General features: G+C 62.3%; 98 protein-coding genes, 2 tRNA genes, 1 rRNA gene and 1 other RNA gene. 42 read left to right on the top strand and 60 right to left on the bottom strand.

Annotated features, from left to right (window positions below; genetic code table 11):
- From JV241A_RS03355 to mrcB, 10 genes are all read right to left on the bottom strand, one after another.
- A 16S ribosomal RNA gene (locus JV241A_RS03355) occupies positions 1–140 on the bottom strand; the annotation flags it as partial.
- 498 nt (positions 141–638) lie between these two features.
- Positions 639–1,259 carry a protein-methionine-sulfoxide reductase heme-binding subunit MsrQ gene (msrQ, locus tag JV241A_RS03345; RefSeq protein WP_134061354.1) on the bottom strand — a complete coding sequence of 207 codons (621 nt, stop codon included), beginning with the start codon at positions 1,257–1,259 and terminating at the stop codon, positions 639–641.
- Positions 1,259–2,272, bottom strand: coding sequence for a protein-methionine-sulfoxide reductase catalytic subunit MsrP (msrP, locus tag JV241A_RS03340; RefSeq protein WP_134061353.1), 1,014 nt, complete (start codon positions 2,270–2,272; stop codon positions 1,259–1,261). Before msrP ends, msrQ begins: the two co-directional genes overlap by 1 nt.
- A 63-nt stretch (positions 2,273–2,335) precedes the next feature.
- Entirely contained in the window at positions 2,336–3,193 is an 858-nt protein-coding gene (gene pssA / locus JV241A_RS03335; protein ID WP_010223018.1) for a CDP-diacylglycerol--serine O-phosphatidyltransferase, read from the bottom strand.
- A gap of 146 nt (positions 3,194–3,339) precedes the next feature.
- Positions 3,340–4,356: a ketol-acid reductoisomerase gene (gene ilvC, locus JV241A_RS03330; RefSeq protein ID WP_045199667.1), complete on the bottom strand. Its 1,017-nt coding sequence runs from the start codon at positions 4,354–4,356 to the stop codon at positions 3,340–3,342.
- A gap of 50 nt (positions 4,357–4,406) precedes the next feature.
- Positions 4,407–4,898 (bottom strand): acetolactate synthase small subunit, encoded by a 492-nt coding sequence (gene ilvN, locus JV241A_RS03325; protein ID WP_010223016.1) that lies wholly within the window; start codon positions 4,896–4,898, stop codon positions 4,407–4,409.
- Between the two features lie 2 nt (positions 4,899–4,900).
- The gene (locus tag JV241A_RS03320; RefSeq protein ID WP_038999710.1) at positions 4,901–6,625 is read right to left on the bottom strand and encodes an acetolactate synthase 3 large subunit; all 1,725 of its coding nucleotides are present in this window, start codon (positions 6,623–6,625) and stop codon (positions 4,901–4,903) included.
- A 422-nt stretch (positions 6,626–7,047) separates the two neighbouring features.
- Positions 7,048–7,377 (bottom strand): YqcC family protein, encoded by a 330-nt coding sequence (locus JV241A_RS03315; protein WP_134061352.1) that lies wholly within the window; start codon positions 7,375–7,377, stop codon positions 7,048–7,050.
- The gene (locus tag JV241A_RS03310) at positions 7,377–8,138 is read right to left on the bottom strand and encodes a hypothetical protein (protein ID WP_134061351.1); all 762 of its coding nucleotides are present in this window, start codon (positions 8,136–8,138) and stop codon (positions 7,377–7,379) included. Before JV241A_RS03310 ends, JV241A_RS03315 begins: the two co-directional genes overlap by 1 nt.
- A 24-nt stretch (positions 8,139–8,162) precedes the next feature.
- Positions 8,163–10,484, bottom strand: a complete 2,322-nt coding sequence (mrcB, locus tag JV241A_RS03305; RefSeq protein WP_115085261.1) for a penicillin-binding protein 1B — start codon at positions 10,482–10,484, stop codon at positions 8,163–8,165.
- Positions 10,485–10,600: 116 nt separating this feature from the next.
- Here mrcB and JV241A_RS03300 point away from each other — a divergent pair, with 116 nt between their 5' ends.
- The 3 genes from JV241A_RS03300 to JV241A_RS03290 all read left to right on the top strand — a co-directional run bounded on the left by JV241A_RS03300 (position 10,601) and on the right by JV241A_RS03290 (position 13,064).
- Positions 10,601–12,163, top strand: coding sequence for a bifunctional aminoglycoside phosphotransferase/ATP-binding protein (locus JV241A_RS03300; protein WP_115085260.1), 1,563 nt, complete (start codon positions 10,601–10,603; stop codon positions 12,161–12,163).
- Positions 12,164–12,267: 104 nt separating this feature from the next.
- Complete coding sequence (locus tag JV241A_RS03295; protein WP_115085259.1) at positions 12,268–12,612, top strand: pentapeptide repeat-containing protein; 345 nt, start codon at positions 12,268–12,270, stop codon at positions 12,610–12,612.
- A gap of 167 nt (positions 12,613–12,779) precedes the next feature.
- On the top strand, positions 12,780–13,064 hold the full coding sequence (locus JV241A_RS03290; protein ID WP_115085258.1) for a TfoX/Sxy family protein: 285 nt from the start codon (positions 12,780–12,782) through the stop codon (positions 13,062–13,064).
- Between the two features lie 169 nt (positions 13,065–13,233).
- On the opposite strand, the gene JV241A_RS03285 is transcribed toward JV241A_RS03290, so the two are convergent.
- From JV241A_RS03285 to JV241A_RS03270, 4 genes are read right to left on the bottom strand one after another with little or no spacing between them, the layout of a single operon-like run.
- A complete protein-coding gene (locus JV241A_RS03285) occupies positions 13,234–14,133 on the bottom strand; it encodes a ChaN family lipoprotein (RefSeq protein ID WP_115085257.1) in 900 nt (299 codons plus the stop codon).
- Between the two features lie 12 nt (positions 14,134–14,145).
- Complete coding sequence (locus tag JV241A_RS03280) at positions 14,146–14,913, bottom strand: heme ABC transporter ATP-binding protein (RefSeq protein ID WP_134061350.1); 768 nt, start codon at positions 14,911–14,913, stop codon at positions 14,146–14,148.
- Positions 14,913–15,896 carry an iron ABC transporter permease gene (locus JV241A_RS03275; RefSeq protein WP_177414825.1) on the bottom strand — a complete coding sequence of 328 codons (984 nt, stop codon included), beginning with the start codon at positions 15,894–15,896 and terminating at the stop codon, positions 14,913–14,915. Before JV241A_RS03275 ends, JV241A_RS03280 begins: the two co-directional genes overlap by 1 nt.
- Positions 15,897–15,946: 50 nt before the next feature.
- Entirely contained in the window at positions 15,947–16,813 is an 867-nt protein-coding gene (locus tag JV241A_RS03270; protein ID WP_134061348.1) for an ABC transporter substrate-binding protein, read from the bottom strand.
- Positions 16,814–16,966: 153 nt separating this feature from the next.
- Between JV241A_RS03270 and JV241A_RS03265 the strand changes: the two genes are divergently transcribed.
- Entirely contained in the window at positions 16,967–17,284 is a 318-nt protein-coding gene (locus tag JV241A_RS03265; RefSeq protein ID WP_134061347.1) for a Rieske 2Fe-2S domain-containing protein, read from the top strand.
- On the opposite strand, the gene sfsA is transcribed toward JV241A_RS03265, so the two are convergent.
- Positions 17,274–17,987 (bottom strand): DNA/RNA nuclease SfsA, encoded by a 714-nt coding sequence (gene sfsA, locus JV241A_RS03260; RefSeq protein ID WP_115085252.1) that lies wholly within the window; start codon positions 17,985–17,987, stop codon positions 17,274–17,276. The genes JV241A_RS03265 and sfsA overlap by 11 nt on opposite strands.
- Positions 17,987–19,159 (bottom strand): pyridoxal phosphate-dependent aminotransferase, encoded by a 1,173-nt coding sequence (locus tag JV241A_RS03255; RefSeq protein ID WP_134061346.1) that lies wholly within the window; start codon positions 19,157–19,159, stop codon positions 17,987–17,989. The genes sfsA and JV241A_RS03255 overlap by 1 nt, the downstream gene beginning before the upstream one ends.
- A gap of 245 nt (positions 19,160–19,404) precedes the next feature.
- Between JV241A_RS03255 and dksA the strand changes: the two genes are divergently transcribed.
- The 15 genes from dksA to JV241A_RS03180 all read left to right on the top strand — a co-directional run bounded on the left by dksA (position 19,405) and on the right by JV241A_RS03180 (position 40,215).
- Positions 19,405–19,854 (top strand): RNA polymerase-binding protein DksA, encoded by a 450-nt coding sequence (gene dksA / locus JV241A_RS03250; RefSeq protein ID WP_115085250.1) that lies wholly within the window; start codon positions 19,405–19,407, stop codon positions 19,852–19,854.
- A 78-nt stretch (positions 19,855–19,932) separates the two neighbouring features.
- Positions 19,933–20,820: a tRNA glutamyl-Q(34) synthetase GluQRS gene (gluQRS, locus tag JV241A_RS03245; RefSeq protein WP_134061345.1), complete on the top strand. Its 888-nt coding sequence runs from the start codon at positions 19,933–19,935 to the stop codon at positions 20,818–20,820.
- 195 nt (positions 20,821–21,015) lie between these two features.
- On the top strand, positions 21,016–21,192 hold the full coding sequence (locus tag JV241A_RS03240) for a hypothetical protein (protein ID WP_003250005.1): 177 nt from the start codon (positions 21,016–21,018) through the stop codon (positions 21,190–21,192).
- Positions 21,176–24,130, top strand: coding sequence for a sensor histidine kinase (locus tag JV241A_RS03235; RefSeq protein ID WP_166675635.1), 2,955 nt, complete (start codon positions 21,176–21,178; stop codon positions 24,128–24,130). The genes JV241A_RS03240 and JV241A_RS03235 overlap by 17 nt, the downstream gene beginning before the upstream one ends.
- A gap of 22 nt (positions 24,131–24,152) precedes the next feature.
- Complete coding sequence (locus JV241A_RS03230) at positions 24,153–25,592, top strand: sigma-54 dependent transcriptional regulator (protein WP_115085249.1); 1,440 nt, start codon at positions 24,153–24,155, stop codon at positions 25,590–25,592.
- Positions 25,593–26,300: 708 nt separating this feature from the next.
- Positions 26,301–27,689, top strand: a complete 1,389-nt coding sequence (locus JV241A_RS03225) for a polynucleotide adenylyltransferase PcnB (RefSeq protein ID WP_166675634.1) — start codon at positions 26,301–26,303, stop codon at positions 27,687–27,689.
- Positions 27,690–27,692: 3 nt separating this feature from the next.
- Positions 27,693–28,169: a 2-amino-4-hydroxy-6-hydroxymethyldihydropteridine diphosphokinase gene (gene folK / locus JV241A_RS03220; protein ID WP_134061344.1), complete on the top strand. Its 477-nt coding sequence runs from the start codon at positions 27,693–27,695 to the stop codon at positions 28,167–28,169.
- Between the two features lie 252 nt (positions 28,170–28,421).
- Complete coding sequence (gene panB / locus JV241A_RS03215) at positions 28,422–29,222, top strand: 3-methyl-2-oxobutanoate hydroxymethyltransferase (RefSeq protein ID WP_115085246.1); 801 nt, start codon at positions 28,422–28,424, stop codon at positions 29,220–29,222.
- Positions 29,219–30,076 carry a pantoate--beta-alanine ligase gene (gene panC / locus JV241A_RS03210; protein ID WP_115085245.1) on the top strand — a complete coding sequence of 286 codons (858 nt, stop codon included), beginning with the start codon at positions 29,219–29,221 and terminating at the stop codon, positions 30,074–30,076. Before panB ends, panC begins: the two co-directional genes overlap by 4 nt.
- Before the next feature lie 124 nt (positions 30,077–30,200).
- Positions 30,201–31,865 carry a glucose-6-phosphate isomerase gene (gene pgi, locus JV241A_RS03205; RefSeq protein WP_115085244.1) on the top strand — a complete coding sequence of 555 codons (1,665 nt, stop codon included), beginning with the start codon at positions 30,201–30,203 and terminating at the stop codon, positions 31,863–31,865.
- A gap of 91 nt (positions 31,866–31,956) precedes the next feature.
- Positions 31,957–33,891 (top strand): acetate--CoA ligase, encoded by a 1,935-nt coding sequence (gene acs, locus JV241A_RS03200; protein WP_134061343.1) that lies wholly within the window; start codon positions 31,957–31,959, stop codon positions 33,889–33,891.
- Positions 33,892–33,930: 39 nt separating this feature from the next.
- Positions 33,931–34,800, top strand: a complete 870-nt coding sequence (locus tag JV241A_RS03195; protein ID WP_115085242.1) for an oxygenase MpaB family protein — start codon at positions 33,931–33,933, stop codon at positions 34,798–34,800.
- 112 nt (positions 34,801–34,912) lie between these two features.
- Positions 34,913–36,091, top strand: coding sequence for an acetyl-CoA C-acetyltransferase (locus tag JV241A_RS03190; RefSeq protein WP_115085241.1), 1,179 nt, complete (start codon positions 34,913–34,915; stop codon positions 36,089–36,091).
- Between the two features lie 79 nt (positions 36,092–36,170).
- Entirely contained in the window at positions 36,171–37,187 is a 1,017-nt protein-coding gene (locus JV241A_RS03185; RefSeq protein WP_115085240.1) for a class I SAM-dependent methyltransferase, read from the top strand.
- A gap of 91 nt (positions 37,188–37,278) precedes the next feature.
- Entirely contained in the window at positions 37,279–40,215 is a 2,937-nt protein-coding gene (locus tag JV241A_RS03180; protein WP_134061342.1) for a DUF748 domain-containing protein, read from the top strand.
- Positions 40,216–40,359: 144 nt separating this feature from the next.
- On the opposite strand, the gene JV241A_RS03175 is transcribed toward JV241A_RS03180, so the two are convergent.
- The 16 genes from JV241A_RS03175 to rlmE form a co-directional block, all read right to left on the bottom strand.
- A complete protein-coding gene (locus tag JV241A_RS03175; protein ID WP_115085238.1) occupies positions 40,360–40,710 on the bottom strand; it encodes a BON domain-containing protein in 351 nt (116 codons plus the stop codon).
- A gap of 258 nt (positions 40,711–40,968) precedes the next feature.
- Positions 40,969–43,074 (bottom strand): polyribonucleotide nucleotidyltransferase, encoded by a 2,106-nt coding sequence (pnp, locus tag JV241A_RS03170; RefSeq protein WP_038998668.1) that lies wholly within the window; start codon positions 43,072–43,074, stop codon positions 40,969–40,971.
- A gap of 250 nt (positions 43,075–43,324) precedes the next feature.
- Entirely contained in the window at positions 43,325–43,594 is a 270-nt protein-coding gene (gene rpsO / locus JV241A_RS03165; RefSeq protein ID WP_010222985.1) for a 30S ribosomal protein S15, read from the bottom strand.
- Positions 43,595–43,747: 153 nt separating this feature from the next.
- The gene (truB, locus tag JV241A_RS03160; RefSeq protein WP_115085236.1) at positions 43,748–44,665 is read right to left on the bottom strand and encodes a tRNA pseudouridine(55) synthase TruB; all 918 of its coding nucleotides are present in this window, start codon (positions 44,663–44,665) and stop codon (positions 43,748–43,750) included.
- A gap of 3 nt (positions 44,666–44,668) precedes the next feature.
- Complete coding sequence (gene rbfA / locus JV241A_RS03155) at positions 44,669–45,070, bottom strand: 30S ribosome-binding factor RbfA (protein WP_010222983.1); 402 nt, start codon at positions 45,068–45,070, stop codon at positions 44,669–44,671.
- Positions 45,071–45,191: 121 nt separating this feature from the next.
- The gene (gene infB, locus JV241A_RS03150) at positions 45,192–47,699 is read right to left on the bottom strand and encodes a translation initiation factor IF-2 (protein WP_115085235.1); all 2,508 of its coding nucleotides are present in this window, start codon (positions 47,697–47,699) and stop codon (positions 45,192–45,194) included.
- Positions 47,700–47,726: 27 nt separating this feature from the next.
- Complete coding sequence (gene nusA, locus JV241A_RS03145; protein ID WP_010222981.1) at positions 47,727–49,208, bottom strand: transcription termination factor NusA; 1,482 nt, start codon at positions 49,206–49,208, stop codon at positions 47,727–47,729.
- Between the two features lie 59 nt (positions 49,209–49,267).
- Positions 49,268–49,726, bottom strand: coding sequence for a ribosome maturation factor RimP (gene rimP / locus JV241A_RS03140; protein WP_038999709.1), 459 nt, complete (start codon positions 49,724–49,726; stop codon positions 49,268–49,270).
- A 129-nt stretch (positions 49,727–49,855) separates the two neighbouring features.
- A tRNA-Met gene (locus JV241A_RS03135) sits at positions 49,856–49,932 on the bottom strand.
- A 97-nt stretch (positions 49,933–50,029) separates the two neighbouring features.
- Positions 50,030–50,115, bottom strand: a tRNA-Leu gene (locus tag JV241A_RS03130).
- Between the two features lie 19 nt (positions 50,116–50,134).
- On the bottom strand, positions 50,135–50,521 hold the full coding sequence (gene secG / locus JV241A_RS03125) for a preprotein translocase subunit SecG (protein ID WP_115085234.1): 387 nt from the start codon (positions 50,519–50,521) through the stop codon (positions 50,135–50,137).
- 3 nt (positions 50,522–50,524) lie between these two features.
- Complete coding sequence (gene tpiA, locus JV241A_RS03120) at positions 50,525–51,280, bottom strand: triose-phosphate isomerase (RefSeq protein WP_010222978.1); 756 nt, start codon at positions 51,278–51,280, stop codon at positions 50,525–50,527.
- Between the two features lie 66 nt (positions 51,281–51,346).
- A complete protein-coding gene (gene glmM / locus JV241A_RS03115) occupies positions 51,347–52,687 on the bottom strand; it encodes a phosphoglucosamine mutase (protein ID WP_115085233.1) in 1,341 nt (446 codons plus the stop codon).
- Positions 52,688–52,703: 16 nt separating this feature from the next.
- Entirely contained in the window at positions 52,704–53,555 is an 852-nt protein-coding gene (gene folP / locus JV241A_RS03110; protein ID WP_134061341.1) for a dihydropteroate synthase, read from the bottom strand.
- An 8-nt stretch (positions 53,556–53,563) separates the two neighbouring features.
- The gene (gene ftsH / locus JV241A_RS03105; RefSeq protein WP_115085231.1) at positions 53,564–55,471 is read right to left on the bottom strand and encodes an ATP-dependent zinc metalloprotease FtsH; all 1,908 of its coding nucleotides are present in this window, start codon (positions 55,469–55,471) and stop codon (positions 53,564–53,566) included.
- Between the two features lie 213 nt (positions 55,472–55,684).
- A complete protein-coding gene (gene rlmE / locus JV241A_RS03100) occupies positions 55,685–56,308 on the bottom strand; it encodes a 23S rRNA (uridine(2552)-2'-O)-methyltransferase RlmE (RefSeq protein ID WP_010222974.1) in 624 nt (207 codons plus the stop codon).
- A 100-nt stretch (positions 56,309–56,408) separates the two neighbouring features.
- Between rlmE and yhbY the strand changes: the two genes are divergently transcribed.
- Positions 56,409–56,717, top strand: a complete 309-nt coding sequence (gene yhbY / locus JV241A_RS03095; protein ID WP_038606752.1) for a ribosome assembly RNA-binding protein YhbY — start codon at positions 56,409–56,411, stop codon at positions 56,715–56,717.
- 12 nt (positions 56,718–56,729) lie between these two features.
- Here the strand turns inward: yhbY and JV241A_RS03090 are convergent, their stop codons facing one another.
- The 8 genes from JV241A_RS03090 to grpE all read right to left on the bottom strand — a co-directional run bounded on the left by JV241A_RS03090 (position 56,730) and on the right by grpE (position 67,155).
- Positions 56,730–57,125: an MFS transporter gene (locus JV241A_RS03090; protein WP_115085271.1), complete on the bottom strand. Its 396-nt coding sequence runs from the start codon at positions 57,123–57,125 to the stop codon at positions 56,730–56,732.
- 28 nt (positions 57,126–57,153) lie between these two features.
- A complete protein-coding gene (gene greA, locus JV241A_RS03085) occupies positions 57,154–57,630 on the bottom strand; it encodes a transcription elongation factor GreA (protein ID WP_115085229.1) in 477 nt (158 codons plus the stop codon).
- Positions 57,627–60,848: a carbamoyl-phosphate synthase large subunit gene (carB, locus tag JV241A_RS03080; RefSeq protein WP_115085228.1), complete on the bottom strand. Its 3,222-nt coding sequence runs from the start codon at positions 60,846–60,848 to the stop codon at positions 57,627–57,629. The genes greA and carB overlap by 4 nt, the downstream gene beginning before the upstream one ends.
- 106 nt (positions 60,849–60,954) lie before the next feature.
- The gene (gene carA, locus JV241A_RS03075; RefSeq protein ID WP_115085227.1) at positions 60,955–62,091 is read right to left on the bottom strand and encodes a glutamine-hydrolyzing carbamoyl-phosphate synthase small subunit; all 1,137 of its coding nucleotides are present in this window, start codon (positions 62,089–62,091) and stop codon (positions 60,955–60,957) included.
- 336 nt (positions 62,092–62,427) lie between these two features.
- The gene (dapB, locus tag JV241A_RS03070) at positions 62,428–63,231 is read right to left on the bottom strand and encodes a 4-hydroxy-tetrahydrodipicolinate reductase (protein ID WP_115085226.1); all 804 of its coding nucleotides are present in this window, start codon (positions 63,229–63,231) and stop codon (positions 62,428–62,430) included.
- A 13-nt stretch (positions 63,232–63,244) separates the two neighbouring features.
- Positions 63,245–64,369, bottom strand: coding sequence for a molecular chaperone DnaJ (gene dnaJ / locus JV241A_RS03065; RefSeq protein ID WP_115085225.1), 1,125 nt, complete (start codon positions 64,367–64,369; stop codon positions 63,245–63,247).
- 210 nt (positions 64,370–64,579) lie between these two features.
- Positions 64,580–66,499 carry a molecular chaperone DnaK gene (gene dnaK, locus JV241A_RS03060; protein WP_134061340.1) on the bottom strand — a complete coding sequence of 640 codons (1,920 nt, stop codon included), beginning with the start codon at positions 66,497–66,499 and terminating at the stop codon, positions 64,580–64,582.
- Between the two features lie 101 nt (positions 66,500–66,600).
- Positions 66,601–67,155, bottom strand: coding sequence for a nucleotide exchange factor GrpE (gene grpE, locus JV241A_RS03055; RefSeq protein WP_115085223.1), 555 nt, complete (start codon positions 67,153–67,155; stop codon positions 66,601–66,603).
- A gap of 231 nt (positions 67,156–67,386) precedes the next feature.
- Between grpE and recN the strand changes: the two genes are divergently transcribed.
- Entirely contained in the window at positions 67,387–69,060 is a 1,674-nt protein-coding gene (gene recN, locus JV241A_RS03050) for a DNA repair protein RecN (protein ID WP_115085222.1), read from the top strand.
- A gap of 89 nt (positions 69,061–69,149) precedes the next feature.
- Here the strand turns inward: recN and fur are convergent, their stop codons facing one another.
- The gene (gene fur / locus JV241A_RS03045) at positions 69,150–69,554 is read right to left on the bottom strand and encodes a ferric iron uptake transcriptional regulator (protein WP_045199750.1); all 405 of its coding nucleotides are present in this window, start codon (positions 69,552–69,554) and stop codon (positions 69,150–69,152) included.
- A 97-nt stretch (positions 69,555–69,651) separates the two neighbouring features.
- On the opposite strand from fur, the gene JV241A_RS03040 reads away from it, so the two are divergent.
- A complete protein-coding gene (locus JV241A_RS03040; protein ID WP_115085221.1) occupies positions 69,652–70,176 on the top strand; it encodes an outer membrane protein assembly factor BamE in 525 nt (174 codons plus the stop codon).
- Between the two features lie 57 nt (positions 70,177–70,233).
- Here JV241A_RS03040 and JV241A_RS03035 read toward each other — a convergent pair whose 3' ends face one another.
- On the bottom strand, positions 70,234–70,551 hold the full coding sequence (locus JV241A_RS03035; protein ID WP_115085220.1) for an RnfH family protein: 318 nt from the start codon (positions 70,549–70,551) through the stop codon (positions 70,234–70,236).
- Positions 70,544–70,978 (bottom strand): type II toxin-antitoxin system RatA family toxin, encoded by a 435-nt coding sequence (locus JV241A_RS03030; protein WP_010222960.1) that lies wholly within the window; start codon positions 70,976–70,978, stop codon positions 70,544–70,546. The genes JV241A_RS03035 and JV241A_RS03030 overlap by 8 nt, the downstream gene beginning before the upstream one ends.
- A 161-nt stretch (positions 70,979–71,139) precedes the next feature.
- Here JV241A_RS03030 and smpB point away from each other — a divergent pair, with 161 nt between their 5' ends.
- Complete coding sequence (gene smpB / locus JV241A_RS03025; RefSeq protein WP_010222959.1) at positions 71,140–71,622, top strand: SsrA-binding protein SmpB; 483 nt, start codon at positions 71,140–71,142, stop codon at positions 71,620–71,622.
- A gap of 68 nt (positions 71,623–71,690) precedes the next feature.
- On the opposite strand, the gene JV241A_RS03020 is transcribed toward smpB, so the two are convergent.
- Positions 71,691–72,458 (bottom strand): GntR family transcriptional regulator, encoded by a 768-nt coding sequence (locus JV241A_RS03020; RefSeq protein ID WP_115085219.1) that lies wholly within the window; start codon positions 72,456–72,458, stop codon positions 71,691–71,693.
- Positions 72,459–72,710: 252 nt separating this feature from the next.
- On the opposite strand from JV241A_RS03020, the gene JV241A_RS03015 reads away from it, so the two are divergent.
- From JV241A_RS03015 to JV241A_RS02990, 6 genes are all read left to right on the top strand, one after another.
- Positions 72,711–74,378: a lactate permease LctP family transporter gene (locus tag JV241A_RS03015; RefSeq protein ID WP_010222957.1), complete on the top strand. Its 1,668-nt coding sequence runs from the start codon at positions 72,711–72,713 to the stop codon at positions 74,376–74,378.
- A gap of 68 nt (positions 74,379–74,446) precedes the next feature.
- The gene (lldD, locus tag JV241A_RS03010; RefSeq protein ID WP_134061339.1) at positions 74,447–75,592 is read left to right on the top strand and encodes an FMN-dependent L-lactate dehydrogenase LldD; all 1,146 of its coding nucleotides are present in this window, start codon (positions 74,447–74,449) and stop codon (positions 75,590–75,592) included.
- A gap of 78 nt (positions 75,593–75,670) precedes the next feature.
- Positions 75,671–78,481, top strand: coding sequence for an FAD-binding and (Fe-S)-binding domain-containing protein (locus JV241A_RS03005; RefSeq protein ID WP_134061338.1), 2,811 nt, complete (start codon positions 75,671–75,673; stop codon positions 78,479–78,481).
- 73 nt (positions 78,482–78,554) lie between these two features.
- Entirely contained in the window at positions 78,555–78,833 is a 279-nt protein-coding gene (locus JV241A_RS03000) for a hypothetical protein (protein ID WP_045199770.1), read from the top strand.
- Between the two features lie 104 nt (positions 78,834–78,937).
- Positions 78,938–79,329: a transfer-messenger RNA gene (gene ssrA, locus JV241A_RS02995) on the top strand.
- An 86-nt stretch (positions 79,330–79,415) separates the two neighbouring features.
- Positions 79,416–79,826 carry a DUF4952 domain-containing protein gene (locus JV241A_RS02990; RefSeq protein WP_134061337.1) on the top strand — a complete coding sequence of 137 codons (411 nt, stop codon included), beginning with the start codon at positions 79,416–79,418 and terminating at the stop codon, positions 79,824–79,826.
- A gap of 7 nt (positions 79,827–79,833) precedes the next feature.
- Here JV241A_RS02990 and JV241A_RS02985 read toward each other — a convergent pair whose 3' ends face one another.
- Positions 79,834–82,854 (bottom strand): FAD-binding and (Fe-S)-binding domain-containing protein, encoded by a 3,021-nt coding sequence (locus tag JV241A_RS02985; RefSeq protein ID WP_115085202.1) that lies wholly within the window; start codon positions 82,852–82,854, stop codon positions 79,834–79,836.
- Positions 82,855–83,012: 158 nt separating this feature from the next.
- Here JV241A_RS02985 and JV241A_RS02980 point away from each other — a divergent pair, with 158 nt between their 5' ends.
- Positions 83,013–83,897, top strand: a complete 885-nt coding sequence (locus tag JV241A_RS02980) for a LysR substrate-binding domain-containing protein (RefSeq protein ID WP_134061336.1) — start codon at positions 83,013–83,015, stop codon at positions 83,895–83,897.
- 9 nt (positions 83,898–83,906) lie between these two features.
- Here the strand turns inward: JV241A_RS02980 and JV241A_RS02975 are convergent, their stop codons facing one another.
- Positions 83,907–84,917 (bottom strand): NAD(P)-dependent alcohol dehydrogenase, encoded by a 1,011-nt coding sequence (locus JV241A_RS02975; protein WP_115085200.1) that lies wholly within the window; start codon positions 84,915–84,917, stop codon positions 83,907–83,909.
- 139 nt (positions 84,918–85,056) lie between these two features.
- On the opposite strand from JV241A_RS02975, the gene JV241A_RS02970 reads away from it, so the two are divergent.
- From JV241A_RS02970 to JV241A_RS02960, 3 genes are all read left to right on the top strand, one after another.
- The gene (locus JV241A_RS02970) at positions 85,057–85,557 is read left to right on the top strand and encodes a sigma-70 family RNA polymerase sigma factor (protein ID WP_115085199.1); all 501 of its coding nucleotides are present in this window, start codon (positions 85,057–85,059) and stop codon (positions 85,555–85,557) included.
- A gap of 1 nt (position 85,558) precedes the next feature.
- The gene (locus JV241A_RS02965; RefSeq protein WP_134061335.1) at positions 85,559–86,506 is read left to right on the top strand and encodes a FecR domain-containing protein; all 948 of its coding nucleotides are present in this window, start codon (positions 85,559–85,561) and stop codon (positions 86,504–86,506) included.
- Positions 86,507–86,612: 106 nt separating this feature from the next.
- Complete coding sequence (locus tag JV241A_RS02960) at positions 86,613–89,084, top strand: TonB-dependent receptor (protein ID WP_134061334.1); 2,472 nt, start codon at positions 86,613–86,615, stop codon at positions 89,082–89,084.
- An 83-nt stretch (positions 89,085–89,167) separates the two neighbouring features.
- On the opposite strand, the gene JV241A_RS02955 is transcribed toward JV241A_RS02960, so the two are convergent.
- The 3 genes from JV241A_RS02955 to JV241A_RS02945 form a co-directional block, all read right to left on the bottom strand.
- Entirely contained in the window at positions 89,168–89,761 is a 594-nt protein-coding gene (locus JV241A_RS02955) for an HAD family hydrolase (RefSeq protein ID WP_115085196.1), read from the bottom strand.
- The gene (gene tesB / locus JV241A_RS02950) at positions 89,758–90,627 is read right to left on the bottom strand and encodes an acyl-CoA thioesterase II (RefSeq protein WP_115085195.1); all 870 of its coding nucleotides are present in this window, start codon (positions 90,625–90,627) and stop codon (positions 89,758–89,760) included. Before tesB ends, JV241A_RS02955 begins: the two co-directional genes overlap by 4 nt.
- A gap of 77 nt (positions 90,628–90,704) precedes the next feature.
- Positions 90,705–91,274, bottom strand: coding sequence for a GNAT family N-acetyltransferase (locus JV241A_RS02945; protein ID WP_115085194.1), 570 nt, complete (start codon positions 91,272–91,274; stop codon positions 90,705–90,707).
- 130 nt (positions 91,275–91,404) lie between these two features.
- Here JV241A_RS02945 and JV241A_RS02940 point away from each other — a divergent pair, with 130 nt between their 5' ends.
- Entirely contained in the window at positions 91,405–92,319 is a 915-nt protein-coding gene (locus tag JV241A_RS02940) for a histone deacetylase (RefSeq protein WP_134061333.1), read from the top strand.
- A 149-nt stretch (positions 92,320–92,468) separates the two neighbouring features.
- A complete protein-coding gene (locus tag JV241A_RS02935) occupies positions 92,469–93,704 on the top strand; it encodes a TIGR03862 family flavoprotein (RefSeq protein ID WP_134061332.1) in 1,236 nt (411 codons plus the stop codon).
- Positions 93,705–93,795: 91 nt separating this feature from the next.
- Here JV241A_RS02935 and JV241A_RS02930 read toward each other — a convergent pair whose 3' ends face one another.
- The 3 genes from JV241A_RS02930 to yedA form a co-directional block, all read right to left on the bottom strand.
- Entirely contained in the window at positions 93,796–95,127 is a 1,332-nt protein-coding gene (locus JV241A_RS02930; protein WP_115085192.1) for a DEAD/DEAH box helicase, read from the bottom strand.
- 74 nt (positions 95,128–95,201) lie between these two features.
- Positions 95,202–96,158: a hypothetical protein gene (locus tag JV241A_RS02925; RefSeq protein WP_134061331.1), complete on the bottom strand. Its 957-nt coding sequence runs from the start codon at positions 96,156–96,158 to the stop codon at positions 95,202–95,204.
- Positions 96,155–97,087 (bottom strand): drug/metabolite exporter YedA, encoded by a 933-nt coding sequence (gene yedA / locus JV241A_RS02920; protein ID WP_115085190.1) that lies wholly within the window; start codon positions 97,085–97,087, stop codon positions 96,155–96,157. Before yedA ends, JV241A_RS02925 begins: the two co-directional genes overlap by 4 nt.
- Positions 97,088–97,240: 153 nt before the next feature.
- On the opposite strand from yedA, the gene JV241A_RS02915 reads away from it, so the two are divergent.
- The gene (locus JV241A_RS02915; RefSeq protein WP_115085189.1) at positions 97,241–97,699 is read left to right on the top strand and encodes an Lrp/AsnC family transcriptional regulator; all 459 of its coding nucleotides are present in this window, start codon (positions 97,241–97,243) and stop codon (positions 97,697–97,699) included.
- Here the strand turns inward: JV241A_RS02915 and JV241A_RS02910 are convergent.
- The 3 genes from JV241A_RS02910 to JV241A_RS02900 all read right to left on the bottom strand — a co-directional run bounded on the left by JV241A_RS02910 (position 97,696) and on the right by JV241A_RS02900 (position 99,645).
- Positions 97,696–98,298 carry a 3'-5' exonuclease gene (locus JV241A_RS02910; protein ID WP_115085188.1) on the bottom strand — a complete coding sequence of 201 codons (603 nt, stop codon included), beginning with the start codon at positions 98,296–98,298 and terminating at the stop codon, positions 97,696–97,698. The two genes, JV241A_RS02915 and JV241A_RS02910, sit on opposite strands and share 4 nt — an antisense overlap.
- Before the next feature lie 19 nt (positions 98,299–98,317).
- Positions 98,318–98,797: an NYN domain-containing protein gene (locus tag JV241A_RS02905; RefSeq protein WP_036996945.1), complete on the bottom strand. Its 480-nt coding sequence runs from the start codon at positions 98,795–98,797 to the stop codon at positions 98,318–98,320.
- A gap of 101 nt (positions 98,798–98,898) precedes the next feature.
- Positions 98,899–99,645 (bottom strand): DUF2076 domain-containing protein, encoded by a 747-nt coding sequence (locus tag JV241A_RS02900; RefSeq protein ID WP_115085187.1) that lies wholly within the window; start codon positions 99,643–99,645, stop codon positions 98,899–98,901.
- Positions 99,646–99,798: 153 nt separating this feature from the next.
- Between JV241A_RS02900 and JV241A_RS02895 the strand changes: the two genes are divergently transcribed.
- The gene (locus JV241A_RS02895) at positions 99,799–100,467 is read left to right on the top strand and encodes a hypothetical protein (protein ID WP_115085186.1); all 669 of its coding nucleotides are present in this window, start codon (positions 99,799–99,801) and stop codon (positions 100,465–100,467) included.
- A 62-nt stretch (positions 100,468–100,529) separates the two neighbouring features.
- On the top strand, positions 100,530–101,609 hold the full coding sequence (locus JV241A_RS02890) for an endonuclease/exonuclease/phosphatase family protein (RefSeq protein WP_115085270.1): 1,080 nt from the start codon (positions 100,530–100,532) through the stop codon (positions 101,607–101,609).
- On the opposite strand, the gene hrpB is transcribed toward JV241A_RS02890, so the two are convergent.
- A complete protein-coding gene (gene hrpB / locus JV241A_RS02885; RefSeq protein WP_134061330.1) occupies positions 101,610–104,135 on the bottom strand; it encodes an ATP-dependent helicase HrpB in 2,526 nt (841 codons plus the stop codon).
- Positions 104,136–104,253: 118 nt separating this feature from the next.
- Between hrpB and JV241A_RS02880 the strand changes: the two genes are divergently transcribed.
- Both JV241A_RS02880 and JV241A_RS02875 read left to right on the top strand, forming a co-directional pair.
- The gene (locus JV241A_RS02880) at positions 104,254–104,673 is read left to right on the top strand and encodes a polyribonucleotide nucleotidyltransferase (RefSeq protein ID WP_115085184.1); all 420 of its coding nucleotides are present in this window, start codon (positions 104,254–104,256) and stop codon (positions 104,671–104,673) included.
- A 25-nt stretch (positions 104,674–104,698) separates the two neighbouring features.
- Positions 104,699–105,571, top strand: coding sequence for a cation diffusion facilitator family transporter (locus JV241A_RS02875; RefSeq protein WP_134061329.1), 873 nt, complete (start codon positions 104,699–104,701; stop codon positions 105,569–105,571).
- A 97-nt stretch (positions 105,572–105,668) separates the two neighbouring features.
- Here JV241A_RS02875 and JV241A_RS02870 read toward each other — a convergent pair whose 3' ends face one another.
- Positions 105,669–106,418, bottom strand: coding sequence for a DUF6515 family protein (locus tag JV241A_RS02870; RefSeq protein WP_134061328.1), 750 nt, complete (start codon positions 106,416–106,418; stop codon positions 105,669–105,671).
- 410 nt (positions 106,419–106,828) lie between these two features.
- On the opposite strand from JV241A_RS02870, the gene JV241A_RS02865 reads away from it, so the two are divergent.
- Together JV241A_RS02865 and JV241A_RS02860 are read left to right on the top strand one after the other, a co-directional pair.
- Positions 106,829–107,305, top strand: coding sequence for an Lrp/AsnC family transcriptional regulator (locus JV241A_RS02865; protein ID WP_115085181.1), 477 nt, complete (start codon positions 106,829–106,831; stop codon positions 107,303–107,305).
- A gap of 55 nt (positions 107,306–107,360) precedes the next feature.
- Positions 107,361–107,564, top strand: coding sequence for a DUF2788 domain-containing protein (locus JV241A_RS02860; RefSeq protein WP_010222926.1), 204 nt, complete (start codon positions 107,361–107,363; stop codon positions 107,562–107,564).
- Here JV241A_RS02860 and JV241A_RS02855 read toward each other — a convergent pair.
- The 3 genes from JV241A_RS02855 to JV241A_RS02845 form a co-directional block, all read right to left on the bottom strand.
- Positions 107,561–108,127, bottom strand: coding sequence for a pseudouridine synthase (locus JV241A_RS02855; RefSeq protein WP_166675639.1), 567 nt, complete (start codon positions 108,125–108,127; stop codon positions 107,561–107,563). The two genes, JV241A_RS02860 and JV241A_RS02855, sit on opposite strands and share 4 nt — an antisense overlap.
- A 69-nt stretch (positions 108,128–108,196) precedes the next feature.
- Complete coding sequence (gene amn / locus JV241A_RS02850; protein WP_166675633.1) at positions 108,197–109,690, bottom strand: AMP nucleosidase; 1,494 nt, start codon at positions 109,688–109,690, stop codon at positions 108,197–108,199.
- 44 nt (positions 109,691–109,734) lie between these two features.
- Positions 109,735–111,387, bottom strand: a complete 1,653-nt coding sequence (locus JV241A_RS02845) for an acyl-CoA dehydrogenase family protein (protein ID WP_115085178.1) — start codon at positions 111,385–111,387, stop codon at positions 109,735–109,737.

Genomic DNA, 111,387 nt, shown 5'->3' with positions numbered 1-111,387 from the left:
CCCACTACCAGGCAGATTCCTAGGTATTACTCACCCGTCCGCCGCTGAATCGAAGAGCAAGCTCTTCTCATCCGCTCGACTTGCATGTGTTAGGCCTGCCGCCAGCGTTCAATCTGAGCCATGATCAAACTCTTCAGTTCAATACTGCTTGGGTTTTGAGAAAACCCTAAACTTGGCTCAGCAATCTCAAATGACTTACTTTCAAATCTTTCGATTTTCGTGTAGCCACTTGTGATGCTGATAATCTTTTTGACTATCAGTCTGAACTCACAAGCACCCACACGAATTGCTTGATTCAGTTGTTAAAGAGCGGTTGGTTAAGAGCTTTTCGTCTCAACCGAGGCGCGCATTCTACGCTTTCCTCAGAGTCTGTCAAGCGTTTATTTTGAAGTTTTTCAGAATTTCTCTTTCAACTTCAACCACTTGACTCGCTGCGATCTCTCGTCAGCGGGAGGCGAATTCTACAGCGTTTCAAACCGCTGTCAACTGCCTTTTTCACCGCTGTCGATCTTTCGATCGAAGCCCTTCCGGACGACCCTGGAACCGCTAACTCTTTGAAACTCAAGGAGTTTTCAGTTCCGACTGCGCCGGAAGTGGGGCGAATTATAGACAGATCCACAGGGGCGTCAAGCACTTATTTAAGCTTTTGTTACAGGTGCCGTTTTACGCACTGCCAGGCGCGGGATTCGCCGCTCCAGCGCAGGAATACGCAAGGCCAACAGGAACAAGCCGATAGCAGCGTATATGACCCACTCTTTAAGGTCGGCGCGTACTACCCAGAGAAAGTGCAACAAGCCCAGCCCCAGAATCACGTAAACCAGTTTGTGCAACTTCTTCCAGCGCGCGCCGAGACGGCGCTGACTGTATCGATTGGAAGTGACCGCTAAAACCAGCAAGCCCAAAAAGCCCAGCATCCCGACAATGATGTAAGGACGCTTGCTTAGCTCAACCCCCAACTGCCCCCAGTCCAGCCCCAGGACGAAGAACATGTAGGCACTCAGGTGCAGCACTATATAAGCAAAGCACCACAGCCCCAGCTGGCGCCGCGAGACAATCCAGCCCGCCCAGCCGGTAAGGCGCTGCAAGGGCGTCATGCTCAGGGTTATCAACAGGAAGATCAAAGCCCCCAGCCCCAGGCGATCGACCAGGATCTTGCCCGGATCCGGCCCAAGGGCTTCCATGGCTGCTTCATACAACCACCATAGCGGCCAGACACTGGCCGAGATAAAGATGCCGAGCCTGAAGAGTGGATAACGCATCAGTAGTTCTTCCGCAGGTCGAGGCCGCTGTACAGCCCTGCCACTTCTTCGGCATAGCCATTGAACATCTGCGTGGGCCGCACATTGGGACTGAACAGGCCACTGGGCAGGCGCCGCTCACGGGCCTGGGTCCAGCGCGGGTGATCAACCTCGGGGTTCACGTTGGCGTAGAAGCCATATTCTTCTGGAGCAATCGCCTGCCAGGTGGTGCGCGGCTGCTCTTCGACCAGGCTGATGCGCACGATCGACTTGATGCTCTTGAAGCCGTACTTCCAAGGCACCACTAGACGCAACGGCGCACCGTTCTGGTTGGGCAGTTCGCGCCCGTACATGCCAACGGCGAGGATCGCCAGCGGGTTCATCGCCTCATCCAGGCGCAAGCCTTCTATATAAGGCCAGTCGATCAGGGCAAAGCTTGAGCGCTGACCAGGCATGCTCTTCGGGTCCTGCAGGGTTTCGAAGCGAATGAAACGGGCCTTGGAGGTTGGCTCGACCTGATCAAGCAGCGCCGATAAAGGAAAGCCCAGCCAGGGGATGACCATCGACCAGGCTTCCACGCAGCGCAGGCGATAGATGCGCTCCTCCAGTTGGTAGGGTTTCATGAAGTCTTCCAGGGCATAGCGCCCGGGCTTGCCTACTTCACCATCCACCACCACGGTCCAGGGCTCGGTTTTAACGCTGCCGGCATTGGCCGCCGGATCGCCCTTGTCGGTGCCGAACTCATAGAAGTTGTTGTAGTGGGTGGCATCCTTGAACGGCGTGATCGCCTCCCCCGGCGCCGTCACTGCTTGCCACTTGGTAGCGACGAGCTTCTCGCTGAACCAGCCAGGCGCCCTGCCCGCCTCGACATCGGCATAGCGCGATGCGTCGGCAGCACTGGCCCACCGCGGCAGCGCGGTTGCCGCGATGGCAGCCAGCGACCCGCCGAGCATGGCGCGGCGCGAGACATAAAGGGATTCGGGGGTGACATCCGATTCTTTGCAATCGGAGGCTTTGGACAGCTTGATGAGCATGATGGCTCCGTAGAACTGGAGGACTGATGCACCAGTAGACTACGGAGCCCGAGCGAAATTACATCACTCGATGTTTTTGCGCCGACGCATGCGCAACAGGTATTGCACAGGGCCGGAGGCCGCATAGCCGAGGAACACCAGCAGCAGGATGCGCGGTGGATCACTGAAGACTACCGCGAACACCAGCACCACGGCGAGGATCGCTACGAACGGTACGCGTCCCTTGAGATCCAGCTCCTTGAAGCTGTTGTACTTGATGTTGCTGACCATCAGCATGCCGGCCGCAGCCACCAGCAGCGCCACCAGGAACGACAGTTTCGAACCCTGGATGCCGTAGTCGCTGAAGGCCCAGACGGTACCGGCCACCACACCGGCAGCAGCCGGGCTGGCCAGGCCGATGAAGTAGCGCTTGTCAGCCTTGCCGACCTGGGTGTTGAAGCGCGCCAGACGCAGCGCGGCGCCAGCTACATAGATGAAGGCGACCATCCAGCCGACCTTGCCCATGTCTCCCAGGGCCCAGCCAAAGGCCAGCAACGCCGGGGCGACACCGAAGGCGACCATGTCCGACAGCGAGTCGTACTCGGCACCAAATGCGCTCTGGGTGTTGGTCATGCGTGCCACACGGCCGTCCAGGCCATCGAGGACCATGGCGACGAAAATGGCGATAGCGGCGAAGGCGAAATACTTGCTCGCCTCACGTGGATCACCCGCGCTGAGGGCCGCCTGGGCACTCATGGAGTTGATGATCGAATAGAAACCGGCGAACAGGTTCGCAGTGGTGAACAGGTTGGGCAGCAGATAGATGCCGCGATGCCGAACCTTGCGTCCTTCGGCGTCATGCCCTTCTTCAACATGCTCATCGATCGGTAGCAGGCTTTCGGCGTCAGAGGCCTTGTTCGGCTCTTCGGGACGTTCGCTCATGGACATTACCTTGCAACGGTGTGGAAAGTTTCGACAGACGTCTGCGACGAGGGTTCGCCGACAAACGATGAAGCTTTATACCAGAAGCTGACCGCCTAAACGAAAAAACGCGGCCGAAGCCGCGTTTTCATCGCATCAGGACAAGATCAGTTCTTGGCCTTGTCGACGATTTTGTTCGCCGCGATCCAAGGCATCATCGAGCGCAGTTGCTCGCCGATGACTTCGATGCCGTGAGCAGCGTTGTTACGACGCTTGGCGGTCATCGAAGGATAGCCGGTGGCGCCTTCGCTGATGAACATCTTGGCGTACTCGCCGTCCTGGATGCGCTTCAGAGCGTTGCGCATGGCCTGACGGGATTCGGCGTTGATGACTTCAGGGCCGGTCACGTACTCGCCGTATTCGGCGTTGTTGGAGATCGAGTAGTTCATGTTGGCGATGCCGCCTTCGTACATGAGGTCAACGATCAGCTTCAGTTCGTGCAGGCACTCGAAGTAGGCCATCTCTGGCGCGTAGCCCGCTTCAACCAGGGTTTCGAAACCGGCTTTGACCAGCTCGACGGTACCACCGCACAGAACAGCCTGCTCGCCGAACAGGTCGGTTTCGGTCTCGTCCTTGAAGGTGGTTTCGATGATGCCGGTACGGCCGCCACCGACGCCAGCGGCGTAGGACAGGGCAACGTTCTTGGCATTGCCGGAAGCATCCTGGTAGATCGCGATCAGGTCAGGGATACCGCCGCCTTTGACGAATTCGGAACGCACGGTGTGACCTGGCGCTTTTGGCGCGATCATGATCACGTCCAGGTCGGCGCGTGGGACAACCTGGTTGTAGTGGATGGCGAAACCGTGGGAGAAGGCCAGGGTGGCGCCCTTCTTGATGTTCGGCTCGACTTCGTTCTTGTACAGCTGGGACTGGAACTCGTCCGGGGTCAGGATCATGACCAGGTCGGCACCGGCAACAGCGGTCGCTACATCGGCAACTTTCAGGCCGTGAGCTTCGGCTTTGGCAACGGTGTTCGAACCTTTACGCAGACCGACAGTGACATCCACACCGGAGTCTTTCAGGTTGCACGCTTGAGCGTGGCCCTGGGAGCCGTAACCGATGATGGCAACTTTCTTGCCCTGGATGATGGAAAGGTCACAGTCTTTGTCGTAATAAACTTTCATGAAAATACCCCTGTTATCTCGGCCCATAGGGCCATCGCTAATTTTTTGAGTTAGATGCTGAGCACTTTGTCGCCACGGGCAATGCCGGTAACGCCGCTGCGCACTGTTTCGAGAATGGACGCGGTACCGATGGCCTGAATGAAGCTGTCAAGCTTGTCGCTGGCGCCAGTAAGCTGAACGGTATAGACGCTGCTGCTGACGTCGACGATCTGCCCACGATAGATATCGGTGGTGCGTTTGATCTCGGCACGCTGGGCGCCCGTGGCCTTGATCTTGACCAGCATCAGTTCACGTTCGATGTGCGCGCTTTCCGAGAGGTCGACCAGCTTGACGACTTCAACCAGCTTGTTCAGGTTTTTGGTGATCTGCTCGATCACCTCATCATGACCGACCGTGGTCAGCGTCAGACGCGACAGGGTCGGGTCTTCGGTTGGCGCCACCGTCAGGCTTTCGATGTTGTAGTTACGCTGCGAGAACAGACCAACCACGCGAGACAAGGCACCGGGTTCGTTTTCCAACAGCAGGGAAATAATGTGCCGCATGATTAGGTACGCTCCGTCTTGCTCAGCCACATATCGCGCATAGAGCCGTCTTTGATCTGCATCGGGTAGACGTGCTCGCTGTTGTCGACCTGGATATCGATGAACACCAGCCGGTCTTTCATGGCGAACGCTTCCTCGAGCTTGGGCTTGAGGTCTTTCAGGCTGGTGATGCGAATACCCACGTGACCATAGGCTTCGGCCAGCTTGACGAAGTCAGGCAGCGATTCCATGTAGGAGTGCGAGTGACGGCTGTTGTAGGCCATGTCCTGCCATTGGCGGACCATGCCCAAGACACCGTTGTTCAGGTTGACGATCTTCACCGGCAGGTCGTACTGCAGGCAGGTCGACAGCTCCTGGATGTTCATCTGGATGCTGCCCTCACCGGTAACGCAGGCAACGTCCTGGTCCGGGAAGTTCAGCTTGACGCCCATGGCCGCCGGGAAGCCGAAGCCCATGGTGCCCAGGCCACCGGAGTTGATCCAGCGGTTCGGCTTGTTGAAGCGGTAGTACTGCGCCGCGAACATCTGGTGCTGACCAACGTCGGAGGTAACAAAGGCATCGCCCTTGGTCACTTCGCAGAGGGTCTCGATCACGGTTTGCGGCTTGATCACGCTACCGTCGCCCTTGTCGTAAGGGAACATGTCGCGATCGCCACGCCATTCTTCGATCTGCTTCCACCAGGCATCCATGGCGGCCTTGTCCGGCTGCTCGCCGATTTCGCGCAAGGTCGCAACCATTTCGGTCAGTACGCTCTCGACCGGGCCAACAATCGGCACGTCGGCCTTGATGGTCTTGGAGATCGACGCCGGGTCGATGTCGATGTGGATAACCTTGGCGTTCGGGCAGAACTTGGCCGGGCCGTTGACCACGCGGTCGTCGAAACGCGCACCGACGGCGAAGATCACGTCAGCGTGGTGCATGGCCAGGTTGGCGGTGTAGCTGCCGTGCATGCCGAGCATGCCGAGGAACTGGCGATCGGTACCCGGATAGCCGCCCAGGCCCATCAAGGTGTTGGTGACCGGCAGGTTGAGCATCTGCGCAACTTCGGTCAGCGCTGCAGAACCGCCGCCGAGGATCACGCCGCCACCGGCGTAGACCACTGGGCGCTTGGCGGCCAGCAACATCTCGGCAGCCTTGCGGATCTGCCCCGAGTGACCACGAACGGCCGGGCTGTAGGAACGCATCTTGACCTTTTTGGGGTAGACGTATTCGAACTTTTCCGCGGGGTTGGTCATGTCTTTGGGGATATCGACCACGACCGGGCCCGGGCGACCGGATTGCGCCAGATAGAAAGCTTTTTTCAGGACTTCAGGGATTTCCGAGGCGTGCTTGATCATGAAGCTGTGCTTCACGATCGGCCGGGAAATACCAATCATGTCGGTTTCCTGGAAGGCATCGGTACCGACCATGGTGCTAGGCACCTGACCGGAGAGGATGACCATCGGAATGGAGTCCATGTACGCGGTGGCAATACCGGTGATGGCATTGGTCGCGCCTGGACCAGAGGTCACCAGTACCACGCCGGCCTTGCCGGTGGCACGGGCATAACCGTCCGCCATATGGGTAGCTGCCTGCTCGTGACGAACCAGGATGTGGCTTACTTCCGGTTCTTTGAACAGGGCATCGTAAACATGAAGGAGAGCACCACCAGGGTACCCGTAGATGTGCTTAACGCCTTCGTCACGCAAAAAGCGGACGACCATCTCAGCGCCAGATAAAAGCTCCACGTTGTTCACCTCTAAAACGCCAGAATACCGTCCACGGTGGACGGGTCTTAATAGGTTTACTGCCAAGCAGAGCATGAGCGACGGAATCGCCGACTACGTCAGCACTGACTGAGCAAGTATTGGGAGCGCCCCAAAGTGTTGCGGGGTTTTCCCACCCAGCGCGAGGTAACGCGTTGCGGGGTGTAACAGGTCGGCGCGGGTATGCACCTCATGATCTGCTTAGCGGGTCTGCTTCTGGCAGTCCCTCTACAGCGGAATCTGGATTCTTCTTTTTCGGCGCGCGCAAGTCAAGAAAAATTATTGCCAATTTCGCGCAAGGACGATCCACAGCCACCACTAATGCCAGTGACAGCAGCAGAAAAGCAAACAATACAAACAAAAAGAGCCACAATCTGTGGCTCCAAGGGTGAAAAGAGGGAAATTCAGGCAGAAGGACTGATCAATTGGTCAAACTCTGCTAGCAGCCTGCGTAGCTCGCGGCTTTGCTCCGGGCGATCGACGTATACCGTTTCAGCCATGACCAGGATGCCGGAGGCATTTGGCAACGGCAGGCCCTTTTCGAGAATCTCTTTCATTTTTGGCAGGAAGATCCACTGCAGCCACTGATCGAAGCTCATGCTGTCGACCGCGAACGGCACGCTGCTCGCCAACGCTTGAGGCGTCGGTGAAACATCACTCCACCAGCCTTGGGCATGGAGTTCATGCTCGATCAACAGCAGGTGATCGGCAATATCGAGAATGCGTGGATCCATTACAGGTTGACCTGGGCTTTCTGCCGGGCCAGCGCTGCGCCTGCCGAATCACCCTGTTTTTCGCGCGACTGGGCAATGATGTTCCACAGCCCGGCCTGCAGGTCGGGGCGACCGTTGGCGTAGGTCAGCGCGCGGCGAGCCAGTTGCTCGGACTGCGCGGCATCGCCTTGAGCCAGGCGCACCTGGGCCAGCCGGTAAAGCACTTGCGGCTCGCGTGGCGCGATGCGCTGGGCACGCTCCAGACTCGACGAGGCACCGTTGTAGTCGCCACCGGTCTGTTGCTGCTGGGCGGTGGTCAACAACGCCAGTACCGGGCCGTCGAGCTGTTCGTCAGCCGAGAGGCCGCCGCTGGCTGCACTGGCGCGCGGAATACCGCTCGGCGCGCTGGGCGCAGTGGTGCTCGGCATGGTGTAGCTGCCGGCATTGGTCGAGCTGCTGTCGAACGGCGCCGAGCTGCTCGGGCCCGGGGTAATCGGGCCGGTGCTGATCGGCGCGGCACCGGTGGACGCTGGGAAAGTCTGGATCGGTGTGGCGCCGGAACCTTGCGGGACCATGACCATCACCCCGGAATCCTGCGGCACGGACTGAGCCTGACGCGTCCCGCCATTGACCTGCGCAGGCGCACCACGGTTAGCCGTGACCCGCTCGCTGTTGGAAACCCGGGTACTGGAATCGACCACGGGAATGGAGCCGCGCGGATTGCTGGCGCAGCCGTTGAGCAAAGCCAGCGCCGTCAAGGCTGGAAACCACCACTTGTTCACTTCACACCCTCTTTAGGCTAGTGCTTAATTCATCCAACCCTTGACCCAGTCCATGACGGACTCGGCGGGATCCGGCTCGCCGCCACAGGCGGGCCCAGCCGGCGGTTCACTACCGCGAATATACGGCATCTGCACGGCGCCCGGGCAACTGGCATCCGAGCCCTGGCCGCTATGCGGATCGATCCAGGCCTGAACCACGTTATCGGGCAGCGGCATGTCCAGCGGCAAGGGGTCAGCCTTGCGCATGAAGCTGGTCCAGACCTGCAGCGCGCCGGTAGCACCCGTGAACGGTGTTTTACCGTTGTCATCGCGCCCTAGCCAGACCACCGCCAGCAAGTCCTGGCTGAAACCTGCGAACCAGCTGTCACGCGAATCGTTGCTGGTACCGGTCTTGCCCGCCAGGTTCAACGAGCTTGGCAGCACACTGTAGACCGAACGCCCGGTACCTTCGCGCATCACCCGCTGCATGGCGTTCTGCACCAGATAGATGGCGCCCGGATCGAAGGTTTGCTGGATCTGGAACGGATAACGCTTGAGCGGCTCGCCTTCGGCGGTCAGCACGCTGCGAATACCGCGCATCGGTGTATTGAAACCACCGTTGGCCAGGGTCTGGTACATGGTCGCGACCTGCATCGGCGACATGCCGCCAGCCCCGAGCATCATCGAAGGGAACGCCGGCCAGTCGACATTCACACCTAACCGGCCAATGGTCTTGAGCACGTTTGGCACGCCCAGTTCCAGGCCCAGCTTGGCGGTCGACAGGTTGTAGGAGTTGGCCAGGCCCTGGTACAGATAAATCGTACCGTGGGAGCGGCGGTCATAGTTCTGCGGCCGCCACACCTGGCCATCGGCGCCTTTGATCGAGAACGGCTCGTCCTGCACCCAACTGGTCAGGGTGTACTTGCTCGGTTTTTCCAGGGCGGTCAGGTATACCGCCGGCTTGACCAGCGAGCCGATCGGCCGCACCGCATCGATAGCGCGGTTGAAACCGGCGAAACCGGCCTGACGGCTGCCGATCAGGGCCTGGACTTCACCGGTTTCCGGGTTGGTCACGACCATTGCCGCTTCGACTTCATCGGCGCCCTTGCGCCCGGCCAGGCGCTTGAAGGTCTCGCCCATGGCCGCTTCCGACTTCATCTGCAGGATCGGATCGAAGCTGGTGAAAATGCGCAGGCCTTCTTCGGTCAAGTCTTCGTCACGGTAGTCCTGGCGCAGCTGGCGTTTGACCAGGTCGAGGAAGCCCGGGTACGAACTGTCGGCCAGGCTGCCGCGCTTGGTCACGCCCAATGGCATCTTCTTCGCCGCTTCCACCGCTTCCGGGGTTGCCACGCCCTGCTCGGCCAGCAGGTCGAGTACCAGGTTACGCCGCACCGTCGCCCGCTCCGGGTAACGCCGCGGGTTGTAATAGGAAGGGCCCTTGACCATACCGACCAGCAAGGCAATCTGGTGCAGCTTGAGTTCCGACAGCGGCTGGCTGAAGAAGAACTGGCTGGCCAGGCCGAAGCCGTGCACCGCGCGCTGACCGTCCTGGCCGACGAACACTTCGTTGAGGTAGGCCTCGAGGATTTCGCGCTTGTCGTAATGCAACTCGAGCAGCAAGGCCATCATCGCTTCATTGAGCTTGCGGCTGAGGCTGCGTTCGTTGGTCAGGTAGAAGTTCTTCACCAACTGTTGGGTCAGGGTACTGCCGCCCTGGCGCATGGCGCCGGACGAGGTGTTGACCCACACCGCCCGGGCAATCGACTTGGGCGACACACCGAAGTGGTGATAGAAGTCACGGTCTTCCACCGCCACCAGGGTTTCCAGCAGGTACGGCGGCACCTGGTCGATCTTGATCAGGATGCGGTCTTCGAGGTTTTTCGGGTACAGGCCGCCGATCAGCAGCGGCTCGAGGCGCACCACGTCGAGCTTCGAGCCGTTGGCGCCACTCAAGCCGGCTACATAGTCACCGGAGAAACGCACGCGCACCGCTTGCGCCGTTTCCATGCCTTCATAGAACTGGAAGCCGCGAGTATTCAGATCAACGGTATTACCATTGACTGCAGCCGCGCCCGGGCCATTGGCAACGCTTTCGCGGCGATATCCGAGGGCATCGAGTTCGATGAGGAAGTCGGCCTTGCTCAGCTTCTGGCCGACGAACAGCTCCAGCGGCCGGGCATACACCTTGGCCGGGATAGTCCAGCGCTTGCCGGAGAATTTCTCCTGGACCACGGCGTCGAGGTAAATGGCATAGCCCGCCACCAGCACAAAGCCGACCAGGCTGAGCTTCAAGGCCCAGCCCAGCCAGGCACGCGAGCGGCCAGACGGGCGTTTTTTAGCGGTACGGGGGGATCGGGATCGAGTCATGGCGGCGGATTATACGCACTTTATCGCACATCGACAGGCGCCCTCCGGCGGTTTGCACCAGCCACGCTTGCAGCCATAATGGCCCATTCGAATCTCCCGACCCAGAAGGATCGCCCGTGAGCCAAGCCTTGATTACAGCCCTGCAGAACCCCGCCCTGTTCCCTCACCCAGTGACGGCGTTTCAGGTTATCGAGACGCATATCTCCTGGGTGCTGCTCACCGGTGAATATGCCTACAAAATCAAGAAGCCGATGAACTTTGGCTTCCTCGACTTCACCGAGCTGTCTCAGCGCGCGCACTTCTGCGCCGAAGAGCTGCGCCTGAACCAGCGCCTGACCGACGGCTTGTATCTGGAGGTGCTGCCGATCACCGGCAGCGCCGAAGCACCGCAACTGGGTGGCGAAGGCGAGCCGATCGAATACGCGCTGAAGATGCGCCAGTTCCCTCAGAGCCAGATGCTCAGCACCCTGCAGGCCAACAGCGAACTGACCGCCGCGCACATCGACCAGATGGCCGAGCAGATCGCCCGCTTCCACCTGGCGGCGCCAAAAGTTGCCGTGGAGCATCCACTGGGCACGCCAGACAGCGTCATGGCCCCGGTCGAGCAGAACTTCGAGCAGATTCGCCCGTTCCTTTCCGACAAGGCCGACCTGCAGCAACTGGATGCCCTGCAAGCCTGGGCCCAGGACAGCTTCAAACGCCTGAATCGCCTGCTTGAGCAACGCAAGGCAGAAGGTTTCATCCGCGAATGCCACGGTGATATCCACCTGGGCAACGCCACCCTGATCGATGGCAAGGTGGTGATTTTCGACTGCATCGAGTTCAACGAACCGTTCCGCCTGACCGACGTTTATGCCGACGCCGCATTCCTGGCCATGGACCTCGAAGACCGCGGCCTGAAATCGCTGTCGCGCCGCTTCATCAGCCAGTACCTGGAGCTGACCGGTGACTACGCCGGCCTGGAACTGCTGAACTTCTACAAGGCTTATCGTGCACTGGTGCGGGCCAAGGTCGCCCTGTTCAGCATGCCGGCCAACGCCGATGCCGTGCAGCGCGCCACTACCCTGCGCACCTATCGCAACTATGCCAACCTGGCAGAGAGCTACAGCGCCATCCCTTCGAGGTTTCTGGCCATCACCCACGGCGTTTCCGCTGTCGGCAAGAGCCACGTGGCCATGCGCCTGGTCGATGCCCTGGGCGCCATTCGCCTGCGTTCGGACGTCGAGCGCAAGCGCATGTTCGGTGAGCAAGCCAGCGCCAATGCCGGCCAGCTGCAAGCCGGTATCTACAGCGAAGACGCCAGCCAGGCCACCTACCAACGCCTGCACCAAATGGCCGAAACCATCCTGCGCGCCGGCTTCCCGGTGGTGATCGACGCCACCTACCTCAAGCAAGACCAGCGCCAGGCCGCCGCCGGGGTCGCCAGCGAAACCGGCGTGCCGTTCCTGATCCTCGACTGCAACGCGCCGGATGCGGTGATCGCCAGCTGGCTGGCCAAGCGTCAGGCCGATCAGAACGATCCGTCGGATGCCACCCTGGAGGTGGTCAAGGCCCAGCAAGCCAGCCGTGACCCGCTCAGCGCCGAAGAGCTGCTGCAAAGCAAGCGCGTGGAAACCAACGAAAGCGGTAGCCTCGACCTGCTGGTCAAGCAGATCCGTCAGCGCCTGCCAGGGCTCTGAAGCCTCCCGGGACGTGAAGTAGTCGACACTTCACGCTTGATTCCGGGCGCCTCCGCAATGATGGCCCTATAGTGTCACCATCAGGGCAAACAAGGAGGCGCCTCATGAATCAGCCACGGCAACTGGACAGCGCGCTATATGCGTTGGTGCATGATGAACAGATCGCCAGCTTCAATCGCGAGAAACCCAAGGACGGCGCCGTCGACTTTCGTGGCGGTGATTTCCGCGGACTCGACCTGCGTGAACTGGACACCAGCGGCATCGACTTCACCGATGCCTACTTCCGCGCCTCCGACCTGCGCGGCCTGGACCTGCGCTACAACGGCCTGGAAGGCGCCAGCCTTGCCCATGCGCAGATTTCCGGCACCTACTTCCCCAGCGAACTGAGCGCCGACGAGATCCTGATGTCGGTCAATTTCGGCACCCGCCTGCGTTACCGTACACGCTGACAGTAACGAGTGAAACGCCCGCCGGCTGTGGCCTGGCGGGCAGCTTTCGGCTACCCGTCGGCACATGGATGGCAAAACGCCGCGTATTTTCCAAGTGCCGCTACACTCCTCATTGACCTGCCGCGATTCCTTAATCAAGACCCGTTCAGCCGTCGCAAGGAGGCTTGATGAACGATGAACTCCAGCATCTGAAAAATCTTGGCAAGACTTCTGCGCAGTGGCTGCATGCGGTCGGCATCCACAGTGCTTCGGATTTACGCCGACTGGGTGCGGTGACTGCCTACAAGGCCGTGCGCAGCCGCGGCTTCAGGGCTTCGAAGGTGCTGCTCTACGCAATTGAAGGCGCCTTGCTCGACGTGCACTGGAACGATATTCCGGCCGAGCGCAAGGAAGCCCTGAACCAGCAACTCGACGGCAAAACTGCCGTACAGAAAAATAATCGGGAATATTGAGTCAGGACGCTTGACTACGAAATGAGAATCGTTATGATTATCACAACTGGTCGCGAGACTGGTTGGGTAACCTGAAAGCCCCTGGTTCGGACTCTCAGATTATCTCCTCATCAGGCTAATCACGGTTATTGACCCGGCACTTTGCCGGGTCTTTTTTTGCCTGGGGTTTTTACCCGCCTTTGCGCATCTGCGCGCAGTAGTCCTGCTCCGGCAAAGCCGGGGTGTACCAGACATAATCGGCCATTTGCGCATCAACCACCTGCCCCACCTCAGCGAGCATCAGTACCTGCGTGGTGCCTTCAGCACCCAGATCGGCAAGGTGCAAGGGCACGCCGATGTCCTTGCGCACGTGATAACCGCCGGCCAACAGCAACGCCGGTTGTGGTGCGGCCAGCAGGCGCTCGGCGATGCGTCGGTCGCGCTGTTGCTGAACCGCCAGCATGGCCGGCAACTGGCTTTCGGGCAGCAGGCCGCAATGGGATTCCCTGACTTGCTCCAGCAGCACGGCTTGTACCTTGGCTGCTGCCGAGCGCGGCCCCTTCAACGCTGGCGGCTGGCGATAGATCCTGCGCACTTCGTCGTGGTCGAGGTTGGCGGCCAGTAACGAGTACGGTTGCCCCAGGGCTTCATGGACAATCGGCCCGTACAAGGCCCAATCCCAGCCATCCTGCCAGCCCAGCGCCTTGGGCAGGTCCTGCGGGCGTGTTTGCTGCTGTTTCAGTGCATCGACCTGGCCTTGCTGCACCGGCTGCAGCATCTCCAGCAGCAGGCTGCCCTGCGGCCGTTGCGCGTCCAGTGCGCGCAGCAGCCAGAGCTGCAGGGCATGGTGATCGGGGTTGTCGTGTTTCTCGCCAACCAGCAGCCGTTGAGCCTGCGCGAGCCGCTCCAGCAGTTGCGCGGGCGTCAGCAGCCGGCCGCTGCTCAGTTCACGGATGTGCCCAAGCTCGGCATGCTCACGGCCTTCGGGGCTTTGCCAGGCTGGCAAAGGCGGTGCCTCGGCTCGGGACTGGCAGCCGGCGAGCCCCCAGACCAGCAACAGCAATAACGCGGGCAACCGGGGACGACGCATGGGGCAGTTCTCCTAACGGGCGATGATCAGCGGGTGCCCCCGCTCGGGATGAGGCTGTACCAGCACATCGATGCCGAACACCGCCTTGAGGGAATCGGGGCGCAACACCTGCTGCGGGGTATCCAGGGCGTGGGCGCGGCCCTGTTCGAGCAGCAGGATACGGTCACAGTAGCGCGCCGCCAGGTTCAGGTCATGGAGGATGACCATCACCGCCGCACCACGATCAGCGAACTCGCGGACCGCTTGCAAGGTGGTGTGCTGGTGCAGTGGGTCGAGCATCGAGGTCGGCTCGTCAAGCAGCAGGATTCGCCCGTCCTCCCCTGGCCACAGCTGCGCCAGCACCCGCGCCAGGTGCACGCGCTGACGCTCGCCGCCGGAGAGTGCCAGATAGCTGCGCCCGATCAGATGGCCGGCATCCGCCGCCTGCAGGGCCGCGTCGATGATCTGCTGGTCACGTTCGAGGCCGGTTTTATGCGGCAAACGGCCCATGCCGACCACCTCTTCAACCTTGAAGGCAAAACCCAGGCTGGAGACTTGCGGCAACACCGCCAGGCGCTGGGCGCGCTGCTGGCCTGGCCAGTCGGACAGGCCTCGGTCATCCAGGGTCACCCGCCCCTGGCTGGCATTCAGCTCGCCGCACATCACCCCGAGCAGGCTGCTTTTGCCCGCACCGTTGGGACCCAGAACCCCAAGTACCTGGCCAGGTTGCAGCGCCAGGCTGATATCGCTCAGGACCTGGTTCGCGCCACGGCGCAGGGACAGGTTCTCGACTCGCAGCATCAGGCACGCCCTCGCAACAGCAGATAAAGGAAGAACGGCGCACCAATGAACGCGGTGACGATACCGATCGGCAGCTCCGCAGGCGCCAGCGCCAAACGGGCGATCAGGTCGGCGAACAGCAACAGCGAAGCGCCAGCCAACAGCGAGGCCGGTAACAGCACGCGGTGATCAGGCCCGGCCAGCAAGCGCACCAGATGCGGCACCACCAGGCCGATAAAGCCGATCAGCCCCGCCGCCGCTACCGCCGCGCCAACCCCCAAGGCGGTACAGAACACCAGTTCGCGCTTGAGCTTCTCGACCTCGATGCCCAGGTGCCGCGCTTCGGATTCGCCCAGCAACAAGGCATTCAAGGCCTGAGCCCGGCGCGGCAGCCACAGTGAGACCACCACGGCGACCAGCACCAGTGGCCAGAGGCGCTGATAACTGGCGCCATTGAGGCTGCCCAGGTTCCAGAACGTCAGGGTGCGCAAGGTGGCGTCATCGGCCAGGTAAGTGAACAGCCCCACGGCCGCGCCGGCCAGGGCGGTCAAGGCGATACCGGCAAGGAGCATGGTCGCTACGTTGGTCTGACCATCACGTCGGCCCAGGCGGTACACCAGCGCGGTCACCCCGAGGCCACCGAGAAACGCACACAGCGATAACAAATAAGGAGCGAATACCTCGGGAATACCGCCCATCCATGAGCCGCCGACAATCGCCACCGCCGCACCGAGCGCGGCGCCAGCGGACACGCCGACCAGGCCAGGGTCGGCCAGCGGGTTGCGAAACAGCCCCTGCATCGCCACCCCGGACAGCGCCAGCACGGCGCCCACGGTCAGCCCGAGCAAAGTCCGCGGCAAACGAATCTGGCCGAGGATCAGCTCGGCCTGCTCCAGCCCTTCCCCGGCCACCGGCAACCCGATCAGCCGGGCGCCGGCGCGCAGGGTATCGATCAGTGGCAGGCTGACCGGCCCCAGCGCCAGCGACAACCAGATCGCCAGCAGGCACAGCAGCGTCAGGGTGACGAACAGCGTGCGCGGTTTGACCAGCCGGTTCATTGCGCGGTCGGGTAGAAGGCTTGGGAAAGGCTCTGCAAGGTAGACGGCAGACGCGGACCGAGACCACCAACCAGCAGGGTCGGGTCCAGCTCGATCATGCGCTTGTTACGTGCGGCACGCGAAGCATTCAGGGCGGGGTTTTCCTTGAGCAATGCCTGCAAGGCCTGGTCACCGCTCAGACTACGGTCGGCGAATACCAGCACATCGGGATCGAGGGCCGCCAAGGCCTCTATGGAGAAGTTCTTGTAGCCTTCGTTGTCAGCCAGGTTGCGCGCACCGGCCTGCTTGAGCAACCAGTCGCCGGCAGTGCCTTTGCCGGCAATCATTGGTTTGGAGCCGGCATGGCCGACCAGCAGGATCACGCCCGGGGCGGCTTGGCTGTTTTGCAGTTGCTTGATCTTGCCCTGCAGGGCATCGAGTTGCTGACGGTACTCGGCGAACAGTTGCTGGGCTTGTTGCTCATTGCCGAGCAAGCGGCCCAGCTGCTGCAGATTGGTTTCGACTGCGCCAAGGTCGGCCTTGCTCGAAAGCAGTTCGACCTTGACCCCGGCCCCGCGGATTTGCGCGAGCACCGGCGGCGGGCCCATTTCTTCGGTGCCCACCAGCACATCCGGACGCAGGCTCAGCACCCCTTCGGCGGACAGCTGGCGCTGATAACCGATACTCGGCAACGCCTTGAGCGATTGCGGATGCTGGCTGGTGGTATCGACCCCGACCAGCTTCTGCTCGCCGCCCAGCGCCGCCACCCACTCGCTCAGTGCCCCACCGGCGCTGACCCAGCGCTGCGGCAACGTGTCGGCCTGGGCCAAGGTGTTGAACACAAGACCGGCACATAGGGCGATCAGGCGGGCACGTGGGCGCATAACAGGCTTCCTTGAATGAGGAGGAGCGGCAATCCGGGTGGATAATGCCGGGGACGCGCGGTATAAAGCGCCCGATACGGCTGATGCAGGCAATTTGATAATTATTTGCATTTGCACGTCAAGCCGTCACTGTGACTTCGAGTAACCCTCACCATGCATTTTCTTTGTCGTTCCGAACACCTGGGCGAAGGCCAGAGCCGAGGCTTCAGTGTCGATGACCTCGGGATTTTCGCGGTTCGGCGCGCAGGCACGGTCTACCTGTACCGCAATTACTGCCCCCATCGCGGGATCCCGTTGAACTGGGAGCCTGACGCCTTTCTCGACAGCAGCGCCAGCCTGATCGCCTGCGGGCGCCACGGCGCGCTGTTTCTGATCGAGTCCGGCGAATGCGTGGCGGGCCCCTGCGAGGGCGAGCAACTGACTGCCCTGGACTGCCACGAAGACAACCAGGGCATCTGGTTTATCGACTGAGCAACACCGGTAACGGCCGATCGATATAGACCTGTTCGCCATCGATCCGCGTGCCGTAGGCTAGCACCTCGACGCCATCGGCCACCGCAGCGCGCAGCGCCTCGGCATAGGCACTGTCGATCTCGTCGGCCGGGCGTACGGCTTCGACACCGCTGAGGTTCACGCAATATAGCTGCACCGCGCGCACACCCTGGCGTGCCAGGGTTGCCAGCTCACGCAGGTGCTTGGCGCCGCGCTGGGTCACCGCATCGGGGAAGGCGGCCACGCTGGAGTCATCAAAGCCCAGGGTCACGCTCTTGACCTCGACATAGGCCGGACCGTCAGCAAACTCCAGGCGAAAATCCACCCGGCTGCGTTCTTCACCGTAGGCCACCTCGCGCTTGAGCCCGGTAAATCCGGCCAGCTCGCTGATGACGCCGGCACGCAAGGCCTCTTCTACCAGGGCGTTGGCCCGCCCGGTGTTGACACAGGCCAGGCGCCCTTGCGGCGTTTCGCTGATTTCCCAGGTACCGGGCAGCTTGCGCTTGGGATCGTTGGAGCGGCTGAACCAGACCTGGCCGCCCTCGACCATGCAATTGAACATCGAACCGGTGTTGGGGCAGTGAATGGTCATCTGCTCGCCGTTGGCCAGTTCGATGTCGGCCAGGAAGCGCTTGTAGCGACGCAGTAAGCGTGCGGTTTCAAGTGTTGGAGAAAAACGCATCAGCCTTGCCAGCTCCGCAGTCCACGGGCAATCCGCTCAACCGCTTCCTGCAAGCGCGGCAAGCTCTGGGTGTAGGCAAAGCGCACATGGTGCCCGGCCTGGTGACGGCCAAAATCCAGGCCCGGGGTAAAGGCCACATGCTCGGTTTCGAGGAAGTGCCGGCAGAAGGCGAAGGCATCACCGCCAAAAGCGCTGATGTCGGCATACAGATAGAAGGCACCCTGAGGCTCGACGGCGATCTGGAAACCCAACCCGCGCAATGCGGGCAGGAGGAAGTCGCGACGACGGGCGAACTCGGCACGGCGCTCTTCGAGGATCGCCAGGGTGGCTGGCTGGAAGCACGCCAGCGCTGCATGCTGGGCCATGCTTGGCGCGCTGATGTAAAGGTTTTGCGCGAGTTTTTCCAGGTCAGCCACTGCTGCCGGTGGCGCCACCAGCCACCCCAGGCGCCAACCGGTCATGCCGAAATACTTGGAAAAACTATTAAGGACGAACGCCTCGTCGTCGACTTCCAGCACACTTGGCGCATCCATGCCGTAGGTCAGGCCGTGGTAGATCTCGTCCACCACCAGGTGACCCTTGCGCGCGCAGGTAGCGGTCGACAGGCCGGCAAGCTGGTCGCGATCGAGCACCGTCCCCGTCGGGTTGGCAGGTGACGCCACCAGGGCGCCGACGGTGTCCTGGTCCCAGTAGCGCTCGACCAGATCGGCGGTCAATTGATAATTCACCTCTGGCCCCACCGGCACCAGTTGCGCAGCACCTTCGACCAGGCGCAGGAAATGCCGGTTGCACGGGTAACCCGGGTCGGCCAGCAGCCAGTGCTTGCCCGGGTCGACCAACAGGCTTGCGGCCAGCAGCAAGGCGCCGGAACCACCCGGAGTGATGAGGATGCGCTGCGGGTCGATGCTCAGCCCGTAGCGCTGCTGATAGAACCCGGCAATCGCCTCACGCAGTGCCGGCAGCCCGCGGGCGGCGGTATAACGGGTATGCCCCTGGGCCAGTGCGGCCTGGCCGGCCTCGACGATCGGCGCGGCGGTGGTGAAATCCGGTTCGCCGATTTCCAGATGGATCACGTCGCGGCCGCTCGCCTGCAGCTCGTTGGCGCGGGCCAGCAGGGCCATCACGTGGAAAGGTTCGATGGCGCGGCTGCGCGCACTGTAGGGCTGGGCCATTAGCCTTCTCTCAAAAGGGTCTAGAATAATGATTCTACTCATGCACTGGGTCGAACGTGTGGCAAAAGCTGTGGTCCACTGCAAAGATCATCAAGGCCTGGCACAGTTGTCCCGGCCTTGACAACCGGGAGTAGCGTACCCCGATTCGATCTGGTAAGTTCGGCGGCTCGCAGTCGCAGGGCCGGCGGGCGCCGGAGATGGAGCAGCCTGCGCAATGGATTAGAAGAGTGAGAGGCGGTCTATTCATGTCCACCCAAGAAAAGCAACAAAGTCAGTCAGTTCTTGTTCATGGCGTCGAACCCTATAAAGAGACAAAGGGTGAGGAATACATGAGCAAAGCCATGCGCGACCACTTCACCAAGCTCCTCAATGGCTGGAAGAAAGAGCTGATGATCAGCGTGGACAACACCGTTGACCACATGAAGGATGAAGCGGCCAACTTCCCTGACCCAGCCGACCGTGCCAGCCAGGAAGAAGAATTCGCCCTGGAACTGCGCAACCGTGACCGTGAGCGCAAGCTGATCAAGAAGATCGACAAGACGCTGCAGCTGATCGTCGATGAAGAATACGGCTGGTGCGAAAAATGCGGTGTCGAAATCGGCCTGCGTCGCCTCGAAGCGCGCCCGACCGCCGACATGTGCTACGACTGCAAGACCTTGGCGGAAATCAAGGAAAAACAGGTCGGCAAAGCCTGACCTGACCAGAACGGGGCGCTCAAGGCGCCCCGTTTCATTTATGGCTATACGTATTCCTCTGCAGTTGCGTCCATGAGCATGAACAACCCTCGCTACATCGGGCGCTTCGCCCCTACCCCCAGTGGTTTCCTGCACTTCGGCTCGCTGGTCGCCGCCCTGGCCTCATGGCTGGACGCGCGTGCGGTCGGCGGCACCTGGCTGGTGCGCATGGAAGACATCGACCCGCCCCGCGAAGCCCCCGGCGCCCAGGCAGCGATCCTCAACACCCTGGAAAGCTACGGCCTGGAATGGGATGGCGAGGTGGTGTACCAGAGCCGGCGCCACGAGGCCTATGCCGAAGTGATCGAACGCCTGTTCCGTCAGGGTCTGGCCTACGCCTGCACCTGCTCGCGCAAGCAGCTCGAAGGCTATCACGGCGTTTACCCGGGCCTGTGCCGCAACGCCGGGCACGGCTGCGAGGACGCGGCCATCCGCGTACGGGTGCCAGAGCTGGCCTACCATTTCGATGACCGGGTCCAGGGCCGTTTCGAACAGCATCTGGGCCGCGAGGTCGGCGACTTTGTCATTCGCCGCCGCGATGGCCTGTACGCTTATCAACTGGCCGTGGTGCTGGATGACGCCTGGCAAGGGGTGACCGATATCGTTCGCGGCGCCGACCTGCTCGACAACACTCCACGCCAGCTGTACCTACAAGAATTGCTGGGGCTGTCGCAACCGCGTTACCTGCATGTGCCACTGATCGTGCAGCCGGACGGACACAAGCTGGGCAAGTCCTACCGTTCACCGCCACTGGCCGCCGAGCAGGCGACGCCCTTGCTGCTGCGGGCATTGCGCGCGCTGGGCCAGGCGACTGAAGCGGGCATGGAGCAAGGCACCCCGGGCGAAGTGCTGGCGCATGCCGCACTGCACTGGAACCCCGACGCCCTGCCCCGACGCCTGAGCGTGCCCGAGGCCGACCTGCACTGACCCTTGCAGGAGCGGCGGTGCCCCGCGATGAGGGCAATCCGCACTTGATCGCGGGGCAAGCCCGCTCCTACCAGTCATGCAGAAAGCCTAGTAAATTCAATTCTTTGGCAAAAACGCACAAGCCCGTTACCATCGCCGCAGCCATTTGCGCCAATAATAAGTCCAAGCCGCAGCGCCCTAACCTTTGAGGCCAGCATGTATATCTATCGTTTGGTCCTGCTTCTGGTCGTGGGGATCTACCTGTTCTCCCCGGCCATCATGGACTGGTGGATCGAGCCAACCGGTGCCTGGTATCGCCCTTACCTGCTCTGGCTGATCCTGATCGTCGTGACCTTTATCCTGCAGAGCCAACGTGATGCCGATGAGCTTTAGCCTGACCCAGATGATCCTGATCAGCGCCGCCTACCTGCTGGTGCTGTTCGGCGTGGCCTGGGTCAGCGAACGCGGGATGATCCCGCGCTCGATCATCCGCCACCCGCTGACCTACACCCTGTCGCTGGGCGTCTATGCCAGTGCCTGGGCCTTTTATGGCTCGGTGGGCCTGGCCTACCAGTACGGCTACGGCTTTCTCGCCTGTTACCTCGGGGTGTCCGGGGCCTTCCTGCTGGCGCCGGTGCTGCTGTACCCGATCCTGAAGATCACCCGTACCTATCAATTGTCGTCGCTGGCCGACCTGATCGCCTTCCGCTTTCGCAGCACCTGGGCCGGGGCGCTCACCACCATCTTCATGTTGATTGGCGTACTGCCGTTGCTGGCGCTGCAGATCCAGGCGGTGGCTGACTCGATCAGTATTCTTACCGGCGAGCCGGTCAAGGCGCGGGTCGCCTTTGCCTTTTGCGCGCTGATCACCCTGTTCACCATCTTCTTTGGCTCGCGGCACATCGCCACCCGGGAGAAACACGAAGGCCTGGTGTTTGCCATTGCCTTCGAGTCGGTGATCAAGCTGCTGGCCCTGGGCGGTATCGGCCTTTATGCGCTGTACGGCGTCTTCGGCGGTCCGCATGAACTGGAAGTCTGGTTGTTGCAGAACCAGACCGCCCTCGCCGCCTTGCACACACCGTTGCAGGAAGGCCCATGGCGCACCCTGCTGCTGGTGTTCTTCGCCTCGGCCATCGTCATGCCGCACATGTATCACATGGCCTTTACCGAAAACCTCAATCCGCGCTCGCTGGTCAGCGCCAGCTGGGGCCTGCCGCTGTTCCTGCTGCTGATGAGCCTGGCCGTGCCGCTGATTCTCTGGGCCGGCCTGAAAATGGGCGCCAGCACCAGCCCGGAATACTTCACCCTGGGCCTGGGCATCGCCGCCAACAACCAGGCGCTGGCGTTACTGGCCTATATCGGCGGGCTATCGGCCTCCAGCGGGCTGATCATCGTCACCACCCTGGCACTTTCGGGCATGGCCCTCAACCACCTGGTGCTGCCGCTGTACCAGCCACCGGCCGAGGGCAATATCTATCGCTGGCTGAAGTGGACCCGCCGGGCGCTGATCGTTGCCATCATCGCCGCCGGTTTCGGCTTCTACCTGACTCTGGGCAGCCAGCAGGACCTGGCCAACCTCGGTATCGTCGCCTTCGTCGCCACCCTGCAGTTCCTGCCTGGGGTGCTCTCGGTGCTGTACTGGCCGACCGCCAACCGCCGCGGCTTCATTGCCGGGCTGCTGGCAGGGATCCTGGTGTGGATGGTGACCATGCTGTTGCCGCTGGTGGGCAACCTGCAGGGCTTCTACATTCCGCTGCTGAACATGATCTATGTGCTCGACGACACCAGTTGGCACATGGCCGCAATCGCATCACTGGCAGCCAACGTGCTGCTGTTCACCCTGATCTCGCTGTTCACCAACGCCAGCAGTGAAGAAGTCAGCGCGGCCGAGGCCTGTGCGGTAGATAACGTGCGTCGCCCGCAACGCCGCGAGCTGCACGCCGCCTCGCCCCAGGAGTTCGCTACCCAGCTGGCCAAGCCCCTGGGTGCCAAGGCCGCACAGAAGGAAGTGGAACAGGCCCTGCGCGACCTCTACCTGCCGTTCGACGAGCGCCGCCCTTATGCCCTGCGCCGCCTGCGCGACCGCATCGAGGCCAACCTGTCAGGGCTGATGGGCCCGAGCGTGGCCCAGGACATGGTCGAGACCTTCCTGCCCTACAAGTCCGGTAACGAAAACTACGTTACCGAGGACATCCACTTCATCGAAAGCCGCCTGGAAGACTACCACTCGCGCCTGACTGGCCTGGCCGCCGAGCTCGACGCCCTGCGCCGTTACCACCGCCAGACCCTGCAAGAGTTGCCGATGGGCGTTTGCTCGCTGGCCAAGGACCAGGAAATCCTGATGTGGAACAAGGCCATGGAAGAGCTCACCGGTATCCCCGCCAAGCGCGTGGTCGGCTCGCGCCTGACCACCATCGGCGAACCCTGGCGCGGCCTGCTGCTGGGCTTCATCAACGTGCCCGACGAACACCTGCATAAGCAACGCCTGGGCCTGGACGGCCAGACCCGCTGGCTGAACCTGCACAAGGCGGCCATCGACGAGCCGCTGGCACCGGGTAACAGTGGCCTGGTGCTGCTGGTCGAAGACCTCACCGAAACCCAGGCCCTGGAAGACAAGCTGGTGCACTCCGAGCGCCTGGCCAGCATCGGCCGCCTGGCCGCCGGGGTTGCCCACGAGATCGGCAACCCGGTCACCGGTATCGCCTGCCTGGCGCAAAACCTGCGCGAAGAGCGCGAAGAGGATGGCGAAATCACCGAGCTGAGCAGCCAGATCCTGGAGCAGACCAAACGCATCTCGCGCATCGTCCAGTCGTTGATGAGCTTTGCCCATGCCGGCAGCCACCAGCACAGCGATGAGCCGGTGTGCCTGGCCGAAGTGGCCCAGGATGCCATCGGTCTGCTGGCCTTGAACCGGCGCAATTTCGAAGTACAGTTCTTCAACCTGTGCGACCCGGAACACTGGGTCGAGGGCGACCCGCAACGCCTGGCCCAGGTGCTGATCAACCTGCTGTCCAACGCCCGCGACGCCTCCCCGCCCGGCAGCGCCGTACGGGTCAAGAGCGAAGCCAGCGAACATACCGTCGACCTGATCGTCGAGGATGAAGGCAGCGGTATCCCGAAAAACATCATGGATCGTCTGTTCGAACCCTTCTTCACTACCAAGGACCCGGGCGAAGGTACCGGACTGGGGCTTGCTCTGGTCTATTCCATCGTGGAAGAGCATTATGGACAAATCACCATCGACAGCCCGGCCGATAGCCAGAGCCAACGTGGCACCCGGATCCGAGTGACCCTGCCGCGCCATGTCGTAGCGACGTCCGCTGTGAACTGAGACCGTCGAGAGAATTGAATCAATGCCGCATATTCTGATCGTCGAAGACGAAACCATTATCCGCTCGGCGTTGCGCCGATTGCTTGAGCGCAACCAGTACCAGGTCAGCGAGGCCGGCTCGGTGCAGGAAGCCCAGGAACGCTTCAGCATTGCGACCTTCGACCTGATTGTCAGCGACCTGCGCCTGCCGGGCGCGCCTGGCACCGAACTGATCAAGCTCGGCCAGGGCACGCCGGTACTGATCATGACCAGCTACGCGAGCCTGCGTTCTGCCGTCGACTCGATGAAAATGGGTGCGGTGGACTACATCGCCAAGCCATTCGATCACGACGAAATGCTGCAGGCCGTGGCCCGCATCCTGCGCGACCGGCAGAACGCGCCCGCCGCGCCCGCTGAACGGGGCAACGGCAAGTCTGCAGGTGGCGACAAGGCCGCGGCCAGCAATGCGGCCAATGGCGAGATCGGCATCATCGGCTCCTGCCCACCGATGCAAGACCTGTACAGCAAGATCCGCAAGGTCGCCCCAACAGACTCCAATGTGCTGATCCAGGGCGAATCGGGAACCGGTAAAGAGCTGGTGGCCCGCGCCCTGCACAACCTCTCGCGGCGGGCCAAGGCACCGATGATCTCGGTGAACTGTGCGGCCATCCCGGAAACCCTGATCGAGTCGGAACTGTTCGGCCACGAAAAAGGCGCCTTTACCGGTGCCAGTGCCGGACGTGCCGGCTTGGTCGAAGCCGCCGATGGCGGTACGCTGTTCCTCGACGAGATCGGCGAACTGCCACTCGAAGCCCAGGCGCGCCTGTTGCGCGTGCTGCAGGAAGGCGAAATCCGCCGGGTCGGTTCGGTGCAATCGCAAAAGGTCGATGTGCGCCTGATCGCCGCGACCCACCGCGACCTGAAGAACCTGGCCAAGGTCGGCCAGTTCCGTGAAGACCTTTATTACCGCCTGCACGTCATCGCCCTCAAGTTGCCGGCCTTGCGCGAGCGCGGTGCCGACGTCAACGAGATCGCCAATGCCTTCCTCGCCCGCCAGAGTGCGCGGGTCGGGCGCAACGACCTGCGCTTCGCCCACGACGCTGAGCAAGCCATTCGGCACTACTCCTGGCCAGGTAACGTGCGCGAACTGGAGAACGCCGTGGAGCGTGCGGTGATCCTGTGCGAGAGCCCGGAAATTTCCGCCGACCTGCTGGGCATCGACATCGAACTCAGTGACCTGGTAGACGACGATCCGTTTGCCGGCCTGCCGGGTACCGGCAGCAACGCCAGCAACACCAGCCACGAGCCGACCGAAGATCTGTCACTGGAAGATTACTTCCAGCATTTCGTCCTCGAGCACCAGGACCACATGACCGAGACCGAGCTTGCACGCAAGCTCGGGGTCAGTCGCAAGTGCCTGTGGGAGCGTCGTCAGCGCCTGGGTATTCCGCGACGCAAGAGTGGCGCCACCAGCGAAAGCTGAGCCGTTTCAGCAGGTTGTGCGGGTGCGCGGCGGTAACACCGTCACCTTGCGACAAACTGTTACCGCAACATGAAGTCGTAACAAAAACCGGGGCTTAAGGTAACGAAGCCCCGGTTTTTTTTCGCCCTCCAGGCCGTCAAAAAACGCTTCAACCCCTTGTTTTACTGGGGTTTGCAAAAGTTGGCACGGCACCTGCTATATGTTTGGTACAAGAACAATAACAAGCACTGCAAAAGACAATAAAAATAAGACGAATCGGCTCACGCACAATAAGAACAAGACGGCGGAGGCGCAGCTAACTGATTCTTTTGGAGAGGAGTTGTATTTGGGGCTTGCCCCACAACCAGGCAGAGAACAATAAAAACTGCACTCAAGCAGGGCCTGAACTGGTTGGATCGCATGATCATTGCAACCTCAGCGACCAAAGCAATCCGTTTGCTCTTGATCCCGATTAGGGAGACCGCCCACAAGCTTTTTTTGTGGGCAGGGCACTCAACAAAAACAAGAAGCCCGGCAAAAAAACAATAAGAGCACGCAACTACTTCTTGGGGAGCTTCGGCTCCCCTTGTAGTTTCTGCCCGCCCCAGCCTGTCCGTGCGTCGTCCGACGCGACCGCCTACACCATCCTCCGAGTAAATGCTAGAATCCCCGCCCATCATGCGGCCATTCTTCGTTTTTGGCCGAACATTCCTTCAAACAGTGCATCCCATGCTGAAGAAGCTGTTCCAGTCATTCCGTCCTACCGTGCGTGGCCAGCACCATATTCGCACCACGCCCGAAGTGATCAATAGTGGTCAACATTCGCTGCAACGCGGCCAGTTCAGTCGCCATGCGGTGAACATCGTCGAGCGCCTGCAAAACGCTGGCTACCAGGCCTACCTGGTCGGTGGCTGCGTGCGGGACCAACTTCTGGGCATCACCCCCAAGGATTTCGACGTCGCCACCAGCGCCACCCCTGAACAGGTCCGCGCCGAATTTCGTAACGCCCGTATCATCGGTCGCCGTTTCAAACTGGTTCACATCCATTTCGGGCGTGAAATCATCGAAGTCGCCACCTTCCGCGCCAACCACCCGGAAAGCGAAGAAGAGAACAGCCACACCTCGTCGCGTAACGAGAGTGGGCGGATCCTGCGCGACAATGTCTACGGCACCCTGGAAGAAGACGCGCAGCGCCGCGACTTCACCATCAACGCCTTGTATTACGATCCGGTCAGCGAGCGCATCCTCGATTACGCCAACGGCGTGCACGACATCCGCAACCGCCTGATCCGCCTGATCGGCGACCCGACCCAGCGCTATCAGGAAGACCCGGTACGCATGCTGCGTGCCGTGCGTTTCGCCGCCAAGCTCAATTTCGGCATCGAGAAGCACACCGTGCAGCCGATTCGCCAGCTGGCGCCGATGCTGCGCGAGATCCCGGCGGCGCGCCTGTTCGAAGAGTCGCTCAAGCTGTTCCTCTCCGGGCAGGCTGCCGACACCTTCGAAATGCTCGTCGACCTGGAGCTGTTCGACCCTCTGTTCCCGGCCAGTGCCGAGGCGCTCGAAGAGCATCCGACCTACACCCACACCTTGATCAGCCAGGCATTGATCAATACCGACCTGCGCGTCAGGCAGGGCAAGCCGGTAACCCCGGCCTTCCTGTTCGCCGCCATGCTCTGGCCGGCGCTGCCGGGTCGCGCCCTGCGCCTGCAAAGCCGTGGCATGCCGCCGATCCCGGCAATGAATGAAGCCGCTCACGAGCTGATCGCCGAGCAGTGCCAGCGCATCGCTATCCCCAAGCGCTTCACCATGCCGATTCGCGAGATCTGGGACATGCAGGAGCGCCTGCCACGGCGCAGCGGCAAGCGTGCCGACCTGTTGCTCGACAACCCGCGCTTCCGCGCCGGTTACGACTTCCTGCTGCTGCGTGAAAGCGCTGGCGAAGAAACCGATGGCCTTGGCCAGTGGTGGACCGATTATCAGGACTGCAACGACAGCGAGCGCCGCGACATGATCCGCGAGCTGGGCAACCGCGATGAAGGCGCCGGTGCCGGCCCGCGCAAACGCAAGCGTAGCCCGAGCAAGCGCAAGCGTGCCGACGGCGCAGCAGGCGAGTAACACATGATCCGCGCCTACATTGGCCTGGGCAGCAACCTGGCCGATCCCGAGCAACAACTGCGCAGCGCCGTCGAGGCGCTGGGGCAGTTGCATGAAAGTGCCCTGGCCGGGGTTTCGGCCTTCTACACCAGCGACTCGCTGTCGCCCGGCCAGCCGCGCTACACCAATGCCGTGGCGGCGCTGGAGACCACCCTGGCGCCGCTCGACCTGCTCGATGCGCTGCAGGCCATCGAGGCCGATCAGGGCCGCGAGCGCAAGGAGCGCTGGGGCCCGCGCACCCTCGACCTGGACATCCTGCTGTACGGCGACCAGGTCATCGATGTGCCGCGCCTGAAAGTGCCGCATTACCACATGCAGGCCCGACCGTTCGTCCTTTACCCACTGGCCGAACTGGTACCCGAAGACTTCTGCCTGGCCGATCAGCGGCCCCTGTCCCAATTACTGGCAGATTGCCCGTTCGTCGGTCTGGAACGCCTGTAACCGGGCGATCCCCCAGCCGGTAACGCCCGTAACAGCGCATTAGTAACAATGCGGTAACAGGGTAATTGACTTCAGCCCCCTCGCTCACGACTATAGGCGTCCCGTGGCGCCCCGAGCGCCGCAAAAAGGCGTATATAGGCCTGGAACAGGTCGTATTTCAAACACCACGATCGATGATGTGCTGTTCCAGAAGATGAATACACGCGTTGTACGCAGTCGTTTTTCACAGCGCCTGAACGAGGATTCCTTTTCATGCCAGAAGTAACCCTGACCACCCTGCAGAGCCTCAAGGCCAAGGGTGAGAAAATAACCATGCTGACCTGCTACGACGCGACCTTTGCCCAGGCCGCCAGCCGGGCCGGCGTGGAAGTATTGCTGGTGGGTGACTCCCTGGGCATGGTCCTGCAAGGCCATGACAGCACCTTGCCGGTATCCAATGCCGAGATGGCCTACCACACCGCCTGCGTCAAACGCGGCAACGAAGGTGCGCTGATTCTCGCCGACCTGCCGTTCATGGCCTGCGCCACCACCGAGCAGGCGTTCGCCAACAGCGGCGCGCTTATGCAGGCTGGTGCGCACATGGTCAAGGTCGAAGGCGCCGCCTGGCTGGCGGAAACCATCCGCCTGCTAGCCGAGCGTGGCGTGCCGGTCTGTGCCCATATGGGCCTGACCCCGCAGACCGTGAATATTCTCGGTGGCTACAAGGTTCAAGGCCGCCAGGAAAACCAGGCCCGGCAGATGCGCGCCGACGCCATCGCCCTGGAGCAGGCCGGTGCGGCCATGCTGCTGCTCGAATGCGTACCGACCGAGCTGGCCGCGGAAATCACCCAGGCGGTGAGCATCCCGGTGATCGGCATCGGCGCCGGCAGCGCCACCGACGGCCAGGTGCTGGTGTTGCATGACATGCTCGGCCTGTCGCTGACCGGCCGGGTACCGAAGTTCGTGAAGAACTTCATGGCCGGCCAGAGCGACATTCAAGGCGCGCTCAAGGCTTATGTAGCCGCGGTCAAGGATGTCAGCTTCCCCGGCAGCGAACACGGGTTCAGTGCATGAATACAGTCAAGACCGTCCGCGAACTGCGCGCCGCCGTGGCGCGGGCGCGCAGTGAAGGCAAACGCATCGGCTTCGTGCCGACCATGGGCAACCTGCACAGCGGCCATGCCGCGCTGGTGACCAAAGCCGCGCAACGGGTCGATTTCGTTGTCGCCAGCATCTTCGTCAACCCGCTGCAGTTCGGCCCCAGCGAAGACCTCGACAAGTACCCGCGAACCCTCGCCGCCGACCAGGAGAAACTGCTCCAGGCCGGCTGCCACCTGCTGTTCGCCCCGACCGTCGAGGAGATGTACCCGGACGGCATGGCCGGGCAGACCCGGGTCAGTGTCCCGCAGCTTTCCGACGGGCTTTGCGGTGCCAGCCGCCCGGGCCATTTCGAAGGCGTGGCGACGGTGGTCAGCAAGCTGTTCAATATGGTCCAGCCAGACCTGGCCGTGTTCGGTCAGAAGGACTTCCAGCAGTTGGCGGTGATTCGCGCGCTGGTACGTGACCTGAACATGCCGATCCAGATTATCGGCGAGCCGACCGTGCGCGCCGAAGACGGCCTGGCGCTGTCGTCGCGCAACGGTTACCTGAGCGACGAACAGCGCGCCACGGCGCCAGCGTTGTATCGGGTGCTGAGCCAGATGGCCGCCGCGATCGAGCAGGGTGAACGCAACTATCCGGCGTTGATCGCCAATGGTCAGCAACAACTGAGCGCGGCAGGTTTTCGCCCGGACTACCTGGAAATTCGCCAGGCCCTGAGCCTGCGTCCGGCAGCGTCTGAAGACCGCGATCTGGTGATCCTGGTGGCCGCCTTCCTGGGTGCCACCCGCCTGATCGACAACCTGCACCTGAATCTCGACGACAAGTAAAACGGTCGCCCGCTGGGGACACTCCCTGTAACGCAGGTTGCATGCCTATAATTGGCATCAGCCTGCAAACAGGATGCTTTTTCCAGTGTCCAAGGCAGCTCACGCAATAAGGAAACCTGCAGCGATGGCGTACTACCGCACTCCTCATGATGTCACCGCCCTGCCCGCCTGGCAGGCGCTCCAGCAGCACCGCGAAGCCATGCAGGACTTCAGCATGCGCGACGCGTTCAATGCCGAGCCAAAACGCTTCGAACAGTTTTCCCTGAGTACCTGCGGGCTGTTCCTCGATTACTCGAAAAACCTGATCAACGGCCAGAGCCGTGATCTGCTGGTCAATCTGGCCAACGAGGTCGGCCTGCAAGAGGCAATCAAGGCGCTGTTCGCCGGTGAGATCCTCAACGCCTCCGAAGGCCGCCCGGCGCTGCACACCGCCCTGCGCCGTCCGGTTGGCGACAAGCTGAGCGTGAACGGCGTCAACGTGATGCCCGAGGTGCACAAGGTGCTCAACCAGGTGACCGAACTGGTTGGCCGCATCCATGACGGCCTGTGGCGCGGCTACAGCGAAAAGCCGATCACCGACGTGGTCAACATCGGCATCGGCGGTTCGTTCCTCGGCCCCGAGCTGGTCTCCGAAGCGCTGCTGCCTTACGCCCAGCGCGGCGTGCGCTGCCATTACCTGGCAAACATCGACGGCAGCGAGTTCCACGAGCTGTCGGCCAAGCTGCGTGCCGAAACCACGCTGTTCATCGTCTCGTCCAAGTCGTTCAACACCCTGGAAACCCTGAAGAACGCCCAGGCGGCCCGCGCCTGGTACCTCGCCCAGGGTGGCTCGGAAGCCGAGCTGTACAAGCACTTCATCGCCGTATCCAGCAACAAGGCCGCTGCGGTGGCCTTCGGCATTCGTGAAGAAAACATCTTCCCGATGTGGGACTGGGTCGGCGGGCGTTACTCGCTGTGGTCGGCCATCGGCCTGCCGATTGCACTGGCCATTGGTACTGCCAACTTCAAGGAACTGCTGTCCGGTGCCTACACCATGGACCAGCACTTCCAGAACGCGCCATTCGAACAGAACATGCCGGTGCTGCTGGCCTTGCTGGGCGTCTGGTACGGTAACTTCTGGGGCGCGCAGAGCCATGCGATCCTGCCGTACGACCATTACCTGCGTAACATCACCAAGCACCTGCAACAGCTGGACATGGAATCCAACGGCAAGAGCGTCCGCCAGGACGGCACGCCGGTCAACCACGACACCGGCCCGGTGATCTGGGGTGGCGTGGGTTGTAACGGTCAGCACGCCTACCACCAGTTGCTGCACCAGGGCACCCAGCTGATTCCCGCCGACTTCATCGTCCCGGTGGTCAGCTTCAACCCGGTCGCCGACCATCACCAGTGGCTGTACGCCAACTGCCTGTCGCAGAGCCAGGCGCTGATGCTCGGCAAGACCCGCAGCGAGGCCGAAACCGAACTGCGCGACAAGGGTATGGCCGAAGCCGATATCCAGAAGCTGGCGCCACACAAGGTGATCCCGGGTAACCGCCCGAGCAACACCCTGGTGGTCGAGCGCATCAGCCCGCGGCGCCTCGGCGCACTGGTGGCGATGTACGAACACAAGGTGTTCGTGCAGAGCGTTATCTGGGGCATCAACGCCTTCGACCAGTGGGGCGTGGAGCTGGGCAAGGAGCTGGGCAAGGGTGTGTACCAGCGCCTGACCGGCGGCATCGAAGAGCCTGCCGAGGACGCTTCGACCCAGGGCCTGATCAACTTCTTCCGCAGCCGTCACCGCGGTTGATCGCCTGCGCTGCCCCTGGCCGAACGAACACGGCCAGGGGCAGCGGCTACACTGTCCTGACAAAAACAATCCGTCAGAACAGGACCCCGCCATGTTCGATATCAGCGACTTTCCCCAAGCCGATGCCGTCAGCAAAGCGGCGCAACTGAGCCAGGCCGACTATCAGCGCCTGTACCGCCAGTCCATCGATGACCCGGATGCCTTCTGGACCGAACAAGCCAAGGCCCTGGACTGGATCGAGCCCTGGAGCCAGATCCAGCAGAGCGACATGAAGACCGGCCAGGCCGCCTGGTTCAAAGGTGCGCAACTCAATGTCAGCTACAACTGCATCGACCGTCACCTGGCCACCCGGGGCGATCAGCCGGCGATCATTCGTGAGGGCGACAACCCCACCGATTCCAGTGTCATCACCTACCGCGAACTGCACCAGCAGGTCTGCCGCCTGGCCAATGTACTCAAGCAGCGCGGGGTAAAAAAAGGCGACCGGGTGTGCATCTATATGCCCATGGTTCCGGAAGCGGCCTACGCCATGCTCGCCTGCAGCCGCATCGGCGCCATTCACTCGGTGGTGTTCGGCGGCTTCTCGCCGGATGCGTTGCGCGACCGGATTCTCGACGCCGATTGCCGCACACTGATCACCGCCGACGAGGGTGTTCGCGGCGGCAAGAGCGTGCCGCTGAAGAACAACGTCGACAAGGCCCTGCTCAGTTGCCCGGGTGTCGGTACGGTGGTGGTGATCAAGCGCACCGGTGGCAAGATCGACTGGCGTGAAGGCCGCGATATCTGGTACCACGAAGCGATCAAATCCGTAGGCGACCAATGCCCACCCGAGCCGATGGATGCCGAAGACCCGCTGTTCATCCTCTACACCTCCGGCAGCACTGGCAAACCCAAGGGCGTGCTGCACACCACTGCGGGTTACCTGCTGCAAGCGGCGCTGACCTTCAAGACCGTGTTCGATTACCGCGAGGGCGAGGTGTTCTGGTGCACTGCCGATGTTGGCTGGGTGACCGGTCACAGCTATATCGTCTACGGGCCGCTGGCCAACGGCGCGATCACCCTGATGTTCGAAGGCGTGCCCAACTACCCGGATACCTCGCGCTTCTGGCAGGTGGTCGACAAGCACCAGGTAAACATCTTCTACACCGCGCCCACCGCCCTGCGTGCGCTGATGCGTGAAGGCCCGGGCCCGCTGGCGAGCACCTCACGCAAGAGCCTGCGCCTGCTCGGCAGCGTTGGCGAGCCGATCAACCCGGAAGCCTGGGAATGGTATTTCGAGGCCGTGGGCGAAAAACGCTGCCCCATCGTCGATACCTGGTGGCAGACCGAAACTGGCGGCATCATGATCAGCCCACTGGTCGGCACCCGGCGGGTCAAACCCGGCTGCGCCACCCAACCGATGTTCGGCGTGCAGCCGGTGTTACTGGACGACAAGGGCAAGCTGATTGAAGGCCCCGGCAGCGGCATGCTGGCGATCAAGGCCAGCTGGCCCGGACAGATCCGCAGCGTGTACGGCGACCCGCAACGAATGATCGATACCTACTTCAAGCCACTGCCGGGTTACTACTTCACCGGCGACGGCGCGCGCCGCGACGAGGACGGTGACCTGTGGATAACCGGACGGATCGATGACGTAATCAACGTCTCCGGCCACCGCATCGGCACCGCCGAAGTCGAAAGCGCCCTGGTGCTGCACGACAGCATCGCCGAAGCGGCCGTTGTCGGGTACCCTCACGATCTCAAGGGGCAAGGTATCTATGCCTTTGTCACGCCCATGAACGGGGTGACCCCGGACGACAGGCTCAAGCAGGAATTACTGGCCCTGGTCAGCAAGGAGATCGGCAGTTTTGCCAAACCCGAGCTGATCCAGTGGGCGCCGGCGCTGCCCAAGACCCGCTCAGGCAAGATCATGCGGCGCATTCTGCGCAAGATCGCCTGCAACGAGCTCGACAGCCTCGGCGATACCTCGACCCTGGCCGATCCGAGCGTGGTCCAGGGCTTGATCGACAAACGCCTGAACACTTAAGCGGCAGCGCTGTTTGGCTGCCTTGCAGACAAGGTAACCATGGAAGCGATTCGCCGCCGTATCGAAACCCAGGTGATGAGCCTGACCGGCTTGTCCCTGGGGCAACTTGACCTGGAAAACCCCAAGGGTGACCCTGGGCTGTTCGGCCCGGGCAGCATCAGCTGGCGCGTGCATGGCGACTTCCCCAGCATGCTGATCGGCGGCATCAGTGCCCTGCTCCTGCAACTGCTGCACCCGCTGGCGCTGGCCGGCGTGTGGGATCACTCCAACTTTCGCCAGGACCTGCTCGGCCGCCTGCGCCGCACCAGCCAGTTCATCTCCGGCACCACCTTCGGCTCGACTCAAGATGCCAACTGGCTGATCGAAAAAGTGCGCACCATTCACTTGCAGGTGGTCGGTAGCGCCGCCGATGGCCGGCCTTATGCTGCCAGCGATCCAGACTTGCTGACCTGGGTGCATGTGGCCGAGGTCAGCAGCTTCCTGGCAGCACACATGCGCTACCGCAACCCGCACCTGCCGATCGCCGATCAGGATGCCTACTACGCCGAGATCGCCCTGATCGCCGAACGCCTGGGCGCCCGCAACGTACCGCGTTCGCGCCAGCAGATTGCCGACTACCTGCAGGCCATGCGCCCCCAACTTATCTGCGACACCCGCAGCCATGAGGTGGTACAGGTGCTGCTCGACGCGCCGGCGCCCAGCCGCCTGGCCCAACCGGTAGGCGCCTTGATGCTGCGAGCCGGAATTGACTTGCTGCCCGAATGGGCCAGCACCATGCTCGAGCTGAGCCAGAACCCGCTGCAGCGCCGGCTGATCCGCCTGGGCATCAACAGCACCGCACCGGTCCTGCGCTGGGCCATGCGCGATGGCTCGGCCCATCGTGCACGGCGACGCATGGGTATCGCCTGAGCAGTGCGCCAATAGCCCTCGCCCGGCCATCTATGCCACCATGCGGGTCTAGCCAGGCCCTGGGACCTGAACCGTTCTGACGCCAAATCCAATAAGAATGAGGAGCCGCGCCATGCAAGATGTCGTAATCGTTGCCGCCACCCGGACCGCCGTGGGTAGCTACCAAGGGGCATTGGCCAACATTCCCGCCGTCGACCTTGGCGCCGCGGTGATCCGCCAGCTGCTGACCCAGACCGGCATCGATGCCGAACTGGTCGACGAAGTCATTCTCGGCCAGGTGCTCACCGCCGGCGCAGGGCAGAACCCGGCGCGCCAGGCCGCGATCAAGGCCGGCCTGCCCCATGCCGTCCCTGCCATGACCCTGAACAAGGTCTGCGGTTCGGGCCTCAAGGCCCTGCACCTGGCGACCCAGGCGATTCGCTGCGGCGACGCCGAGGTGATCATCGCCGGCGGCCAGGAAAACATGAGCCTGGCCAACTACGTCATGCCCGGTGCCCGCACCGGCCTGCGCATGGGTCACAGCACCCTGATCGACAGCATGATCAGCGATGGTTTGTGGGATGCGTTCAACGACTATCACATGGGCATCACCGCCGAGAACCTGGTGGAAAAGTACGGCATCAGCCGTGAAGAACAGGACGCCTTCGCCGCCGCTTCGCAGCAAAAGGCGGTGGCTGCCATCGAAGCCCGGCGTTTCGTCGACGAAATCACCCCGATCCTGATCCCGCAGCGTAAAGGCGAGCCGGTTGCCTTCGCTACCGACGAACAACCACGCGCCGGCACTACTGCCGAGTCGCTGGGCAAGCTCAAGCCGGCGTTCAAGAAGGACGGCACGGTAACAGCCGGCAACGCCTCGTCGCTCAACGACGGTGCGGCAGCAGTACTATTGATGAGCGCGGCCAAGGCGCAGCAGCTGGGCCTGCCGATCCTGGCGCGCATCAAGGCTTACGCCAACGCCGGGGTCGATCCGGCGATCATGGGTATCGGCCCGGTCAGCGCCACCCGCCGCTGCCTGGAAAAAGCCGGTTGGCAGCTGAGCGAGCTTGATCTGATCGAAGCCAACGAAGCGTTCGCCGCCCAGGCCCTGTCGGTGGGCAAGGAGCTGGGCTGGGACGCCAGCAAGGTCAACGTCAACGGCGGTGCCATCGCTCTGGGCCATCCGATCGGCGCCTCGGGTTGCCGGGTGCTGGTGACCTTGCTGCATGAAATGATCAAGCGTGATGTCAGCAAGGGCTTGGCTACCCTGTGCATCGGCGGCGGTCAGGGCGTGGCCCTGGCGATCGAACGCTGATCACCGCGGGAGGGGCTGCAACGGCCCCTCCCCTGGCTTGAACTGATAAACTGCACGTCCGCAAACCAAGGCCACGTGCATGTCCCTCTTGAATCAGGCGCTGCGCGCCGCCCTCGACGCCCGCCAGGGCCTTCTCGCCGAACTGCATGCCCAGGGCACCGACTGCTATCGCCTGTTCCATGGCAGCCAGGAGGGCGCCAGCGGCCTGACCATCGACCGCTACGGCCCGCAGCTGCTGGTGCAGAGTTTCCACCAGACCCTCGAGACCAGCGCCTTGCTGGAGCTGCACGCGGCAGTGCAAACGCACCTGGGCCAGGAACTGCTGCTGGTCTACAACGACCGCTCCCAGGGCAACAGCCGCATCGACCGCCGCGATCCGGTGTATCAGGCCAGCGAAGCCGCGCTGGCCGATCATGTCGGTCACGAATGGGGTCTGAACTACCGGGTGCGTGGCCGCCATGCCGGGCAGGACCCGCTGCTGTTCCTCGACCTGCGCAACGCCCGTGGCTGGGTCAAGCAACACAGTGCCGGCAAAAGCGTGCTGAACCTGTTCGCCTATACATGCGGCGTCGGCCTCAGCGCCGCAGCGGGTGGTGCCCGCGAGGTGTGCAACCTGGACTTTGCCGAAGGCAACCTGGCCGTGGGCAAGGAGAACGGCGCGCTCAACCCGCAACTGCTGCCGATGGGTTTTATCCAGTCCGATTACTTCCCGGCGATCCGTCAATTTGCCGGCCTGCCGGTCAGCCAGCGCCGCGGCCACAAGCTGCCGCCGTATCCGCGCCTGGAGCAGCGCCAGTTCGACCTGGTGTTCCTCGACCCGCCAGCCTGGGCCAAGAGCGCCTTCGGCACCGTCGACCTGCTGCGCGACTACCAGAGCCTGCTCAAGCCGGCCCTGTTGAGCACCGCCGACGATGGCGTGCTGATCTGCTGTAACAACCTGGCAAAGGTCAATCTCGACGACTGGCGCGAGCAGGTGCTGCGCTGCGCCGACAAGGCCGGGCGCCCGGTACGCGACTGGCAGGTGCTCAAACCCGACGGCGACTTTCCGTCGCAGGATGGGCAGCCTCCACTGAAGACCTTGATTCTTCAGCTCTGAAACAAATATCCGTTAATTTTCGGGGTAGCTTCGGAACCGTTTTTACGTGCCATACTCCAACCACCTCCGTTCGAGACAGACGACGCCACACATGCCCAAAGGATTGAAACGCGCCCTCGGCGCCATGCTGGCCGCAGTGGCCTTGTACAGCCTGCTAGGCTTTCTGATTCTCCCAGGGGTTGCCCTGCGTATCGCCAATCAGCAACTGGCCAATTACGCCACGGTGCCGGCGCACCTGCAGCGGATCGAACTCAACCCGTTCAGCCTCGAACTGACCCTCTGGGGCCTGCAGATCGGCGAGCCGGGCAAGGAGCAGGTCGGCTTCGAACGCCTGTACGCCAACCTGCAGCTCGACAGCCTGTGGAGCGGTGCCCTACACCTGGACGGGGTCGAACTGGACAAGGCGCGGACCGAGCTGCTGTTCGCCAAGGACGGCAGCCTCAACCTCACTCAGTTGTTCAAGCTGCCACCGAGCGAGCCCAAGCCTGAAGAGCCCGCCAGCGATCCGTTCCCGCTGCGCATCGGCAGCATCAAGCTCAGCGAAGGCTACCTGCACTTCCAGGACCTGCGCCCGAGCGAGCCGATCGAGTTCCTCTACGACTCGATGAACCTGGAGCTGAAGAACCTCAGCACCCTGCCCGACGACAGCGCCGACATGACCCTGGTCGCAGTAGGCCCCGGTGGCGGCCGCATCGACTGGAGCGGTACGTTCAGCGTGGTCCCCCTCGCCTCCGAAGGCACCTTGAAAGTCACCGACGGCAAGATGAAGGCCTTCTGGCCCTATGTTCGCGATGCAGTGCCGCTGGTACTGGAAGACGGCGTGGTCAGCCTCGATACCCGCTACAAGCTGAACCTGTCCAAGGAAACCGAGCTGCTGCTGGACAACACCTCGGTGAGCATCGCGCCCTTTGCCATCAAGGCCCCGGATGGCCGTCCGCTGGCCCGCCTGGCGCGGCTGGATGTCAGTGAAACCTCGATCGACCTGGCCAAGCAACTGGTAACCGTCGGCAAGATCCGCAGCGACAAGCTCGAAACCTGGGCAGCAGTGGAGTCCGACGGCCAGCTCGACTGGCAGAAATTGTTCGCCAGCCAGCCGGCCAAGGCCACGCCAAAAGAGAAAGCCGAACCTGCCGCCGCCGAGCCGGATACCAAGGAGAAAGCCGCCGCCGAAGCGCCGAGCAAGCCATGGCAGGTGCTGCTCAAGGACGTGCAACTGCGCAATTACCAGGTGCACCTGGCCGATCGCTCGCAGAAAGAGCCAGTGGCCCTGGATGTCGGCCCGCTGAACCTCGACCTGCAGAATTTCGACAGCCTCAACCAGTCGCCCTTCACCCTCAAGCTCGATACCGGCGTGGGTAAACAAGGCAAGCTGCAGGCCGCCGGTGAAGTAAACCTGGCGCCCGTTACCGCCAAGCTCAAGGTCAATACCCAGGACATCGACCTGCGCGTCGCCCAGGCCTATATCAGCCCGTACATCCGCCTGGAACTACGCAGCGGCATGCTCGGCAGCGACCTCAACGTCGACCTCAAGAGCATCGAGCCGCTGGCCTTCAGCATCGATGGCAAGGCCCAGGTCAACCAGTTGCACACCCTGGACACCATCAAGGACCGTGACTTCGTCAAATGGCAGCAGCTGAACCTCGACGCCTTGTCGTACCGCCACGGTGACGCCCTGACCATTGGCAAGGTGACCCTCAAGCAACCCTATGCGCGCTTCATGATCAACGAGGACCGCACCACCAACGTCGATGACCTGCTGATCCCGCAACCGGCCACCGCGCAATCCAGGGCGCCCAGCAAAGCCAAGGCCCCGGCCGAGAAGCCACTGGGTATCCGCATCGGTGCAATCGACATCAACGACGGTTCGGCCAACTTTGCCGACTTCAGCCTGACGCCGAACTTCGCTACTGCCATCCAGCAGCTCAACGGCCAGATCGGCACCATCGACAATCGTCAGCCGAAACCTGCCAAGGTCGACATCAAGGGCAAGGTCGATCGCTATGCACCCGTGACCATCAAAGGCTCGCTGAACCCCTTCGACCCGATGGCCGCGCTGGACATCGCGACCAGCTTCAAACGCGTCGAGCTGACCACCCTGACCCCTTATTCAGGCAAGTTTGCAGGTTTCCGCATCCGCAAGGGCCGGCTCAACATCGACCTGCACTACGTGATCACCCAGGGCAAGCTCAAGGCCGAGAACAAAGTGGTGGTCGAGCAGCTGCAATTGGGGGAGAAGGTCGACAGCCCGGATGCGGTGGACCTGCCGATTCGCCTGGCAGTCGCCCTGCTCAAGGATACCGACGGCAAGATTTCCATTGAGCTGCCAGTGACCGGCGACCTCAACGACCCGCAGTTCAGCGTCATGCCGATCGTCTGGCAGACCCTGCGCAACCTGGTGCTGCGTGCGGCCCAGGCGCCCTTCAAGTTCATTGGCGGGCTGGTCAGCGGCGGCGACTCCCAGGACCTGGGTAACGTGGCCTTCGCCGCCGGCTCCAGTGACCTGGGCACGGATGCGCAAAGCGCTCTGGACAAGCTGGCAACGGCGCTCAAGGAACGCCCGGCCCTGCGCCTGGAGATCGAAGGCACCAGCGCCCAGAGCAGCGATGGGCCGCTGATTGCCCAGCAGCGCCTGGAGCGTGAGTACCAGAGCACCTACTACAAGATCCTCCAGCGCCGCGGTGACAAGGTGCCAGCACAGGCCTCCGACCTGAAGGTCCCGGATGGCGACAAGCCGGCCATGCTCGAAGGCATCTACCGTACCCGGATGAAGAAACAGCCACCGACGGAATGGGAACAGCTGGACCGCGAGCAGCGCACTACCCAGTTGCGCGATGCAGTGCTCAAGTCCTGGGGCGAAAGCGCCCTGCTGCTGCGCCAGTTGGGTCAGGCCAGGGCCAGCAGTATCAAGGACTACCTGGTGGACAAGGGCCAGTTGGCTGATGACCGGGTGTATTTCGTCGATGCCAGCCTGGGCCAGGCTGAGGCGGATGGGCGGGTGATCTCGCCACTGCATCTGGACGCGGAGTGAAGTAGGCCCCCTATCGCGGGGCAAGCCCGTTCCCACAAACCGCCCCCAAAAAGAAGCCCCGGCAACCAGTGCCGGGGCTTTGAGTGACCAAGTCCTTTTGGTCGTTCGCATGAACCTGAAAGGTCAGCGAGTCGGAACAAACTATTAATTGGTTTTCAGGCCATCAGCCGAGACGGCTTGAACGCCTTTGATCTTCTTGGCGATAGCGACCGCCATGTCTTTCTGCGAATCCGTCACGGCAACATCGGAAGACAGGGAGACCACGCCTTTGTTGGTTTCGACCTTGATGTCGGTGCCTGGGATGCCTTTCTCGGTCATCAGGTCAGCTTTGACCTTGGTGGTGATCCAGGTGTCGGAGGTCGCTTCTTTTGCTTTGGTAACTTCACCAGCAGCAACGGTCAGCGGAGCCTGGGAAGGCTGTTGGGCAAATGCCGCGTTAGCCATGGTCAGGGTCAGGGCGGTGGCAGTAGCGGCAGCAATAGCGAACTTCTTCATACGAGACACTCCTGTTTTTCGAAAAGTCTGCGCCGTCAGTCCTGGCAGCAGGGGTATGAATACTGTTGCAGGGCCTGTGCCAGCTTTTGCTATTAATTTTTCCCTTATAAATCAGACACTTGTACAAACAGGCAAACACCTGAATCGTGCATTTTGCAAGCAGTGGCAAAATCCTGCATGCAAGATGCAAGTCCGCAAGACATTGTGCGCGGGCACAAAAAAAGGACCCCGAGGGGTCCTTCTTCTTAAGCTGCGTGCTTAGACGCCGGATGCCTTGGCAGCGGCAACGTCCTTGATCGACAGCTTGATACGGCCGCGGTTGTCCACGTCCAGTACCAGTACTTCAACTTCCTGACCTTCTTTGAGGATGTCGGTCACTTTCTCGACGCGAGCATCGCTCAGCATGGAGATGTGAACCAGACCGTCCTTGCCAGGCAGGATGTTGACGAAGGCACCGAAGTCGACAATGCGCTCGACCTTACCGACGTAGATCTTGCCGATCTCGGCCTCGGCAGTGATGCTCAGAACGCGCTGACGAGCAGCTTCAGCGGCGTCTTTGGTCTCACCGAAGATCTTGATCGAACCGTCGTCTTCGATGTCGATCGAAGCCTTGGTTTCTTCGCAGATGGCACGGATGGTCGCGCCGCCTTTACCGATGACGTCACGGATCTTGTCGGTGTCGATCTTCATGGCGATCATGGTCGGAGCGTTTTCCGACAGTTCGCTACGGGACTGACCAATGATCTGGTTCATCTGGCCGAGGATGTTCAGGCGCGCTTCCAGGGCTTGGCCCAGGGCGATTTCCATGATCTCTTCGGTGATACCGTTGATCTTGATGTCCATCTGCAGCGCGGTAACACCCTTGGCGGTACCGGCTACCTTGAAGTCCATGTCGCCCAGGTGGTCTTCGTCACCGAGGATGTCGGTCAGAATGGCGAATTTCTCACCTTCTTTAACCAGACCCATGGCGATACCGGCAACCGGCGCCTTCATCGGTACACCGGCGTCCATCAGTGCCAGGGAAGCACCACAGACCGAAGCCATGGAGCTGGAACCGTTGGATTCGGTGATTTCCGATACGACGCGGATGGTGTACGGGAACACGTCAGCGGCAGGCAGCATGGCCTGAACCGAACGGCGGGCCAGACGGCCGTGACCGATTTCGCGACGGCCAGCACCGCCCATGCGGCCACACTCGCCCACCGAGAACGGCGGGAAGTTGTAGTGCAGCATGAAGGGGTCTTTCTTCTCGCCTTCGAGGGTGTCCAGCAGCTGGGCATCACGGGCAGTACCCAGGGTTGCAACGACCAGGGCCTGGGTTTCGCCACGGGTGAACAGCGCCGAACCGTGGGTCTTCGGCAGCACGCCGACTTCGATGTTCAGCGGACGTACGGTCTTGGTGTCGCGGCCGTCGATACGTGGCTTGCCGTTGACGATGTTTTCGCGAACGGTGCGGTATTCGATTTCGCCGAAGATTTCTTTGACTTCGGAAGCCGAAGGTTGACCTTCTTCACCGGAGAACTTGGCGATCACTTGCTCGCGCAGTTCGCCCAGGCGAGCGTAACGGTCAGCCTTGACGGTGATGGTGTAGGCGTCGGAAACCGCAGCACCGAACTCGCCACGGATGGCGCTCAGCAGTGGGGTGTTCTCGGCCTTGGCAGTCCAGTCCCAAGTCGGCTTGGCAGCTTCGGCGGCCAGCTCTTTGACAGCCTGGATCACGGCCTGGAATTCGTCGTGAGCGAACAGTACGGCGCCCAGCATCTGGTCTTCGGTCAGCTCTTTGGCTTCCGATTCAACCATCAGTACGGCGTCGGAGGTACCGGCAACGACCATGTCCAGGCTCGAGGCAGCCAGTTGCTCGTAGGTCGGGTTCAGCAGGTAGCCGGTGCTTTCGTGGAAAGCTACGCGGGCGGCGCCGATCGGGCCTTCGAACGGAATGCCGGAGATGGCCAGGGCAGCCGAGGTACCGATCATCGCAGCGATGTCCGGATCGGTCTTCTTGCTGGTGGAAACGACGGTGCAGACAACCTGCACTTCGTTCATGAAGCCTTCAGGGAACAGCGGACGGATCGGACGGTCGATCAGTCGCGAGGTCAGGGTTTCTTTCTCGGAAGGACGGCCTTCACGCTTGAAGAAACCACCAGGGATCTTGCCGGCGGCGTAGGTCTTTTCCTGATAGTGAACGGACAGGGGGAAGAAGCCTTTGCCTGGATCGGCCTGTTTGGCACCGACCACGGTCACCAGTACGGTGACATCGTTGTCGACGGTGACCAATACGGCGCCGGACGCTTGACGAGCAATACGGCCCGTCTCGAGGGTAACGGTCGATTGACCGAATTGGAATTTCTTGATTACCGGGTTCACGGTTTCCTACCTTTTTCAGTGGCTCTGGGGGAACTGGTTCTTGCGAATTCTTGGGCAGAACAGGGAATCGGCCCTGTTGGCAGTCCAGATAAAACTAGAGGTTGGAAGCCTGCCCTGCCCTTGCGGTAAACCGCTCAGGCGAGACAGACAGCCAACCTCATAGATACGCAAGGCGTGCTCACCAGCACGGGGGCCAAAGGCTCCGCCTGGTGACTGCAGCACGCCGTGCACACCACTGGCCAGGCCGCTATTAGCGACGCAGACCCAGACGACCGATCAGGGCGCTGTAACGAGTGGTGTCCTTGCCTTTCAGGTAGTCCAGCAGCTTGCGACGCTGGTTAACCATGCGGATCAGACCACGACGGGAGTGGTGGTCTTTGCCGTTGGCCTTGAAGTGGCCTTGCAGCTTGTTGATGTTGGCGGTCAGCAGTGCAACTTGCACTTCTGGGCTACCGGTGTCACCGGCGGCTTGCTGGTATTCGCCAACGATCTTTGCTTTTTCTTCAACGCTGAGTGCCATCTGGCTTCTCCAAATCAAGGGAAACCGAACAAACGGTTTCCAATAGGCCAGGGACTGCTCCCTGTATTCATAAAGTGAGGCGTGACCGTGCCTATTAACAGCCATCCTCTTTACCACCAGTACCAGGCCTGAACCTGACACTGAAGGTTTCGATCATTCTGACCGAATCAAGCGACGCGGCGCGATGCGCCCGTCTTCGCTCACTTCACCGATACCGATGAAGCGACCATTGTGATCCTGTACCCGGACCATGCCGAACTTCGGCGCGTCGGGGGCTCTGACCGGCTGACCATTCAGCCAGTAGAACGCACTGTGCTCGGAGAACTGCAACAGTGGCCAGTCCTGCAGACCGCTGTCCGATGGCATCAGGAAGCGATCGACCGCTTCGTTGCCACCTTCGGCGTGGACCGCTTCGAGTTCTTCGAGGGTCACGGTCTGGGCCAGCTCGAAAGGACCGGCGTGTGTGCGACGCAGTTGGGCGACATAGGCCCCGCAACCGAGCACCTCGCCGATGTCCTCGACCAGGGTGCGGATGTAGGTGCCTTTGCTGCAGCCGACCGACAGCCGGACACGGGTGCCTTCGCACTCGAGCAATTCCAAGCGGTTAATAGTAACAGAACGCGCCTCGCGCTCCACTACTTCACCTGCACGGGCCAGCTTGTACAGCGGCTGGCCGTCACGCTTGAGGGCCGAGTACATCGGCGGTATCTGACTGATTTGACCACGAAATTGTGGCAAAACCGCTTCGATATCGGCGCGACCAACGGTCACGTCACGGGTTTTCAGCACTTCACCTTCGGCGTCGCCGGTGGTGGTGGTCTGACCCAGTTGCATGACCGTCTCGTAGCCCTTGTCGGAATCGAGCAGGTACTGCGAGAACTTGGTCGCCTCACCGAAGCACAGTGGCAGCACGCCACTGGCCAGTGGATCGAGGCTACCGGTGTGCCCGGCCTTTTCGGCGTTGAGCAGCCAGCGGACCTTCTGCAAGGCAGCGTTGGAAGTGAACCCCAACGGCTTGTCGAGCAGGATGATGCCGCTGACGTTACGACGGATACGCTTGACCTGAGCCACCGCTTACTCCTTGGTGTCCAGGGGCGTGTCGGAAGCCTGGTGCAGCTTGTCTTCGGCGACGGCGCGTTCGATCAGGGCCGACAGGTGGGCACCGCGACTGATGCTCTCGTCATAGTGGAAATGCAGTTGCGGCACGCTGCGCAGTTGCATTTCCTTGCCCAGGTGCACGCGCAGGAAACTGGCCGCGCCGTTGAGCACCTTGAGGGTCTGCTTGATGTCTTCCGCGCCTTCCTGGCCCATGGAGGTGATGAACACCTTGGCATGGCCGACATCGCGGCTGACATCCACAGCGGTAATGGTGACCACGCCGACACGCGGGTCTTTGACTTCACGACGGATCAACTGAGCCAGCTCGCGCTGAATCTGATCGCCAATGCGTTGGGTACGGCTATATTCTTTTGCCATTTTTGCTACCTGTAACTAAAGCGGCAAACGCCCGGCCAGGCTAGAGCCGGACCGGGCGTTGCGTTCAGAGCCGCCAAGCGACGCCCTGGGGCGGACAATTGGCGGTTCCCATGCTCGCGGCTTAGAGCGTACGAGCCACTTGGACTTTCTCGAAGACTTCGATCTTGTCGCCGACCTTGACGTCGTTGTAGCTCTTGACGCCGATACCGCATTCCATGCCGGCACGTACTTCGGACGCATCGTCCTTGAAGCGACGCAGCGATTCCAGCTCGCCTTCGAAGATCACCACGTCCTCGCGCAGTACGCGGATCGGACGGTTGCGGTAGACCACACCCTCGACGACCATGCAGCCGGCGATGGCGCCGAACTTCGGCGAACGGAACACGTCACGCACTTCGGCGATACCCAGGATGTTCTCGCGAACATCGCTGCCGAGCATACCGGTCAGGGCTTTCTTGACGTCTTCAATGATGTCGTAGATCACGTTGTAGTAACGCATATCCAGACCTTCCTGCTCGACGATCTTGCGCGCGCCGGCATCGGCACGCACGTTGAAGCCGAACAGTACTGCATTGGAAGCCAGGGCCAGGTTGGCATCGCTCTCGGTGATACCACCGACGCCGCCGCCAATCACGCGAACCTGTACTTCGTCGTTGCCCAGGCCGCTCAGGGAGCCCTGCAGGGCCTCGAGAGAACCACGAACATCGGACTTGAGCACGATGTTGAGGGTCTTCTTCTCTTCCTGGCCCATGTTCTCGAAGATGTTCTCGAGTTTGCCAGCGTGAGCGCGAGCCAGTTTGACCTCGCGGAACTTGCCTTGACGGAACAGGGCAACTTCACGGGCTTTCTTCTCGTCAGCCACTACCGACAGCTCGTCACCGGCGTCCGGAGTGCCATCCAGGCCGAGAATCTCGACCGGGATCGACGGGCCGGCTTCCTTAACAGGCTTGCCGTTTTCGTCGAGCATGGCCCGTACACGGCCATAGTTCGAACCGCACAGAACCATGTCGCCCTGACGCAGGGTACCGTCCTGAACCAGCACGGTAGCCACCGGGCCACGGCCCTTGTCCAGGCGCGACTCGACCACTACACCACGACCCGGGGCCGATGGAGTGGCCTTGAGCTCGAGGATCTCGGCTTGCAGCAGAACGGCTTCGAGCAGTTCGTCGACACCGGTACCCATCTTCGCCGACACCTTGACGAACGGCGTGTCGCCACCCCAGTCCTCGGAAGTGACGCCTTCGACGGACAGCTCGTTACGGATACGATCGAGGTCAGCACCTGGCTTGTCGATCTTGTTCACCGCCACGACCAGCGGAACACCGGCAGCCTTGGCGTGCTGGACCGCTTCGCGGGTTTGCGGCATCACGCCGTCGTCCGCTGCAACCACCAGGATCACGATGTCGGTCGCCTTGGCACCACGGGCACGCATGGCGGTAAACGCGGCGTGACCCGGGGTGTCGAGGAAGGTGACCATGCCGCGGTCGGTTTCCACGTGGTACGCACCGATGTGCTGGGTAATACCACCGGCTTCGCCAGCAGCAACCTTGGCACGACGGATGTAGTCGAGCAGCGAGGTCTTACCGTGGTCAACGTGGCCCATTACGGTCACGACTGGTGCACGGGAGAAGGTCTCGCCTTCGAACTTCAACGACTCAGCCAGGGAATCTTCCAGGGCGGTGTCGCTGACCAGGGTGACCTTGTGACCCAGCTCTTCGGCGATCAGCTGAGCTGTCTCCTGGTCGAGCACCTGGTTGATGGTCACCGGAGTGCCCAGTTTGAACATGAACTTGACCACTTCAGCGCCCTTGACGGACATCTGGTTGGCCAGGTCGGAAACCGTGATGGTCTCGCCGATCTGCACGTCGCGGACAACCGGACCGGTCGGGTTCTGGAAGCCATGGGCGTTGCGCTTCTTCGGCTTGCCCTTGCCACGGCCACCACGACGGAAGCCATCGCTTTCTTCGTCGGTGGTACGCGGAGCGGCACGCGGGGTAGGCGCCTTTTCCTTTTCCTTGACCTTGACCGAAACGCGCGGCGCTTCGTTGCGGCGCTCGCCGCCACGACGCTCGTCGTCACGCGACTTGTCGCTGCGACGCACGTCGTCTTTCTTGCGGTCGGCAACCGGTGCCGGAGCGGCGTCCGCGGCGGCCTGGATCACTGGCGCTGCAGCCGGAGCCGGAGCGGCAGCAGCCGGCGCGGCGGACGCAGCGGCTGGCTGACGACGGGCTTCTTCCTCGGCACGCTGACGTGCTTCGCCATCGGCTTTTTCACGGGCAGCGTTTTCCGCTGCACGGCGCTCTTCCAGCTCGCGCTTCTGCTCGGCCTGGATTTCTTCCGGGCTGCGCTGAACGAATACTTTCTTCTTGCGTACTTCTACGCTGATGCTCTTGCTACCGGCGACACGCAGGGTGCTGGTGGTTTTGCGCTGCAAGGTGATCTTGCGCGGCTCTTCCACTTTTGCCTTGTGGCTGCTCTTCAAATGAGCCAGCAATGCCTGCTTCTCATTGTCGGTCACTACCTGACCGGCGTCGGTGTGCGGCAGACCTGCCTCACGCATCTGCTGCAGCAGGCGCTCTACCGGTGCAGCGACCTCTTGGGCCAATTCTTTCACCGTGACTTGCGTCATGCACTTCTCTCCTCAGGCCGCGCCTAATTACTCGAACCAGTGGGCTCGGGCGGCCATGATCAACTTGCCGGCACGCTCTTGGTCGATGCCGTCGATGTCGAGCAGGTCATCAATCGACTGCTCGGCCAGGTCTTCGCGGGTAACTACGCCGCGCACCGCCAGTTCCATCGCCAAATCCTTGTCCATACCCTCAAGCGAGAGCAGGTCTTCGGCCGGATGGGCGTCTGCCAGCTTTTCCTCAGTAGCGATGGCTTTGGTCAACAGGCGATCCTTGGCGCGAGCACGAAGCTCGTTGACGATGTCTTCGTCAAAGCCGTCGATGTTGAGCATTTCTTCCAGCGGTACGTAGGCAATCTCTTCCAGGCTGGTGAAGCCTTCATCGACCAGCACCTGTGCCAGTTCTTCGTCGACTTCCAGCTCGTCGATGAAGTTGCGCAGGATGTCACCGGTTTCAGCTTGCTGCTTGGCCTGGATGTCCGATTCGGTCATCACGTTCAGGGTCCAGCCGGTCAACTGACTGGCCAGGCGCACGTTCTGGCCACCACGGCCAATCGCCTGGGCCAGGTTGTCGGCACCCACGGCGATGTCCATGGCGTGGGCGTCTTCATCGACGATGATCGCCGCGACTTCAGCCGGCGACATGGCGTTGATGACGAACTGTGCAGGGTTGTCGTCCCAGAGGACGATATCCACGCGCTCGCCACCCAGTTCGCCGGACACTGCCTGGACACGCGAACCGCGCATGCCGATACAGGCACCTTGCGGGTCAATGCGTTTGTCTTTGGAGCGTACGGCGATCTTGGCGCGCGAACCCGGATCACGGGACGCGGCCATGACTTCGATCAGGCCCTCGGCGATTTCCGGCACTTCGATGCGGAACAGCTCGATCAGCATCTGTGGCGCGGTACGCGACAGGATCAACTGCGGGCCGCGGTTCTCGGTGCGGATTTCCTTGAGCAGTGCACGCAGGCGCACACCGACACGGAAAGTCTCGCGGGAGATGATGTCTTCACGGGCCAGCAACGCTTCGGCGTTGTTGCCCAGGTCAACGATGACGTTGTCACGGGTGACCTTCTTGACGGTACCGGAGATGATCTCGCCCAGACGCTCGCGGTAGGCATCTACCACTTGAGCGCGCTCGGCTTCACGGACCTTCTGGACGATGACTTGCTTGGCGGTCTGGGCGGCAATACGGCCGAACTCGATCGACTCGATCTTCTCTTCGATCACGTCACCGACTTTAGCTTCAGGATGGGTGTCCTGAATCTTCGCTGGCCACACTTCGATCGCCGGATCGTCCAGATCCTTTTCTTCGACGACAGTCCAGCGACGGAAGGTTTCGTAGCTACCGGTGTGGCGGTTGATTTCCACACGCAGGTCGACTTCGTCGTCAAAACGTTTTTTGGTTGCAGTGGCCAGAGCCACTTCCAGCGCTTCAAAAATTACGCCGGCCGGTACGCCCTTTTCGTTCGATACCGACTCAACAACCAGCAGTACTTCTTTGCTCATCGTACGCCTCGCCTTTCGCAAGCCATTGGATCCGCGCGGTCCGCGGGATCCGGCACGTCTCAGTCAAAACTGGGAATAATGTTGGCCTTGTCGATCGAATCGATCGGCAACAGGAATTCGTTGTTGTCTACCTGGACCACAACATCCTGCTCCTCCACGCCACGGAGAAGGCCCTGAAAGTTACGACGACCTTCAAAGGGCGTACGCAGCTTGATCTTCACTTGTTCGCCGGCATGCGAAGCAAACTGTTCCAAGGTGAACAGCGGGCGATCCATGCCAGGAGAGGACACTTCAAGGGTATATTCGGAAGTGATCGGGTCTTCGACATCGAGGATCGCGCTGGCCTGGTGACTGACTTTTGCGCAGTCATCAACAAGCACGCCATCTTCTTTATCGATATAAATCCGCAGGACCGAATGTTTGCCTTGAGAGATGAATTCGATCCCCCAGCATTGATAGCCAAGAGCCTCGACCACCGGGGCCAACAAGGCCTGCAACTGTTCTAGCTTGCTCGACACCTGAACCCCCTCGTGCATGCTATGCAAATAAAAAATGGGCAAAGCGCCCATCCCTGATACGCCGTTGAATACCGGCGTTATGACTGTTCAGCCAAGAAAAAGCCCCTGCAAAAGGGGCTCCGCTGAAACTGGTTGCGGGGGCTGGATTTGAACCAACGACCTTCGGGTTATGAGCCCGACGAGCTACCAGACTGCTCCACCCCGCGACAAAGCTGGGGCGAAAGTATACGACCGAACCCCGACAGGGTCAATCTAACCTCCACCTACAAGAAAGCCCGCTGTAGCGGGCTGTCTTGTTTCAATTGGTACCGAGAAGGGGACTCGAACCCCTACACCCTATGGGCACAACCACCTCAAGGTTGCGTGTCTACCAATTCCACCACCTCGGCAATACTACTTTGAAACCCGTTACTTCTGCTCTTGAGCGGGAGGAACATCACCAGTGTTAGTGGCTTCGCTCTTCTGCTCCTGGAGCACCGGTACATCATCTGTTGCCGGCTTTTGCTGCTTCACTTCCAAGACCGCTGGATCTGGCAACCCTACTTGAGTCAGCTCTTGAGCTTTCTCCTTAGCAAAGTATCCTAACCCAAGAGCAGTTAAGAAGAAAGAGGCAGCTAGTATAGCAGTAAACTTACTCAGAAAGGTAGCAGAACCTTGGCTTCCGAACACAGTATTTGAAGCACCTGCGCCGAAAGATGCACCCGCTTCCGCACCTTTACCCTGTTGCAGCAACACCAGCACTACCAAACCCAGCGCGCCCAACAGATGCAAAACAACGATCACTGTTTCCAGCATTTTTCAGTTTCCTGCGGCGCGACAAATTGCACCGAATTCGTCTGCGTTCAGGGAAGCCCCACCAATCAGGCCCCCATCGATATCCGGCATGCCGAACAGTTCAGCCGCATTGGCCGCCTTCACGCTGCCGCCGTATAGAAGCCGCACACTCGCTGCGACTTCCGGGTTCTTTGCCGCCAGCTGCTCGCGAATGGCCTTATGCACATCCTGAGCCTGCTGTGGCGAGGCTGTCAGCCCTGTACCGATGGCCCATACAGGCTCATAGGCAATCACCGCACTGGCGAAGACTTCGACACCGAACGCTTCGATGACGCTGTCCAGCTGACGCCCGACAATCTCAAGCGTTTTACCCGCTTCGCGCTCTTCGAGGGTTTCCCCTACACAGAGCACCGGCTTCAAACCACAAGCCTGTGCCGCAGCGAACTTGCGATTGAGAACTTCGTCGTTCTCGCCAATGATCTGGCGGCGCTCGGAGTGCCCAATCAGTACCAGCTCGCAACCTGCCTCGGCCAGTTGACTCGGTGCAATTTCACCGGTCAGTGCGCCTTGCTCAGGCTGTACCGCAGAATTCTGAGCGCCGACGGCGATCGCCTTGCCTTGTACGCCATCAATTACCTGATTGATGTACAGGGCGGGGGGAAACACCGCGACCTCGACACCGCTCGGCAGGGCGAGATTACTCAAGCCCTTGATCAGCTCAGCGACGCTGGCGCGGGTACCGTGCATCTTCCAGTTACCAGCTACCATAGGGCGACGCATGCTGTACCTCGTCGGTCAAAGAGGGCGCAGATGTTACCCAACCCAATCACCTCTGGCAAGCGTATTTCAAACGCAAACTTCACTTACCAGTTTTGCCAGGGCTTCGGCGTGGCCGCGGACCTGATTTTCATCCTCGCCTTCGACCATTACCCGCACCAGAGGCTCTGTCCCGGACTTGCGCAGCAGCACACGGCCACGACCGGCCAGTGCCTCGGTAACCTTGGCACTGGCCTCCTGGACAGCCGGATGCTCCAGGGGGTCGACCTTGCTCGCACCGAAGCGCACATTGATCAGCACCTGCGGGCATTTGCGCAGGGCCTGACGGGCCTGGGCCAGGGTCTCTTCGCGGCGCTTGAGGGCCATCAGCACCTGCAGCGCGGCGATGATCGCATCACCAGTGGTGGTGTGGTTGCAGCACACCACGTGCCCGGAGTTCTCGCCACCGATCACCCAGTCGCGCCCCAGCAGCTCGGCCATCACGTAGCGGTCACCGACCTTGGCGCGCACGAACGGGATGTCGAGGTCCTTCAGGGCCAGTTCCAGCCCCAGGTTGCTCATCAGGGTACCCACCACCCCACCCTGCAGCTTGCCACGCTCGTGCAGGTCACGGGCGATGATGAACAGCAGTTCGTCGCCATCGACGATGGCACCGGTGTGATCGACCATCAGTACACGGTCGCCGTCGCCATCGAAGGCGATACCCAGGTCGGCATGACCAACCAGGACCGCCGCCTGCAGCGACTCGATGTGGGTCGAACCACAGTTTTCGTTGATGTTCAGACCATCGGGCTGTGCAGACAGCACGGTGACATCGGCACCCAGCTCGCGGAACACGCTTGGCGCGACCTTGTAGGTAGCACCGTGAGCGCAGTCGACCACCAGCTTGAGACCGGCAAAATCGGTGCTGCTCGGCACGCTGCTCTTGCAGAACTCGATGTAACGGCCAGCCGCGTCGTTGATACGCGACACCTTGCCCAGCTTGCTCGATTCGACCACGGTCATCGGCTGGTCGAGCAGTTCCTCGATCATCAGTTCGACTTCGTCCGGCAGCTTGGTGCCCTGGCCGGAGAAGAACTTGATGCCGTTGTCGTCATGCGGGTTGTGCGACGCACTGATGACAATGCCCGCTTCGGCGTGGAAGGTACGGGTCAGGTAGGCGATGGCCGGGGTCGGCATCGGCCCGAGCAGCATCACATCAGCGCCAGCCGCCGACAATCCGGCTTCCAGCGCCGACTCGAACATGTAGCCCGAAATTCGCGTGTCCTTACCGACCAGCACCCGGCAAGCGCCTTGCTTGCGAAAGGCCATACCCGCAGCCCAACCGAGCTTGAGCATGAAATCAGGGGTAATCGGAAACTCGCCGACACGGCCACGAATGCCATCGGTGCCAAAATATTTTCTGCTCATAGATGCTCCATCACTCTTATTCGGCGGCTTGCACCGCAGCAATCATCCGCACTACATCGGCGGTTTCGGCGACATCGTGAACGCGCAATATGCTCGCTCCCTTGGTCATCGCCAGCGCAGCCAGGGCCAGGCCGCCATAGAGCCGTTCTCCGACCGGGCGGCCCAGGGCCAGACCGATCATGCTCTTGCGAGAAACACCCACCAGCAAAGGACGCCCCAACCGATAGAGCGCCTCCATGTGCTTGAACAGGCTGAGGTTGTGTTCCAGGGTCTTGGCGAAGCCGAAACCCGGATCGAGGATGATCCGCCCGGCCTCGATGCCCACGGCCGCGCAGGCAGCCATTCGCTCTTCAAGATAGCTCGCCACCTCGGCGGTGACATCCTCGTAATGAGGATTATCCTGCATATCGCCCGGCTCGCCACGCATATGCATCAGGCACACCGGCAAACCGGTGGCTGCTGCGGCATCCAGGGCGCCATTACGACTGAGCGAGCGCACATCGTTGATCAGCCCGGCACCGAGCCTGGCCGACTCACGGATCACCGCTGGCGTCGAAGTATCGACCGAGATGATCACATCGAGCTCGCGATTGATCGCCTCGACGATCGGCGCAACGCGCTCCAGCTCTTCAAGCGCCGACACCGCGCGAGCGCCAGGGCGGGTGGACTCGCCACCGACATCGACCAGGGTCGCACCGGCAGCCACCATCGCCTCGGCGTGACGCAAGGCTGCGTCACGCTGGGTGAAGCGGCCGCCATCGGAGAAGGAATCGGGGGTGATATTGAGGATACCCATGACATGGGTACGGGACAAATCAAGAACCCGGTTGCCGCAAGGCAACCGGGTCGGGTACTGCTGTGAGGTCATATGTGCCCTTAGACTTGCGCCGCTGGACCGCCGATCGGCGACTCTGGGCGATCGCTCTGCGGAGCAGAGGTGCCTGGAGTGCCTGACCCACCTTCCCAATCACGCGGCTCGCGTGGCTCGCGACCAGCCATGATGTCGTCGATCTGATCGGCATCGATGGTCTCGTACTTCATCAGCGCATCGGCCATGGCGTCGAGCTTGTCGCGGTTCTCAGTGAGGATCTGCTTGGCCGTGGCATAGCACTGGTCAATGATGCTGCGCACTTCGGAGTCGATCAGCTTGGCGGTTTCACCGGAGACGCTGGCGTGCTGGGAACCGGCACTGCGGCCCAGAAACACTTCGCCTTCTTCTTCGGCATACATCAGCGGACCGAGTTTTTCCGACAGGCCCCATTTAGTGACCATGTTACGGGCAATCTGGCTGGCACGCATGATGTCGTTGGAAGCACCGGTGGTGACGCCATCGAAGCCCAGGGTCATCTCTTCGGCGATACGGCCACCGTACAGCGAGCAGATCTGGCTGATCAGCGCGCGCTTGGACAGGCTGTAGCGGTCTTCCTCAGGCAGGAACATGGTGACACCCAGTGCCCGGCCCCGCGGAATGATCGATACCTTGTAGACCGGGTCATGCTCGGGCACGACGCGACCGACAATGGCGTGACCAGCCTCGTGATAAGCGGTGTTCTGCTTCTCTTTCTCGGACATGACCATGCTCTTGCGCTCGGCGCCCATCATGATCTTGTCTTTGGCCAGCTCGAACTCTTTCATCTCGACGACGCGCTTGCCACCACGGGCAGCGAACAACGACGCCTCGTTGACCAGGTTGGCCAGGTCCGCACCGGAGAAGCCTGGAGTACCACGGGCAATGACCGCTGGATTGACGTTCTCGCCAATCGGCACCTTGCGCATATGCACTTTGAGGATCTGCTCACGGCCACGGATATCCGGCAGGCCAACCACCACCTGGCGGTCGAAACGGCCCGGACGCAGCAGCGCCGGGTCGAGTACGTCCGGACGGTTGGTCGCGGCGATGACGATGATGCCGTCGTTCATTTCGAAGCCGTCCATCTCCACCAGCAACTGGTTGAGGGTCTGCTCGCGTTCGTCGTGACCGCCGCCCATGCCGGCACCACGATGGCGGCCGACGGCGTCGATTTCGTCGATGAAGATGATGCACGGAGCATGCTTCTTGGCCTGCTCGAACATGTCGCGCACACGGCTGGCACCAACACCCACGAACATCTCGACAAAGTCGGAGCCGGAGATGGTGAAGAACGGCACCTTGGCTTCGCCGGCAATAGCCTTGGCTATCAGGGTCTTACCAGTACCTGGCGGGCCAACCATGAGCACGCCGCGAGGAATACGACCGCCCAGGCGCTGGAACTTGCCCGGGTCGCGCAGAAATTCGACCAGCTCGCCGACTTCTTCCTTGGCTTCGTCGCAACCAGCGACGTCGGCCAGGGTGGTTTTCACCTGGTCTTCGGAAAGCAGGCGCGCCTTGCTCTTGCCGAAGCTCATCGGCCCGCCCTTGCCACCGGCGCCGCCCTGCATCTGACGCATGAAGAACATGAATACGGCAATAATGACCAGGATCGGGAAGCTGGCGACCAGCAGCTGGGTCCAGATGCTCTGCTGCTCTGGCTGCTTGCCTTCGACCACGACGTGGTTGTCGACCAGGTCGCCGATCAGGCCGTTGTCCTGAATCGCCGGACGGATGGTCTTGAAGCTGTCGCCATCGGTACGTTTACCGGTAATGACGTAGCCGTCGACCGCAACGCGCTCGACCTTGCCATCCTTGACCTGCTGAATGAAGTCGGAATAGTTGAGGGTCTGCGGCTCATTCGGGCTGGAGAAGTTGTTCATCACCGTCACCAGGACAGCCGCGATGATCAACCACAGGATCAAGTTCTTTGCCATATCGTTCAATTAGCTACCCTCTGAAGCCGGCTGACGGCGCAGCCGTGCCTCGCATGATATTCACCGGCTTAACTTACTACATAACCTACACATCTGCAGGCGCCGTCTGTAACCCTTTGTGAAACCTAGACTACACGAAGTACATCCAGGTCAGGCAGGAGAGCCGATTGGAAAAAACTATCGGACACCCTGGAAGCCGCCGGCCTGACGCCCCTACTCGCCGCGGTAACCCCTCGCCAGCAAGTACTGTTCACGGGAGCGGTCCCGCGAAGAATCAGGTTTGAGCATCTGGACCTTGTCGAATTTCTGACGAGCGTCCTTGAGGTATACGTCAAACCCTTCGCCCTGGAAAATCTTGATCAGGAAATCACCACCCGGCTTGAGTACCCGGGTCGCCAGATCAAGGGCCAGCTCACAGAGAAACATGGCCTTGGGAATATCCACGGCAGGCGTACCACTCATATTGGGGGCCATATCGGAAATCACAAGGTCTACATGCGAATTACCCACCGCCTCAAGGATCTGTGCCAGCACTTCGTCCTGGGTAAAGTCGCCCTGGATGAAGGTAACGTCGGGAATACTGTCCATTTCCAGGATATCGGAAGCGATCAAGCGGCCCTGACCGCCGATCAGACGACTGGTCACCTGCGACCAGCCACCCGGCGCCGCGCCGAGATCGACGACACTCATACCCGGGCGGATAATCCGGTACTTTTCTTGAATTTCCAGCAATTTATAGCTCGCACGCGAGCGATAACCATCCTTTTGCGCTTTTTTAACGTAAGGATCGTTGAAGTGTTCTTTCAGCCAGCCAAGGCTTGTCTTGGAACGCGCCATTGGGCACCTCGATGATAAGGGTCGTGATTAACTGGGCGGATCCACGGGCCCTCGGGTAAAATGGCCGCCATTTTTACAGAATCAGACAAAGGGTCAGATTATGCCGCTCAATAACGAGCAGAAGAAACAGTACAAATCCATTGGCCACGACCTGAAACCAGTTCTGATTGTGGCAGGCAACGGGCTGACTGAAGGGGTTATCGCCGAACTCGAACGCGCTCTGGCCGATCACGAACTGATCAAAGTCGAGATTCGCTCCGAAGACCGCGAAGAGCGTGCTGCCGCAATTGCCGCGCTGTGCAAGGCCGGCCGCGCCGAACTGGTACAGACCATCGGCAAGAAAGCGCTGATCTATCGCCGCAATCCGCAGCCGAACAAACAGCTGTCGAACATCCACCGTTACAAGTGATGTTCGCCCCGGTCAGTGGCGCGCCTTGCGCGCCCTGCCCGGCACGGGTTGCATGACCAGCAGCAAGCCGGTCAGGCCCAGCACCAGGTAGCAGAACAGCTGCCAGCGCAACTCCTCCGGCATGCCCATGCGCAAGGCGAAATACACCACGCACGCCAGCATCGCCATCGACAGCAACTGCCCCCGCATGTCCCGCCACAGACTGGCCAGGCCCTGAGCCTGAATCAGCACCAGTGCCTGCACGCCTGCGCAAAACGCCGCAAACGCCACCAGCAACGATGCCATCAGGCTGCCAATATCCTCGATCAGCAGCGGCGCCAGGCCAATCTGGCCCAACGCCGGCAACAGACCGAAATGCAGCATCCACAGGCCACCAACCCAGAACACCTGGGTCAGTTGCCAGATCACCGTCGCCGCGGCAAAGCCGCGGCGACGGTCAAATGTGGGCGACTTCGACAATCTCGTACTCGACCAGGCCGCTCGGGGTTTTCACCGCCACAACGTCGCCTTCCTCCTTGCCGATCAGAGCACGGGCGATGGGCGAACCCACCGACAGTTTGCCGGATTTGATGTCGGCTTCATCCTCACCGACGATCTTGTACTTCAAGCTTTCGTCCGTCTCGACGTTGGCGATTTCGACGGTAGTGCCGAAGATCACCTTGCCGGTGTGCGCAATAGTGGTGACATCAATGACCACCGCGTTCTGCAGACGCCCTTCGATATCACGGATTCGCGCTTCGACCATACCCTGCTCTTCACGGGCAGCGTGGTATTCGGCGTTTTCCTTGAGGTCACCGAGTTCGCGGGCCTCGCCAATGGCCTGGCTCAGGCGCGGACGCTCGGTCTTGCTGAGGAATTCGTGCTCATCTTCCAGGGCGCGATGGCCCTGGACAGTCATCGGGTATTTGATCATGCCTTGAGTCCTGCATGGAGATCCTGCAAGCGGCGCACGGTCTTTTCCGGACCGAACTTCAGCGCTTCACAGATAGCTTCACCGGCCGCAATGGTGGTGGTGCAGTAGATCTTGTGCTGCAACGCATTGCGGCGAATCGAGTAGGAGTCGGCGATCGACTGACGGCCTTCGGTGGTGTTGATGATCAGCGACACTTCGTCGTTCTTGATCATGTCGACCACGTGCGGACGACCTTCGGTCACCTTGTTCACGCGACGCACTTTCAGGCCAGCCGCTTCGATGACCTTGGCGGTACCGACGGTGGCAACCACTTCGAAGCCCAGGGCAATCAGGTCGCGAGCAACGCCAGCCACTTGTGGCTTGTCGTCGTCACGCACGCTGATGAACGCAGTACCGCCGGTCGGCAATACTTCGCTGGCGCCCATCTGGGCCTTGGCGAAGGCTTCACCGAAGCTGTCGCCGACACCCATGACTTCACCGGTGGATTTCATCTCTGGGCCGAGGATCGGGTCAACACCCGGGAACTTGGCGAATGGGAACACCGCCTCCTTGACGCTGTAGAAGTTAGGAATGATTTCCTTGGTGAAACCGATTTCCTTGAGGGTCTTGCCGGCCATGACCCGCGCGGCAATCATCGCCAGCGAAGTGCCGATGCACTTGGAGACGAACGGCACGGTACGCGAGGCGCGCGGGTTGACTTCGATCACGTAGATCTTGTCGCCCTGCAGGGCCAGCTGCACGTTCATCAGGCCGACAACGCCCAGTTCCAGGGCCATTTTCTTGACCTGTTCACGGACTTCGTCCTGCACATGGGCGGGCAGCGAGTACGGAGGCAGCGAGCACGCCGAGTCTCCGGAGTGAACACCGGCCTGCTCGATGTGCTGCATGATCGCGCCGATCACCACGTCGGTGCCGTCGCAGACCGCATCCACGTCCATCTCGATGGCGCAGTTGAGGAAGTGATCGAGCAGCACCGGGCTGTCGTTGGACACTTGTACCGCTTCACGCAGGTAGCGCTTGAGCTCGTCCAGTTCGTAGACGATTTCCATCGCGCGGCCGCCCAGTACGTAGGACGGGCGAACCACCAGCGGGTAACCGATCACGCCGGCAGCACGAATCGCTTCGTCTTCGCTGCGCACGGTGGCGTTTGGCGGCTGCAGCAGATTCAGGCGCTGAACCATCTGCTGGAAACGCTCGCGGTCTTCGGCGCGGTCGATGGAGTCCGGGCTGGTACCGATGATCGGTACGCCGGCTTCTTCCAGGGCTCGCGCGAGTTTCAGCGGGGTCTGGCCGCCATAATGGACGATCACGCCCTTCGGCTTCTCGACGCGAACCACTTCCAGTACGTCTTCCAGAGTCAGCGGCTCGAAGTACAGGCGGTCGGAGGTGTCGTAGTCGGTGGAGACGGTTTCCGGGTTGCAGTTGACCATGATGGTCTCGTAACCGTCTTCACGCAGGGCCAGTGCCGCGTGTACGCAGCAGTAGTCGAACTCGATGCCCTGGCCGATACGGTTAGGACCGCCACCCAGGATCATGATCTTGTCGCGGGTCGACGGATTGGCCTCGCACTCTTCCTCGTAGGTCGAGTACAGGTAGGCGGTATCGGTGGCGAACTCGGCGGCGCAGGTGTCGACGCGCTTGTAGACCGGGAACACTTCGAGCTTGTGACGGTGACGACGCAGGTTCTTGTCGGTGATACCCAGCAGCTTGGCCAGACGCTGATCGGAGAAGCCCTTGCGCTTGAGGCGCAGCATCAGGTCCTTGTCGATCGCCGACAGGGCCAGGGTCTTGACCTTCTCTTCTTCCTTGATCAGGTCTTCCATCTGCACCAGGAACCAGTGGTCGATACCGGTCAGGGCGAAGATTTCATCGCAGGTCATGCCCGAACGCATGGCGTCGGCGACGTACCAGATGCGCTCGGCGCCCGGCACGGTCAGCTCGCGCTTGAGGATGCTGGCAGCGTCCGGGCTGGCCAGGTCGACTTTCGGGTCCAGGCCGCACACGCCAACTTCCAGACCGCGCAGGGCTTTCTGCAGCGACTCCTGGAAGGTCCGGCCGATGGCCATGACTTCACCCACGGATTTCATCTGGGTGGTCAGGCGGGCGTCGGCTTTCGGGAATTTCTCGAAGGCGAAACGCGGCAGCTTGGTGACGACGTAGTCGATCGACGGTTCGAAGGACGCCGGGGTACGGCCGCCAGTGATGTCGTTCTGCAGTTCGTCGAGGGTGTAACCGACCGCCAGCTTGGCGGCGATCTTGGCGATCGGGAAGCCGGTGGCTTTCGACGCCAGGGCCGAGGAACGCGAAACCCGTGGGTTCATTTCGATCACGACCATGCGGCCGGTGTCCGGGCAGATACCGAACTGCACGTTGGAACCGCCGGTCTCGACACCGATTTCACGCAGCACCGCCAGCGAGGCGTTGCGCATGATCTGGTATTCCTTGTCGGTCAGGGTCTGTGCCGGCGCCACGGTGATCGAGTCGCCGGTGTGCACGCCCATCGGGTCGAAGTTTTCGATCGAGCAGACAATGATGCAGTTGTCCTTTTTGTCGCGGACCACTTCCATCTCGTACTCTTTCCAGCCGATCAGCGATTCGTCGATCAGCAGTTCCTTGGTCGGCGACAGGTCCAGACCACGGGCACAGATCTCTTCGAATTCTTCACGGTTGTAGGCAATGCCACCACCGGTGCCGCCCATGGTGAAGGACGGACGGATGATGCACGGGAAGCCGAGCTTCTCGAGGACCGCATTGGCCTCTTCCATGCTGTGGGCGATACCGGAGCGCGGGCACTCAAGGCCAATGGCCTTCATGGCGGTGTCGAAGCGCGAACGGTCTTCAGCCTTGTCGATGGTGTCGGCGTTGGCGCCGATCATTTCCACGCCGAACTTTTCCAGGACGCCTTCGCGCTCCAGGTCCAGGGCGCAGTTCAGGGCAGTCTGGCCACCCATGGTCGGCAGCAGTGCGTCGGGGCGCTCTTTTTCGATGATCTTGGCAACGGTCTGCCACTTGATCGGCTCGATGTAGGTCGCATCAGCCATGGCCGGGTCGGTCATGATAGTGGCCGGGTTGGAGTTCACCAGGATGACGCGGTAGCCCTCTTCGCGCAGGGCTTTGCACGCCTGGGCGCCGGAGTAGTCGAATTCGCAGGCCTGGCCGATCACGATCGGGCCAGCGCCGAGAATCAGGATGCTTTTAATGTCTGTACGTTTTGGCATGGGTTGTCACTCAATTCCGCAGGTCAGTCGGCAAGCCGCATTGAACAATCTTGGGGGCGGCACCTGAACGCGGCTTGCACCGGTCCAGGGCCTTCTCGCCAGATGCTCAGCGGCGCTTGGCCATGGCATCGATGAAACGGTCGAACAGTGGCGCGACGTCGGTCGGGCCCGGGCTGGCTTCAGGGTGGCCCTGGAAGCTGAACGCGCTCTTGTCGGTGCGCTCGATGCCTTGCAGGGTGCCGTCGAACAGCGACTTGTGGATGGCGCGCACGTTGCCCGGTAGGGTTGCTTCGTCAACCGCAAAGCCGTGGTTCTGGCTGGTGATCATCACCACACCGGTGTCCAGGTCCTGGACCGGGTGGTTGGCACCGTGGTGACCATGACCCATTTTCACGGTCTTGGCACCGGAGGCCAGGGCCAGCAGCTGGTGACCCAGGCAAATGCCGAACACCGGGATCTCGGTTTCGAGGATGTCCTTGATCGCCTGGATCGCGTAGTCGCAAGGCTCCGGATCGCCAGGGCCGTTGGACAGGAACACGCCATCGGGGTTGAGCGCGAGGACTTCGCTGGCCGGGGTTTGCGCCGGCACTACAGTCAGACGGCAGCCGCGGGCGACCAGCATGCGCAGGATGTTCAGCTTGACGCCAAAATCGTAGGCAACCACGTGGTACGGCAGCTCGGACGCTTCAATGGTGGCGTGGCTGTCGGTCTTCAGCTCCCAGACGCTGGAGCGCCATTCGTAGCTGTTCTTGGTGCTGACGACTTTCGCCAGGTCCATGCCCTTCAGGCCCGGGAAGCCGCGAGCGGCGGCGATTGCGGCCTCTTCGCTGATGTTGTCGCCGGCGAGGATGCAGCCGTTCTGCGCGCCCTTCTCACGCAGGATGCGGGTCAGGCGACGGGTGTCGATACCAGCGATCGCCACCACGTTGTGGGCCTTGAGGTAATCAGGCAGGGATTGCTTGTTGCGCCAGTTGCTCGCGATCAGAGGCAGGTCGCGAATCACCAGACCGGCCGACCAGACGCGGTCGGATTCGGCGTCTTCCGGCGTGGTGCCGGTGTTGCCGATGTGCGGGTAAGTCAGGGTAACGATTTGCTGCGCATAGGAAGGGTCAGTCAGGATTTCCTGATAGCCGGTCATTGCGGTGTTAAACACCACCTCACCAACGGTCTGACCGTCGGCTCCAATGGCTTCACCGCGAAAAATGCTGCCATCAGCAAGGGCGAGTATGGCTGGCTTAGTCAAGAAGACCTCCCGTAAATCTAGCCTGAAGGGGCGATCGCAGGTTGCAAAAAAGCGGAATGACGTATAGACACGTCACCCCGCTTTCTTCGTCGAATTATCTGCGCGCTTTTAGTGGACACACTAAAGCTGTAGCTTACAGAAAAACGCTTTTTTGGTCTACCACTGAAGTGCCTGAAAGGCGCAGGAATGCGACAGGGCGTCGCGGGAATGGAAAAGCATCGCTGGCAAGCCAGCTCCCACAGGAGATACTGAGACTCAGGAATTGCAGCCATGGCGCAATTCCTGTGGGAGCTGGCCTTGCCAGCGATGGGCCGCGCAGCGGCCCCTGAACAGCGTTCAACGCAGGTCGAGCACGTCCTGCATGTCGTACAGGCCAGGCTCGCGCCCGTCCAGCCACAGGGCCGCACGTACCGCACCCTTGGCGAAGGTCATGCGGCTGGAGGCCTTGTGGGTGATCTCCAGGCGCTCACCTTCGGCAGCAAACAGCACGGTGTGATCACCGACCACATCGCCGGCACGCACGGTGGCGAAGCCGATGGTCTTGCGATCACGCGCACCGGTCTGGCCTTCACGGCCATACACCGCCACTTCCTGCAGGTCGCGGCCCAGCGCATTGGCAACCACTTCACCCATGCGCAGCGCAGTACCCGACGGCGCATCGACCTTGTGCCGGTGGTGAGCCTCGATGATCTCGATATCGACATCATCACCCAGCACCCGCGCAGCCATGTCCAGCAGCTTCAGGCTGAGGTTGACGCCAACACTGAAGTTGGCGGCGAAGACGATCGCAATGTCCTTGCCCGCTTCGGCCAGCAGTTGCTTTTCTTCGGCCGTGAAACCGGTGGTGCCGATGATCATCGCCTTGCCTGCCTTGCGGCAGAACGCCAGGTTCTTCAGGGTCACCGAGGGATGAGTGAAGTCGATCAGCACGTCGAACTCGTCGGCGACCTTGGCCAGGTCGTCGGACAGCAGCACGCCGATCCGGCCCAGCGCCGCCAGCTCACCTGCATCAGCGCCGACCAGCGAGCTGTCGGGGCGATCGATCGCCGCGGTCAGCCCGGCACCCGGGGCTTGCTGCACTGCTTCGATCAGGGTCTTGCCCATGCGCCCTGCCGCGCCCATTACCGCTATACGTCGCATGCCCTATTCCTTCTTAGAGATCACCGAAGAAGCGCTTCACGCCTTCGAACCAGCCATTGGCTTTCGGCGAATGGGAACTGTCGCCTTCCAGCGAATCACGCAGCTCTTCGAGCAGCTCGCGCTGACGACGGCTGAGGTTGACCGGGGTTTCCACCGCGACCCGGCACATCAGGTCACCGGCACCACCACCGCGAACCGGCGCCACACCCTTGCCGCGCAGACGGAACTGCTTGCCGGTCTGGGTACCTTCCGGGATCTTCAGCTTGACCCGACCATCGAGGGTCGGCACTTCCAGCTCGCCACCCAGGGCAGCGTCGGTGTAGCTGATCGGCACTTCGCAGTACAGATGCTTGCCGTCGCGCTGGAAAATCGAGTGTTCACGCACGTTGATCACAACGTACAGGTCGCCAGTCGGGCCACCTTGCGAACCGGCCTCGCCCTCACCGGACAGACGAATACGGTCGCCGGTGTCGACACCTGCCGGAACCTTGACCGACAGGGTCTTGTACTCTTCGGTGCGGCCTTCGCCATGGCACGAATCGCACGGGTCGGTGATGATCTTGCCCTGGCCGTGGCAACGTGGGCAGGTCTGCTGGACCGAGAAGAAGCCCTGCTGCATGCGCACCTGGCCGATACCGCCACAGGTCGGGCAGGTCGAAGGCGACGAGCCTTTCTTGGCCCCGGAGCCGTCACACGGCTTGCAATTGACCAGCGTCGGCACACGGATATTGACCGTGGTACCGCGGACGGCTTCTTCCAGGTTCAGCTCAAGGGTATAACGCAGGTCGCTGCCACGCTGGGCACCACCACGCGAACCACCACGGCCACCGCCGAAGAAATCGCTGAACACATCACCGAAGATATCCGAGAAGTTCGCGCCGCCGAAACCGGCGCCGCCACCACCCATGCTCGGATCCACGCCGGCATGACCATACTGGTCATAAGCCGCACGCTTGCTGGCATCGGAGAGCACTTCGTAAGCCTCGTTGGCTTCCTTGAATTTCTCTTCCGAGTCCTTGTCATCAGGATTACGGTCCGGGTGATGCTTCATCGCCAGGCGGCGATAGGCCTTCTTCAGGTCCGCTTCACTGGAGCCGCGCTCAACTCCCAGAACTTCGTAATAGTCACGCTTTGCCATAAGTCTTTGCACTCTTGAGGACGTTCGGCAAACCTCTGCGCATTCCGCGCTGTGCCGCCAGCACCCACCTCACCTACCCCACGGGCGGCTGACAGATGCTGTAAAAATTCGGGTATTGCAGACACGCCAACGCGGGAGCAAGCCCCCGCGCGGCGACATCCTACCAGCCAACCATCAAAAAACAGTCAACTGGCCGACAACCTGTAGCAATTACTTGTTCTCTTTGACTTCTTCGAACTCGGCATCGACGACGTCGTCGTGCTTGGCTTCCGACTCAGCTTGCTGAGCGCCGCCCTGAGGCTGTTCAGCCGACTGCTCGGCGTACATCTTCTGGGCAACCGGAGCCGAGACTTTCGACAGCTCTTCGACCTTGGCGTCGATGGCAGCCTTGTCGTCGCCCTTGATGGCGGCTTCCAGGGCAACCACGGCAGCTTCGATCGCGGTTTTCTCGTCGGCAGTGACCTTGTCACCAGCGTCTGCGACCATCTTGCGAGTCGAGTGAACCAGTGCATCACCCTGGTTACGGGCAGCGGCCAGCTCTTCGAACTTGCGGTCTTCTTCCGAGTTCGCTTCGGCGTCGCGGATCATCTGCTGAATTTCTTCATCAGACAGGCCGGAGTTGGCCTTGATCACGATCGACTGGGTCTTGCCGGTGGCCTTGTCTTTGGCGCCGACATGCAGGATGCCGTTGGCGTCGATATCGAAGGTCACTTCGATCTGTGGCACGCCACGTGGTGCTGGTGGAATGTCAGCCAGGTCGAACTTGCCCAGGGACTTGTTCTGTGCAGCCTGCTTACGCTCACCTTGCAGCACGTGAATGGTCACGGCGCCCTGATTGTCATCGGCAGTCGAGAACACTTGCGACTTCTTGGTCGGGATAGTGGTGTTCTTCTCGATCAGCGCGGTCATCACGCCACCCATGGTTTCGATACCCAGGGTCAGCGGGCTGACGTCCAGCAGCAGTACGTCTTTCACGTCACCGGCCAATACCGCGCCCTGGATGGCGGCACCCATGGCAACCGCTTCGTCCGGGTTGACGTCTTTACGTGCTTCTTTGCCGAAGAAGTCGGTAACAGCTTTCTGCACCAGCGGCATACGGGTCTGACCGCCGACCAGGATCACGTCGTCGATCTTGCTGACGTCGATACCGGCGTCTTTCATGGCGATGCGGCATGGCTCGATGGTGCGCTGAACCAGGTCTTCTACCAGCGATTCCAGCTTGGCGCGGGAGATCTTCACGTTCAGGTGCTTAGGACCGGTAGCGTCTGCAGTGATGTACGGCAGGTTGACGTCGGTCTGCTGGCTCGAGGACAGCTCGATCTTGGCCTTTTCAGCAGCTTCTTTCAGGCGCTGCATGGCCAGCGGGTCACCTTTGAGGTTCATGCCGCTTTCTTTCTTGAACTCGTCGACGAGGTAGTCGATCAGGCGGATGTCGAAGTCTTCACCACCGAGGAAAGTGTCACCGTTGGTGGCCAGAACTTCGAACTGGTGCTCGCCGTCGACTTCGGCGATTTCGATGACCGAAACGTCGAAGGTACCGCCACCCAGGTCATAAACGATCACGGTGTGATCGCCCTTGGCCTTGTCCATGCCGTAGGCCAGAGCCGCCGCGGTTGGTTCGTTGATGATCCGCTTGACGTCCAGACCGGCGATACGGCCGGCGTCCTTGGTGGCCTGACGCTGGCTGTCGTTGAAGTAGGCCGGAACGGTGATCACCGCTTCGGTCACTGGCTCGCCGAGGTAGTCTTCGGCGGTCTTCTTCATCTTTTTCAGGATTTCAGCCGAGATTTGTGGCGGCGCCATTTTCTGGCCGTTCACTTCAACCCAGGCGTCATTGTTGTCAGCCTTGACGATCTTGTACGGAACCATCTGGATGTCTTTCTGCACCACTTCTTCATCGAAGCGACGGCCGATCAGACGCTTTACCGCGTACAGGGTGTTGTGCGGGTTGGTGACCGCCTGACGCTTGGCCGACTGGCCAACCAGGATTTCGCCATCGTTGGCGTAGGCAATGATCGACGGCGTGGTACGAGCGCCTTCGGCGTTCTCGATAACCTTGACGTTGCCGTTTTCCAGAATGGAGACGCAGGAGTTGGTGGTCCCCAGGTCGATACCAATGATTTTACCCATGTTAACTCTCCCGAAACTTGAATTTGGTTGCCGCAGCAGTGGTGGCTAACTGCGGTAATACTTGAATGCTTGACACCTAGATGGGGGCGCTGAAAACGATTTCAAGCCTGCTCGTCAATCGACGGCGAAACCGTTGCCGGGGCCTTGCTGACCACGACCATGGCCGGGCGCAGCAGGCGGCCGTTGAGCTGATAGCCCTTCTGGAACACCTTGAGCACGCTGTTGGGCTCGACCTCGGCGCTTTCCTGCATGGCCATCGCCTGATGGTGCTCGGCATTGAACGGTTCGCCGTGCGGGTCGATGGCCTCGAGGTTGTAGCGCTTGAGGGTGTCGTGGAACATTTTCAGGGTCAGCTCGATGCCTTCGCGCATCGGGCGGATGCTCTCGTCGTCCGGGCTGGACAGTTCCAGGCCGCGCTCGAGGCTGTCGATGACCGGCAGCAGGTCAGCGGCGAATTTTTCCAGGGCGAACTTGTGCGCCTTTTCTACGTCCTGCTCGGCGCGGCGGCGCACGTTCTGCAGGTCGGCGGCGGTGCGCAGGGATTGATCCTGGGCCGCCGCCAGCTGCTCTTCGAGCACCTGCACGCGGGCGCTCAGCTCTTGGTCGCCAGCCGCTTCGGCGTTCAGATTCTGTTCATCCAGCTGTTCGTCAGCCATAAAATCTCTCCTCTCGAATTAGGTCTGCGAGCATTACTCGCGCGTCTGCCGGCTATATGGGGTCGCAAAACCCAGGTTCAAGGGCCTGCAAGGCAGCTCGCTCAGATTCGTTCATAACCCATGGCGATCAGAACCGCGCCCTGATAACCAAATTGAACTAAACATCAGCATTGTCAGCGGATTTGAAAACACTGTATAAATAACCAGACCTAACGCCTGGGAGCCGCCCCAATGCTGGTGCACCTGTCCGTACACAACTATGCCATCGTCGAACACCTGGACCTTGAGCTCGCCCGCGGGATGAGCGTCATCACCGGTGAAACCGGGGCCGGCAAATCGATCATGCTCGACGCCCTGGGCCTGACCCTGGGCGATCGCGCCGACAGTGGCGTGGTGCGCCCAGGGGCCGACAAGGCCGACATCCTCGCCACCTTCGACCTGGTGGATATCCCCGAGGCGCGCACCTGGCTGGCCGAGCGCGACCTCGACAGCGACGGGCCGTGCATCCTGCGCCGGGTGATCACCGCCGAAGGCCGCAGCCGTGGCTATATCAACGGCACGCCCTGCCCGCTCGGCGACCTCAAGGCCCTGGGCGAGCTGCTTATCGACATCCACAGCCAGCACGAACACCAGTCACTGCTGAAAACCGACACCCACCGCCGCCTGCTCGACGAATACGCTGGCGCCACCGACCTCGCCCGCCAGGTACAGCTCGCCGCCCAGCGCTGGCGCCAGACCCGCCAGGAACTGGAGCGGCTGTCCAATTCCGGCGATGAGCAGCGCGCGCAGCACCAGTTGCTCAGCTACCAGCTCGAAGAACTGGACAACCTTGGCCTGGGCGAGAACGAACTGGAGCTCCTGGAACAGGAACACAAGAACCTGACCAATGCCGAAGCGCTGTTCGGCATCTGCCGCCAGGTCATCGACCACTGCAGCGAAAACGATTCGGGCAACGTACTCAACGCCCTGACTGCCAGCCTCAACCGCCTGACCGCCGTGCACAACGCGCCCAAGGCCCTGGGCGAGGCGGCCACCATGATCGCCAGTGCGCAGATCCAGGTAGAAGAAGCCGTTGGCGAGCTGAACCGCTTCCTCGACAACTTTGATGCCGACCCGGCGCGCCTGCAACAGCTCGAAGAGCGCCTCGACACCATCTATACCCTCGCCCGCAAGCACCGGGTGCACCCTACCGAGCTGGCCGGCCTGCAGCAGCGCTTGATGGAAGAGCTGGAAAACCTCAACGCCAACGACGAATCGATCGAGCGCCTGGCTGAAGAGCTGGCCGCCTATGCCCGCCACTACCAGGACAAGGCCGGTGAACTGAGCGCCCTGCGCCAGCAAGCCGCCAGCCAGCTGGCCAGCGCCGTGGAGCAGGAAATCCAGCGCCTGGGCATGCCTGGCGGGCGCTTCAGTATCGAGTTGCGGCCCAACAGCAGCGACGAACTGCAGCCCCAGGGCCTGGAACAGGTCGAGCTGCTGGTCAGCGCCAACCCCGGGCAGCCGCTCAAGGCCCTGGCCAAGGTTGCCTCCGGTGGCGAGCTGTCGCGGATCAGCCTGGCGATCCAGGTGATCACCGCGCAGACCTCGCGCATCCCGACCCTGGTATTCGACGAAGTCGACGTGGGTATCGGCGGGCCAACGGCAGAGATCGTCGGTCAACTGCTGCGTCGCCTGGGCGAACGCGGCCAGGTGCTGACCGTCACCCACCTGCCGCAGGTGGCCGCCCAGGGCCATCACCACCTGTTCGTGCACAAAGTGCGCAACAGCGATGCCACCCATACTGCCGTGGCCAATCTGGGCAAGCGCGAGCGTGTTGAAGAGGTTGCGCGCATGCTCGGCGGCATCGACCTGACCAAGGAATCCCTGGCACACGCACGCAAGATGGTGGTCACCAGCAAGGCCTGAAACGCGCAGCTATAAAAAACAATCAGGCAGAAAGCACGAAGGCGACCCCAGGGTCGCCTTCAGTACTTATGCAGCAATGTAATAATTGCTTACTTTTTCTTGCGTACGTACAGAACCAGGTTGTGGTCAACCAGTTCGAAACCGTGCTCTTCCACGATTTGCTTCTGACGCTTCTCGATTTCACTGTCGAAGAACTCGATGACTTCGCCGGAATCGACGTTGACCATGTGGTCGTGGTGACCACCGTCAGCCAGCTCGAACACAGCGTGGCCGCCATCGAAATTGTGGCGCACGACCAGGCCAGCGGCTTCGAACTGGGTCAGAACACGGTAAACCGTGGCCAGACCGACGTCCTCGCCTGCCTCCATCAGCGCCTTGTAGACATCTTCAGCACTCATGTGACGCTGCTCGGTAGAGTCGAGCATCTGTAGAATTTTTACTCGAGGCAGTGTCACCTTGAGACCGGCTTTGCGCAGTTCGCTATTTTCAACCATGGTCAGCTTTCTCGCCGATGCTGCTTCGCAGCTTCTCTGAATACGGGTATGATCGGGGTTTACGTTGTCCAGCCAAGATAGTGGAAGTCGCCCACCGATGCAAAACACCAAGCTCTTGCTAACCAGCCTCACCTTCGTGGGACTGCTCGCACTCGCCGGTTGCTCGTTCCCCGGGGTTTACAAAATCGACATCCAGCAGGGCAATGTCGTCACGCAAGACATGATAGACCAATTGCGCCCCGGAATGACCCGTCGGCAAGTACGGTTTATCATGGGCAACCCGCTGATCCAGGATACTTTCCACACCAATCGCTGGGACTACCTGTATAGCCTGCAGCCCGGTGGCGGTGAGCGCCAACAGGAGCGCATGAGCATCTTCTTCAACGAGAACGATCAGCTCGCCAGCCTGTCCGGCGACTTCATGCCAGGTGTCAGCCGCGACCAGGAAATCCTCGGTGGCAGCAGCGACACCACTGTCAGCCCGGCCGGCACCACCGAACCCGCTGCGCAGGAGAAACCTGCCAAGCCAGGCTCGCTGGAAGACACCATCCAGAAAGACGTGGATACCATCGAGGTCATCCCGGTGCCGGTGCCAGAAGCACTGGACACCTCGCCGCAGTAAACCTGCAGCGCACACAAAAAAGCCCGGACCAGTCCGGGCTTTTTTATTGCCTGCGATTCAGCGCTTGGCTTTCTTGAAGACCCTGGCGACTTTTGCGGCGCGCTGCTTGCGCACCTCTTTCGGGTCTGCCAGCAATGGCCGGTAAATCTCGATGCGATCCCCCGCCTCGACTTTTTGCTCTTCAGGGTTAGCGATTACCCGGCCAAAAATACCGAGCGGGCAGGCTTGAATATCGGCCTCGGGAAAATGCGCGGCGATCCCCGACAGTTTTACCGCTTCATTGATAGTCGCCCCCGCCGGCACCTCAACACTGAGCAGCACCTGCCGCTCGGCCAGGGCGTACACCACCTCGACCGCCAGCAGCGCTTCAGACATGGAGCTGTTTGGCACGCTGACAGAAGGCATCGACCAGGGTATTGGCCGCCTGGTTGAACAACGGCCCCAAGGTGGCGCGCACCAGCGGCCCGGCGTAATCGAACGACAGGTCGAGGCTGATCTTGCAGGCCTTCTCGCCCAATGGCTTGAATACCCAGACGCCATGCAGCTGGGTAAAAGGCCCCTCCTCAAGGTTCATTTCAATGGACTGGCCCGGCACCAGCACATTGCTGGTTACAAACTGCTGGCTCATCCCCCCCTTGGCCACTTCCAGGCGCGCGCGCATATGCGTGTCGCTTTCTTCCATCACGGTGCTGGACGAACACCAGGGCAGGAATTCCGGGTAGCGCGCTACATCATTGACCAGGTCGTACAGGGCCTGGGCGGGATATGGCAGCAGGGCCGAACGTTGAATATGGGTAGTCATCCAGGGGTCAATTCCAAAGCTGGGCGGCAAACACAACCAGAATGCCGAGGGGCGCCATAGAGCGCATCAAGTGCGCGCATTGTCCGGGATTCACGGCAATGGCTCAAGCGCACTGCTACCCCGTAGCCGACAGCGCGGCGACTGCCTATAATGCCGCCCCTATGGCTAACCAAAAGAAACATCCGACAGGGACTATCGCGCAGAATAAAAAGGCGCGTCACGATTACTTCATCGAACACAAGTTCGAGGCCGGATTGGTCCTGTCCGGTTGGGAAGTAAAAAGTCTGCGTGCCGGCAAGGCGCACCTGACCGACAGTTACGTGGTGCTCAAGGATGGCGAGGCCTGGCTGATGGGCAGCCATATCACGCCACTGACAGCCGCCAGTACTCACGTCATTGCCGACCCGACACGCACCCGCAAACTGCTGCTCAACCGTCGAGAGCTGGAACGCCTGCATGCGGCCGTCCAGCAGAAGGGCTACACCTGCGTAGCCTTGTCGATCTATTGGAGCAAGCACTTGATCAAGTGCGAAATCGCACTGGGCAAGGGCAAGAAGGAATACGACAAGCGCGATACCCAGCGCGAGCGTGATTCCGACCGCGAATTGCAGCGCGCGGTGCGTAACAAGGGCAAGGAAGACTGATTCCAGCCTGAAGCGCCTTTATCGCGGGGCAAGCCCGCCCCTACAGGAGCGGGCTTGCCCCGCGATTGCTAACGCCCGCTACGCCGTTCCGCCCGCGCCACCCGCTGAACCTCCTGGCGCACTTCGTCGAGCACCTCCTGCACATAGGTGATGTGCCGGCTGGACACTTCGCGAGCATCTTCCGCACGCCCTTCGACAATCGCCAGGTACAGCTCACGGTGCTGGCTGATGAGCATGTCGCGAGTTTCGGCGCGCTGTTTGTACATGCCGCCGATGTTGGTCACCACGTTGCGCTTGAGCAGGTCGAACAGGCCACGAATGGTGTGCAGCAGCACCGCGTTATGGCTGGCTTCGGCGATCGCCAGGTGGAAACGCGCATCGGCCGCGCCCTCCTCGGCCCGGTCCACTTCATCGGCGCGGGCGTAGCAATCCTGCAAGGTGTCGAAGGCCGCCTTGAGCCGCTGGCGATCAGGCTCGGTGGCGCGGATCGCCGCATAATAGGCGCAGGATGCCTCCAGGGTATGCCGGAATTCCAGCAAGTCGCGCTGCGCTTCAGGGTTGCTTTCGAGCAACTGCAGCAGCGGGTCACTGAAGGTCGAGCCGAGCGATTCGGCCACATAGTTGCCACCGCCCTGGCGGCTGACCAACAAGCCCTTGGCCACCAGCTTCTGGATCGCTTCGCGCAACGACGGTCGTGACACGCCGAACTGTTCGGCCAGCGCCCGCTCGGCAGGCAGGCGCTGACCGGCCGTCAAGGTGCCTTCGAGAATCATCCCTTCCAGCCGCTCGACGATATCGTCGGACAAACGGCGTTGGCGGACCTGATCAAAAACCATCACATGCTCTCCACATCCCGAGTGCGTTCGGGGCTGTCTATTCTGGCGCATCCGCGACCCGCCGACACCCATCAGTTGGCAAATTTCCCTGCCGCTCAGGCCCGTGCCCCCGCACAAATCCGACGAAAGTTTTCCTGGGACAAATTGACACAGCCGCAGCGAGGCTTTTAACCTAGCGCCTCGACATTGTAAATTGGTCTTACCAATTATCCAATGCCAGTGCTGACCAACAACAATTAGGGGCCACCCCATATGCAAACCTGGCAACAGCTTTACAGTCCGCTTGGTAGTCTTGGCCTGTCCGCGCTCGCGGCAGTCATCCCGATCGTGTTCTTCTTCCTCGCGCTGGCGGTGTTCCGCCTCAAGGGTCATGTGGCCGGCAGCATCACGCTGGGCTTGTCGATCCTGGTGGCGATCTTTGCTTTCCAGATGCCTGCCGACATGGCGCTTGCCGCCGCCGGATATGGCTTTGCCTATGGCCTGTGGCCAATTGCCTGGATCATTGTCGCCGCAGTGTTCCTCTACAAACTGACGGTCAAGAGCGGCCAGTTCGAAGTGATCCGCAGCTCGGTGCTGTCGATCACCGATGACCAGCGCCTGCAGGTGTTGCTGATCGGTTTCTGCTTCGGCGCCTTCCTCGAAGGTGCGGCAGGTTTCGGCGCACCGGTAGCCATTACCGCCGCCCTGCTGGTGGGCCTGGGCTTCAACCCGCTGTACGCCGCCGGCCTGTGCCTGATCGCCAACACTGCGCCAGTGGCCTTCGGCGCCCTGGGCATCCCGATCATCGTTGCCGGTCAGGTTACCGGTATCGATGCGTTCAAGATCGGCGCCATGACCGGTCGCCAGCTGCCACTGCTGTCGCTGTTCGTGCCGTTCTGGCTGGTGTTCATGATGGACGGCCTGCGCGGCGTCAAAGAGACCTGGCCTGCCGCCCTGGTGGCCGGCTTGAGTTTTGCCGTAACCCAGTACTTCACCTCGAACTTCATCGGCCCGGAGCTGCCGGACATCACCTCGGCCCTGGCCAGCCTGATTTCCCTGACCCTGTTCCTCAAGGTCTGGCAGCCCAAGCGCTCGTTCGCCAGCGCCACCGGCAGTGTCGGCGCTGCCGTGGTCCAGGGCGGCGGCAGCCAGCCTTCGCCCTACAGCTTCGGCGAGATCTTCAAGGCCTGGTCGCCGTTCCTGATCCTCACCGTGCTGGTCACCATCTGGACCCTCAAGCCATTCAAGGCTGCCTTCGCTGCTGGCGGTTCGATGTACAGCTGGGTGTTCAACTTCGCCATCCCGCACCTTGATCAACTGGTGATCAAGTCCGCACCGATCGTTGCCACCCCGACGGCGATCCCGGCGGTGTTCAAGCTCGACCCGATTTCCGCCACCGGTACCGCGATCTTCTTCTCGGCGCTGATCTCGATGCTGGTGCTGAAGATCAATTTCAAAACTGGTCTGACCACTTTGAAAGAGACCTTCTTCGAACTGCGCTGGCCGATCCTGTCGATCGGCATGGTCCTGGCCTTCGCCTTCGTCACCAACTACTCGGGCATGTCGTCGACCATGGCCCTGGTACTGGCCGGCACCGGCGCGGCGTTCCCGTTCTTCTCGCCGTTCCTTGGCTGGCTGGGCGTGTTCCTCACCGGTTCCGACACCTCGTCGAACGCCCTGTTCAGCTCGCTGCAGGCCACCACCGCGCACCAGATCGGGGTCAACGACACCCTGCTGGTGGCCGCCAACACCAGCGGCGGCGTGACCGGCAAGATGATTTCGCCACAGTCGATCGCCGTGGCCTGCGCCGCTACCGGCCTGGTCGGCAAAGAGTCGGACCTGTTCCGCTTCACCCTCAAGCACAGCTTGTTCTTCGCCACCATCGTCGGCCTGATCACCCTGATCCAGGCCTATTGGCTGACCGGCATGCTGGTTCACTAAAGTGTCAGGGGCCGGGCGCGTTGTGGCGCGCCCGGCAGCCGCCCCTTTAACCAACGCTGCGAGACCCCATGATCATTTCTGCCGCTACCGATTACCGCGCAGCTGCCCAACGCAAGCTGCCGCCGTTCTTGTTCCACTACGCCGACGGTGGTGCCTACGCCGAGCACACGCTGCGCCACAACGTCCAGGACCTGGCCAGCATCGCCCTGCGCCAGCGCGTATTGAAGAACATGTCCGAGCTGAGCCTCGAGACCCGATTGTTCAACGAAACCCTGAGCATGCCCGTGGCCCTGGCGCCGGTCGGCCTGACCGGCATGTACGCGCGCCGGGGCGAAGTGCAGGCTGCCCGTGCGGCAGCGGCCAAAGGCATTCCGTTCACCCTGTCGACCGTATCGGTGTGCCCGATCGAAGAAGTGGCACCCGCCATCGACCGGCCGATGTGGTTCCAGCTCTACGTGCTCAAGGATCGCGGCTTCATGCGCAACGCCCTGGAGCGCGCCAAGGCTGCTGGCGTCACCACCCTGGTGTTCACCGTGGACATGCCGGTACCCGGCGCTCGCTACCGCGATGCGCACTCCGGCATGAGCGGCCCGAATGCACCGCTGCGCCGGGTCTGGCAGGCCATGACCCACCCACAGTGGGCCGTGGATGTCGGCCTGCTGGGCAAGCCCCATGACCTGGGCAACATCTCCGCCTACCGCGGCAGCCCGACGGGCCTGGCCGACTACATCGGCTGGCTGGGTGCCAACTTCGACCCATCGATTTCCTGGAAAGACCTGGAGTGGATCCGTGAGTTCTGGGAGGGCCCGATGGTGATCAAGGGCATCCTCGACCCGCAAGACGCCAAGGACGCCGTGAAGTTTGGCGCCGACGGCATCGTCGTCTCCAACCACGGCGGCCGCCAGCTCGACGGCGTGCTGTCCAGCGCCCGCGCCTTGCCAGCAATTGCCGACGCGGTGAAAGGCGACCTGAAGATCCTCGCCGACTCGGGCATCCGCAGCGGCCTGGACGTGGTGCGCATGATTGCCCTGGGTGCCGATACCGTGCTGATCGGCCGCGCGTTCCTCTACGCCCTGGCTACCGCCGGCGAAGCCGGGGTGAAGAATCTGCTGGACCTGTTCGAAAAAGAAATGCGCGTGGCCATGGTGCTCACCGGCGCCAAATCGATCAGCGAAATCACCCGCGACTCGCTGGTCCGCGAACTGGGTGCCTGATTGCCGCACCTTCGAATCACAGCCTGATTGACCGGGGCACGCGGCGCACCAGACGCCACGGCCCCGCGAGGAGATTGCATGAGTCTGCCCGCCGCGTTCCTCGACTCGGTAGCCCGCCTGATACCCGGCGAGCGACGTTTCGACGACCCGCTCTCGACCCTGGCTTTCGGTACCGATGCCAGCTTCTACCGGCTGATCCCCAAGCTGGTGGTGCGGGTCGAGTCCGAAGATGAAGTGGTCGCCCTGCTCAAGCTGGCCCAGCGCGAGCGCGTGCCGGTCACCTTCCGCGCCGCCGGCACCAGCCTGTCCGGCCAGGCCATCAGCGATTCGGTGCTGATCGTGCTCGGCGATAACTGGAACGGCCGCGAGATTCGCCACCAGGGCCAGCAGATCCGCCTGCAACCCGGGGTGATCGGCGCCCAGGCCAACGCCTGGCTGGCCCCCTTCGGGCGCAAGATCGGCCCCGACCCGGCCTCGATCAACGCCTGCAAGATCGGCGGTATCGTCGCCAACAATGCCAGCGGCATGTGCTGCGGCACCGCGCAGAACACCTATCACACCCTGGCCGGCATGCGCCTGGTGCTGGCCGACGGCACGCGCCTGGACAGCGAAGATCCGGCCAGCGTCGCCGCCTTCGAACAAAGCCACGCTAGCTTGCTCGATGAGCTCACGCGCCTGGCTCGGGAAACCCGCGCCAACACCGAACTGGCGGCGAAGATTCGCCACAAGTACCGCCTGAAGAACACTACCGGCCTGTCGCTCAATGCCCTGATCGACTACGACCAGCCGCTGGATATCCTCAGCCACCTGCTGGTCGGCTCCGAGGGCACCCTGGGTTTTATCAGTGCGGTGACCTACGACACGGTGGTCGATCACCCGAACAAAGCCTCGGCACTGATCGTCTTCCCGGATGTGGAAACCTGCTGCAACGCCGTCACCGTGCTCAAGAGCCAGCCGGTATCGGCCGTGGAGCTACTTGACCGGCGCAGCCTGCGCTCGGTACAGGACAAGCCCGGCATGCCGGCTTTCGTCCAGCAACTGTCCGACGGCGCCTGCGCACTACTGATCGAATCGCGTGCGGCAACCCAGGCGTTGCTGCACGAGCAACTGGCGCAGATCATGGCCTCGCTGGCGGGCTTCCCGGTGGAAAAGCAGGTCGACTTTACCGAAGACGCCAAGGAGAACGCCAAGCTCTGGGCCATCCGCAAGGACACCTTCCCCGCCGTCGGCGCAGTACGCAAGACCGGCACCACGGTGATCATCGAAGACGTGACCTTCCCGGTCGAGCAACTGGCCATCGGCGTCAATCGCCTGATCGCCCTGTTCGACAAGCACCGCTACGACGAAGCCATCCTGTTCGGCCATGCCCTGGAAGGCAACCTGCACTTCGTCTTCACCCAGGGCTTTAACAGCGCCGAGGAAGTCGCGCGTTACCAGGCCTTCATGGACGATGTGGCGCAACTGGTGGCGGTGGAATTCGGTGGTTCGCTCAAGGCCGAACACGGCACCGGGCGCAACATGGCGCCCTTCGTCGAGCTGGAATGGGGCAGCGATGCCTACCGGTTGATGTGGCAGCTCAAGCGCTTGCTCGACCCCAATGGCATCCTCAACCCGGATGTGGTGCTCAGCGAAGACCCGCAGATCCACCTGAAGAACCTCAAGCCACTGCCCGCCGCCGACGAGATCGTCGACAAGTGCATCGAATGCGGGTTCTGCGAGCCGGTCTGTCCCTCCAAGGGGCTGACCCTGAGCCCGCGCCAGCGCATCGTCATGTGGCGCGATATCCAGGCAAAAAAACGTGCTGGCAGCGATACCCGCGAACTGGAGCGCGACTACCAGTACCAGGGCATCGACACCTGCGCGGCCACCGGCCTGTGCGCCCAGCGTTGCCCGGTGGGTATCAACACCGGTGAGCTGGTGAAAAAGCTGCGCGCCCAGGCGGCGGATCATGTCAAGACCGCCGACTGGCTGGCTGACAACTTCCACACCGCCCTCAGCGGTGCGCGCTTTACCCTGCAGGCGGCCAATGGCGCCCGTCGCTTGCTCGGTGCGCCGCGCCTGAGTCGCCTGAGCGCCAGCCTGAGCACGCTCAGCCATGGCCGCGTGCCGCAGTGGACGCCCGCCATGCCGCAACCGCTCAAGGCCGTGCAGTTCACCCCGGCCAGCAACGACGCGCGACCGCGGGTGGTGTACCTGGCAGCGTGCGTCTCGCGGGTGATGGGCCCGGCGGCGGCTGATCGCGAGCAGACTTCACTGCTGGACAAGACTCGCGCCCTGCTGGAAAAGGCCGGCTATCAAGTGGTGTTCCCGGACAACCAGGACAACCTGTGCTGCGGCCAGCCGTTTGCTTCCAAGGGCTACGCCGAACAAGCCGAGCACAAGCGCCAGGAGCTGATCAACGCGCTGCTCCACGCCAGCCGCGGCGGACTTGACCCGATCTACTGCGACACCAGTCCGTGCACCTTGCGCCTGGTTCAGGACCTGGCCGAAACGCGGCTGGACCTGTATGACCCGGTGCGCTTCATCCGCACCCACCTGGTCGACAAACTGGAGTTCACGCCCCAGGACGAGCCGATCGCCGTACACGTAACCTGCAGCACCCAGCACCTGGGCGAAAGCCAGGCATTGATCGACCTGGCGCGGCGTTGCAGCAAGCAGGTGGTAGTTCCCGAAGGTATTCATTGCTGCGGCTTTGCCGGCGACAAGGGCTTTACCACCCCAGAGCTCAATGCCCACTCGCTGCGCAGCCTCAGGGATGCGGTGCAGTACTGCAGCGAAGGGATCTCCACCAGCCGCACCTGCGAGATCGGTCTGTCGAACCATGGCGGGATCGATTATCACGGTCTAGTTTATCTGGTGGACCGCGTGACCCGGGCGCGAGCAATCTGAACCCTAGGCAAGCAGTGCAGTCCATCCATTTAGGCCCCTGTTTCCCGAGGCCTTTCCAGCCAAGGAGATTCACATGAAGCGTACTGCGATTTCCGGACTGTTCATTGCCGCCGCACTGCTTGCCTCCCCTGTGTTCGCGGAAGAAGACCTGTGTGCCCTAAACCTGCAGAAGATTGAAGATGCCACGGCCACCGCCGGAGCTACCTCCGAAGGTATGGACAATGCCGTGGCCGAGCATGTCAAGGACGCCAAGGCTGCCCAGGCAGCGGGCAACACGAAAGACTGCATTGCTATTACCAGCAAAACTCTGGAGCGCCTGGAGAAAACCGAGAAAGGCAGCAACGGCCAATAACCCGTCTGCCGGGCGATGTTAGGCCAGCAGTCGACGTCGCCCGACCGATGGCGTATACTCGGCCTTGAGCGTTGAAAAACGCTTACAGCTAGAGCGCAACAAATGGGGCCGATTAGGATTCGACGCCGGTAGTGAAACTCTAGGTGCATGCCGAGTTGGTAACAGAACTCGTAAATCCACTGTTGCAACTTTCTATAGTTGCCAATGACGAAAACTACGAGGGTTACGCTCTCGCTGCGTAAGCAGCCGAGCCCGCTCTCCTGGTAGCTTCGGCTCCAGCAATCACTAGGGGATGCCTGTAAACCCGAAGTGATTGTCATACAGAACAGGATCGCCGTGCAGTACGTTGTGGACGAAGCGGCTAAAACTTACACAACTCGTCCAAAGCACCCTGCCCGTCGGGCGGCTGCGGATTAACTCAATAGACACGGCTAAGCATGTAGGACCGACAGCGGATCACTGGCGGACGGGGGTTCAAATCCCCCCGGTTCCACCAAATACGCAAAACGAAAAAGGCATCTGGCGCTTGCGCCGATGCCTTTTTTGTTGCCTTCTCGAAAGCCTTGCTCAAGGACGAAGCCCATGCGCCCACTGATTACCCTGGCCCTGCTCCTGTTATGCGGTGCGCTGCAGGCCGCGCCACAGTGCGCAGACTTCCTGGGTGCATTGGGTGCGTACCCAAAGGGAATCGAGTACCTGGGCTGCCGCCAGGAACCCGAACTGCAGACCGCCCCCTTAATCGCGACCTATAGGGTCAAAGGTGCCGAAGCAGGGGCTGCCGAGGGCTATCTGCACCACGCCTTCGGCATGCCGCGCCTGCTGTTTATCTGCTGCATGTGGGATTCATTTCGCCACTTCCACCGCGCCCCACAGAGCGGCATCGGCTACGAAATCCTCATGGCTTCCGAAGAGACACCGGTCAACCAGCGCTCGCAATGGGCACGGATCGAGTTCTTCTACATCACCGTCAGCGTCGATACCCTCGAGCCCTGACCGGGTATCAGCCCTTGGCGTACTGCAGCAGCACCTCCAGCGGATGACGCAACTGGCGGTCTGCCAAGCGCTTGACCTGGCTGCGGCATGAATAGCCGGTCGCCAACGCCTCCCCCTGTTTACCCAGCTTGCCGGCCCAGGATTGCTCGAAAATGGTTCGCGAGGTGTCCTGGTTGCGCGCTTCGTGGCCATAGGTGCCGGACATGCCGCAGCAACCGGTCGCTTCGGTGAGCAGTTTCAGCCCCAAGCGCGCGAATACCTGCTCCCACTGGCGGGTACTGGCCGGCACGTTGGTTTTCTCGGTGCAGTGGGCCAGCAGACGGAAGGTTTCGCCGACGCCCGCGGCCTGTTCGGGCAGCACGTCGATCAACCATTCCTGCGGCAGCAGCACCTTCGGGCAGTCGCTCAGGCCTTCGACCTTCTGGTACTCCTGGCGGTACACCAGGGTCATGGCCGGGTCGAGGCCGACCAGTGGCACGCCGCAATCGGCCAGGGCCTTGAGCTGGTTGGCGTTGCGAATCGCCGCCTTGGCAAAGGCGCCAAGGAAGCCCTGAACATGCAAGGGTTTGCCGTTGGCGCTGTAGGGCGCGAGGAACACCTTGTGGCCAAGACGGTGGGCCAGCTCGATAAACGACGCCAGCAGCGGTGTTTCGAAGTAGCGGGTGAACGCATCCTGGACCAGCACGATGCTGCGCTCACGCTGGGCCGGGGTCAGTTCGCGCAGCGCCGGCACGCTGGCCGCGCGGACGTTGCAACGGGTCAGGGTGTTCTGCAGGTTGTAGCGGCTGATCAGCGGGCTGTCGAGCATGCCGACATGGCGCTCGAGCAGGCGGCTGACCCACTTCGACCCCATCACCGCGTTGTACAACCCTGGCGCATAGGCCATGTAGGGAATGCTGAACTCCAGCGAGCCGATCAGGTAGTCACGCAGCGGGCGCTGATAGCGACCGTGGTACAGCTCCAGGAAGCGCGAGCGAAACTCCGGCACGTTGACCTTGATCGGGCACTGCCCCGCGCAGGATTTGCACGCCAGGCAGCCGGCCATGGCTTCGTAGACTTCGTGGGAGAAATCGGCTTCGCCACGGGAGCGTGCCTGGTTGTTGCGCAGGCGTTTGGGCAGCTCCTTGAGCCACGAAGTCTTGTTCTTTGCCGCCGCCAATACATCGATGCTGGCCGCACCCTGCAGGCGCAACCATTCACGGATCAGCGAGGCGCGGCCCTTGGGCGAATGCTGGCGCTCACGGGTGGCCTTCCACGATGGGCACATGGCGTCGTTGGGGTCGAAGTTGTAGCAGGCGCCGTTGCCGTTGCAGTGCACGGCGCTGCCAAAGCTTTGCCAGACCCGCTCATCGATCTGCCGGTCAAAATCACCGCGCATTGGCGCTTCGTTGACCTTGATCAGGCCCTGCTCGCTATCGGGCGGGGTGCAGATCTTGCCGGGGTTGAGCTGGTTGTAGGGGTCGAACGCGCCCTTGAGCGACTGCAGTGCCGGGTACAGTTCACCGAAGAAATCCGGCACGTATTCCGAACGCAGGCCCTTGCCGTGCTCCCCCCAGAGCAGGCCGCCATAACGCTGGGTCAGTGCCGCCACGGCATCGGAAATCGGCTTGACCAGTGCAGCCTGGGCCGGGTCTTTCATGTCCAGCGCCGGGCGTACGTGCAACACGCCGGCGTCGACATGACCGAACATGCCATAGGCCAGGCCGTAGCTGTCGAGCAATGCGCGGAAGTCGGCGATGTAGTCGGCCAACTGCTCTGGCGGTACGGCGGTGTCTTCAACGAACGGTTGCGGACGCACTTCGCCGTCGACGTTGCCAAGCAGGCCTACCGAACGCTTGCGCATGGTGTAGACCCGGGTCACCGCCTCGGCGCCTTCGGCCAGGGTGTGGCCCAGACGCTCGACGCCGGTGTCAGCCTGCAGGTGGGCGACAAACGCCTGCACCCGCGCGTTCACTTCAGCCGGATCATCACCGCAGAACTCCACCAGGTTGATGCCCAGGGTCGGGCGCTCGGCTTCGGCGGGGAAGTACTCGGCGACGCTGTGCCAGACGATGTCCTTCATCGCCAGCATCAGTACCTTGGAGTCCACCGTCTCGATCGACAGCGGCTTGTGCGCCATCAGCGCATTGGCGTCGCGCAGGGCGTCCATGAAGCTGCTGTAACGCACGTTGACCAGCACAGCGTACTTCGGAATCGGCAGCACGTTGAGCTTGGCCTCGACCACGTAGCCCAGCGAGCCTTCGGCGCCGCACAGCACACTGTTAAGGTTGAAGCGGCCCTGCTCGTCGCGCAGGTGCGCCAGGTCGTAACCGGTCAGGCAGCGGTTGAGCTTGGGGAAGATGGTCTCGATCAGCTCGGCCTGGGTTTCCTGGATCTGCCGGGCCATGCGGTACACCTCACCGCTGCGGCCTGGTTGCGCGCAAGCCTGCTCCAGCGCCTGGTCATCGATGGGCAGGCTGTGCAGGCGCTCGCCGCCGAGCAGCACACTGTGCAGTTCAAGCACGTGATCGCGGGTCTTGCCGTAGGTGCAGCTGCCCTGGCCGCTGGCGTCGGTGTTGATCATGCCGCCGACGGTGGCGCGGTTGGAGGTCGACAGCTCCGGGGCGAAGAACAAGCCGTGGGGCTTGAGCGCGGCGTTGAGCTGGTCCTTGACCACCCCGGCCTGGACCCGCACCCAACGCTCCTCGACGTTGATCTCGAGGATGTTGTTCATGTGCCGCGACAGGTCGACGACGATGCCGTCGGTCAACGACTGGCCGTTGGTACCGGTGCCGCCACCACGGGGGGTGAGCTTGACCTGGCGAAAGCGCGGTTCGGCCATCAGCGCGGCAACCCGGGCGACGTCCTCGGCATCCAGCGGGAACACCGCCGCTTGTGGCAGGCGCTGGTAGATCGAGTTATCGGTGGCGAGCACCGTGCGGGTGGCGTAGTCGGCGCTGATCTGGCCACGGAAACCGTTGGCACGCAGGGCGGCGAGGAAATCGGAATAGTCGGCAGCAGGGGCGCTGGTCGGCAACTGGGCGATCATCAAAGGATGGCCTCTTTAATTTGGCTAATCACGGGATATCGGAACACTTGCTGGCTGAGCATAATTAGGTCAGCCTCAAGACACTGATATGCCAATGATCCCGGAGCGTGCCGCCGCGGACAACTGGATATTTCTGCCGCTATCGATGACTTTTACGAATGAATTACCGCCATCTAACGCCGTCCATGTCATTGCTGCTGGCTTTCGAAGCCGCCGCCCGGCATGAAAGCTACACCCGCGCCGCCACCGAGCTGTCGCTGACCCAGAGCGCGGTGAGCCGCCAGGTGCAGGCGCTGGAGCAGCAACTGGGCCTGACCCTGTTCCGCCGCGAAGGCCGCCAGGTGCGCCTGACTGATGTCGGTCGGCTGTATCAGCGGGAGATGAGCGAAGCCCTCGGGCGGATCCGCAGTGCTACTTTGCAGGCCATGGCTTACCAGTCTGGCGAAGGCAGCCTGCGTCTGGCGACCCTGCCGACCTTCGGCTCCAAATGGCTGCTGCCGCGCCTGCATGAGTTCTACAAGCTGCACCCGGGCATGCTGGTGCACATCAATTCACGCATCGAAGCCATCGATTTTGAAACCAGCGGCATCGACGCCGCCATTGTCGTCGGTAATGCCGACGTACCGGGGCTGGTCTGTCATCGCCTGCATGCCGAAGAGTTGCTGGTGATCCTCTCGCCGGACACCGCCGCCGGCCAGGCCGACTGGTCACCGCCGCGCCTGCGTGAGCAGTTGCTGCTCAACGTGGCCAACAACCCCAACGCCTGGGGCGAATGGTTTTCCCATCATGGCCTGGCGCACCGCAGCATGCGCCTGGGGCCCAGCTTCGAGCTGACTTCGCACCTGATCCAGGCAGTGCGCGCCGGCATCGGCATCGGCCTGGTACCGCGCATCCTGGTGGCCGACGAGCTAGCCAGCGGTGAACTGGTCAGTGCCGGTGCGCCCTTTGCCAGCCAGCGCAGCTATTATCTGATCTACCCGCCACGCAACCAGTCGCTGCCATCGCTGATGGCATTTCGCGGCTGGTTGCTGGGGCAGATCTGAGGCGCTGGCTCAGATGCTCAGGCAGATCTTGCCGAAGTGCTGGTTGCTTTCCTGATAGCGGAAGGCTTCGACGATCTGCTCCAGGTCGAAGGTCTTGTCCACGACCGGGCGCAAGCCATTGGCATCGATGGCGCGGACCATCGCCTGCTGCTGGGCACGGCTGCCCACCAGCACGCCTTGCAGGCGAATCTGCCGTACCAGGGCCTGGACCAGCGGCAGGTTGCCCGCCACGCCGGTCAGAATACCGATCAGCGACACATGCCCGCCGATACGCGCAGCGATCATTGATTGCTCGAGGGTCGCCGGGCCACCGACTTCGATCACGTGATCGACACCGCGGTTGGCGGTGAGCTGGCGCACCTTCTCGCCCCAGGCCGGAGTCTTGCGGTAGTTGATCAGGTGGTCGGCGCCGAGGGCCTTGAGGCGTTCGAGCTTGTCGTCGCTGGAGGACGTGGCGATCACCGTGGCACCGGCCAGCTTGGCGAACTGCAGGGCGAAAATCGACACGCCACCAGTACCTTGCACCAGCACGGTATCGCCTGGCTTGAGCGAGTCATCGGCCATCAGTGCGCGCCAGGCGGTGAGGCCGGCGGTGGTCAGGGTCGCCGCTTCGGCGTGGCTGTAGCCCTTGGGCGCATGGGTAAAAGAGGTAGCGCGGGCAGTCACCTGTTCGCGGGCGTAACCATCGATGCCGTCGCCCGGTACGCTGGCGAAACCTTCGACCAACGGCTGGCCGTCCAGCCAGTCTGGGAAGAAGGTGCTGACCACCGAATCGCCCACGGCGAACTCGCTCACGCCAGCACCCACTGCGGTCACCACACCGGCGCCGTCGGCCATGGGGATACGCGGCGCAGTCGGCCCCCACATGCCGCTGACCACGGCGAAGTCGTGATAGTTGAGCGAGTTGGCGTGCAGGCGCACGCTGATTTCGCCGGCTTGCGGCGCCGCAGCCTCGCGGGTGCCTACCTGCACCTTGTCGTAACCACCGCCGGTCTGGACGATAATGGCCCTGCTGGTCATGGAAACCTCCTGAGTCGATTGGGCAAATAGCTGACCAGTCTTTGCCTGCCCTGCCCCAGGTCAAGCACGAGCGCTTGCATAGTGCGCCAGCAAACCACAATAATGCGACTAATTATCAATTACTCGATATTGCCTCACCATGCCCGCTCCCGATCATGCAGCCCTGCACGCGCTCTACAGCGAACATAACGGTTGGTTGAAGAACTGGCTGCGCGCCCGCCTGGGCAATGCCAGCGATGCCGCCGACCTGGCCCAGGACACCTTTATCCGGGTTTTGAACGCGCGCAATGCAGACACCATTCGCGAGCCGCGCAGCTACCTGGGCGCCATTGCCCATGCGCTGATGATCGACAAGTTCCGCCGCAAAGCGCTCGAACAGGCCTACCTGGACGAACTGGCGTTGCGCCCGGAGCGGGTCGCCGAATCGCCGGAAAGCCGCTTGCTGATCCTCGAAACCTTGCTGGCCGTGGACCAGATGCTCGATGGCCTGGGCGAGCGCACGCGCAATATTTTCCTGGCCGTGCAGCTCGAAGGCCTGAGCTATGTGGCCACCGCTGAGCGCCTGGGAGTGTCGGTGACCACGGTGAAGAAGCACCTGATCCGCGCCATGACCCACTGCCTGCTACTGACGGACGACTGACATGGCCCAGCCGCTGGACTATCGCACCCTCGAAGCTGCCGCCACCTGGTACGTGCAGCTCAACGCCGCGCCGCCCAGCGATGCGCAGTTGCAGGCCTGGCAAGACTGGCTGGGCAAGAGCCAGGCCCATGCCCAGGCCTGGGCGCGGGTAGAAAAGCTGCAGCGTCAGTTGGGACGACTGCCGGCCGATATCGCCCTGCCGGCCCTGGCCGGTGTGCGCGCCCGGCGCCGCGCCGTACTCAAGACCCTGGCCCTGCTCATGGCCGTCGGTGCAACCGGCTGGGCCGTACGGGAAAGCACCCCGGGCCAGGCCTGGATGGCCGAGTTGCGCACCGGCAAGGGCCAGCGCCGCCAGGTACGCCTCGCCGACGGCAGCCAGCTCGAACTCAACACCGACAGCGCTGTGGATATCCGCTACGACGGCCAGCAACGCCTGCTGCGCCTTTACAGCGGTGAAATCATGGTGCAGACCGCTCGCGATAGTGCGGCTCGCCCGTTCATTGTCGAAACGGCCGAAGGCCGGGTGCGCGCCCTGGGCACGCGCTTCAACGTCCGTAGCGACAACGGCCTGAGCCGCGTCAGCGTGCTCGAGCATGCGGTTGAAGTACGCCCGCTCGACCAGCCGCTGCTGATGCTGCGCCTGGAGACCGGACAAAGCGTCAGCTTCGACCGCACGCAGATTGCTGCCGCCAGCACCGCCCTACCCGGCACCGGAGCCTGGACCCAGGGCATGCTGACCGTGATCGAATGGCGCCTGGGCGACTTCATCAGTGAACTGCGCCGCTACCGCCCCGGCGTGCTGCGCTGTGCCGAGAGCATTGCCGACCTGCGCCTGTCCGGCGCCTTTCGTATCGACGACACCGACACCGTCCTGGAAAACCTTGGCGTGTCGTTGCCGGTCAGGGTGCGTTACATGACCCGCTACTGGGTCAGCATTGAAGCAGTCTGAAGAAATTTCACACAAAGGGTTGCCGATTTTCATTCTCATTCGGCTACGCAGTTAAAGCGGCAAATTTCGACCGCCCCTCTGCCCAGCCAATCGAAGGAAATCCTGCATGACCCCGACTTGTCCGCGCACACCCCGCCCTCTGGTTCGCGCTGTCCACCTGGCGCTGTTCGGCCTGACCCTGGCGCCTTTGCCGCTGCTCGCGCTGCTGCCTGCCCAGGCCATGGCGCAGAGCGCCAGCACGCAATTCCAGATCGCCCCGGGCCCGCTGGGCACCACTCTGAGCCTGTTCGCCACCCGCGCCAACATTACCCTGTCGTTCGATGCCCGCCAGACTCAGGGCCAGCAGTCGGCCGGCCTGCAGGGCAACTATTCGGTGGAAGAAGGCCTGGCCCGTCTGCTCAGCGGTACCGGCCTGCAGGCTCAGCGTCAGTCCAACGGCGGCTACGTATTGGTGCCGGCCAACACCGGCGCAGCGATGGAACTGGGCGCCACCAGCATCAACGCCCAGGGTCTGGGTGAAACCACCGAGGGCACCCATTCCTACACCACGGCGGCGACCCGTACCGCGACCAAGCTGCCGCTGTCGATCCGCGAAACACCGCAAACCATCACCGTGGTCACCCGCCAGCAGATGGACGACCAGGGCGCCCAGAGCATTTCCGATGTACTGCGCAACACCCCCGGCGTGTCGGCGCAAACCTATGACAGCGACCGCACCGAGTTCACCAGCCGCGGCCTGGTGATCACCAACTACCAGTACGACGGCGTCAACACCGTGTATGACGGTGTGTATGGCGAAGGCACCGCCCACGTCGACATGGCCATCTACGACCGGGTGGAAGTGCTCAAGGGCGCCACCGGCCTGATGACCGGCTCCGGCGACCCGTCGGCCACGGTCAACCTGATCCGCAAAAAACCGACCGCGCAGTTCCAGGGTTCGCTGACCGGCAGTGCCGGCAGCTGGGATAACTACCGTGGCGAAGTCGATGTCTCCGGCCCGATCAACAGCAGCGGCAGCGTGCGCGGGCGCTTCGTCAGCGCCCAGCAGGACAAGAAGGGCTACCAGGACCACTACCAGCAGAGCAAAGAGGTGTACTACGGCATCCTCGAAGCCGACATCACCCCGGACACCCTGCTGACCGTCGGCATCGACCAGCAGACCACCACCCCGCGTGGCAGCTCCTGGACCGGTAACCCGGTGTATTACACCGACGGCGGCCGCACGGACTTCTCACGCTCGTTCAACCCGGGCGCCGACTGGAGCCGCCGCGACTTCCAGAACCGTACCTACTTCGCCTCGCTGGAGCAGGCGCTGGCCAACGACTGGTCGCTCAAACTCACCGTCAACCAGCTGCAAAGCGACCACGACACCCGCCTGGCCTCGGCCAGTGGCGGTGCGCCGGATCGCAATGGCGATGGCATGTCGTTCTTCTGGGGCCGCTGGGAAGGCCATCGGGTGCAGAACAGCGCCGACCTCAACCTCTCGGGCCCGTTCACCCTGTTCGGTCGCCAGCATGACCTGGTCGTCGGTCTGGACACCAACCATTCGCGCCAGACTGGCGCCACCTGGGACACCAGCGAGTTTGCCATGGTGCCCGGCAGCATCTTTGACTGGGACGGCCACATCGGCGTGCCGGACTTCCCGAAAAACGGCAAGTACGAACAGAAAAAGAGCCAGAACGGCGCCTACATCGCTACCCGCCTGCACCCGACCGACGACCTCTCGGTGATACTCGGCACCCGGGTCAGCACCTTCAAGTACGACGACAACTACGACTACGACGGCCTCAACCCGACCTTCCAGGACAGCCAGTCCGGCTACAAGCAACATGGCGTGGTCACCCCGTACGCCGGTGTCGTCTATGACCTCGACGACACCTACTCGGTGTACGCCAGCTACACCTCGATCTACCAGCCACAGAGCAACAAGGACAGCAATGGCGCGACCCTTGATCCGGTCGAAGGCGACAGCTACGAAACCGGCCTCAAGGCGGCCTACTTCGACGGCAAGCTCAACGCCAGCCTGGCGCTGTTCCGCATCGAGCAGGACAATGTCGCCGAGTCGATCGGCACCAACCCTGCGACCAACGAGGGCATCTACAAAGCCACCAGTGGCGCCACCACCCAGGGCATCGAGCTGGAAATCGCCGGCGAACTGCAGGAAGGCTGGAACCTCTCGGCAGGCTACACCTACGCACGCTCGCGCGATGCCGACGAGCAGCGCATCTATGGCTTCCCGATGAGCACCAGCAAGCCTGAGCACCTGGTGCGGATGTTCACCACCTACCGTTTGCCGGGGGTGCTGGATAAAGTGACCGTGGGCGGGGGAATCAACTGGCAGAGCGCGTTCTACGGCAAGATCTACAATCGCTCGGTGAACGACTACACCTTCATCAAGCAAGGCGGCTACACCTTGGTCGACCTGATGACCCGCTACCAGTACAACGAACAGTTGAGCTTCACAGTCAATGCCAACAACGTGTTCGACAAGCGCTACCTGAGCGGGCTGGGCAACTTCGATACCACCTACTACGGTGATCCGCGCAATGTGATGCTGACCACGCGCTGGGAGTTCTGAGTAAGGTGTGAGGGCCTCATCGCTGGCGAGCCAGCTCCCACAAGGACCGCGTGCAGCCCACCTGTGGGAGCCGGCCTTGCCAGCTATTGGTCGAGCATCACCTGCAGCGCACGACAATCCGCCGCATGCCAGTCGGCCAGTTCCGGCCAGGGATTGTCCGGCAGGTTGACCAGAATCGTCCGCGCCCCCGCCGCCCGGCCGCAATCCAGGTCAAAGCGATAATCGCCGACCATGACCATCTCGGTCGGCGCCACGTCCCAGGCTTCGGCCAGCTTCAACAAGCCACCCGGGTGTGGTTTGGGCGGTGCTTCATCACGACCGACGATGTGCTCGACGGCAAAGCAGTCAGCCAGGCCGATGGCCTCCAGAGTGATATGCGCCAGCTCACGGGCATTGCGGGTGAGGATGCCCAACCGACAACCACGCGCCGCCAGGTCGCGGACCAGCTCCACGGCGCCGGTAGCCGGGCGCGAGCCGATCGCCAGCTCACGCTCATGTTCCAGCAGCCAGGCGTGCTTGGCCGCGGCCTCGGCGGCCGGCAAAGCCGCCAGGTGGGTAAGGATGTCGTGCGTCTGCGGAATCTCCAGCGCCTCCTTGATCGCCGCAAAATCGTGCACGGCGACGGTCAGGGTACCGTCCATGTCGAACACCCAGTGGCGAATCTGCTGCAGGCTCATTGCCAATCCTTGCGATGACGAATCAGGCCTTCCTGGCACGACGAGGCCACTAGATGCCCGGCCTGGTTGTAGATATTGCCGCGGGCAAAACCACGGGCATTGCCGGCCCATGGGCTGTCCATGGCGTACAGCAGCCACTGGTCGGCGCGCAGGTTGCCGTGGAACCACAGCGCGTGGTCGAGGCTGGCAATCTGCATGTCTTTCTGCCACACCGATTTGCCATGGGGCAGCAGCGAAGTGGTCAGCAGGCCGAAGTCCGAGGCGTAGGCGAGCATGTACTTGTGCAGCGCCGGCACATCCGGCAGGTTGCCATCGGCGCGGAACCAGACGTACTTCACCGGCTCGCCCGGCTTGGGGTTGAACGGGTCCTCGGCGGTCACCGGGCGCATTTCGATCGGCTTGGCGCAGAGCATCTTGTCGCGGATGGCTTCAGGCAGGCGATCGGCCATGCCCTTGGCCAGCTCGACTTCCGACGGCAGGTTCTCCGGGCCGACCACATTGGGCATCTGGCTCTGGTGCTCGAAACCTTCTTCGTCGTACTGGAACGAGGCGCTGCAGGTGAAGATGGTCTTGCCCTTCTGGATCGCGGTCACCCGCCGGGTGCTGAAACTGCCGCCATCGCGCACGCGGTCGACCGAATAGACCACCGGCATGCTGGCATCGCCCGGGCGCAGGAAGTAACCGTGCAGCGAGTGCACATGACGCGCCTCTTCGACCGTCTGGCTGGCCGCCGACAGCGACTGGCCCAGTACCTGTCCACCGTACAGCTGCCGAAAGCCCAGGTCCTGGCTTCGCCCGCGGAACAGGTTTTCCTCGATCGATTCCAGGCTCAACAGGTCAACCAGATCGTCCAACACGTGGCTCATTCAAGATTCTCCAAGGCAATGCGCAACTGCTGCAAATAATACAGGGTTTGTCATTGCCAGCCCGTATGTTCTGCAATTCAGCCGCGCAGGGTAGCTTGCCACTGGGCGCGGTCGATGCGGTACAGCACGTGCGGGCGCAGGGGGTGGCCAGGCTCTAGCTTGGGGTGTTCGAAGCTGCCTGCCAGGTCCTGCTGCATGCCGATGGCCTGCATGACTTTCTGCGACGCCAGGTTGCTTTGCGTGGTGAACGACACCACCTGCTCCAGGCCCAGTTGAGCGAAGGCGCAGCGCAGGCTGGTCCAGGCTGCTTCACTGGCAAACCCCAGCCCCCAGTGACGCCGGGCCAGGCGCCAGCCGATCTCCACCGCTGGGGCGAAGTCGGCGTCAAAACTAACATTGAGCAGGCCGGTCATGCCGATGAAAGCGCCGGTATCCTTGCGTTCCAGGGCCCATAGGCCATAGCCGTATTCATTGAAGTGACCGCGGATCCGGCCGATCAGCGCGGCGCTCTCGACCCGGGTCAACGGCGCAGGAAAGTAGCGCATGACCATAGGGTCGGCGCACATGGCGGCGAACTCGGCGAGGTCGTCATCCTGCCATTGGCGCAACTGCAGCCGCGCGCTTTCAAGTTGCAGTATCGGGGTCATGCTCGGCTCCTTATCCACAGCCTGCAGTTTACAGCGTAGGCTGTTCATCGGCTGCTGGCGCTTCAGTGCTGGTAGCACAACAAGGCAAGGAGCTGGCAAGATCGATTCCTGCTCTGACCAAGACCCTGCCATGCCCCTGCCGCTGATCTATCACGACGACTACAGCCCGGCGTTCCCCGCCGAGCACCGCTTTCCGATGGACAAGTTCCGCCTGTTGCGCGATCACCTGGTCGCCAGCGGCCTGACCACGGATGCGGCGCTGCTACGCCCGGAAATCTGCCCCAACGATATCCTCGCCCTGGCCCACGACCGCGCCTACATCGAGCGCTACATGCATGGCGAGCTGTCGCGTGAAGACCAGCGCCGCCTCGGCCTGCCCTGGAGCGAAGCCCTGGCGCGGCGTACCGTGCGTGCGGTCGGCGGCTCGCTGCTGGCCGCCGAGCAGGCGCTGGAGCACGGCATCGCCTGCCATTTGGCGGGAGGTACCCATCATGCCCATTACGATCACCCGGCCGGTTTCTGCATCTTCAATGACCTGGCAGTGATCAGCCATTACCTGCTGGAAGCCGGGCGGGTGCACAAGGTGCTGATCTTCGATTGCGACGTGCACCAGGGCGACGGTACCGCGCGCATCCTCCACGACACCGCGGATGCCATCACCGTGTCGCTGCATTGCGAGCAGAACTTCCCGGCGCGCAAGGCTGAAAGCGACTGGGACATTCCGCTGCCGCGCGGCATGGGTGACCAGGCTTACCTGAAGGTGGTGGATGACGCGCTCAACTACCTGCTGCCGCTGTATCGCCCTGACCTGGTGCTGTACGACGCCGGCGTCGACGTGCACAAGGACGACGCCCTGGGGTATCTGCAACTCACCGATGAAGGCGTCGCCGCGCGTGACGAAAGCGTGCTGCGCCACTGCCTGGGGCGTGACATCCCGGTGGTCGGCGTGATTGGCGGAGGCTACAGCAAGGACCGCGAGGCCCTCGCCCGCCGTCACGGGATACTGCACCACAGCGCCAGTCGCGTGCTGGGTTACTCACAATGACTGTGGAACCGCCTGTGGATAACCTGCTGGAAACCCCCTCAAGGCCTTTAACCACCTGGCCTTGAGGCTGCTGTTCATTTTTTGATCAGTGTTTCCGGGCGGCCCGCTAAGGTAGAATGCCGGCTCTTTTTCCCAGCTTGCAGCCGACCATGACCGACACCCGCCCCACCGACCGCCCACACGTTGCCATTATCGGAGGCGGGCCGGCCGGGTTGATGGCCGCCGAAGTGCTGAGCCAGGCCGGGGTCGCCGTCGAGCTGTACGACGCCATGCCCTCGGTGGGCCGCAAGTTCCTCCTGGCCGGGGTCGGTGGCATGAACATCACCCATTCCGAGCCTTACCCGGCGTTCATCGCCCGCTATGCCGAACGCACGAATGAAGTTGCCCGCCTGCTCGAAGGCTTCGATGCCGACGTGCTGCGCCAGTGGATTCACGACCTGGGTATCGAAACCTTCGTCGGCAGTTCCGGCCGGGTCTTCCCCCGCGACATGAAAGCCGCGCCGCTGCTACGCGCCTGGCTCAAGCGCCTGCGCGACGCCGGAGTAGTTATCCACACCCGCCATCGCTGGCTGGGCTGGAACGCCGAAGGAGCCTTGCGGATCGCTTATCCACAGGGCGAACTGGCGCTCAAGCCGACGGCCACCGTGCTGGCGCTGGGCGGCGGCAGCTGGGCGCGGTTGGGCTCGGATGCAGCCTGGCTGCCCTGGCTGCAAGCGCAAGGCGTGCAGATTGCGCCGTTGCAGGCGGCCAACAGTGGCTTCGAGGTCGAGGGCTGGAGCGCTGTGCTCAAAGACAAGTTTGCCGGCGCGCCGCTGAAGAATATCGCCCTGAGCCTTGCAGGCCATGCACCGCGCCTGGGAGAGTGCGTGCTCACCGCACAAGGGCTGGAAGGCAGCCTGGTATACGCCTGGTCGGCGCAGATTCGCGAGGCGATCAACCGCGATGGCAGCGCCAGGGTACTGATCGACCTGCTGCCCAACCGGCCTGTGGATAAAATCCAGCAGGCCCTGGCCAAGCCGCGGGGTTCACGCTCGATGGCCAAGCATCTGCACAGTCAACTGGGGCTGGACGGGGTCAAGGCAGCGCTGTTGCGCGAGCAGACCGATCAGCAGACCTTTGCCGAACCGGCGTTGCTGGCGCAAGCGATCAAGGCCTTGCCGGTCACCCTGGTGCGCACTCGCCCGCTGGATGAAGCGATCAGCAGTGCCGGTGGGGTGACCTTCGAAGCGCTGGATGAACGCTTGATGCTCAAGCAGATGCCCGGCGTGTTCTGTGCCGGCGAGATGCTCGACTGGGAGGCGCCGACGGGCGGCTATCTGCTGACGGCCTGTTTTGCCAGTGGGCGCAAGGCGGGGTTGGGGTTGCTGGAGTGGCTCAAGGCCTAAGGGAAGGCTTCGCCTTCCATCGCCGGCAAGTCCGGCTCCCACAGGTTATCGCTGCCCTCTGTAGGAGCGGGCTTGACCCGCGATGGCGTACTCAAGGCTTGCGCTTGCGCGGCCCGGTGTTGAAAGTCGGCACCTTGCGCACCGGCTTGGCCTGCGGCGCCGCCGCTGGCGTTTCAGCGCTGTCCAGCCAACGCCCGAGGCTGCGTTTGCTGCTGTTCTCCTTGGGCTTCTTCGGCTTTTTCGGCTTCTTCAGCACCTGGCCATTGGCGTCGGTCATCGGCACCTTGTGGTCCGGAGTGAAGTCCGGCTCTTCATGGCGCGGCAAGGTCTTGCGGGTCAGGGTTTCAATCGCCGACAGCAGTTGAACCTCGTCGGCACACACCAGCGAAATCGCCTCACCACTGTTGCCCTTGCGCCCGGTACGGCCGATGCGGTGGATGTAATCCTCGGCCACGATCGGCAGGTCGAAGTTGACCACCAGCGGCAGGTCGTCGATATCCAGCCCGCGCGCCGCCACATCGGTGGCTACCAGAATCTGGATCTCGCGCGCCTTGAAGCTGTCCAGTGCACGCTGGCGAGTGGCCTGAGGCTTGTCGCCGTGGATACCGTCGGCGTTGACACCCTGGCCACGCAGGCGCTCGACCAACTGGTCAACGCCATTACGGGTTTTGGCAAACACCAGCACCTGCTTCCAGCGCTGTTTGCGCATCAGGTGGCTGAACAGCTCTGGCTTGCGCTTCTTGTCCACCGGCACGATCCACTGCTTAACGGTGCTGGCGGTGACGTTGCGCGGGCTGACTTCAATGCTCAACGGATCATTGAGGGTTTGTGCGGCCAGTTGGCGGATCTCGTCGGAGAAAGTTGCCGAGAACAGCAGGGTTTGCCGGCGTGCCGGCAAGGCGGCGTACACCGCGCGCAGCTCTTCGGCAAAACCGAGGTCGAGCATGCGGTCCGCTTCATCGAGCACCAGCGCCTGCAGCTGGTTGAACTTCACCGCGTTCTGGCGGAACAGGTCGAGCAAACGGCCGGGGGTGGCCACCAGCAGGTCGATACCCTTGCGCAGCTTCATCATCTGCGGGTTGATGCTGACGCCGCCGTACACCGCGTAGGTACTCAGTGGCAGGTGCTCGGCGTAGTCGCGAATGTTGGCGTGTACCTGTTCGGCCAGTTCGCGGGTCGGCACCAGCACCAGCGCGCGTACCGAGTTGCTGGCGACCTTGGCCCCTTCCAGGGTCAGGCGCTGCAACAGCGGCAGGGCAAAACCTGCGGTCTTGCCGGTGCCGGTCTGGGCGGCGGCCATCAGGTCGCGGCCGGCCAGTACGGCAGGAATGGCCTGGGCCTGGACCGGGGTCGGGGTGTTGTAGTCCAGGCGCTCGAGCGCGCGCAGCAAGGGTTCGATCAGGCCGAGTTTGGCGAAAGTCATGGCAATACCGTCAGGGGAATTCAGCAATGGCGGCAGTTTACCTTGTTCAGGCCCGGCGCGTGCCCCTGTCGGTATCAGCCTGGCGGTTGAAAGCGCACCTTGAGCAGACGATCGACACCTTCCCCCAGATAGAACGAAAAGGGCCTGCCGCTCTGGTAGGCAACCGCTCGACAAGCGTCGAATGCCTCGGGGTCGTTGCGGATGAAGTACATGTAAGGCTGATACCTGACGGTGCCAATCGAGCCGAACTCGAACACCAGACGGTCTACAGTGTCCGGGCGGTCGATGCGTACCCGCATACCGCCCATCTCCAGACGTTCGAGCAACTGCTGATCATCGAAAAACAGCTGCGCCGGCGCCTGGACTTGCTCACCGCTGGCCATGCGCAACTTCATTTCGCCGCGCAGGTCGCTGCCACTGACATCGAACTCGGTCACCTCGAAGGGCAACGCTGCCTGCAGCCTGGCATTGGCCTCACAGATCATATCGGCCTGCGGCTTTTGCGCAGTCGCCTGCTCTTTGCGTCGCAACTGCACATCGATTCCAGAGCGAAAACTGAAGTGCAGTGGCAGCGACACCTCACCGAGTGCGACGATCTCCCTGGGCGCCGGGCCGAAGTCATAAACACCCAGGCCCAGCTTTCGCGCCTGGCGCATGTCGACCATCAGCCGACCACTGAGCCGGGCCGCTTCACGAGCGGGCTCGAATGACTCGAACAACGCCCGCAGATCCTGGCGCTGCCTGGCATTCAGGGCATCATCGGCAAAGCGCAGCTGCAGTGCCCGCCGGCTGTCGGGATCGAGCACCAGGTCGATCTTTTGTGTATCGATCTGCTGCGTAGCGATGATCTGCTGCAGCGCCTGGACATAGCGCGGGTCGATTTCGTCGCTGGCGCTGGTGCGGGTAACCGACTCCTGAAAATACAGGGTCATGAAGGTGCTTCGGTCGTCGCGCAACATGACCATGCATACCGCGACCACTGCCACGCAACCCACGATCTTCACTGCCGTCCTGGCAAAACGTCCTTTCATTTACAGAGTTCACCTTCCACTTCGCCAACGGGTTTGGCCTTTTCAACTGCCGGTCGGCGCCACTGCGGCACACCGATCAACACCACGGCGCCAATGATAACCGCCATTGCCACGCATTCCTCGAAACCGATCTGTTCGCCGGCAAAAACGATCCCCAGCAGCACCGCCACTGCCGGGTTGACGTAGGCATAGCTGGTGGCTGCGGCCGGACGCACGTGCTTGAGCAGGTACATGTAGGCGCTGAAGGCCAGGATCGAGCCAAAGAACACCAGGTAGGCCAGCGCCCCCCAGCCGGCGGCGGTGGGCATCTGGGTCATGCGTTCGCCGCTCAACGCGCTGCCGAGCAGCAAGACCACGCCACCAACGAGCATTTCCGCGGCACTGGCCATCGGCCCCTGGGGCAGCGGCAGGCTTTTGCTCCATACCGAGCCGAAGGCCCAGGAGGCGGCGGCAAACAGGATCAGCGCGGCACCGACGGGGCTGGCCTGCAGGTTGGAGCCGAGGTTGAGCAAGGCGATGCCAACCAGGCCGAGGACAATCCCGGCCCATTCCAGGCGAGTGTTGCGATGGCCCCAGAGCAGGCCGAACATCAAGGTGAACAGCGGCACTGTGGCCACCGCCAGCGCGGCCACACCAGAGGCCACGCCAGCGTGCTCGGCCAGGGTCACGCCACCGTTGCCACAGCTGAGCAGCAATACACCGATGACACCCGCTGCCCGCCATTGCGGCCAGGTCGGTGCCGGCACGCCGCGCCAGCGCAAAAAGCCGTAGAGCAAGGAACCGGCAATGACAAAACGCACCCCGGCCATCAGTAACGGCGGCCAGGATTCGACGCCGATGCGAATCACCAGGTAGGTCGAGCCCCAGACCAGGTACAAGGCGAGAAAGGCGCCGATCAAGACTAACGGGAAGCGACGGGAGGCAGGCATGGGGGGCTCGAATTATGGGTGTCGGGCGGTTAGTTTAGAAAGGCAGCACGGCAAACATAAGTTACAAAACCTGTTTAAACGAGCCGTACACTTTTGAAACAACGGTTATTCAGGTCTCGTACCTTTGAATCGACAATCAGCCTCTGGAAGCCCATGGACAAGTACGATCGCATGCTCCTCAGCGCCCTGCTGGACAACGGCCGCGCCTCCTTCGCCGAGCTCGCGCGCAAGGTCAATCTCTCCGCCCCGGCGGTGGCCGAACGGGTGGCCAAGCTTGAGGCCAGCGGGGTGATTACCGGCTATCAGGCCAAGGTCGACCTGGAGAAAATCGGCCTGCCGATCCAGTGCGTGATCGAGCTGCGCCTGGCCAGCCATGGCAACCAGCAGACCTTTGAGGAGCTCACGCAGATCCCGCAACTGACCGAGTGCCACCGGGTGACCGGCGACCCCTGCGTGATCATGCAGGCGGCCGTGGCCTCGATGCCGGAACTGGAGGAACTGATCAACCGCATTGCCCAGTTCGGCTTCAGCAAGACTTCGATCATTCTCTCCAGCGCCGTGGAGCGGCGCCTGCCGCTGGGCCACCTGGAGCACAACGGCAAGAAGGCCTAGCGATAGTTGTTCAGCGCTTCGCCGATCTTCGCCGCGGGGACTTTCTGCAGGCTGCAGAACAACTGGTGGGAGACGCCGTTGACGCCCTGCTGGCGCAATTGCCCGGCCAGGTGCTGGGCAAGGTTGGCGGCCATTTCCGCATCAGCCATGGCCCGGTGCGCGGTGCCGGTGTCAGGCAGGCCGGCCCAACGGGTCAGGGTGCCCAATTTGTGGTTAGGCGCCGATGGCATCAGGCGCCGCGCCAGCAACATCGAACAGGCGAACCGCTGGCTGCGGCTACGGCCGATCTGTGAAAGCTCGTAGTCCCAGAATTTCTGGTCGAACGAGGCGTTGTGGGCGAGCATCGGCGTATCGCCAACGAACTCGGCCACCTCGTTCATCACCCGGGCGATCGGTGGCGCACTGCGCAGCATGGCGGTGGTGATGCCGGTCAAACCGGCGACAAACGCCGGCACCGGCACCCCGGCATTCATCAGGCTTTGATAGCGCTCGACGATGCGCCCGCGCTCCAGCATGACCACCGCCACCTCCGTGGCCCGGCAACCGGCCCCTGGTGAAATACCGGTGGTTTCAAAGTCGATGACAGCGATACGTTCCAAAACGACAACCTCGGAAATCTTAATGCTTGAGCAGCAGGCTGCCCTCGATGGGCACATAACGGCTGGCCGCGCGAATCAGTGAATTGGCGGTCAGCCCCGGCACGCCATAGGCGACGGCCTGAATGCCGTGACGGCTGATGACCCGCTCGAGCAGCAGGTCGAAATCGCCATCGCCGGAAGCCAGCACCACCTCATCGACCCGCGCGGCGGCGTCGATCACATCGAGGGTGATGCCCACGTCCCAGTCGCCCTTGGCCGAGCCGTCGCTGCGCTGGATATAGGGTTTGAGTTTGACTGTGAAACCAAGGTTGCGCAGGATCTGTTGAAACTGCTGCTGCTTGCTGTCGCCGCGGTCGATGGCGTAGGCCACCGCTTCGACGATCTGCCCGTGCTGGCTGATGTCGGCCCACAGCGCCGCGTAGTTGAAGTGGCAACCGTAGGCCTGGCGCACGGTGTAGTAGAGGTTCTGCACATCGGCGAATACCGCGATCTTCTTCACCGCTTTTCCTCATGGCGCCACGGCGCTGTTACCGGCCGCCGCACACCGGGGCCGTTTCGGCGCCCAGTATGCCAGCCCGCGAGCCATGCGGGTAAGCGCGGTCAGACGAAGCTGTCGTCGTCACCGCCGAAGAAGCCGCCGTCATCATTGCCGTAGTCGGTGTCCATGAAGCCGCCCTGGTCGTTGCCATAGCTGCCATTGTCGGCGGTCAGGCGTTGCTCGTCGTTGCTGCCCCAGCCGCCCGTGTCGCTGGCGGGCGCCGGTTCTTCCTTGATCACCTCGACCACTTCTTCAGGCTGCGAGTGATGGTTGAACAGGCTGCTGATACCCTGGGCCAGCATCACCCCGCCGGCCACGCCAGCGGCAGTCTGCAGCGCGCCACCGAGAAAGCTGCTGGCACCACCGCGGGCCGGAGCCTGGGCGGGAGCTGCGTTGAAACCCTGCTGCTGGGCAGGTTGGTTGAATGACGGGCGCGACGGTTCGCGCCAACCGCCGCCTCGGCTGGGAGTGCTGGCGGGGGCCGGGTTCTGTACCGGCTGTGGATCGCGGGTGCCACTGCCGAATATGCTCGACAAGAAGCCGCCGCCGCTGCTCGGCGCGGTCGCTGCAACCTGGGCCCTGGCCTGTTTCAGCTCGGCCTCCAGCTGTTTGTTCTGTTCGTCGAGACGCTTGAGCGCCGCTTCCTGCACCAGGATCGCCTGGGCCATGTAGTAAGGCGCCGCGGGTTGCTGCTGCAGGTGTTCGCCGATGCGCGCCTGGGCCTGGGCGTCGCGCGGCACAGCCGGGTCCTCGGCTTGCTTGAGCCGACCGAACAGGCCGTCGATCAGGGTTTGTTCTTCACTGTTCATGGGCAACCTCACTGCAAAACCGGAAAATCGAGTACGGGTAAAATGGGGTGCCGGGGCCGTAGATTCAACACAAGCCGGGATTAAACTTTCTTCAGGTTGGCCTACGGCTGGGCTAAAGTGACGCCCTGCTTTTTTTCAATGCGATATCGACCGATGAATCCGCTTAGTGTTCTGCGCGACTCCCTGTATTTCTTCCGCCGTCACCTGCTGAGCATTGCCCAGCTGTGCCTGCCGCTGGTGGTGCTCGAAGCACTGTGCACCCAGCTGCTGAACCAGCAGCTGGGCGAGGATGCCTCGCCAGGCTACGGCATGCTGGTCAGCCTGCTGTTCTACCCGTTGTACAGCGCCGCGCTGATCCTCTACCTCGACACCCGCAGCAACGGCTACACCCCGCTCAAGCGCAACCTGCTGGCCATGGCCTTGCGCCTGTGGCCGTCGTTCGCCCTGATGGTGATGCTCAGCTCGTTGCTGATCATGGCCGGCGCCGCGCTGTTCATCATTCCCGGCATCTGGGTGATGATCCATCTGGTGTTTGCCGAATACGTCCTGGTACTGCGCGGCCTGGCGCCAATCGAAGCCATGCGTGAAAGCTTCAAGCTGAGCACCGGTAATTTCTGGCGCATTTTCAGCTGCATCCTCGGCGTGCTGGCGCCGCTGTGGCTGATCGACGGCCTGAGCATGATGCTGGTGCCCGAGCCTTCGGCGCTGGTGCAACTGGCCCTCGACAGCGCCAACGGCTTCCTGCAGCTGTTCAGCACCGTGGTGATGTTCCGCCTGTACATGCTGGTCAGCGAACCGGTTGCAGAGCCACCGGTATCCTGACTGGTTAGCGGACGAACGGCTCGGGTATGCTTGGCGGTGACCTGCCAAGCCAAGCCGAGCCGATGACCCGACTACTGCGCAACGCACTGCTGACCCTGCTTGTTCTGTTCGCCCTGCTGTGGCTGCTGGCCACGCAGCTGAGCTGGCAACCCGAGCCACGCGAAACCTTGCCGGTCAGTTGTCGCGCCGGCAACGCAACGCTGGTGCCGGGCCAGGTGCTCAAGGTGATGACCTGGAACGTGCAGTACCTGGCCGGCAAACGCTACGTGTTCTGGTACGACCAGGGCCGTGGCGACGACACCCGCCCTACCCCTGAAGACCTCGCCTTCAACCTCGATGAAGTGGCGCGGGTTATCCGCGCCGAGCAGCCGGACATCGTCCTGCTCCAGGAACTGGACAACAACGCCAAGGCCAGCGACTACCAGGACCAGCTGGCACTGCTGCGTGAGCGCCTGGTCGATATCTACCCCTGCGCGGTGCAGGCCTATGACTGGAAAGCCGATTTCGTCCCCGACTGGCATATTTTCGGCAGCGTCGGCCGCAGCCTGGCGACCCTGAGCCGCTACCCGATCAAACAGGCCGAACGCGTGCAATTGCCGGTGACCGCGAGCAACACCCTGCAGCGCTTGCTGCAACCTCAGCAAGCCATCCTTGCCAGCTACCTGCCACTGCGCGACGGCGGCCAGTTAGCGGTACTCAACACCCGCCTCGCCCCCTTCGAGGCGGGCAGCGATATCCAGCGCCAGCAGGTGCAACAGCTAACGCGGCTGCTCGACAAACTGGAAAGCCAGGGCACCCCCTGGTTGATCGGCGGCGACTTCAACCTGCTGCCGCTCGGCCAGTACCGGCGCCTGCCGGCCGAACTGCGCGGTCAGTACAGCGCCGACAGCGACTTGCACCTGCTCTGGGACAAGTACCCGATGATCCCCAGCAACGCCGAAGCCAGCGGCGCCGACCGCGCGGCCTGGCTGACCCATTACCCCAACGACCGCAATGTGCAAGGGCCGGACCGCACCCTCGACTACCTGTTCCACAGCCCCAAACTGCAGCGTCTGGGGGCACGGGTGATTCAGCAGGACACCCTGGAAATTTCCGATCACCTGCCGGTCACGGCGCGCCTTGTACTGCCTGCGATGCCCTGACTATTTGCGTGGCTTGGCCCGCGCGGTGGCCTCGGCTACCAACGGGTCATCCGGCCAATAGTGCTTGGGATAGCGCCCCTTCAGATCCTTCTTCACCTCGGCATAGGTACTGCGCCAGAAGTTGGCCAGATCCTGGGTCACCTGCACCGGCCGCCGCGCGGGCGACAGCAGGTGCAACAGGACTTGCTGTCGGCCCTGGGCAATACGTGGGGTTTCGGCCAGGCCGAACAGTTCCTGCAGGCGCACGGCGAGGATTGGCGGGGTTTCGCTGTAGTCCAGGCGGATGTTCGAGCCTGAAGGCACGCTCAGGTGGACCGGCGCCTGTTCATCCAGGCGCTGAGGCAGTGGCCAGGGCAACAGATTGCGCAGGATCGACGAGAGGTCGAGCTGGGCGAAATGGCTCAGACGGGTGACCTTGCCCAGGTAGGGTTGCAGCCAGTGCGAAAGGCTTGCCAACAGGGCTGCGTCGCTCAGGTCCGGCCATTCACTTTCACCCAGGGTTGCCAGGTCGAGCTGGCGCAACAGTGCCACACGCGCCTGCCACTGGCGCAGCTCGGGGGTCCACGACAGCAGCTCCAGGCCCTTGCGCCGCACCAGTTCCAGCAGGGCCTTTGCGCGGGCGTCTTCGTCCAGGCCGGTCAGTGGCTCTCGGCTGAGCACCAGCTCGCCGACCTTGCGCTGACGCTCGGCACGCAAAACGTTTTCGCGTTCGTCCCAGTCGAGGATATCCAGGCTGCGCACCTGTTCGGCCAGCACCCCGTCGAACAGTGCCGGGTCGAAGTCGGCGGCGAGATAAATGCGCTCCTCGCGCTGGCCCTGGCGGCTGCCCAGGTCGGCAATCACCAGCCACGAATGTTTCATCAAGGCATCGGCTTCGCCGAACAGCGCGGCACGGCCGTTAGCCAGCCGATATTCCGCACCGCCGACACGCCGCTGTTGGCCGACCCGGTCCGGATAGGCCAGCGCCAGCAAGGCGCCCAGCCAGCGGGAATGGTCAGGGTCGGCAACAGCTGAAGTGGCTTTGCCACGCAGATAACCACGGTACTGGCGAGCCAGTTGCCGGGCGCGCTGCACGCCGCCCTGCCCGCCTTTGGCTGCGCGGGTTTCGCCGCTGAGCAAGGCCAGGCGACTGTGCAGGTCAGCACCGCCGCCGCGCAGAATGTCGCGTTCACCGAGCAATGCGGCGACGTCGCAAGCCATGTCGGCCAGCCCCAGGTCCTGGCCGCGCAGCAGCAAGTGGGCGATGCGCGGATGCGCCGGCAATTCGGCCATGGCCTGGCCGTGGGCGCTGAGGCTGTCCTGACTGTCGGCCTTGAACGCGCCCAGACGCCGCAACAGGTCCAGCGCCTGGCCGTACGCGGCAGCAGGCGGCTGGTCGAGCCAGCGCAATTGTTCGGGGGTGACGCCCCAGCGCGATAGCTGCAGGGCCAGCCCGGCCAGATCGGCCTGGAGGATTTCGGCCGCGCCGTACGCCGCCAGTTGCTCATGCTGGGCTTCGGACCACAAGCGATAGCACACGCCGGGCTCAAGGCGTCCGGCACGGCCGGCGCGCTGGGTGGCGCTGGCGCGAGAGATGCGCTGGGTGTCCAGGCGGGTCATGCCACTACCCGGGTCGAAACGCGGTACCCGCGCCAGGCCGGCGTCGACCACCACGCGCACGCCGTCGATGGTCAGGCTGGTCTCGGCGATGTTGGTCGCCAGCACCACCTTGCGCAGGCCGGCAGCGGGCGTGTCGATGGCGGCGCGTTGGGCATTGAGGTCGAGCTCGCCATGCAATGGGCATAGCAGGACATCGCGGCGATCACCGAGGGCCTCCTGCAAGGATTGATGCACCCGGCGAATTTCCGCCTGACCCGGCAGGAACACCAGGACACTGCCCGACTCGTCAGCGATGGCCTGCAGCACCGCATCGACCACCCGCGGCTCGATGAACTCGCCCGGCTGGAACGGCCGGCCCCACCGCACATCGACCGGGTACATGCGCCCTTCGCTGCTGACCACCGGGGCATCGTCGAGCAAGCTCGACAGACGCTCGCCCTCAAGGGTCGCCGACATCAGCAGGATCTTCAGCGGCGGCTCGTCACGCAACAACTCGCGACCATTGAGGCTCAGGGCCAGGGCCAGGTCGGCATCGAGGCTGCGTTCGTGGAATTCGTCGAAGATCAGCAAGCCCACACCGTCCAGGGCCGGGTCGGCTTGCAAACGACGGGTGAGAATCCCTTCGGTAACCACCTCGATCCGCGTGTTCGGGCCGACCTTGCTGTCCAGCCGAATGCGATAACCGACCGTTTGCCCGACCTGCTCGCCCAACTCGCTGGCCAGCCGCTCGGCTGCCGCCCGTGCCGCCAGGCGCCGCGGTTCGAGCATGAGGATGCGCTGCCCGGCCAGCCACGGCTCATCAAGCAGCGCCAGCGGCACACGGGTGGTCTTGCCGGCGCCGGGGGGCGCTTCGAGCACCGCTTCGTGGCGCTGGCTCAAGGCTGCGCGCAAGGCTGGCAGTACGGCATCGATCGGTAATGATTTCATGGTGGCCCTCAAACAATCCGCCGAGTATAACGGCGAACCGAGCCTGCCTTATCATGGTCTTAGCTGTAGATACCGGCTCTTTGCCTGTATCGTTGTCGCCTTCATTCCGGAGATTTCCATGCGTATTCCCTCCCGTGTCATTGGCGGCGTCGTGATCGCCACCCTGCTGACCCAACTGACCGCCTGCGGCACCCTGTTCTTCCCCGACCGACGCGGCCAGATCGAGGGCAAGATCGACCCGGTGGTCGCCGCCCTCGACGCAATCGGCATCCTTTTCTACGTGATCCCGGGCTTGATCGCCTTCGGTATCGACTTCGCCACCGGCGCTATCTACCTGCCAGGCGGCACCACTGCCCAGGTCGCGCCCGAGAAGCTCAATGAAGCCATCAGCGCCGACGGCAAGGTCGACAACAGCAAGCTGCAGGCTATTCTCGAGAGCGAACTGGGCCAGCGCCTGCCGCTCAACGACCCACGCCTGATCCAGCACAAGGGCAGTGTCGAGCAACTGGCCATGTACGGCCTCAAGCCCGCTGCTTGATCTTTGACAGGAAGCCACCTTCGGCATGACTCCCTCGGCTGAACACCAACGCCTGCTGCGCCTGGCCACCCGCGCCTCGCTGGCGGTGGCCAGTATCCTGATCCTGACCAAGGCGGTGGCCTGGTGGCTCAGCGGTTCGGTCAGCCTGCTGGCCGGGCTGACCGATTCGGCGCTGGATGGCGTGGCCTCCTTTCTCAATCTGCTGGCCGTGCACTACGCCCTGCGCCCGGCCGATGACGACCACCGCTACGGCCACGGCAAGGCCGAAGCCATGGCCGGCATGGCCCAGGCGCTGTTCATTGCGGTCAGTGCGGTGCTGATCGGTGTACAGGCGGTGGAACGGCTGCAGAACCCGCAACCTTTGGGTGATACCGGCATCGGTATCGCGGTGATGCTGTTATCGCTGGTGCTGACCGTTGCCTTGTTGATGCTCCAGGGCAAGGTGATCCGCATCACCGGCTCGACCGCGGTGCGCGCCGACTCTCTGCATTACCGCTCCGACCTGCTGCTCAACGGCAGCATCCTGGTGGCGCTGGTGCTGGCGCGCTTCGGCTGGCCGCAGCTCGATGCGATTTTCGGTCTGGGCATCGCCCTGTACATCTTCTGGAGTGCCTTGCAGATTGCCCGGGAGAGCAGCTCGATCCTGATGGATCAAGAGCTGCCCAGCGACATCAGCGAGCAAATGCTGGCGCTGGCCTGCAGTGTGCCGGGGGTACGCGGCGCCCATGACTTGCGCACGCGTGTGTCGGGCAGTCACTGGTTTGTGCAGTTGCACCTGGAACTGCCCGGGGACTTGCCGCTGACCCAGGCCCATGCCTTGTGTGACCAGGCTGCGGCGGCGATCAACAGCAAGTATCCGAAGGCTGAAGTGCTGGTGCATGCGGATCCGGTGATGTGAGGCCATTGGCAAGGCCGGCTCCCACAATGGAACTGCATGCACCGTTAAACTGTGGGAACTGGCCTTGCCAGCGATGGGCTGCGCGGCAGCCCCCGGTTCAGTTGACGCTATACCCCCGCCCGCTCAAACAAGCACCCTGCGCCCGCCGATAGTTATCGGCCACTTGCGCCGCTGGCGCGTAGCTGGCCGCCGCCGGGTCAAACCCGGTCTGCTGCACCGCCCAGCGATGGCATTCGTAACGATCACGATCAAGCTGCTGAGGGCTCTGGCCCTGGGCCGGATAGGCGATCACATCATAACCGGGGCTACTCTGTACCGGCGCACTGGCCGTCGGTGGATTGACCACCACGTACTCGCGGCTGTCCTCGAGGTACTGGTAGTAAGTACCCGCCGCGAGGAACAACAGCGCGCCGCCACTCCATACTTGCCGGGCATAGTCGGGCAGGTAGTTGACCCGTGCACCATAGGGCGGCGTCACCACAACATAGCGCGGGCCTTGCGGGCGATACCAGTAGCCGCCGGAATAGAAGTAGTCATCCCCGCGATAGGGCACTTTCCAGTAGCGATCGGGGAAGCGGTCGATTGTGTGCCCCGGCCGATACTGCGGGCCGGGCCCCCAGCCATTGCCGTGGCCATCCGGACGCCCGGCGCCACCGGCCTGGTAGTAGCGATTGTCGTTACGCCGCGGAATGTCCTGGTAGTAACCGGTACGCGGCTCCTGAGTCTGACGCACTTCATCGGGCCGCGACTGCAAAGGTGAAGCCCCCTGCCCTTCGGCCAGTAGCGGCAGATTGACACTCATGCACAGCAAACCAACACCTGCCATACGCCAGACGCGCGACTTCATGCTTTTCCTCTCGGACCGGTAACAAGGGGCCTGGGATTACTTTATCAGGCCGTCTGCAACGGGGTATCGGCCGCCAGATGAAATTTGCCAGGCAATAAAAAAGGGAGACCCTGGGGTCTCCCTTTGAGAATTTTGTCCGTGCTCGGCGCTTGTGACACCGGCTCACCTCACGCCGTCTTGTGGACAGTGTGTAGCCCGGGGGCCGAGCACAACCTGGTGGGGTTGCTGGCCGCAGCTGGCCTGATTCGGCCCGCCGCACTGGACTGATGTCCGGGCAGTGATTCTGGTGATAAGAATACGGCGAAGGCAGCGGCAGAGGATTGCGAAGATTGCTCAATTAAATATCACTTGCGCAATTTTTGCCTACAGATTGATAATTCAACGCAATCGAAACAGAAAAGGCCAACCCCATGAGCAAGCTTGACCGCTATGACCTGAGCATTCTTGCTGAATTGCAGCGCGATGCGCGTATCTCCAACCAGGAACTGGCCGAACGCATCGGTCTTTCACCCTCGCCTTGCTCGCGCCGGGTCAAGCAACTGGAAGACGACGGTTACATTGCCCGTCAGGTCGCCCTGCTCGACCGCAAGAAGCTCGGCCTGAGCCTGACTGCCTACGTATTGATCGGCATGGACCGCCACACCCCCGAGCGCTTCGAGACCTTCGAGTCGGCGATCCGCAGCCTGCCGCAAGTGCTCGAATGCAGCCTGGTTACCGGGATGGATGCCGACTACCAGTTGAAAGTCGTGGTGCCCGACATGGACCATTACCAGCAGTTGCTGCTGGGCCACCTGACGCGCATTGAAGGCGTTACCAGCGTGCGTTCCAGTTTCGTTCTCAACCAGGTACTGGCCAGCACCGAAATGCCGCTCACGCACCTGCGTTAGTCAGGCTGGCAAGGGGGGCGTATAATCGCGCGCCTCAACCTGCCGGAGAAAATCGATGGATCCTGCGTTGTTCGAAGAGTGGATGATGACCATCCTGGTCACCATCCTGATTGGTTTCATGGGCTTTATCGTCTGGGACCTGGCGAAAAAATCCAAGGCCGGCAAGTTCGGCACCTTCATCCTGTTTTTCGTGCTGGGCCTGGGCATCCTCGCCTTCATCATCAAAAGCGTGGTGATCGGCTTTATCGAAGGCGTTTAAAGCCTGGCCGGCACTTCCCGCCACTGGCCCTGATCGAGGCCATCCAGGCTCCAGTCGCCGATCCGCACGCGCACCAGGCGCAGGGTCGGCAGGCCGACGGCAGCGGTCATGCGCCGCACCTGACGGTTGCGCCCTTCCTTGATCACCAGCTCCAGCCAACAGGTCGGCACGCTCTTGCGAAAGCGTACCGGCGGGTTGCGTGGCCAAAGGTCTGGCTCGTCGAGCTGACGGGCCTGGGCCGGCAAGGTAGGGCCGTCGTTGAGTTCGACGCCATCGCGCAAGCGCTGCAACTGCTCCTCGCTCGGCTCACCCTCCACTTGTACCCAATAGGTTTTCGCCAGCTTGTGCTTGGGGTCGGCAATGCGTGCCTGCAACTGGCCGTCGTTGGTCAGCAGCAGCAAGCCTTCACTGTCACGGTCCAGGCGCCCGGCCGGGTAAATGCCGGGGATGGCGATGAAGTCCTTGAGGGTCGCGCGCCCTTCGCCGTCGCTGAACTGGGTCAGCACGTCAAAGGGTTTGTTGAACAGGATCAACCGCGGCTCGGCCGGCGGCGCCTTGGGCAGGCGACGCGGGCCGGCGGGTTTGGCCGCGGGACGCCGCGGCTTGGTGCGTGGGGGTAACGGCATGGGGCCTCAGCGGAACGGCGGCTCGTCAAAACTGCGCAGTTTACGCGAGTGCAGCGAGTTGAGCTCGGTACGCAGCAGATCGAGGGCGGCGATGCCGATCTTCAGGTGCTGGCTGACTGCCCGGTTGTAGAAGGCGTTGGCCGCCCCCGGCAATTTGATCTCGCTGTGCAGCGGCTTGTCGGAGACGCACAGCAAGGTGCCGTACGGGACCCGCAGGCGATAGCCCTGGGCGGCGATGGTGCCGCTTTCCATGTCCACCGCCACTGCCCGCGACAGGTTGATCAGCGGCCGTTCCTGCGCCCAGCGCAGTTCCCAATTGCGGTCGTCGTAGGTCAGCACGGTACCGGTGCGCAGGCGCTTTTTCAGTTCGTCGCCGCGCTCGCCCGTGACCTGCGCCGCCGCTTCCTGCAACGCCAGTTGCACCTCGGCCAGGGCCGGAATCGGAATGTTCGGCGGCACCACCCGGTCGAGAATCCCGTCGCGGCGCATATAAGCGTGGGCCAGCACATAGTCGCCGATGGTCTGCGATTGGCGCAGGCCACCGCAGTGGCCGATCATCAGCCAGCAGTGCGGACGCAGCACCGCCAGGTGGTCGGTGATGTTCTTGGCGTTGGACGGGCCGACACCGATATTGACCAGGGTAATGCCGTCGCCATCGGCAGCGATCAGGTGATAGGCGGGCATCTGGTAGCGGTGCCAGACCACCCCGGCGACCAGGGCCTGGGCTTCGCCGTTGTCCATGGCCTTTTCGATGATCACATTGCCGGGCAGGACCATGCGCACAAAACGCGGGTCATCACGCAGGCGCTCAAGGCCGTGGCTGATGAACTGGTCGACATAGCGGTGGTAGTTGGTCAGCAGGATCCACGGCTGCACTTGTCGCCAGTCGCTACCGGTGTAATGCACCAGGCGGCGCAGGGAGAAATCCACCCGCGCGGCGTCGAACAGCGCCAGCGGCAGCGGATCGACGTTGGCCCAGTCATACAGGCCGTCGGCGATGCCGTCGGTGGCGGCGGAAAGATCGGTACTGGGGAACACCCGCGCCAGCGCGGCGGCAGTGATGCCGGTGCCGGCCAGCTCGTCGCCCTGCTCGACCACATAGGGGTAAGGAATGTTCTGCTGGCTGACGCCCACTTCGACCGTGACGGTGAAGTCGCGCATCAGTGGCTTGAGCTGCTCGAGGAGGTAGCCACGGAACGCCGCCGGCTGGGTCACGGTCACGCTGTAGGTGCCAGGCAGCTGGACCTTGGCGTAGGCCCGGGTGATCGCCGGAACTTCACCATGGTACTGGTAGGTCAGACGCAGTTCGGGGTAGCGGAACAGCGCCCGCTCCTCGGCATCCGGCTCGGTGCGGTCCTTGAGGTAGCGCTTGAGCGCCTGGCTCAGGGCCGCGGTGGCTTGTTCGTGCAGGGCCGCGAGGCGATCGACGGCCTGCTCGGCGGTTTCTACGACAACGAAGGCTTCATCAGTACGGCTCACAATGTACTTCCTGTCTGACATGCATGCGCCCATCTTGCCTATATCCGGCGGCAAAGGCACGCACGTTAGAGCGGCCAGTTCGGGGTCGAGCGCTGCACCAGCGCCGCGACGTCGACGCCACGGGGCAGCACGCCGTATACCCGGCCGTTGCCACTCAGGCGGCTGGCGATAAAGGCATCGCTGACCGCCGTGTTACCGGCTTCGAGCAGCAGCTTGGCCTGCAGGCCGACGGCGATGTCTTCGCTGAGCTGGCGGGCGCGGTACTGGATGTCGGCGGTGTCGGCAAAGGCCGCCTTGAGGTTGCCAATATGCGCGGCCAAGCGTGGATCGCCGTGACCATCACCCAGCTCGGCGAACAGCGTGTCGAGAACGCCCGGCTCCTTGGACAGTGCGCGCAGCACATCCAGGCACTGGACGTTGCCCGAGCCTTCCCAGGTCGAGTTGACCGGTGCTTCGCGGTACAGCCTCGGCAGGATGCTGTCTTCGACATAACCGGCGCCGCCCATGCACTCGGCTGCTTCGTTGATCATCGCTGGCGCCCGTTTGCAGATCCAGTACTTGCCCACGGCGGTGATCAGCCGGGCAAAACGCGCCTGATGCGGATCATCCGGCTGGTCGAGGGCCCGCCCCATGCGCAGGCTCAAGGCCAGCGCCGCCTCGCTTTCCAGGGCCAGGTCGGCCAGCACGTTCTGCATCAATGGCTGCTCGGCCAACAGGCGTCCGCCGACCTGGCGATGAGCGCAGTGGTGGGCGGCCTGGGTCAGGGCCTGGCGCATCAGGGCGCTGGAGCCAACCATGCAATCGAAGCGGGTCATGGCGACCATTTCGATGATGGTCGGCACCCCCCGGCCTTCCTCGCCGATCATCCAGGCCAGGGCGCCGCGGAACTCGACTTCGCTGGACGCGTTGGAGCAGTTGCCGAGCTTGTTCTTCAGGCGCTGGATATAGAACTGGTTGCGACTGTCATCCGGGCGGTGGCGCGGCAGCAGGAAGCAGCTCAGGCCCTTGTCGGTCTGGGCCAGGGTCAGGAAGGCGTCGCACATCGGTGCCGAACAGAACCATTTATGCCCGACCAGCTCATAAGCCTGGCCCGGGCCGGGCGCACCGACCGGGTAAGCACGGGTTGTGTTGGCGCGTACATCGGTGCCGCCCTGCTTCTCGGTCATGGCCATGCCCAGAGTCACGCCGACCTTGTGGCGATCGCCAACGTTGCGCGGGTCGTATTCAGTGGCCAGCACTTTCGGCAGCCAGTACTCGGCCAGTTCCGGCTGCAGCTTGAGCGCCGGCACCGCGGCAAAGGTCATGGTCAGCGGGCAGCCACTGCCGGCTTCGGCCTGGCTGTGCAGGTAGGTCATCGATGCGCGGGCGACATGGGCGCCCTCCCGCGGGTCGGTCCAGGGCAAGGACGGCAGGCCATGCTCGATGGCCGTGCGCATCAGCTCGTGATAGGCCGGATGAAACTCCACCAGGTCGATGCGATGACCATAACGATCATGGCTGCTGAATTGCGGCTTGTTCTGGTTGGCCAGAAAGCCCGCGGCCATCAGCGGCCCGCCAGCCAGAGCACCGTACGCATCGATGCGCTCCTGCGCCCAACCCGCCCCGTAGCGCCGCGACCATTCCTGCAACGGCAGGTCGATGCGGTACAGGTTGGCGCCGTCCAGGGATGGCGGCTGGTTGGTGACCTCATGGGTTTCAGCGTACTGGTGCAGGTTCAT

The sequence above is a fragment of the Pseudomonas sp. JV241A genome (assembly GCF_900275665.1).
Classification (GTDB): Bacteria; Pseudomonadota; Gammaproteobacteria; order Pseudomonadales; family Pseudomonadaceae; genus Aquipseudomonas; species Aquipseudomonas wadenswilerensis.
This window is presented reverse-complemented; position numbering and strand designations above follow the sequence as displayed.

Bases quoted from the DNA above. Each gene is read 5' to 3' on its own strand.
- msrQ (WP_134061354.1), bottom strand. From the start codon at position 1,259: ATGCGTTATCCACTCTTCAGGCTCGGCATCTTTATCTCGGCCAGTGTC.
- msrP (WP_134061353.1), bottom strand. From the start codon at position 2,272: ATGCTCATCAAGCTGTCCAAAGCCTCCGATTGCAAAGAATCGGATGTC.
- pssA (WP_010223018.1), bottom strand. From the start codon at position 3,193: ATGAGCGAACGTCCCGAAGAGCCGAACAAGGCCTCTGACGCCGAAAGC.
- ilvC (WP_045199667.1), bottom strand. From the start codon at position 4,356: ATGAAAGTTTATTACGACAAAGACTGTGACCTTTCCATCATCCAGGGC.
- ilvN (WP_010223016.1), bottom strand. From the start codon at position 4,898: ATGCGGCACATTATTTCCCTGCTGTTGGAAAACGAACCCGGTGCCTTG.
- JV241A_RS03315 (WP_134061352.1), bottom strand. From the start codon at position 7,377: ATGGATCCACGCATTCTCGATATTGCCGATCACCTGCTGTTGATCGAG.
- mrcB (WP_115085261.1), bottom strand. From the start codon at position 10,484: ATGACTCGATCCCGATCCCCCCGTACCGCTAAAAAACGCCCGTCTGGC.
- JV241A_RS03295 (WP_115085259.1), top strand. From the start codon at position 12,268: ATGAATCAGCCACGGCAACTGGACAGCGCGCTATATGCGTTGGTGCAT.
- JV241A_RS03290 (WP_115085258.1), top strand. From the start codon at position 12,780: ATGAACGATGAACTCCAGCATCTGAAAAATCTTGGCAAGACTTCTGCG.
- JV241A_RS03285 (WP_115085257.1), bottom strand. From the start codon at position 14,133: ATGCGTCGTCCCCGGTTGCCCGCGTTATTGCTGTTGCTGGTCTGGGGG.
- JV241A_RS03280 (WP_134061350.1), bottom strand. From the start codon at position 14,913: ATGCTGCGAGTCGAGAACCTGTCCCTGCGCCGTGGCGCGAACCAGGTC.
- JV241A_RS03270 (WP_134061348.1), bottom strand. From the start codon at position 16,813: ATGCGCCCACGTGCCCGCCTGATCGCCCTATGTGCCGGTCTTGTGTTC.
- JV241A_RS03265 (WP_134061347.1), top strand. From the start codon at position 16,967: ATGCATTTTCTTTGTCGTTCCGAACACCTGGGCGAAGGCCAGAGCCGA.
- sfsA (WP_115085252.1), bottom strand. From the start codon at position 17,987: ATGCGTTTTTCTCCAACACTTGAAACCGCACGCTTACTGCGTCGCTAC.
- JV241A_RS03255 (WP_134061346.1), bottom strand. From the start codon at position 19,159: ATGGCCCAGCCCTACAGTGCGCGCAGCCGCGCCATCGAACCTTTCCAC.
- dksA (WP_115085250.1), top strand. From the start codon at position 19,405: ATGTCCACCCAAGAAAAGCAACAAAGTCAGTCAGTTCTTGTTCATGGC.
- gluQRS (WP_134061345.1), top strand. From the start codon at position 19,933: ATGAACAACCCTCGCTACATCGGGCGCTTCGCCCCTACCCCCAGTGGT.
- JV241A_RS03240 (WP_003250005.1), top strand. From the start codon at position 21,016: ATGTATATCTATCGTTTGGTCCTGCTTCTGGTCGTGGGGATCTACCTG.
- JV241A_RS03235 (WP_166675635.1), top strand. From the start codon at position 21,176: ATGCCGATGAGCTTTAGCCTGACCCAGATGATCCTGATCAGCGCCGCC.
- JV241A_RS03230 (WP_115085249.1), top strand. From the start codon at position 24,153: ATGCCGCATATTCTGATCGTCGAAGACGAAACCATTATCCGCTCGGCG.
- JV241A_RS03225 (WP_166675634.1), top strand. From the start codon at position 26,301: ATGCTGAAGAAGCTGTTCCAGTCATTCCGTCCTACCGTGCGTGGCCAG.
- folK (WP_134061344.1), top strand. From the start codon at position 27,693: ATGATCCGCGCCTACATTGGCCTGGGCAGCAACCTGGCCGATCCCGAG.
- panB (WP_115085246.1), top strand. From the start codon at position 28,422: ATGCCAGAAGTAACCCTGACCACCCTGCAGAGCCTCAAGGCCAAGGGT.
- panC (WP_115085245.1), top strand. From the start codon at position 29,219: ATGAATACAGTCAAGACCGTCCGCGAACTGCGCGCCGCCGTGGCGCGG.
- pgi (WP_115085244.1), top strand. From the start codon at position 30,201: ATGGCGTACTACCGCACTCCTCATGATGTCACCGCCCTGCCCGCCTGG.
- acs (WP_134061343.1), top strand. From the start codon at position 31,957: ATGTTCGATATCAGCGACTTTCCCCAAGCCGATGCCGTCAGCAAAGCG.
- JV241A_RS03195 (WP_115085242.1), top strand. From the start codon at position 33,931: ATGGAAGCGATTCGCCGCCGTATCGAAACCCAGGTGATGAGCCTGACC.
- JV241A_RS03190 (WP_115085241.1), top strand. From the start codon at position 34,913: ATGCAAGATGTCGTAATCGTTGCCGCCACCCGGACCGCCGTGGGTAGC.
- JV241A_RS03185 (WP_115085240.1), top strand. From the start codon at position 36,171: ATGTCCCTCTTGAATCAGGCGCTGCGCGCCGCCCTCGACGCCCGCCAG.
- JV241A_RS03180 (WP_134061342.1), top strand. From the start codon at position 37,279: ATGCCCAAAGGATTGAAACGCGCCCTCGGCGCCATGCTGGCCGCAGTG.
- JV241A_RS03175 (WP_115085238.1), bottom strand. From the start codon at position 40,710: ATGAAGAAGTTCGCTATTGCTGCCGCTACTGCCACCGCCCTGACCCTG.
- rpsO (WP_010222985.1), bottom strand. From the start codon at position 43,594: ATGGCACTCAGCGTTGAAGAAAAAGCAAAGATCGTTGGCGAATACCAG.
- rbfA (WP_010222983.1), bottom strand. From the start codon at position 45,070: ATGGCAAAAGAATATAGCCGTACCCAACGCATTGGCGATCAGATTCAG.
- infB (WP_115085235.1), bottom strand. From the start codon at position 47,699: ATGACGCAAGTCACGGTGAAAGAATTGGCCCAAGAGGTCGCTGCACCG.
- nusA (WP_010222981.1), bottom strand. From the start codon at position 49,208: ATGAGCAAAGAAGTACTGCTGGTTGTTGAGTCGGTATCGAACGAAAAG.
- secG (WP_115085234.1), bottom strand. From the start codon at position 50,521: ATGCTGGAAACAGTGATCGTTGTTTTGCATCTGTTGGGCGCGCTGGGT.
- tpiA (WP_010222978.1), bottom strand. From the start codon at position 51,280: ATGCGTCGCCCTATGGTAGCTGGTAACTGGAAGATGCACGGTACCCGC.
- glmM (WP_115085233.1), bottom strand. From the start codon at position 52,687: ATGAGCAGAAAATATTTTGGCACCGATGGCATTCGTGGCCGTGTCGGC.
- folP (WP_134061341.1), bottom strand. From the start codon at position 53,555: ATGACCTCACAGCAGTACCCGACCCGGTTGCCTTGCGGCAACCGGGTT.
- ftsH (WP_115085231.1), bottom strand. From the start codon at position 55,471: ATGGCAAAGAACTTGATCCTGTGGTTGATCATCGCGGCTGTCCTGGTG.
- rlmE (WP_010222974.1), bottom strand. From the start codon at position 56,308: ATGGCGCGTTCCAAGACAAGCCTTGGCTGGCTGAAAGAACACTTCAAC.
- yhbY (WP_038606752.1), top strand. From the start codon at position 56,409: ATGCCGCTCAATAACGAGCAGAAGAAACAGTACAAATCCATTGGCCAC.
- greA (WP_115085229.1), bottom strand. From the start codon at position 57,630: ATGATCAAATACCCGATGACTGTCCAGGGCCATCGCGCCCTGGAAGAT.
- carB (WP_115085228.1), bottom strand. From the start codon at position 60,848: ATGCCAAAACGTACAGACATTAAAAGCATCCTGATTCTCGGCGCTGGC.
- dapB (WP_115085226.1), bottom strand. From the start codon at position 63,231: ATGCGACGTATAGCGGTAATGGGCGCGGCAGGGCGCATGGGCAAGACC.
- dnaJ (WP_115085225.1), bottom strand. From the start codon at position 64,369: ATGGCAAAGCGTGACTATTACGAAGTTCTGGGAGTTGAGCGCGGCTCC.
- dnaK (WP_134061340.1), bottom strand. From the start codon at position 66,499: ATGGGTAAAATCATTGGTATCGACCTGGGGACCACCAACTCCTGCGTC.
- grpE (WP_115085223.1), bottom strand. From the start codon at position 67,155: ATGGCTGACGAACAGCTGGATGAACAGAATCTGAACGCCGAAGCGGCT.
- recN (WP_115085222.1), top strand. From the start codon at position 67,387: ATGCTGGTGCACCTGTCCGTACACAACTATGCCATCGTCGAACACCTG.
- fur (WP_045199750.1), bottom strand. From the start codon at position 69,554: ATGGTTGAAAATAGCGAACTGCGCAAAGCCGGTCTCAAGGTGACACTG.
- JV241A_RS03040 (WP_115085221.1), top strand. From the start codon at position 69,652: ATGCAAAACACCAAGCTCTTGCTAACCAGCCTCACCTTCGTGGGACTG.
- JV241A_RS03035 (WP_115085220.1), bottom strand. From the start codon at position 70,551: ATGTCTGAAGCGCTGCTGGCGGTCGAGGTGGTGTACGCCCTGGCCGAG.
- JV241A_RS03030 (WP_010222960.1), bottom strand. From the start codon at position 70,978: ATGACTACCCATATTCAACGTTCGGCCCTGCTGCCATATCCCGCCCAG.
- smpB (WP_010222959.1), top strand. From the start codon at position 71,140: ATGGCTAACCAAAAGAAACATCCGACAGGGACTATCGCGCAGAATAAA.
- JV241A_RS03020 (WP_115085219.1), bottom strand. From the start codon at position 72,458: ATGGTTTTTGATCAGGTCCGCCAACGCCGTTTGTCCGACGATATCGTC.
- JV241A_RS03015 (WP_010222957.1), top strand. From the start codon at position 72,711: ATGCAAACCTGGCAACAGCTTTACAGTCCGCTTGGTAGTCTTGGCCTG.
- lldD (WP_134061339.1), top strand. From the start codon at position 74,447: ATGATCATTTCTGCCGCTACCGATTACCGCGCAGCTGCCCAACGCAAG.
- JV241A_RS03005 (WP_134061338.1), top strand. From the start codon at position 75,671: ATGAGTCTGCCCGCCGCGTTCCTCGACTCGGTAGCCCGCCTGATACCC.
- JV241A_RS03000 (WP_045199770.1), top strand. From the start codon at position 78,555: ATGAAGCGTACTGCGATTTCCGGACTGTTCATTGCCGCCGCACTGCTT.
- JV241A_RS02990 (WP_134061337.1), top strand. From the start codon at position 79,416: ATGCGCCCACTGATTACCCTGGCCCTGCTCCTGTTATGCGGTGCGCTG.
- JV241A_RS02985 (WP_115085202.1), bottom strand. From the start codon at position 82,854: ATGATCGCCCAGTTGCCGACCAGCGCCCCTGCTGCCGACTATTCCGAT.
- JV241A_RS02980 (WP_134061336.1), top strand. From the start codon at position 83,013: ATGAATTACCGCCATCTAACGCCGTCCATGTCATTGCTGCTGGCTTTC.
- JV241A_RS02975 (WP_115085200.1), bottom strand. From the start codon at position 84,917: ATGACCAGCAGGGCCATTATCGTCCAGACCGGCGGTGGTTACGACAAG.
- JV241A_RS02970 (WP_115085199.1), top strand. From the start codon at position 85,057: ATGCCCGCTCCCGATCATGCAGCCCTGCACGCGCTCTACAGCGAACAT.
- JV241A_RS02965 (WP_134061335.1), top strand. From the start codon at position 85,559: ATGGCCCAGCCGCTGGACTATCGCACCCTCGAAGCTGCCGCCACCTGG.
- JV241A_RS02960 (WP_134061334.1), top strand. From the start codon at position 86,613: ATGACCCCGACTTGTCCGCGCACACCCCGCCCTCTGGTTCGCGCTGTC.
- JV241A_RS02955 (WP_115085196.1), bottom strand. From the start codon at position 89,761: ATGAGCCTGCAGCAGATTCGCCACTGGGTGTTCGACATGGACGGTACC.
- tesB (WP_115085195.1), bottom strand. From the start codon at position 90,627: ATGAGCCACGTGTTGGACGATCTGGTTGACCTGTTGAGCCTGGAATCG.
- JV241A_RS02945 (WP_115085194.1), bottom strand. From the start codon at position 91,274: ATGACCCCGATACTGCAACTTGAAAGCGCGCGGCTGCAGTTGCGCCAA.
- JV241A_RS02940 (WP_134061333.1), top strand. From the start codon at position 91,405: ATGCCCCTGCCGCTGATCTATCACGACGACTACAGCCCGGCGTTCCCC.
- JV241A_RS02935 (WP_134061332.1), top strand. From the start codon at position 92,469: ATGACCGACACCCGCCCCACCGACCGCCCACACGTTGCCATTATCGGA.
- JV241A_RS02930 (WP_115085192.1), bottom strand. From the start codon at position 95,127: ATGACTTTCGCCAAACTCGGCCTGATCGAACCCTTGCTGCGCGCGCTC.
- JV241A_RS02925 (WP_134061331.1), bottom strand. From the start codon at position 96,158: ATGAAAGGACGTTTTGCCAGGACGGCAGTGAAGATCGTGGGTTGCGTG.
- yedA (WP_115085190.1), bottom strand. From the start codon at position 97,087: ATGCCTGCCTCCCGTCGCTTCCCGTTAGTCTTGATCGGCGCCTTTCTC.
- JV241A_RS02915 (WP_115085189.1), top strand. From the start codon at position 97,241: ATGGACAAGTACGATCGCATGCTCCTCAGCGCCCTGCTGGACAACGGC.
- JV241A_RS02900 (WP_115085187.1), bottom strand. From the start codon at position 99,645: ATGAACAGTGAAGAACAAACCCTGATCGACGGCCTGTTCGGTCGGCTC.
- JV241A_RS02895 (WP_115085186.1), top strand. From the start codon at position 99,799: ATGAATCCGCTTAGTGTTCTGCGCGACTCCCTGTATTTCTTCCGCCGT.
- JV241A_RS02890 (WP_115085270.1), top strand. From the start codon at position 100,530: ATGACCCGACTACTGCGCAACGCACTGCTGACCCTGCTTGTTCTGTTC.
- hrpB (WP_134061330.1), bottom strand. From the start codon at position 104,135: ATGAAATCATTACCGATCGATGCCGTACTGCCAGCCTTGCGCGCAGCC.
- JV241A_RS02880 (WP_115085184.1), top strand. From the start codon at position 104,254: ATGCGTATTCCCTCCCGTGTCATTGGCGGCGTCGTGATCGCCACCCTG.
- JV241A_RS02875 (WP_134061329.1), top strand. From the start codon at position 104,699: ATGACTCCCTCGGCTGAACACCAACGCCTGCTGCGCCTGGCCACCCGC.
- JV241A_RS02870 (WP_134061328.1), bottom strand. From the start codon at position 106,418: ATGAAGTCGCGCGTCTGGCGTATGGCAGGTGTTGGTTTGCTGTGCATG.
- JV241A_RS02865 (WP_115085181.1), top strand. From the start codon at position 106,829: ATGAGCAAGCTTGACCGCTATGACCTGAGCATTCTTGCTGAATTGCAG.
- JV241A_RS02860 (WP_010222926.1), top strand. From the start codon at position 107,361: ATGGATCCTGCGTTGTTCGAAGAGTGGATGATGACCATCCTGGTCACC.
- amn (WP_166675633.1), bottom strand. From the start codon at position 109,690: ATGTCAGACAGGAAGTACATTGTGAGCCGTACTGATGAAGCCTTCGTT.
- JV241A_RS02845 (WP_115085178.1), bottom strand. From the start codon at position 111,387: ATGAACCTGCACCAGTACGCTGAAACCCATGAGGTCACCAACCAGCCG.